116 protein-coding genes, 2 pseudogenes and 1 riboswitch are annotated in these 106,918 nt (G+C 67.1%); of the genes and pseudogenes, 66 read left to right on the top strand and 52 right to left on the bottom strand.

Annotation, left to right across the window (positions count from 1 at the left end; all coding sequences use genetic code 11):
- Both VB739_RS03080 and VB739_RS03075 read left to right on the top strand, forming a co-directional pair.
- Window positions 1-127, top strand: a pseudogene (locus tag VB739_RS03080) (Crp/Fnr family transcriptional regulator); the annotation flags it as partial.
- Between the two features lie 3 nt (window positions 128-130).
- On the top strand, window positions 131-406 hold the full coding sequence (locus VB739_RS03075; RefSeq protein ID WP_323355663.1) for a hypothetical protein: 276 nt from the start codon (window positions 131-133) through the stop codon (window positions 404-406).
- A gap of 32 nt (window positions 407-438) precedes the next feature.
- Here VB739_RS03075 and VB739_RS03070 read toward each other — a convergent pair whose 3' ends face one another.
- Window positions 439-1,020 (bottom strand): ferritin, encoded by a 582-nt coding sequence (locus VB739_RS03070; protein ID WP_323355662.1) that lies wholly within the window; start codon window positions 1,018-1,020, stop codon window positions 439-441.
- 128 nt (window positions 1,021-1,148) lie between these two features.
- Here VB739_RS03070 and VB739_RS03065 point away from each other — a divergent pair, with 128 nt between their 5' ends.
- A complete protein-coding gene (locus VB739_RS03065; protein ID WP_323355661.1) occupies window positions 1,149-1,586 on the top strand; it encodes a hypothetical protein in 438 nt (145 codons plus the stop codon).
- Here the strand turns inward: VB739_RS03065 and VB739_RS03060 are convergent.
- The 3 genes from VB739_RS03060 to VB739_RS03050 form a co-directional block, all read right to left on the bottom strand.
- On the bottom strand, window positions 1,576-2,451 hold the full coding sequence (locus tag VB739_RS03060) for a histone deacetylase (RefSeq protein ID WP_323355660.1): 876 nt from the start codon (window positions 2,449-2,451) through the stop codon (window positions 1,576-1,578). The two genes, VB739_RS03065 and VB739_RS03060, sit on opposite strands and share 11 nt — an antisense overlap.
- A 101-nt stretch (window positions 2,452-2,552) precedes the next feature.
- Entirely contained in the window at window positions 2,553-2,870 is a 318-nt protein-coding gene (locus tag VB739_RS03055; protein WP_323355659.1) for a DUF1830 domain-containing protein, read from the bottom strand.
- Window positions 2,871-2,977: 107 nt separating this feature from the next.
- The gene (locus VB739_RS03050; RefSeq protein WP_323355658.1) at window positions 2,978-3,280 is read right to left on the bottom strand and encodes a hypothetical protein; all 303 of its coding nucleotides are present in this window, start codon (window positions 3,278-3,280) and stop codon (window positions 2,978-2,980) included.
- 187 nt (window positions 3,281-3,467) lie between these two features.
- Between VB739_RS03050 and VB739_RS03045 the strand changes: the two genes are divergently transcribed.
- Window positions 3,468-3,899: a DCC1-like thiol-disulfide oxidoreductase family protein gene (locus VB739_RS03045; protein ID WP_323355657.1), complete on the top strand. Its 432-nt coding sequence runs from the start codon at window positions 3,468-3,470 to the stop codon at window positions 3,897-3,899.
- Between the two features lie 29 nt (window positions 3,900-3,928).
- Here the strand turns inward: VB739_RS03045 and VB739_RS03040 are convergent, their stop codons facing one another.
- The 3 genes from VB739_RS03040 to VB739_RS03030 form a co-directional block, all read right to left on the bottom strand.
- Entirely contained in the window at window positions 3,929-4,612 is a 684-nt protein-coding gene (locus VB739_RS03040) for a M23 family metallopeptidase (RefSeq protein WP_323355656.1), read from the bottom strand.
- Window positions 4,613-4,695: 83 nt separating this feature from the next.
- Complete coding sequence (locus VB739_RS03035) at window positions 4,696-5,403, bottom strand: hypothetical protein (RefSeq protein ID WP_323355655.1); 708 nt, start codon at window positions 5,401-5,403, stop codon at window positions 4,696-4,698.
- A gap of 43 nt (window positions 5,404-5,446) precedes the next feature.
- Complete coding sequence (locus VB739_RS03030) at window positions 5,447-5,902, bottom strand: RDD family protein (RefSeq protein WP_323355654.1); 456 nt, start codon at window positions 5,900-5,902, stop codon at window positions 5,447-5,449.
- Window positions 5,903-5,977: 75 nt separating this feature from the next.
- On the opposite strand from VB739_RS03030, the gene VB739_RS03025 reads away from it, so the two are divergent.
- Both VB739_RS03025 and VB739_RS03020 read left to right on the top strand, forming a co-directional pair.
- Complete coding sequence (locus VB739_RS03025) at window positions 5,978-6,190, top strand: hypothetical protein (RefSeq protein ID WP_323355653.1); 213 nt, start codon at window positions 5,978-5,980, stop codon at window positions 6,188-6,190.
- Window positions 6,191-6,238: 48 nt separating this feature from the next.
- Window positions 6,239-6,640 (top strand): molecular chaperone DnaJ, encoded by a 402-nt coding sequence (locus VB739_RS03020; protein ID WP_323355652.1) that lies wholly within the window; start codon window positions 6,239-6,241, stop codon window positions 6,638-6,640.
- Window positions 6,641-6,643: 3 nt separating this feature from the next.
- Here VB739_RS03020 and VB739_RS03015 read toward each other — a convergent pair whose 3' ends face one another.
- The 7 genes from VB739_RS03015 to VB739_RS02985 all read right to left on the bottom strand — a co-directional run bounded on the left by VB739_RS03015 (window position 6,644) and on the right by VB739_RS02985 (window position 14,830).
- On the bottom strand, window positions 6,644-7,270 hold the full coding sequence (locus VB739_RS03015; RefSeq protein ID WP_323355651.1) for a methyltransferase family protein: 627 nt from the start codon (window positions 7,268-7,270) through the stop codon (window positions 6,644-6,646).
- A 38-nt stretch (window positions 7,271-7,308) separates the two neighbouring features.
- The gene (locus VB739_RS03010) at window positions 7,309-8,274 is read right to left on the bottom strand and encodes a lytic transglycosylase domain-containing protein (protein ID WP_323355650.1); all 966 of its coding nucleotides are present in this window, start codon (window positions 8,272-8,274) and stop codon (window positions 7,309-7,311) included.
- Between the two features lie 88 nt (window positions 8,275-8,362).
- Window positions 8,363-10,315 (bottom strand): alpha-amylase family glycosyl hydrolase, encoded by a 1,953-nt coding sequence (locus VB739_RS03005; RefSeq protein WP_323355649.1) that lies wholly within the window; start codon window positions 10,313-10,315, stop codon window positions 8,363-8,365.
- Window positions 10,316-10,319: 4 nt separating this feature from the next.
- Complete coding sequence (locus tag VB739_RS03000; RefSeq protein WP_323355648.1) at window positions 10,320-11,225, bottom strand: carbohydrate kinase; 906 nt, start codon at window positions 11,223-11,225, stop codon at window positions 10,320-10,322.
- A gap of 4 nt (window positions 11,226-11,229) precedes the next feature.
- Window positions 11,230-12,066: an HAD-IIB family hydrolase gene (locus tag VB739_RS02995; protein WP_323355647.1), complete on the bottom strand. Its 837-nt coding sequence runs from the start codon at window positions 12,064-12,066 to the stop codon at window positions 11,230-11,232.
- A 21-nt stretch (window positions 12,067-12,087) separates the two neighbouring features.
- Window positions 12,088-14,232, bottom strand: a complete 2,145-nt coding sequence (locus VB739_RS02990; protein WP_323355646.1) for an HAD-IIB family hydrolase — start codon at window positions 14,230-14,232, stop codon at window positions 12,088-12,090.
- Window positions 14,233-14,605: 373 nt separating this feature from the next.
- The gene (locus VB739_RS02985; RefSeq protein ID WP_323355645.1) at window positions 14,606-14,830 is read right to left on the bottom strand and encodes a chlorophyll a/b-binding protein; all 225 of its coding nucleotides are present in this window, start codon (window positions 14,828-14,830) and stop codon (window positions 14,606-14,608) included.
- Between the two features lie 146 nt (window positions 14,831-14,976).
- On the opposite strand from VB739_RS02985, the gene VB739_RS02980 reads away from it, so the two are divergent.
- Window positions 14,977-15,276, top strand: coding sequence for a hypothetical protein (locus tag VB739_RS02980; RefSeq protein WP_323355644.1), 300 nt, complete (start codon window positions 14,977-14,979; stop codon window positions 15,274-15,276).
- Here VB739_RS02980 and VB739_RS02975 read toward each other — a convergent pair.
- Both VB739_RS02975 and VB739_RS02970 read right to left on the bottom strand, forming a co-directional pair.
- The gene (locus VB739_RS02975; protein WP_323355643.1) at window positions 15,257-16,213 is read right to left on the bottom strand and encodes an isopenicillin N synthase family dioxygenase; all 957 of its coding nucleotides are present in this window, start codon (window positions 16,211-16,213) and stop codon (window positions 15,257-15,259) included. The two genes, VB739_RS02980 and VB739_RS02975, sit on opposite strands and share 20 nt — an antisense overlap.
- Before the next feature lie 11 nt (window positions 16,214-16,224).
- Entirely contained in the window at window positions 16,225-17,028 is an 804-nt protein-coding gene (locus VB739_RS02970) for a prohibitin family protein (RefSeq protein ID WP_323204739.1), read from the bottom strand.
- A 94-nt stretch (window positions 17,029-17,122) separates the two neighbouring features.
- Between VB739_RS02970 and VB739_RS02965 the strand changes: the two genes are divergently transcribed.
- The 3 genes from VB739_RS02965 to VB739_RS02955 are packed head-to-tail and all read left to right on the top strand — an operon-like array spanning window position 17,123 to window position 21,057.
- Window positions 17,123-18,058 carry a malate transporter gene (locus VB739_RS02965; RefSeq protein WP_323355642.1) on the top strand — a complete coding sequence of 312 codons (936 nt, stop codon included), beginning with the start codon at window positions 17,123-17,125 and terminating at the stop codon, window positions 18,056-18,058.
- 37 nt (window positions 18,059-18,095) lie between these two features.
- Entirely contained in the window at window positions 18,096-18,677 is a 582-nt protein-coding gene (locus VB739_RS02960; RefSeq protein WP_323355641.1) for a rhomboid family intramembrane serine protease, read from the top strand.
- Between the two features lie 7 nt (window positions 18,678-18,684).
- On the top strand, window positions 18,685-21,057 hold the full coding sequence (locus VB739_RS02955; protein WP_323355640.1) for a type II CAAX prenyl endopeptidase Rce1 family protein: 2,373 nt from the start codon (window positions 18,685-18,687) through the stop codon (window positions 21,055-21,057).
- On the opposite strand, the gene ppk2 is transcribed toward VB739_RS02955, so the two are convergent.
- The 3 genes from ppk2 to VB739_RS02940 form a co-directional block, all read right to left on the bottom strand.
- A complete protein-coding gene (gene ppk2, locus VB739_RS02950; protein ID WP_323355639.1) occupies window positions 21,048-22,010 on the bottom strand; it encodes a polyphosphate kinase 2 in 963 nt (320 codons plus the stop codon). The genes VB739_RS02955 and ppk2 overlap by 10 nt on opposite strands.
- A gap of 145 nt (window positions 22,011-22,155) precedes the next feature.
- Window positions 22,156-22,314, bottom strand: coding sequence for a hypothetical protein (locus VB739_RS02945; RefSeq protein WP_323355638.1), 159 nt, complete (start codon window positions 22,312-22,314; stop codon window positions 22,156-22,158).
- Window positions 22,315-22,384: 70 nt separating this feature from the next.
- Window positions 22,385-22,543, bottom strand: coding sequence for a hypothetical protein (locus VB739_RS02940; RefSeq protein ID WP_323355637.1), 159 nt, complete (start codon window positions 22,541-22,543; stop codon window positions 22,385-22,387).
- A 188-nt stretch (window positions 22,544-22,731) separates the two neighbouring features.
- Here VB739_RS02940 and VB739_RS02935 point away from each other — a divergent pair, with 188 nt between their 5' ends.
- From VB739_RS02935 to VB739_RS02895, 9 genes are all read left to right on the top strand, one after another.
- Window positions 22,732-23,010, top strand: coding sequence for a DUF3136 domain-containing protein (locus tag VB739_RS02935; RefSeq protein ID WP_254958104.1), 279 nt, complete (start codon window positions 22,732-22,734; stop codon window positions 23,008-23,010).
- A gap of 68 nt (window positions 23,011-23,078) precedes the next feature.
- Window positions 23,079-23,226: riboswitch (guanidine-I (ykkC/yxkD leader) on the top strand.
- A 32-nt stretch (window positions 23,227-23,258) separates the two neighbouring features.
- On the top strand, window positions 23,259-24,473 hold the full coding sequence (gene speB / locus VB739_RS02930) for an agmatinase (RefSeq protein WP_323355636.1): 1,215 nt from the start codon (window positions 23,259-23,261) through the stop codon (window positions 24,471-24,473).
- Window positions 24,474-24,492: 19 nt separating this feature from the next.
- Window positions 24,493-24,891 carry a hydrogenase maturation nickel metallochaperone HypA gene (locus VB739_RS02925; RefSeq protein WP_323355635.1) on the top strand — a complete coding sequence of 133 codons (399 nt, stop codon included), beginning with the start codon at window positions 24,493-24,495 and terminating at the stop codon, window positions 24,889-24,891.
- 6 nt (window positions 24,892-24,897) lie between these two features.
- Window positions 24,898-25,599 (top strand): hydrogenase nickel incorporation protein HypB, encoded by a 702-nt coding sequence (gene hypB, locus VB739_RS02920; RefSeq protein WP_323355634.1) that lies wholly within the window; start codon window positions 24,898-24,900, stop codon window positions 25,597-25,599.
- Complete coding sequence (glnT, locus tag VB739_RS02915) at window positions 25,599-26,963, top strand: type III glutamate--ammonia ligase (protein ID WP_323355633.1); 1,365 nt, start codon at window positions 25,599-25,601, stop codon at window positions 26,961-26,963. Before hypB ends, glnT (VB739_RS02915) begins: the two co-directional genes overlap by 1 nt.
- A gap of 112 nt (window positions 26,964-27,075) precedes the next feature.
- Entirely contained in the window at window positions 27,076-28,086 is a 1,011-nt protein-coding gene (locus VB739_RS02910) for an ABC transporter substrate-binding protein (RefSeq protein ID WP_323355632.1), read from the top strand.
- Between the two features lie 5 nt (window positions 28,087-28,091).
- Window positions 28,092-28,868, top strand: a complete 777-nt coding sequence (locus VB739_RS02905; RefSeq protein WP_323355631.1) for an ABC transporter permease — start codon at window positions 28,092-28,094, stop codon at window positions 28,866-28,868.
- Window positions 28,869-28,873: 5 nt separating this feature from the next.
- Entirely contained in the window at window positions 28,874-29,641 is a 768-nt protein-coding gene (locus VB739_RS02900) for an ABC transporter ATP-binding protein (protein WP_323355630.1), read from the top strand.
- A gap of 12 nt (window positions 29,642-29,653) precedes the next feature.
- A complete protein-coding gene (locus tag VB739_RS02895) occupies window positions 29,654-30,703 on the top strand; it encodes an aromatic ring-hydroxylating dioxygenase subunit alpha (RefSeq protein WP_323355629.1) in 1,050 nt (349 codons plus the stop codon).
- Here VB739_RS02895 and VB739_RS02890 read toward each other — a convergent pair.
- Window positions 30,652-30,867, bottom strand: coding sequence for a hypothetical protein (locus VB739_RS02890; protein ID WP_323355628.1), 216 nt, complete (start codon window positions 30,865-30,867; stop codon window positions 30,652-30,654). The genes VB739_RS02895 and VB739_RS02890 overlap by 52 nt on opposite strands.
- 16 nt (window positions 30,868-30,883) lie before the next feature.
- Window positions 30,884-31,744 (bottom strand): sugar phosphate isomerase/epimerase, encoded by an 861-nt coding sequence (locus tag VB739_RS02885; protein WP_323355627.1) that lies wholly within the window; start codon window positions 31,742-31,744, stop codon window positions 30,884-30,886.
- Between the two features lie 228 nt (window positions 31,745-31,972).
- On the opposite strand from VB739_RS02885, the gene VB739_RS02880 reads away from it, so the two are divergent.
- The 4 genes from VB739_RS02880 to VB739_RS02865 all read left to right on the top strand — a co-directional run bounded on the left by VB739_RS02880 (window position 31,973) and on the right by VB739_RS02865 (window position 37,856).
- Window positions 31,973-32,887 carry a fatty acid desaturase gene (locus tag VB739_RS02880; RefSeq protein ID WP_323355626.1) on the top strand — a complete coding sequence of 305 codons (915 nt, stop codon included), beginning with the start codon at window positions 31,973-31,975 and terminating at the stop codon, window positions 32,885-32,887.
- Between the two features lie 11 nt (window positions 32,888-32,898).
- Complete coding sequence (locus VB739_RS02875; protein WP_323355625.1) at window positions 32,899-33,930, top strand: alpha/beta fold hydrolase; 1,032 nt, start codon at window positions 32,899-32,901, stop codon at window positions 33,928-33,930.
- 44 nt (window positions 33,931-33,974) lie between these two features.
- Window positions 33,975-35,222: a type III glutamate--ammonia ligase gene (glnT, locus tag VB739_RS02870; protein ID WP_323355624.1), complete on the top strand. Its 1,248-nt coding sequence runs from the start codon at window positions 33,975-33,977 to the stop codon at window positions 35,220-35,222.
- A gap of 630 nt (window positions 35,223-35,852) precedes the next feature.
- Entirely contained in the window at window positions 35,853-37,856 is a 2,004-nt protein-coding gene (locus tag VB739_RS02865; RefSeq protein WP_323355623.1) for a glycosyltransferase, read from the top strand.
- Here VB739_RS02865 and VB739_RS02860 read toward each other — a convergent pair.
- Window positions 37,765-38,121 (bottom strand): helix-turn-helix domain-containing protein, encoded by a 357-nt coding sequence (locus tag VB739_RS02860; RefSeq protein WP_323355622.1) that lies wholly within the window; start codon window positions 38,119-38,121, stop codon window positions 37,765-37,767. The two genes, VB739_RS02865 and VB739_RS02860, sit on opposite strands and share 92 nt — an antisense overlap.
- Before the next feature lie 146 nt (window positions 38,122-38,267).
- On the opposite strand from VB739_RS02860, the gene VB739_RS02855 reads away from it, so the two are divergent.
- The 10 genes from VB739_RS02855 (at window position 38,268) to VB739_RS02810 (ending at window position 46,114) form a co-directional block, all read left to right on the top strand.
- The gene (locus tag VB739_RS02855; RefSeq protein WP_323355621.1) at window positions 38,268-39,335 is read left to right on the top strand and encodes an alkene reductase; all 1,068 of its coding nucleotides are present in this window, start codon (window positions 38,268-38,270) and stop codon (window positions 39,333-39,335) included.
- Between the two features lies 1 nt (window position 39,336).
- Window positions 39,337-39,855: an NAD(P)H-dependent oxidoreductase gene (locus tag VB739_RS02850; protein ID WP_323355620.1), complete on the top strand. Its 519-nt coding sequence runs from the start codon at window positions 39,337-39,339 to the stop codon at window positions 39,853-39,855.
- Between the two features lie 13 nt (window positions 39,856-39,868).
- On the top strand, window positions 39,869-40,561 hold the full coding sequence (locus tag VB739_RS02845; RefSeq protein WP_323355619.1) for a pirin family protein: 693 nt from the start codon (window positions 39,869-39,871) through the stop codon (window positions 40,559-40,561).
- A 69-nt stretch (window positions 40,562-40,630) separates the two neighbouring features.
- Window positions 40,631-40,996: a hypothetical protein gene (locus VB739_RS02840; RefSeq protein ID WP_323355618.1), complete on the top strand. Its 366-nt coding sequence runs from the start codon at window positions 40,631-40,633 to the stop codon at window positions 40,994-40,996.
- Between the two features lie 13 nt (window positions 40,997-41,009).
- Window positions 41,010-41,438 (top strand): Hepatitis C virus core protein, encoded by a 429-nt coding sequence (locus VB739_RS02835; RefSeq protein WP_323355617.1) that lies wholly within the window; start codon window positions 41,010-41,012, stop codon window positions 41,436-41,438.
- 107 nt (window positions 41,439-41,545) lie between these two features.
- Complete coding sequence (locus VB739_RS02830) at window positions 41,546-43,714, top strand: glutamine synthetase III (protein WP_323306481.1); 2,169 nt, start codon at window positions 41,546-41,548, stop codon at window positions 43,712-43,714.
- 135 nt (window positions 43,715-43,849) lie between these two features.
- Complete coding sequence (locus VB739_RS02825; RefSeq protein WP_323355616.1) at window positions 43,850-44,116, top strand: DUF3136 domain-containing protein; 267 nt, start codon at window positions 43,850-43,852, stop codon at window positions 44,114-44,116.
- Window positions 44,117-44,225: 109 nt separating this feature from the next.
- Window positions 44,226-44,645, top strand: a complete 420-nt coding sequence (locus VB739_RS02820; protein ID WP_323355615.1) for a tellurite resistance TerB family protein — start codon at window positions 44,226-44,228, stop codon at window positions 44,643-44,645.
- Entirely contained in the window at window positions 44,642-45,802 is a 1,161-nt protein-coding gene (locus VB739_RS02815) for an NAD(P)/FAD-dependent oxidoreductase (protein ID WP_323355614.1), read from the top strand. Before VB739_RS02820 ends, VB739_RS02815 begins: the two co-directional genes overlap by 4 nt.
- A gap of 60 nt (window positions 45,803-45,862) precedes the next feature.
- Window positions 45,863-46,114, top strand: coding sequence for a hypothetical protein (locus VB739_RS02810; protein ID WP_323355613.1), 252 nt, complete (start codon window positions 45,863-45,865; stop codon window positions 46,112-46,114).
- Window positions 46,115-46,119: 5 nt separating this feature from the next.
- Here the strand turns inward: VB739_RS02810 and VB739_RS02805 are convergent, their stop codons facing one another.
- The 3 genes from VB739_RS02805 to VB739_RS02795 are packed head-to-tail and all read right to left on the bottom strand — an operon-like array spanning window position 46,120 to window position 48,342.
- On the bottom strand, window positions 46,120-46,398 hold the full coding sequence (locus VB739_RS02805; protein ID WP_323355612.1) for a DUF427 domain-containing protein: 279 nt from the start codon (window positions 46,396-46,398) through the stop codon (window positions 46,120-46,122).
- A 46-nt stretch (window positions 46,399-46,444) separates the two neighbouring features.
- Entirely contained in the window at window positions 46,445-47,020 is a 576-nt protein-coding gene (locus VB739_RS02800; RefSeq protein WP_323355611.1) for a DUF2808 domain-containing protein, read from the bottom strand.
- Between the two features lie 26 nt (window positions 47,021-47,046).
- The gene (locus VB739_RS02795; protein ID WP_323355610.1) at window positions 47,047-48,342 is read right to left on the bottom strand and encodes a glutathione S-transferase; all 1,296 of its coding nucleotides are present in this window, start codon (window positions 48,340-48,342) and stop codon (window positions 47,047-47,049) included.
- Between the two features lie 123 nt (window positions 48,343-48,465).
- Between VB739_RS02795 and VB739_RS02790 the strand changes: the two genes are divergently transcribed.
- From VB739_RS02790 to VB739_RS02775, 4 genes and pseudogenes are all read left to right on the top strand, one after another.
- Window positions 48,466-48,984, top strand: a complete 519-nt coding sequence (locus VB739_RS02790; protein WP_216905231.1) for a phycocyanin subunit beta — start codon at window positions 48,466-48,468, stop codon at window positions 48,982-48,984.
- A 166-nt stretch (window positions 48,985-49,150) separates the two neighbouring features.
- Window positions 49,151-50,598: pseudogene (locus tag VB739_RS02785) on the top strand (ammonium transporter).
- Between the two features lie 14 nt (window positions 50,599-50,612).
- Complete coding sequence (locus tag VB739_RS02780) at window positions 50,613-50,951, top strand: P-II family nitrogen regulator (protein ID WP_323355609.1); 339 nt, start codon at window positions 50,613-50,615, stop codon at window positions 50,949-50,951.
- 95 nt (window positions 50,952-51,046) lie between these two features.
- A complete protein-coding gene (locus tag VB739_RS02775; protein ID WP_323355608.1) occupies window positions 51,047-51,766 on the top strand; it encodes an SDR family NAD(P)-dependent oxidoreductase in 720 nt (239 codons plus the stop codon).
- Window positions 51,767-51,772: 6 nt separating this feature from the next.
- On the opposite strand, the gene hemN is transcribed toward VB739_RS02775, so the two are convergent.
- The 4 genes from hemN to VB739_RS02755 all read right to left on the bottom strand — a co-directional run bounded on the left by hemN (window position 51,773) and on the right by VB739_RS02755 (window position 56,477).
- Entirely contained in the window at window positions 51,773-53,143 is a 1,371-nt protein-coding gene (gene hemN / locus VB739_RS02770) for an oxygen-independent coproporphyrinogen III oxidase (protein WP_323355607.1), read from the bottom strand.
- 51 nt (window positions 53,144-53,194) lie between these two features.
- A complete protein-coding gene (locus VB739_RS02765; RefSeq protein ID WP_323355606.1) occupies window positions 53,195-53,884 on the bottom strand; it encodes a biliverdin-producing heme oxygenase in 690 nt (229 codons plus the stop codon).
- 626 nt (window positions 53,885-54,510) lie between these two features.
- Entirely contained in the window at window positions 54,511-55,779 is a 1,269-nt protein-coding gene (locus tag VB739_RS02760) for a hypothetical protein (RefSeq protein ID WP_323355605.1), read from the bottom strand.
- 419 nt (window positions 55,780-56,198) lie between these two features.
- Window positions 56,199-56,477, bottom strand: a complete 279-nt coding sequence (locus VB739_RS02755) for a hypothetical protein (RefSeq protein WP_323355604.1) — start codon at window positions 56,475-56,477, stop codon at window positions 56,199-56,201.
- 207 nt (window positions 56,478-56,684) lie between these two features.
- Between VB739_RS02755 and VB739_RS02750 the strand changes: the two genes are divergently transcribed.
- On the top strand, window positions 56,685-57,014 hold the full coding sequence (locus tag VB739_RS02750) for a hypothetical protein (RefSeq protein ID WP_323355603.1): 330 nt from the start codon (window positions 56,685-56,687) through the stop codon (window positions 57,012-57,014).
- Between the two features lie 100 nt (window positions 57,015-57,114).
- Entirely contained in the window at window positions 57,115-58,047 is a 933-nt protein-coding gene (locus VB739_RS02745; protein ID WP_323355666.1) for an L-lactate dehydrogenase, read from the top strand.
- A 1-nt stretch (window position 58,048) separates the two neighbouring features.
- On the opposite strand, the gene VB739_RS02740 is transcribed toward VB739_RS02745, so the two are convergent.
- Together VB739_RS02740 and acsF are read right to left on the bottom strand one after the other, a co-directional pair.
- Complete coding sequence (locus tag VB739_RS02740; protein WP_323355602.1) at window positions 58,049-58,603, bottom strand: long-chain fatty aldehyde decarbonylase; 555 nt, start codon at window positions 58,601-58,603, stop codon at window positions 58,049-58,051.
- Entirely contained in the window at window positions 58,600-59,652 is a 1,053-nt protein-coding gene (gene acsF, locus VB739_RS02735; protein ID WP_323355601.1) for a magnesium-protoporphyrin IX monomethyl ester (oxidative) cyclase, read from the bottom strand. The genes VB739_RS02740 and acsF overlap by 4 nt, the downstream gene beginning before the upstream one ends.
- A gap of 107 nt (window positions 59,653-59,759) precedes the next feature.
- Here acsF and VB739_RS02730 point away from each other — a divergent pair, with 107 nt between their 5' ends.
- From VB739_RS02730 to gorA, 3 genes are read left to right on the top strand one after another with little or no spacing between them, the layout of a single operon-like run.
- Window positions 59,760-60,104 carry an ArsR/SmtB family transcription factor gene (locus VB739_RS02730; RefSeq protein ID WP_416233290.1) on the top strand — a complete coding sequence of 115 codons (345 nt, stop codon included), beginning with the start codon at window positions 59,760-59,762 and terminating at the stop codon, window positions 60,102-60,104.
- Complete coding sequence (locus VB739_RS02725) at window positions 60,082-60,738, top strand: pentapeptide repeat-containing protein (RefSeq protein ID WP_323355600.1); 657 nt, start codon at window positions 60,082-60,084, stop codon at window positions 60,736-60,738. The genes VB739_RS02730 and VB739_RS02725 overlap by 23 nt, the downstream gene beginning before the upstream one ends.
- A complete protein-coding gene (gene gorA, locus VB739_RS02720; protein WP_323355599.1) occupies window positions 60,735-62,093 on the top strand; it encodes a glutathione-disulfide reductase in 1,359 nt (452 codons plus the stop codon). The genes VB739_RS02725 and gorA overlap by 4 nt, the downstream gene beginning before the upstream one ends.
- 15 nt (window positions 62,094-62,108) lie before the next feature.
- Here gorA and VB739_RS02715 read toward each other — a convergent pair whose 3' ends face one another.
- The 3 genes from VB739_RS02715 to cysK all read right to left on the bottom strand — a co-directional run bounded on the left by VB739_RS02715 (window position 62,109) and on the right by cysK (window position 63,929).
- The gene (locus tag VB739_RS02715) at window positions 62,109-62,390 is read right to left on the bottom strand and encodes a 2Fe-2S iron-sulfur cluster-binding protein (RefSeq protein WP_323355598.1); all 282 of its coding nucleotides are present in this window, start codon (window positions 62,388-62,390) and stop codon (window positions 62,109-62,111) included.
- Window positions 62,391-62,485: 95 nt separating this feature from the next.
- The gene (locus tag VB739_RS02710) at window positions 62,486-62,911 is read right to left on the bottom strand and encodes a hypothetical protein (RefSeq protein WP_323355597.1); all 426 of its coding nucleotides are present in this window, start codon (window positions 62,909-62,911) and stop codon (window positions 62,486-62,488) included.
- A gap of 37 nt (window positions 62,912-62,948) precedes the next feature.
- Window positions 62,949-63,929 (bottom strand): cysteine synthase A, encoded by a 981-nt coding sequence (cysK, locus tag VB739_RS02705; protein ID WP_323355596.1) that lies wholly within the window; start codon window positions 63,927-63,929, stop codon window positions 62,949-62,951.
- 23 nt (window positions 63,930-63,952) lie between these two features.
- On the opposite strand from cysK, the gene VB739_RS02700 reads away from it, so the two are divergent.
- The 4 genes from VB739_RS02700 to VB739_RS02685 are packed head-to-tail and all read left to right on the top strand — an operon-like array spanning window position 63,953 to window position 65,986.
- Entirely contained in the window at window positions 63,953-64,561 is a 609-nt protein-coding gene (locus VB739_RS02700; RefSeq protein ID WP_323355595.1) for a MotA/TolQ/ExbB proton channel family protein, read from the top strand.
- The gene (locus tag VB739_RS02695; RefSeq protein ID WP_323355594.1) at window positions 64,558-64,911 is read left to right on the top strand and encodes a hypothetical protein; all 354 of its coding nucleotides are present in this window, start codon (window positions 64,558-64,560) and stop codon (window positions 64,909-64,911) included. Before VB739_RS02700 ends, VB739_RS02695 begins: the two co-directional genes overlap by 4 nt.
- Window positions 64,908-65,273 carry a hypothetical protein gene (locus VB739_RS02690; protein WP_323355593.1) on the top strand — a complete coding sequence of 122 codons (366 nt, stop codon included), beginning with the start codon at window positions 64,908-64,910 and terminating at the stop codon, window positions 65,271-65,273. Before VB739_RS02695 ends, VB739_RS02690 begins: the two co-directional genes overlap by 4 nt.
- Window positions 65,270-65,986: a hypothetical protein gene (locus VB739_RS02685; protein WP_323355592.1), complete on the top strand. Its 717-nt coding sequence runs from the start codon at window positions 65,270-65,272 to the stop codon at window positions 65,984-65,986. Before VB739_RS02690 ends, VB739_RS02685 begins: the two co-directional genes overlap by 4 nt.
- A 23-nt stretch (window positions 65,987-66,009) precedes the next feature.
- On the opposite strand, the gene VB739_RS02680 is transcribed toward VB739_RS02685, so the two are convergent.
- The 7 genes from VB739_RS02680 to corA all read right to left on the bottom strand — a co-directional run bounded on the left by VB739_RS02680 (window position 66,010) and on the right by corA (window position 73,007).
- Window positions 66,010-67,206, bottom strand: a complete 1,197-nt coding sequence (locus VB739_RS02680; protein ID WP_323355591.1) for an aminotransferase class I/II-fold pyridoxal phosphate-dependent enzyme — start codon at window positions 67,204-67,206, stop codon at window positions 66,010-66,012.
- A 1-nt stretch (window position 67,207) separates the two neighbouring features.
- A complete protein-coding gene (locus tag VB739_RS02675) occupies window positions 67,208-68,308 on the bottom strand; it encodes a HAMP domain-containing sensor histidine kinase (RefSeq protein WP_323355590.1) in 1,101 nt (366 codons plus the stop codon).
- Window positions 68,309-69,001, bottom strand: coding sequence for a response regulator transcription factor (locus tag VB739_RS02670; RefSeq protein ID WP_323355589.1), 693 nt, complete (start codon window positions 68,999-69,001; stop codon window positions 68,309-68,311).
- Between the two features lie 44 nt (window positions 69,002-69,045).
- Window positions 69,046-69,678, bottom strand: a complete 633-nt coding sequence (locus VB739_RS02665; RefSeq protein WP_323355588.1) for a Crp/Fnr family transcriptional regulator — start codon at window positions 69,676-69,678, stop codon at window positions 69,046-69,048.
- A 77-nt stretch (window positions 69,679-69,755) separates the two neighbouring features.
- Entirely contained in the window at window positions 69,756-70,727 is a 972-nt protein-coding gene (locus tag VB739_RS02660; RefSeq protein ID WP_323355587.1) for a CHAD domain-containing protein, read from the bottom strand.
- A gap of 17 nt (window positions 70,728-70,744) precedes the next feature.
- The gene (locus tag VB739_RS02655; protein ID WP_323355586.1) at window positions 70,745-71,821 is read right to left on the bottom strand and encodes a PstS family phosphate ABC transporter substrate-binding protein; all 1,077 of its coding nucleotides are present in this window, start codon (window positions 71,819-71,821) and stop codon (window positions 70,745-70,747) included.
- An 88-nt stretch (window positions 71,822-71,909) separates the two neighbouring features.
- Window positions 71,910-73,007 carry a magnesium/cobalt transporter CorA gene (corA, locus tag VB739_RS02650; RefSeq protein WP_323355585.1) on the bottom strand — a complete coding sequence of 366 codons (1,098 nt, stop codon included), beginning with the start codon at window positions 73,005-73,007 and terminating at the stop codon, window positions 71,910-71,912.
- 219 nt (window positions 73,008-73,226) lie between these two features.
- On the opposite strand from corA, the gene VB739_RS02645 reads away from it, so the two are divergent.
- Window positions 73,227-73,445, top strand: coding sequence for a hypothetical protein (locus VB739_RS02645; protein ID WP_323355584.1), 219 nt, complete (start codon window positions 73,227-73,229; stop codon window positions 73,443-73,445).
- A 44-nt stretch (window positions 73,446-73,489) separates the two neighbouring features.
- Here VB739_RS02645 and VB739_RS02640 read toward each other — a convergent pair whose 3' ends face one another.
- A complete protein-coding gene (locus VB739_RS02640) occupies window positions 73,490-75,178 on the bottom strand; it encodes a pyruvate kinase (protein ID WP_323355583.1) in 1,689 nt (562 codons plus the stop codon).
- Window positions 75,179-75,595: 417 nt separating this feature from the next.
- Between VB739_RS02640 and VB739_RS02635 the strand changes: the two genes are divergently transcribed.
- The gene (locus tag VB739_RS02635) at window positions 75,596-78,097 is read left to right on the top strand and encodes a glycogen/starch/alpha-glucan phosphorylase (RefSeq protein ID WP_323355582.1); all 2,502 of its coding nucleotides are present in this window, start codon (window positions 75,596-75,598) and stop codon (window positions 78,095-78,097) included.
- Window positions 78,098-78,111: 14 nt separating this feature from the next.
- On the opposite strand, the gene VB739_RS02630 is transcribed toward VB739_RS02635, so the two are convergent.
- Window positions 78,112-79,344 carry an FAD/NAD(P)-binding oxidoreductase gene (locus VB739_RS02630; protein WP_323355581.1) on the bottom strand — a complete coding sequence of 411 codons (1,233 nt, stop codon included), beginning with the start codon at window positions 79,342-79,344 and terminating at the stop codon, window positions 78,112-78,114.
- A gap of 190 nt (window positions 79,345-79,534) precedes the next feature.
- On the opposite strand from VB739_RS02630, the gene VB739_RS02625 reads away from it, so the two are divergent.
- Window positions 79,535-80,488, top strand: coding sequence for a cation diffusion facilitator family transporter (locus VB739_RS02625; protein ID WP_323355580.1), 954 nt, complete (start codon window positions 79,535-79,537; stop codon window positions 80,486-80,488).
- Here the strand turns inward: VB739_RS02625 and cysW are convergent.
- Window positions 80,421-81,326 (bottom strand): sulfate ABC transporter permease subunit CysW, encoded by a 906-nt coding sequence (gene cysW / locus VB739_RS02620; protein ID WP_323355579.1) that lies wholly within the window; start codon window positions 81,324-81,326, stop codon window positions 80,421-80,423. The two genes, VB739_RS02625 and cysW, sit on opposite strands and share 68 nt — an antisense overlap.
- A 36-nt stretch (window positions 81,327-81,362) precedes the next feature.
- The gene (cysT, locus tag VB739_RS02615; RefSeq protein ID WP_323355578.1) at window positions 81,363-82,214 is read right to left on the bottom strand and encodes a sulfate ABC transporter permease subunit CysT; all 852 of its coding nucleotides are present in this window, start codon (window positions 82,212-82,214) and stop codon (window positions 81,363-81,365) included.
- Between the two features lie 108 nt (window positions 82,215-82,322).
- Between cysT and VB739_RS02610 the strand changes: the two genes are divergently transcribed.
- A complete protein-coding gene (locus VB739_RS02610; RefSeq protein WP_323355577.1) occupies window positions 82,323-83,345 on the top strand; it encodes a sulfate ABC transporter ATP-binding protein in 1,023 nt (340 codons plus the stop codon).
- 45 nt (window positions 83,346-83,390) lie between these two features.
- Here VB739_RS02610 and VB739_RS02605 read toward each other — a convergent pair whose 3' ends face one another.
- Both VB739_RS02605 and VB739_RS02600 read right to left on the bottom strand, forming a co-directional pair.
- Window positions 83,391-83,942, bottom strand: coding sequence for a Crp/Fnr family transcriptional regulator (locus VB739_RS02605; RefSeq protein WP_323355576.1), 552 nt, complete (start codon window positions 83,940-83,942; stop codon window positions 83,391-83,393).
- Window positions 83,943-84,119: 177 nt separating this feature from the next.
- A complete protein-coding gene (locus tag VB739_RS02600) occupies window positions 84,120-84,551 on the bottom strand; it encodes an Rrf2 family transcriptional regulator (RefSeq protein WP_323355575.1) in 432 nt (143 codons plus the stop codon).
- A gap of 146 nt (window positions 84,552-84,697) precedes the next feature.
- Between VB739_RS02600 and VB739_RS02595 the strand changes: the two genes are divergently transcribed.
- The 3 genes from VB739_RS02595 to chrA are packed head-to-tail and all read left to right on the top strand — an operon-like array spanning window position 84,698 to window position 87,952.
- Window positions 84,698-85,762 carry a sulfate ABC transporter substrate-binding protein gene (locus tag VB739_RS02595; protein ID WP_323355574.1) on the top strand — a complete coding sequence of 355 codons (1,065 nt, stop codon included), beginning with the start codon at window positions 84,698-84,700 and terminating at the stop codon, window positions 85,760-85,762.
- A 40-nt stretch (window positions 85,763-85,802) separates the two neighbouring features.
- Window positions 85,803-86,606, top strand: coding sequence for a class II glutamine amidotransferase (locus tag VB739_RS02590; RefSeq protein ID WP_323355573.1), 804 nt, complete (start codon window positions 85,803-85,805; stop codon window positions 86,604-86,606).
- Window positions 86,603-87,952, top strand: coding sequence for a chromate efflux transporter (gene chrA, locus VB739_RS02585; protein WP_323355572.1), 1,350 nt, complete (start codon window positions 86,603-86,605; stop codon window positions 87,950-87,952). Before VB739_RS02590 ends, chrA begins: the two co-directional genes overlap by 4 nt.
- A 9-nt stretch (window positions 87,953-87,961) precedes the next feature.
- On the opposite strand, the gene VB739_RS02580 is transcribed toward chrA, so the two are convergent.
- Both VB739_RS02580 and VB739_RS02575 read right to left on the bottom strand, forming a co-directional pair.
- Window positions 87,962-88,249, bottom strand: a complete 288-nt coding sequence (locus VB739_RS02580) for a hypothetical protein (protein WP_323355571.1) — start codon at window positions 88,247-88,249, stop codon at window positions 87,962-87,964.
- Window positions 88,250-88,296: 47 nt separating this feature from the next.
- Window positions 88,297-89,778 carry an FAD-linked oxidase C-terminal domain-containing protein gene (locus tag VB739_RS02575; RefSeq protein WP_416233291.1) on the bottom strand — a complete coding sequence of 494 codons (1,482 nt, stop codon included), beginning with the start codon at window positions 89,776-89,778 and terminating at the stop codon, window positions 88,297-88,299.
- Window positions 89,779-89,922: 144 nt separating this feature from the next.
- Between VB739_RS02575 and hemL the strand changes: the two genes are divergently transcribed.
- The 10 genes from hemL (at window position 89,923) to VB739_RS02525 (ending at window position 101,547) form a co-directional block, all read left to right on the top strand.
- Entirely contained in the window at window positions 89,923-91,251 is a 1,329-nt protein-coding gene (hemL, locus tag VB739_RS02570) for a glutamate-1-semialdehyde 2,1-aminomutase (RefSeq protein WP_323355569.1), read from the top strand.
- Window positions 91,248-92,447, top strand: coding sequence for an ABC transporter substrate-binding protein (locus tag VB739_RS02565; RefSeq protein WP_323355568.1), 1,200 nt, complete (start codon window positions 91,248-91,250; stop codon window positions 92,445-92,447). The genes hemL and VB739_RS02565 overlap by 4 nt, the downstream gene beginning before the upstream one ends.
- 7 nt (window positions 92,448-92,454) lie before the next feature.
- On the top strand, window positions 92,455-93,384 hold the full coding sequence (locus VB739_RS02560; protein WP_323355567.1) for a branched-chain amino acid ABC transporter permease: 930 nt from the start codon (window positions 92,455-92,457) through the stop codon (window positions 93,382-93,384).
- Between the two features lie 5 nt (window positions 93,385-93,389).
- On the top strand, window positions 93,390-94,301 hold the full coding sequence (locus VB739_RS02555; RefSeq protein ID WP_323355566.1) for a branched-chain amino acid ABC transporter permease: 912 nt from the start codon (window positions 93,390-93,392) through the stop codon (window positions 94,299-94,301).
- On the top strand, window positions 94,298-95,113 hold the full coding sequence (locus tag VB739_RS02550) for an ABC transporter ATP-binding protein (RefSeq protein WP_323355565.1): 816 nt from the start codon (window positions 94,298-94,300) through the stop codon (window positions 95,111-95,113). Before VB739_RS02555 ends, VB739_RS02550 begins: the two co-directional genes overlap by 4 nt.
- Window positions 95,110-95,829 (top strand): ABC transporter ATP-binding protein, encoded by a 720-nt coding sequence (locus VB739_RS02545; protein ID WP_323355564.1) that lies wholly within the window; start codon window positions 95,110-95,112, stop codon window positions 95,827-95,829. Before VB739_RS02550 ends, VB739_RS02545 begins: the two co-directional genes overlap by 4 nt.
- A 2-nt stretch (window positions 95,830-95,831) precedes the next feature.
- Window positions 95,832-96,770, top strand: a complete 939-nt coding sequence (locus tag VB739_RS02540; RefSeq protein WP_323355563.1) for an ion transporter — start codon at window positions 95,832-95,834, stop codon at window positions 96,768-96,770.
- A 402-nt stretch (window positions 96,771-97,172) separates the two neighbouring features.
- On the top strand, window positions 97,173-97,424 hold the full coding sequence (locus VB739_RS02535) for a hypothetical protein (protein WP_323355562.1): 252 nt from the start codon (window positions 97,173-97,175) through the stop codon (window positions 97,422-97,424).
- 338 nt (window positions 97,425-97,762) lie between these two features.
- On the top strand, window positions 97,763-100,978 hold the full coding sequence (locus VB739_RS02530; RefSeq protein WP_323355561.1) for an autotransporter domain-containing protein: 3,216 nt from the start codon (window positions 97,763-97,765) through the stop codon (window positions 100,976-100,978).
- Between the two features lie 56 nt (window positions 100,979-101,034).
- The gene (locus tag VB739_RS02525) at window positions 101,035-101,547 is read left to right on the top strand and encodes a 3'-5' exonuclease (RefSeq protein ID WP_323355664.1); all 513 of its coding nucleotides are present in this window, start codon (window positions 101,035-101,037) and stop codon (window positions 101,545-101,547) included.
- On the opposite strand, the gene VB739_RS02520 is transcribed toward VB739_RS02525, so the two are convergent.
- Window positions 101,519-102,502 (bottom strand): metal ABC transporter solute-binding protein, Zn/Mn family, encoded by a 984-nt coding sequence (locus tag VB739_RS02520; RefSeq protein ID WP_323355560.1) that lies wholly within the window; start codon window positions 102,500-102,502, stop codon window positions 101,519-101,521. The two genes, VB739_RS02525 and VB739_RS02520, sit on opposite strands and share 29 nt — an antisense overlap.
- Window positions 102,503-102,615: 113 nt before the next feature.
- Here VB739_RS02520 and VB739_RS02515 point away from each other — a divergent pair, with 113 nt between their 5' ends.
- Window positions 102,616-104,100, top strand: coding sequence for an NAD(P)/FAD-dependent oxidoreductase (locus VB739_RS02515; protein WP_323355559.1), 1,485 nt, complete (start codon window positions 102,616-102,618; stop codon window positions 104,098-104,100).
- On the opposite strand, the gene VB739_RS02510 is transcribed toward VB739_RS02515, so the two are convergent.
- Window positions 104,028-104,795 (bottom strand): potassium channel family protein, encoded by a 768-nt coding sequence (locus VB739_RS02510; RefSeq protein WP_323355558.1) that lies wholly within the window; start codon window positions 104,793-104,795, stop codon window positions 104,028-104,030. The genes VB739_RS02515 and VB739_RS02510 overlap by 73 nt on opposite strands.
- A gap of 112 nt (window positions 104,796-104,907) precedes the next feature.
- Between VB739_RS02510 and VB739_RS02505 the strand changes: the two genes are divergently transcribed.
- Window positions 104,908-105,288, top strand: a complete 381-nt coding sequence (locus tag VB739_RS02505) for a hypothetical protein (RefSeq protein WP_323355557.1) — start codon at window positions 104,908-104,910, stop codon at window positions 105,286-105,288.
- Between the two features lie 56 nt (window positions 105,289-105,344).
- Window positions 105,345-105,860, top strand: coding sequence for an HdeD family acid-resistance protein (locus VB739_RS02500; protein ID WP_323355556.1), 516 nt, complete (start codon window positions 105,345-105,347; stop codon window positions 105,858-105,860).
- A 3-nt stretch (window positions 105,861-105,863) separates the two neighbouring features.
- Here the strand turns inward: VB739_RS02500 and VB739_RS02495 are convergent.
- Window positions 105,864-106,918, bottom strand: a 1,055-nt coding sequence (locus tag VB739_RS02495; protein WP_323355555.1) for a gamma-glutamyltransferase family protein, incomplete at its 5' end; no start/stop codon positions are given.

Genomic DNA, 106,918 nt, shown 5'->3' with positions numbered 1-106,918 from the left:
CACCCGGGTCACCACCACCCGGTTGATCTCCCGCATCCGGGCCGCCGAACTGCTGCAGGCCCCCAGCGGTGAAACCGGCCTGCGGCTGGCGCCGGCCCTGGTCGATGGCGCTCCCCTGGCCGCCTGACACGTGAGACCTACCACGTCCCAGACCTCCGACAGCCTGATCGGCAGCCTCTGCCGCGAAATGGGCGCCCTGCGCCAGAGCTGGCGGTTGCTGAACGGGCACCTGTCCACCTGCCGCGACGCCCAGCTCCACCAGCGCCTGCGGCGGGAAGCGGCGCGCTTGCAGCGGCGCCGACGGGCCATCCATGGCCTGGCCCGCACCATGGCAGGCCTGCCCCTGCGCGATCCCCTCGGTGCGAGCTTCCTGCTGGAGCTTGCTGGCAGGCCCCTCCCCAGCTGAAGGGCTGGTCAGGAGCAGGGGCCCAGCTCCGGTCAGGCCAGGGCGGCCGCCGGCTGCTGGGCCGCCGTCAGTTCCCCATCGATCAGCAGCATCGACGCCGCCTCGAGACGACCAAAGCGAACCCGTCCCAGCAAATGAGCGGCTTCGTTCTCGGCAGCGATCTGGCCCTGAATCAGGGGGTCGAGGAAGACGGTGCTGCGCACGTCCCCGGCACGCTCGGCCATGGAATAAAGGAGCTGCAGGGAGGTGGTGACGTCGGCTTCCAGCCGGAAGGCGTCGGCCAGGACCGCCTCGGCATCGCTCCACTGCTGGCCAGGGGCGGGCAGAGCACCCAGATCGACGGTCTGACCGCGGGCAATCAGGTAGTCGGCCACCAGACCGGCATGGTGCTGCTCCCCACGGGATTCCTGCATCAGGTGGGCTGCGAATCCGCGCAGTTCCCGCTCGGCGAACCAGAGGGCCATGGCCCAATAGGCGGCGCTGGCCTTGCGCTCAAGGCCCAGATGCTCCTGCAGCCCCTCCAGCAGACCGGCGTCCATGGGTTGGGCCATGGCCCTGCCGGCGGGGCCGGTGGCGACGGCGTTCTGGGGCAGGGACGAGGTGGAGAGGGTCATGCAGAACGGACTGGGGGTCAGGACCCAATCAACGCACGATCAATGTAAAGAGCTCGGCGACGAACCGACCCTTTCCGGTCCCGGGGGTGGAGCAGCTGCCCAGAGTTGAAGCACCCTGCAGCGTCCCCATGGCCGGTGCCATCGACCATGCCCTGCGGCTGCGCAGCCTCTGGATCGCCTGGCTGCTGGCCATGCTGTTCCACGTCAATCTGGGGCTGATGCCCCTGTTCCACGGGATCTCGCCGGAGATCGACAGCCACGTGCCGGTCGCCCAGCTGCCGTTGCTGTTCGGGGCAATGCTGGGCTTTTTCCTGCTGCCTCTGGCGGCGTTGGTGCTGATCGCCTACGCCAGCAGCGATCCGTCTCACCCCGGGCACTGGCGCCACTGGCGCCGCTGCCACTTCTGGCTCAGCGTCGTGTACACCCTGACCAACATCCCCCATCTGGCGGCCGACATCCTGGTGCCCGACGCCCGGATCGATCAGATCGTGCTGATGCTGGCCATGGTGGTGATCGGCCTGATGATCAACCGTGAGGGCTGGCTCTGGTGGCGTCTCAGGACGTAGCGCCCCACCCCAGCAACGTGGCCACGTGGGCAGCGCTGGCCGACGCCAGACCCTCCAGGTCGTAGCCGCCCTCCAGGACGGACACCAGCCGCCCTTGCGCCGGCTCCGCGGCGATGTCAAGCAGCAGCTCGGTCAGTGCGGCGAAATCGCGATCCTCCAGTCGGAAATCCCCCAGGGGATCACCGCCCCTGGAGTCGAATCCCGCCGAAATCAGGACGAACTCCGGGGAAAAGGCCTCCGCCAGGGGCACCAGCTCCTCGCGCCAGGCGGACAGCAGTTGCCGGCCCGTCGTGCCGGCCGGCAGGGGACAGTTGCGGGTGAAGCCGGCTCCGGGCCCCTCACCCCGTTCCATCCGGGTGCCGGACCCCGGGTAGAACGGGGCCTGATGGCTGCTGAAGAACAGCACCGAGGGATCGCGCCAGAAGATGTCCTGGGTGCCATTGCCATGGTGCACATCCCAATCGACGATCAGGATCCGCTCCAGCCCATACAACGCCTGGAGATGGCGGGCGGCCACGGCCACATTGTTGTAAAGGCAGAAACCCATGCCCCGGGTGGCGCTGGCGTGGTGCCCCGGGGGCCTGACGACCGCAAAGGCCTGGCGCACCCGCCCCTCCATGACGGCCTCCACCGCCGCCAGCCCACCGCCGGCGGCCAGCCGGGCGATCCGCTCGGAGTGGGGGCCGATGGCCGTGTCGCCGGTGGAGAGTTGGTCGCGGCCGGCCAGGATGTCTTCCTGAACCCGCTGCAGGTACTGAGGGGTATGACAACGCAGCAGTTCCCGTTCCGTGGCCAGACGCGGAGGGATCAGCGCACACCTGTCCAGCAGACCGGCGCGCTCCAGCCCCTGGATCACGGCGTCCACCCGGGCAGGACAGTCCGGATGCCAGGCTCCGGTATCGTGCTCCCGGTAGGCGGCACTGCAAACGAGGCCGATACCAGGACCTGGCGCCAGTGCAGCTGCCTTCAGTGGGGCAGCAGGCACACCGAGCTGGCATTTCCCTTCACCCCCACCGCTCGGCTCGGGACCTGGGGCAACCATTCCGGACGGGGCAACACCCCATCCTGCTGCATGGCCATGGCATCGGCGGAGAGTTGCTCGGTGAGCACGACGCCCAGCGAATCCTTCGCCCAGACCTCCACATCACTGGCTGGGGGACAGTGAAAGGTGAGCACCTCAAACGGGAAAACCACCCTTTCCAGAAAGAAATCATCCGGCCCACAGCAGCGGATGATCCGCATGCCTACGGAACAGTTGCGATAGCTACAAAGTAAAACATTCATGGCGGCCTCCATCCCGTCCCTGACATCCACACACGGCCAGAGTCGGCTGTCAGTCATCAATGTGACGAAGGCTGGGCAATGAGTGTTTGTACCGACTCGGAAGCTGCTCAGCTCCGCCGCAGCCAGTTCGGAGCACCGGAGAACCAGTCGCCCAGGTCGTCCCGAGTGGGATCGAACGCCTTGGTGTCACTGGTGTCCCCCAGATCCATCTGCGCCATGAAGCGTTCGAGATCGGTGCCGGGTTCCCCCCGGCGCTGCTTCCGCTGAGCCCGCCGCAACCAACTCCAGACGCTGGCATCACGGTCAGCGAACTTCTGAACATAAATCCGCTCATTTAAACTGATTGGCTGGGAATCAGCAATCCTGCCGATGATGTCCTGCAGCCGCAGACGGGTGCTGGGTGTAAGCATTTTTCCATCATCCAGTGGCAGAAGATCTAGCGGTTCTGGGGGATCAGATGGTGCCGAGGACCACAGAATTCGGTGGCCTGTCAGGACTTGCCGAAAGACGAGCGCGGGCGCCCCTGCGCCGTTGAACCGCCGCCGACACCAGAATCGAAGCGTGGATCAACGTCCCCCATCCCATCCCCTTGGCCCCGTGCCCACCCCCTCCGCGCTGAGCGATCCCACCGCCCGATCGCTGGATGCAGAGCAGCCGCTGCGACTCGTCTATGACGGCGGCTGTCCGTTTTGCCGCCATTTCGCCCTGAGCAGTGAACTGCGCAGCGGAATCGCCAACCTGCGCATCGTCGATGGGCGGGCCGACACGGACCTGCGCCGGGACCTGCGGGCGCGGGGGATGCCGTTGGCGGAAGGGGCGGTTCTGCTCCAGGGAGACAGGGCCTGGCATGGGGCCGACGCGGTACGGCACTTGTGCGAACTGATGCGCCCCAGCGATCCCCTGCTGCGCTTGCTGGTTCCCCTGTTCAGCGGTCCATCCCGCAGCGAACGCCTCTACCCGCTGCTGCTGGGGGCACGGCGCCTGGCCCTGGCCCTGAAGGGCCTGCCTCTGGATCCTGACAGGCCCTGAACGGCAAGGCCCCGGGAAGCGGCGCTGGCTCAAGGGAGCGGCGGCAGGGGGGTCCGTCCGGCCACAGAGGCTCCGGTTCCGATCGGCTGCAACAGGGGGGAGGGGTCCACCGCCACCAGTCGCCCCTGCCGCCTCTGCCGCCATTCGAAATGCAGATGGGCCGTGCTGGCCGATCCGCTGCTGCCCACCCGACCGAGGCTCTGCCCTGCGGCCAGGGTGTCACCCGGCAGCACCGCCACGTCCAGCAGGTGGGCGTAGAGGCTCTGCCAACCCAGTCCATGGTCGACCACCACGACCAGCCCGTAGCCACTGACGTCGTCCACCAAGCGCACCGTGCCCGGCAGCACGGAAAACACCGGTGTGCCCTCCGGAACGATCAGATCAAGGCCGGTGTGCATCCGCCAGGCGTTGCGGGAGTCGGCCAACCGCCAGCCGAAGGCGGCCTGTTCCGTGGGCTGTTGCCCCAGGGGGTAGCCCAGAGCTCCGGCCTGCACGGCCGGCACCGCCCCTGCTGCCGCCGGCCGGTAGCGGGCGCGCAGCGACTCCGGGAGGCGTTCGTTCTGTCCGAGATCCCCCACCGGCACCTCCAGGGGAACCTCCGTCGGCCGGGGCGGCAGGTCGCCCGTGGCCAGCACGGGCAGCGGCAGCAGCGACAACGGCACCAGCCAGGGCAACGCCAGTGCCGTCAGGACGCTGCGAAACCGGGATGCCATCCGCCTGTTGCATGGGGCCGTGAAGGCCTTGGTAACGCCCCCGGGGGTGACTGCCAAGGCGCCGCCGCCGCTGGGTGGGCAGCTCAGGATCCCGGGGGGGCCTCCTGACTCTCCGGCAGGATCACCATGGCGTTGGCGATGGCGGTGTCCATCACGATCCGCAGGGCCAGACAGGGATCGATCACCTCCCGTCCCATGGTGATGGCCTTCTGGGCCAGCAGGCCGAACAGGATCGGCCATTCCGCCGGGTCCGGGCAGAAGCGCTGCACCACCGGCAGCAGGGCCGGCCAGAGGCTCGCCAACGACTGCAGGGAGTCCGACGAAGGGCTGTGCCGGCTGGGCACCTGCGGCACACCGAAGCTGTCCTGGCCCAGGCTGTCCATGCCGTGACGCCACAGCGCCATCGGATCCGGCAACGCCGAGCAACCCGCCTGCTGGGCGGCGGCGGCCGCCAGGCCCCAGGTGGAGTAGCGGTCCTGGAACAGCCCCTGGGCCAGTCCTTCACCGACAAGAAAAGAGCCCCCGTTCTGGGTGCCGATCACGTGCAGTCCCTCCGGCTCCATCTGGCCGGCCGCCCGGGCGCGGGCCCTCAGGCTGGCCTGCCAGGCGTGGCCTGCCAGGGCGCCGCAGACAGCCAGGAGCGATTCGACATGCACCCCCCTGTCCGTGGCCATGGCCTGCAGCAGCCGGCGGCTGACCTCTTCAGCGCCGATCTTGGCGCCCACCAGGGGATCCTGGCTTCGGCGGGCGGCGATCGCCTCATCCAGGGGATCGCGGGAGGGAGCGGTCATGGCCAAGGACGGGATGAGGGGATCCAGCACCAGCATTCCCGACCTACGTCGTGGGACGGGGGGCTGAGGAGTGCCGCTGGGGTGAATGGATCACCACCGTGCCGGCGAGCTTGTCGTGCCAGCCCTGGCGACGGGGATCCCAGAGCACCCAGAAGAACCCCAGCAGCAGGGGCACGGTGGAGAGGACATAGCCGACGTAACGCAGGCACCACTGGCGCAGATCGGGCTCACCGCCGGAGTGGGCATCCACGATCCGCAGGCGTAGCAGCAACTTGCCAGGGGTGCCCTGCTTCCAGCGCCAGAACAGGATCACCAGCAGGGCGGAGAACACCGTGCTGAGTCCAAGAATCGCCGTCTCGCTGGGAAGAATAAACAGAAGCAGAGGAAACGGTGCCGTGATGAGCACCATCAGCACCGAATCGATCAACGAGGCGGCCGTGCGAATCCCGAATCCCGCATACACCACGGAGGGGACTGGGGAGGGAACACCGCTGGCCATGACGCCATCTTCCCTGCCGACAGCGGGAACGACCACAGCGGTGTTAGGACAGAGTCGATTCGCTCTCCCTGGTCCATGCGAGCCCTCTCCTTCTTCTTCGCCCTGATGGTGGGTCTGGCCCTGGCTTTTTTCACCCCGGCGATGGCTGGCGGGCGTGGTCAGGCACCTGAAGTGATGATGGCTCCTGAAGCGGCCCCGATCAGCTCCGAATCCAGCGATCAACTGGCTGCCGATCTGCTGGCCGAACTGAGCATCGATCTGGCCCCCGCCCTCGACGCCTCGGTCTGAGGCACGACCACCCACCAACGCACCGGCCGAGCTGGCACCTGAGAACCCATGGCTCGCACCTTGTTCGACCCACGCGTTTCTTTGGTGTCCCTCCGACCAGCAACGCCCAGCAGCCCCGCCGGTGACGGTCCCCAGGCCTCCCCAAAAAAAGGCTTTGCCATGGGCTCTGGTGGCAAAGCCAAACCTGCCGGAACCAAGGGACGACGCAAGAAAGGCACGGGCCTCTCCGCCGCCGACCATGGACCTCTTGGCCGCAGTCCAGGCCTTGAGGCCATCGAAGCCCGCTCCAGACTCGGCCTGGCCCTGTCAGGACGGCTGCGCGAATCGGACGTCACCGTGGCCTGGAAGCAGGCTGCCGCCGAGCATCACCCTGACCGTGGCGGCCGCCACGACACGATGCAGGCGGTCAACGGCGCCAGGGATGTGCTGCTTGGACGCGGCCTCAGCTGACGCCTAGATGACACCCGGCACCAACCACCAGCTCGTTTGGCAGTAGGCCTCGAAACCGGGGTAGCGCTCCGCCATCAAGGCCTCCTTCTGGATCATGCGGGGCAGGTACAGCGCCAGCACCGAAGCGGGCAGCAGCCAGGACCAGGGCGAACCGGCGATCACCGCAAAGCTGCTGTAGCGCAGCAGGTCGCCCAGGTAGTTGACATGGCGGACACGGCGCCAGGCCCCATCCGCCACCAGGGTGGCGCCCAGCTCCTTGGCCGTTCCCTTCTGCACATCAGCGGCTGTGTTCAGGAGCGAACCGAAGATGTAGAAGCTGAGTCCAATGGCGATGGTCAGTGGTTGCAGGGGCTGGTCGTTGGCCATCGCCAGCCAGCCCGGCAGGGCATAGAAGACCCCGACATAGAGCACCACCAAGGCGGCCTGCAGCGGCTGAACCCGATCGGTGAAGAGCTGGCGGGAACGCCAGGGGAACAGCACCTCCTCGAGCAGCCACCAGAGGCAGTAGCTGAGATGCAAGGAGAGGTAGATCACCACCCGGGGAGACTCCAGCCCCAGCACAAGGGCCGGGATCAGCAGAGCCACCATGGTGGTCACCTTGGCGATGTTGATGGCTTGCAGCTGGGTCATCCAGGGCCGATGGGGGCCATCCATGCTGGCAGGGTGCGTCAGCGTCCGGGAGGGGCCGACGCGGGGTAGCGCTTCAGGTAGGTGGTGACCGGCAGGGGTCTGGGCTGGTTGTAGCCCACCGGCAGCCACAGGTCACCGGCGGCGGAGTTGTAGTGAATCTCCCAGTTGTAGAGGCCTGTGAACGCCTGGGGGTCCTGGCGGAGCAGCTCGGCGTAAAGCAGCACGCCCCTCACGTAGCGGTTGCTGTTGTTGTACCCCCAGAGCCCCTTACGGATGTCCTTGAGCCCGCCCCGGCGCACCAGATAACGGGCAGCGGCATGGATCGCATCCTCAGGGTCGCGGATGTCCCCCTGACCGATACCAGGCTCGGCCCATGTGCTGGGCAGGAACTGCATCGGTCCCCTGGCATCCGCGACGGAAACCCCATCGATGCGGCCCATGCCCGTTTCCACCAGATTGACCGCGGCCAGCACCTCCCAGGGGATGCCGGTGGCGGCCGACGCTTCGCGGTAGTAGCGGAGCAGATTGGCCGCAGGCTCCGGTGGAATGATCCGCCAGGCGGGAACGACGGCCGAACGCGGCCCACCCCGGTGCATGGCCAGGAACTCGCGGCGGGCCGCCAGGTGACGGTCGAAGACGCCCTGCCAGCGGACCTCCAGGGAAACCCGCACCCGGGCGGCCAGGAGCGGATCGAGGGCGAGCCTGCGGTAGATCACCTGTTGACGGTGCCCCAGCTCGGGGAGCAGCCCGGCTGGTGTGGAAGCGGACCGCAGTGCTGTCTCCACCGCGGCCAGCTGGGAGGCAATCGCCGCGGGATCCCCTGGCAATCGGGGGTAGGAGCGGGTTGGGGCTGGAGCAGGAGGCGGGGCCTGCTCCGCACGTTGCCGCTCCTGGGATGGCAGCGAAGGCACGTTGGAGCCGGGGGGCTTCTCCGTCGTGACGGCCAGCACCACGGCCGCGGAGGCCACCAGGAGAGTCAGCAGGGCCGGAGTGAAGACGCGCATGGACAGGGGGCATCGTGCGCGAAGGACAGTGGGAATCAGAGCTCGCTGGGAGGCTCACGTTGGAGCTGGCACGTGGGCCAAGGGAGATTCAGATCTTGGTGAGCCAGTAAAACTGATAAGCCTGCAAGGCGATGCGGCTCCCGGACTGGGAGGGTGTCCGACCCGAATAGAGATCGGTGAGGCAGTCATGGCGTCCGAAGACGGCAGGCCCCAGGGTGTCGAGATCAAAGAACTGAGGCTGATCATTGAAATTCGCCAAGACCAGGACCTTCTCCGAAGGGCGCAGTGGATTAAAACGCACGAAAGCGAGAAGGTAATCATTATCGAGGTCAAAAATTTCTCGGTTATTGAAGTCAGCAAAGGCGGAGATTTCTTTGCGAATAGAAATCATCTTCTTCATGGCCGTGAAGATCGAACACTCCACCGTTCCCTGCTTCTTCCTGAGCTCCGCCTTCTCCCAGTTGATCTTCGGACGATGCACCCAACGGGTATCATTGCTCTTGCTGTCATCATCGTAGAAACTATAGTCATTCAAGACACCCAAAGCATCTCCGTTGTAGATGAGTGGAATGCCGCCGAAAGAAAGAATGATCCCGTGCATGAGCAGAATACGACTGATCGCTGTGGCGATCAGCTTCTGATCACATGATTCAATGGCGGATTCAAGGCCAACGAGAGACGCCAGCGAGCCGCAGATCCGCGCATCACCAGTGGTGTCGTTGGGCATGAAAGCAAGCCCTCGGGGAATCGAATCGAAATCCCCTTTGAAGTAGTCGATGAGAAAGCGACGGTGGGCACGCGGCTCATAACCGACCAGTTCAATGTCCTTGTCATCGAATCCAAAGCCGATGTCATCGTGGCAACGGACATAGTTCAACCAGGTGGCGCGTTCCAGCTTGCTCGGCAGACTCTTGATGCCCTGCGAGAGAAGCTTGGTGTTGCGCGTGGCCACGCTGTCCCACAACAAGGCCATCAAGGTGGCGTTGTAGGCAATTTCACACTCCTTGGCAACAACAGCGTCTTCACCAAAATACTTGGTGATCTCGGTGGGTGCCACGATGGCCTCCGCGATGAAAAGCACCCCAGGTGCCGTCACCTGACAGCAATCCTTCATGAGCTGCAGGATGAGGTGGGCTTTGCGTTCATTCTGGCAGGATGTTCCGAGCTTCTTCCAGAGAAACGCAACGGCATCAAGACGCAGAACATCTACACCCTGGTTGGCCCAGAAGAGCAACACATCCAGCATTTCAATGAACACTGCTGGATTGGAGTAGTTAAGATCCCACTGGTAGTCATGAAAAACCGTCATGACCCACTTGCCCATCTCCTCATTCCAGGTGAAGTTTCCTGGATCACTCTCCGGAAAGACTTCGGGCATGCTCTGCTCGAAAACATCCGGAATATCCCTGCTTTCGTAAATATAATAATAATCTTGAAAGTGGCTCTCCCCAGCCATGGCACGTTTCGCCCATTCATGCTCATCGGAGGTGTGGTTAAGCACGATGTCAAGCACCAGCAGGATCTCTCTCTTCCTGAACTCATCCGCGATGTTCCTCAAATCACTGATCGTCCCGGCTCGTTCATCAATTTGACGGAAGTCACTGATCGCATACCCGCCATCACTCTTTCCGGTTGGACACATCAGGATGGGGAGGATATGAACCATATTGATTCCCAACTCCTGAAAGTAACCAATCTTGGATTCCAGGTCTGCAAGATTCTCGGCAAAACCATTGGAATAAATGGCCATCCCAACCCACTTCTGGGAGAGGAACCAGTTGTAGTCGTACTCCCTCTGGATATCGAGAAGTTCAAGATCAGGTGATCGGTCGATATAGCCTCTGGCCATGGTTTCGACCAGTCGCAGAAGCTGAAGCTTGAAGTCGTCACGGTGGCCATAGAGCGTGACAAACAGGGAATGGATGGCGTAAAAGTTGGCGCCCAGCCTGGTGTAGAAATGACGTAGGTCCTGGCGGCGAATCTCCGGCCGGAGATCATCCAGGATGGAATTCAGCAGGGAGTGCGATATTTGCTCATACATCGGATCAATGGCAACCCCAAGACGTCAGAAACTGCTGATAGACAGAGCGATCATCAATGGTGGCGCCTTGGCGTGAGACCAGGGCTGCCGCGAAGTCCCGTGCGTGATCCAGACTGTCGGAAAGCGACCACCGCCGCGTGAGCCCGAGCAGAAAGGCGGCAGAGAACGCATCCCCCGCTCCCACGGTGTCCACGACACGGGTATCGGGAGCCGGGCCGACAGCCACCATTTGATCGTCGCTGCAGAGCATGGCCCCCTGGGCACCACGGGTGACGATCAAGGTTGTCAGACCATGTTGACGTGAGAAGTCTCGCATCACGGCGCAAAGACTGGCAGCATCATCTGCGATGGGTCCCTCCGTCGTCAGCAGAGCAAGCTCCGCTTCGTTGAGCTTGACGTGATCGGCGTCATCCAGCAACGGGTGGATCGCGTCCTGCGACCACCAGGGCGTGCGCAGATTCACATCCAGAAAGATCGGGCCCTGGTGCACGGCTTTGACGGCGGCCAGGGCCGCCGCGGAGGAGGGGTGGCGAAGGGCCAGGGAGCCGTGGTAGAGGACGGCCTGGGCCGGCAGTTGCGAGAGATCTGGCGGCTCAATGAAGTCATAGGCACTCTCCGGCACGATGTCGTAATGGGGCTCATTGTCATCGATGGTGACCATCACTCGGCCGGTGGGGCGAGAAGCATCTGATTGCAGAAAGCGGTCATCCAGGCCCCAGCTCTGCATCGATGAACGAATCCGCTCACCGCGTCGATCCATCCCGACCCTGCTGACGAAACGAGGCGACAGGCCGAAGCCGCTGAGATGCCAGGCCACGTTGAAAGGAGCCCCCCCCAGGATCTCGGAACCGTCGGGGAAGCAATCGAAAAGAACTTCACCAAAAATGGTGATCGGGGAATGCTGCTGCATCGGATCAATCCAACTCCCTGATGGCATCGGCATGAAAGTGGGCAATCCCTTCCAGGATTCCTGCACTGTAGTTGCCGTTCATTTCCAGAAAACCACCCTTGGCGAGATACAGGCGATCGCCTGTACCCATCCGACAGGCCTCCTCGAAGGCCTGTTCGACCACATCCTGATGGGCATTGGCCACCAGCACTGAAGGCACCGAACTGGTGAGCACCGTCAGGTCATTGCCGCTGTCGCCGGCAAACAGCGTCTGCTCCGAAAGGAACCCCTGCTCACGCATGAGAAATTCAATCGCATGAAGCTTGTTGGCCCTTTTGGGCAAGACATCCAGCAGTCCGATTGCGGCCTGTTCATCCACACTGAATATCAGACTGGCAGCAATATTCATTTCCTCAAGACAGCTGACCATGGCTTGCTTCAAGGCCGGCAAGTCAATATCCAAGGGAAGGAAGTAACTGAGCTTGTAGGTGTTCTGCTTGTCTTCTGGTTGCAGCACCAACCGACCGAGTCCAGAGAACAGTGCGACCAGGTCCCTAGCCTCAAACCCTTTCCAGTCAAGGGAGATGTGTCTTGACCAAGACGTGAGCAGTGACCAGCCATCGCGATCCTTAGCGTAAATCGAGCTGCCCACATCACCGATGATCCATTCTGGAAGTGGCAGACCATACTCTTGAATCGATTGTTCCACCAACGCTAGATGGCGACCGCTGACATACGCCAGAAAAACCTCAGGCCGAGAGACAAAACGAGCAAACATCGACCTTGCTCCGGTGGATTCAGCTTGTTCGCCATTGGGCAGAAGGGTTCGATCAAGATCCGTACAGATGAGCAGATTCTGCATCAGTGGAGTACGAGGAAACATTTACAAATTAAAGAAGTCATAATAATCAATGGCTTCAAGGATACCGGAAGCATGGGAGCCCTCTGCGAAGTACACCCGTTGGGTTTCACTGAGCTGGGCAAGTTCTTCACGATGACGAGTGGCCACCACCACGCCTAGCGTGTTGCCACGGAGCATGTCCTCGTCGCCTCCGGATCCACCGTTCACAAGAACACGCTCCAGGGGAATCTTCCACTGGTTGGCGACATAGCGCAAGGCCTGGCCCTTGGACGCACGGGCGGGCACGAAGTCAAGGAACTGACCGAAGGACAGAGTGGTATGAACAGAGACCTCATGCTGACGCAGCATGGTGAGGATGTCTTCCATGGATGGAGCCAGCTGTTCATCGTAGTAGTAGGAGACCTTGAAGCGGCTTTGTTGATCCTTCGACTGGGGCGTCAATCCAGGCAGCGGATCAACGATTCGCTTCAGCACCTGCGGGGTCCACCAGTGGTCAATGTGGTGTGTCCAGGAGATATCCGTCGTGAACTGAGGAGGGTAATAAATCTCCGTCCCCAGGCTGGTGATCAGTACATCGGGCATGGGGATGGAATGGACCTTAAGAATCTTGAGAACCGAGTTCAGGCTTCGGCCTGTGGAAATACCGAAGAGGACTCTGCGATGCTGCTCCCGTATCACCTTCACGAACATGGCCAAGGCCTCTGGATCGCCAAGCAGCGTGTTGTCGATGGCCGTAAAGATGGCGCGGGTTCGGGTCTGTACGGCAGGTGCCTTGGCAAGGGGCGCAGGACGTGCCGCAATTCTATTCTGATCAATGAGCGCCGTTAACTTCTCAAGATAGGTCTTGGCATGCGCTTCCCAGGAATAGAATCTGGCCACGTTGGTGAGGCCATGCTCAGAATACTTCGACCACAACTCCTGATCTTCGAGAATGCTGAGCAAAGCTGAGGCAATCGAGGCCTCGTCTAGGGGATCAATCAAAAGACCGTTGTTGCAATTTCCGATGATGTCCACTGGTCCGCCGACTTCTGTCGCCACCAGCGGCAGACCACTCGCCGCCGCTTCCAGCAAGGTCAGACCGAAGGGCTCGGTGAGCGCAGGGTTGACAAAGACACCTTTTGAAGCGGCAGCCAGCCGGTAGATTTCCGCCACTTCACTGGCGGAATGATGCTTGGGCAGGGCGACAAGACCGTTCAAGTCGTAGCAGTCAATGACAAGAAGTAGCTCAGTCAAGACATTCTGAGCACCGTCATTGAGCTCCCGGATGTCATCTCGATTACCGGCAACAATGACAAGATTGGCAAGCTGCTGCAGGCGCTTGGATTGTCCGTAGGCTTCCAGGAGTGACACGATATTCTTGCGTTCATCCGGTCTCGAAAGGGCCAGAATCATCGGCTTGTGCGGCTCTCTGAGATACCTGCTCAGGACGCCGAAAAAGCCAACCGAGGCTTCCTCACCGGTGGGGGGGTGAAACTGATTCAGATCGGTTCCCGGTGGGATGACCGACATTTTTTCGGGTGTATAGCAATCGTAGAGTTCGTATTGATCTTCAATTTCGTTGTGGGTGCTCGTGATCACGAGGCTGGCACTGTTGAGAACATCCTCCTCGGCACTGATCCGCTCGGACATCTTGTAACGATGCTGGATGTCTTCGACGGACAGACCAAGGGCCAGAAGCCTTCGAAACTTGTCCCTCCCGAGGGAGTGACCGGTATGGATCAGCGGCAAGCCCGTAAGATGGGAGAGGCGGACACCGACATAGCCGGCATCGGCGTAGTGGCTGTGCAGCACATCCGGCAGGCGAGGCTGGCGATGGAGCCAGCCGAACAGCTCATCGGTATAGGCATCAAGATGGCTCCATAGGTCTTCCTTCGGGATGTACAGACCGGGTCCGGCGTCAATGCGAATAATGCGTGCATTTTGGTCAAGAGCTTCCAGCGGCTTTCCATACTCAGGTGACACCGAATCATCTGTGATGAGTCTTGTGACCAGATCCACCTGGCCGACCTCAGGCCGCCTGGCGAGGGCCCTCGTAAGTTCCACCACGTACTTTGTCTGACCTCCGGTATCCGCATCGCGGCCAAGTTCAAGCTGCTTACCGCGGATCAGTCCATGAATGCTGATCATCAGGATATAGAGAGAATTCTGATTGGCTTTCATCTTCATGGATCTGCGAAATCGGACAGGTACTGCATGATGTCCCAGCGAATCATTGATTCAGTGACAGCCGGATGGTTCAAGTCATAGCCAACTGATGAGCCGTTAAGGCCCGAGCAAGAAAGCCGACGACAACCTGTGGCAGCAGAGCACCCTGAAAGGGATGAATCCAATGAAGGGAATGCAGGAAACAAACCGTTCCCAAGAGAAAATCATTCAACAGTTTTCCGGATGAATGTATTTTACCGCGAACGATGGATAGGGGATGTTCGCGTGATTGCCATTTCCAGAGCGAAGAAAAACCCGTTCAGCAAGAGCGGCACCCAACCAACGCAGCGCCAGCGCATGGGGCATGGAAGCCGGCCGGCCGCGGAGGAGAAAGTCAGCCGAGCACCCAGCGAAGCATCAGAACCAACTGACCCAGGACGCCCTCACCGGTGAGGGCCTCACCGATCAGGGCCGCCGCGAACCCCAGCATCGCCACACGCCCGTTGAGCCGCTCCACCCCAGCCAGAGCGTTGAGATTCCAGGGGCGGGAGCCGGTGATCCCCGCGCCGAAACGCTCCAGGGGCTCGTAGAGAAAGGACGGGTCGTTGCCTGCTGTCAAGGCCTGGTCCGGACCTTCTGCCGTTCGCTCTGTCCTGACTGCGCCCATGGATCCCAACCTGACCAGAAACCAGACTAGGCATCAAGGCGCCACCGGTGGCGCATCCCGCCAACCTGAGTACAGTACATCTGTACCAGAGCTCAGCCGTGGCACCCGGTCAGATCGATCCTGCGGTGGCTCCCCTGCGCAGGGCCAACCCCCAACGCTTCCGGGACGCCCGCCCCGGCCACCTGGCCGTGGTGGCGGTGGCTGGCAGACCCTGGTTCATCGGCCGGATCTGCGACCTCAGTGGCCCCAATCCAACGGACTTCGCCAGAGTTCTGAACATCGACACCGGCGACACGGAGCGGATCCCCGCCCCCTGGATCGTCGAGCTGATGGGGGAAAGCGGGCTGGGGATCCATCGCTTGTCCCTCAGGCGTCCCCTCAGCTCTCCAGCAGATTGATGCGGTAGAGCACTTCTTCAAGGGCATCAGCGGCACGGATCGCGCTGTAGCGCTGGGGGTGGTGGGGACTGCAACAGGATGGCACCGGCGCCAGGATGGTCCAGGGCCTGGCATGGCAGAACTGGACAACGCTGTGGCGCTCAGAGGTGGCCCCAGCCGGCGCCATCACCCGGTGCCAGCCGGTTGGGATGCGGCCGTTGGAGAGGCGCTCCAGCATCAGCCCCGTGTTGATGATCACCCGCCCCTCCGGTGGTGCGGCCTCCAGCCACTCGCCGGCCACCCGCACCTGCAGGCCAGGTCCCGTGGCCCGCGGCAGGGCGGTGATCAGGTTGATGTCCCCATGGGCCGCCGCCCAGAGATGACCCTGCGCCGGGGCGTCGGCCATGGGCGGGTAACGCAGGGCCCGGGTGAGGGTGGGAGCCTCAGACACCATCTCCTCGAAGAAGTCTTCGGCACAGCCCATGCCCAGGGCGATGACCCGCAGGAAACGCCGCTGCAGATCGGCGATCGCCCGATGGAACTCGGCCAGCAGCACCGTGATGCCGGGCACGGCCGCTTCCGGCAGGAGCTGCTCGGGATAGAGCTGCGGGAACCGGCGTCGCAGCGGATGGCCCAACGGCAACGGGGCCGACCAGTTCAGCATCTCTTTCCAGTCGGGATGCACGCTGCCGGCGGCGGTTTCCACCAGTAGCTCTGTGTAGCCCGTCTGGCCGTTGGCGCCCGGGGCGCGGAAGCACCGCTTGGCCTCAGGCTCCAGGGCGAAGAAGCGCTGCAGAACGCCATAGGCGGAATCCAGGAGATCGACGGGGAGATCGCTGCTGGTGTAGACGAAACCGGTGGCCAGACTGCGTCTGACGCCATCGACCACAGCCTCCCGGGCCCGTTGGCTGCCCCGCTCGAAGGCCAGCAGATCCACGTCGAGAATGGCTTCAGCCATGGGGGGCGGATTCAGCGGCGACCGTTGACGATCACCGGGTTGCCGCCCCCGGCCGCCCCAGGCAGGGCGGGCACCACCGACGTCTGACCATCCCACTTATCCAGGAACAGCTTGTAGAGCACCTGGTCGTCGAGGCTGGAATTGAGGGTCTGGTAGCGCTTGGCCTCCTGCTCGGCGATCAGCACCTCCGTCTGGGCCCGCAACAGTTGCTGTTCGGCGATCTGCTTCTGCTCAATTGCGGCGCGATACTCCTCGGCGATCTGCAGGCCCGTGAGATCCAGGCCCTGCACGGTCACGTAGTCGAACTTGCGCAACTCCTCGGCCACCTTCTCCTGCACCAGTTCCGAGATGGAGTTCCACTCCGTCGCGATGGTCACCAGTTCGTACTGCGAGAACACCGACTTGAGGGCCTTCAGCAGGGACGGCTGGATCACCCGCGGATAAATCTGCTGGTCGTCGGTGGCGATCGTTTCGTAGATGCGACCCGCCTCAGCGGGCTTCATGGCGTATTTCACCGTCGCGGTGGCCTGGATCACCTGCAGGTCCTTGGTGAGGGTGGAGAACTGCTCCGGCCTCACCTGGGTTCGCACATCGAAGAGGGAGGTGTTCTGGGCCAGGGGGACCTTGAGGTTGGCTCCCGGCTGCCGTGGCGCGCCGGTCACCTTGCCGAGGGTGGTGACCACGGCGACGCTGCCCGCCGGCACGATGAACACCGTCTGGGTGAGCAGCACCAGTCCACCCAGCACGGCGGCGAAGATCAGCTGCCAGAGACCGCCGAAGCCGTTGTCTGCGCCGGAACGCATAGGGGATTGCATCGGGAGCCTGGGAACCATGGGGGTGCCACGACCCTAGGCAGCGTTGGTGGCCCGGGGCCGCCATCTTGGGAGGACCGGCAGCTGGGGTGAGCTGGTGCTGCGCTTCCTGCTTGAACTGGTGCCGGCTCTGGGGATCGGCTTGCTGCTGGGGGTGCGGTTCCCTGGGCTGCCCGGGAGGCTGGCCCCACCACTGATGGCCTGGGGCATCCCGATCGGTGTGGTGGCGCTGCTGCTGCGCGCGGGCTTCCAGTCCAACCTGCTCACGGCGGCTCTGATGGCCGCCGCCGCTTCGGTCCTGGGGCTGCTGCTGCTGCGCCTGCCGGCCCTGCGCCGCCAGATTCCCGACGGCAGCCTGCAGCTGGGCTGCATCGTGGGCAACACCGGCTACTGGGGACTTCCTGTGGGGCTGGCCCTGCTCCCCGCCGATGCCATCGGCTTCACGATCGCCTTCGATCTGATGGCCACCCTGATCACCTGGAGCCTTGGACCGCTGCTGGTCGACCGGCGCGCCGGCAGCCTCCGCCAGCAGCTGCGGGTCCTGGCCACCAGTCCGGCCATCCGGGGTCTGGGACTCGCCGTGCTCGTGTACCAGACCCCCTGGAGCGCCACGCTGGCCCAGTGGCTGTGGTGGCCGGCACGCCTGGTGGTCCTGGTGGCCCTGGCGATGGTGGGGATGCGGCTCGGACTGGTGCTGCGGCGTCGCCATCCAACCCCTGAGAGCCCCCCCGGGCTGGGGCTGGCCCTGGCGGGCAAGTTGCTGGTGTTGCCCCTGGCGATGCTGCTGCTGGCCAGCCTGCTGGGATTGCCATCCCTGCTGCGGGATGCGGTGGTGCTGCAGGCGGCGGCACCCACCGCCGTCTCTGTGCTGCTGCTCACAGAGGCGGCCGCTGCCGGGCAGAAGGGGGCGGCCGCTGCCGGGCAGAAGGGGGCGGCCGAAGCGGTGGCGGCTCTGGTGCTGTGGAGCACGGCCCTGGCCCTGGTCTCGGTTCCGCTGTGGTGGTGGCTGCTGAGCGGTCCGCTGGGGAGCTAGGACAGGCGCGCAATGCACTGCCCACCCGTCGGCGGCCATGGCCGGATCTCTCGCCCAGCGGCTCGACCGCAGCCTGTCCCACCTCAAGGGTGTGGCCGTGCTGCCCCTCGTGATCCTGGCGGTGCCCTGGGTCCAGGAGATCATCGACCAACTGGTCTTCGGGGGGCGTTGGAACCTGCCGATGGTGCCGGGGGGACCCTTCCTCGGCGTGCTCACAGCCCCCTTCAGCCACGGTGGCTTCGGGCATCTGATCAGCAACAGCCTCTGGTTCCTGCCCCTCTCCTGGCTGGTGCTGGCCAAGAGCCGCGGCGACTATCTGGCCGTGTGGCTGGGGGTCTATGCCACGGCCATTCCCGTCTGGCTGTTCTGGCATCAGGCCAGTCATGGCCTTTCCGGGGTGATCTACGGACTGCTGGGCTACCTGCTGCTGATCGGCTGGCTGGAGCGTCGCCCACTCTCGATCCTCTTGTCGCTCACGGCCCTGTTCGCCTACGGGGGGGCCCTGCCCAGCCTGTTGCCCTTCCTGAGTCCCCCGGGGGTGAGCTGGATCGGCCACGCCTCCGGATTCGCCGGGGGGGTGCTGGCCGCCCTGGCGATCCACCGCGAGGGGGGGAGCTAGCGCCTTGTTGCTCCTGCCACAGCCACGGCTGAGGTGGCTTCCCCGGCGCCGCCGCCGCTGGTCTGCCCTCCTGCTGGCCATCGGCGCCATGGCGCTGCTGTTCCTGCCCCTGGCCAGGGCGGCCCTGGCCCAGCCGGGGCCACCACCCCCCACCAGCTATGACCTGGCCTGGCGGGCCCCCTTCAACCGTCCGGCGCACTATCCCCTGGAGCGTCGGCCGGACCCGGCCCTTTACCGCCCCCACAGCGACTGGTTTGGCCGGCTGATTCTTCCCCCTGCCGCCACCATGGCCCAGGGCGGCGAAGACTGGGTGTGGCTGGAGGTGGAGCAGGCCCCGGCCGGCCATGACGACCTGATCGGCCGGCGTCTGCGCCTGGGCTGGCTCGACGACCCAAAGCTGCGCGCCCTGGTCAGCAACGTGCGAACGCCGGTGCGGCTTGGGGCCGAGGCCCGCCTGGCGGCCCAGCAGGGCAATGTGGTCCCCACCCGGCTCAACGGTCGCGCTGAGGTGGGGCCGCTGCAGTCCCTGGCCGGGGCGCACCCCCACGACGACATCACCGTGGCGCTGGAAGCCGTGCGGGTCGAGCAGCGGAACGGGGAGCCCATGCTGCGCATCGGCCGTCCGCCGCTGCAGAGCACCGGCCGCTGGGTGGGCCTGGTGCAGCTGCTCTCCCGCGATCCTGCCGATCCAGAGCGTTTCCGGGTGCAGCACTACGACCGGCACCGCGGCAGCTTCAGCGGCGCCATCGAGACCGTGCGACTGCCGGTCCAGCCACCCGATCGCCACGGCCGGCGCTTCTTCGACCCGGCGGGACTGCTGGAGACCCCAACGGGCGCCGAAGGCTGGTACCTCTACGGCGCCCCGGATGGCGCCGGGACCTTCACCGCCCAGGCCCTGGAGCCCCGCCTGCTCACCTCCCTGGCGAACGACCGTCTCCTGCAGGGCACCACCGCCGGGCTGAACCACATCAGCCGGGTCAACTGGAGCGACGACCAGACCCGCCGCGGCCGCGTCAACCGGGTGGACCTGGTCCCTGACGGTGCCCACACCCCGTGGCAGCCCGGCGACCGCTCCCTGGTGATCCACAGCTTCGGCGGCATCGGTGGACCCGATGGGGAAGCGATCAGCGGCTTCACGGTCACGGGCCATTTCGCCTTCGGCGCCGCCCGGGTGGTGGTCGATCCCTTCACGGGACAGCCCCGCTTCGACCTGCGCTACCACCAGATCTATGCCAACAACCCCAACGGCATCGTCTCCGGCAGCCAGGACTGGAGTGCCTACACCGGCAACCTGCAGCGGGGCTGGCTGGGCACCCGTCCGATCTCCGACGTGCTGGTGCGCACCGAGCCCCTGCTGCTGGAGGAACTGGCGATCCAGGCGGAGGTGCTGATGGCCCGCTACCGCAGCGGCGACGGCAGCGGTGTGTCCCTGGTCAGTCCGGCCATCTCCTGCGTGCAGGATTCCAGCCAGGCCCTCTGGATCACCATCGACCAGCTGCGTCGCCGTCGCCGGGCGTTGGACGGCAGCGAACTGCCCCGGCTGGCGTCACTGGCCCAGGCCCTCGATGCCCTGCTGACCCCCTTCGGCATGGTGCGTGACGACTGGCGCCACAACGCCTCCCTGATGAACAACCCGGGCGATGGACCGGACCGGTTCCAGGCCAGTCGGAGCCTCAGGGACGGACTGCTCAGCTGGCGCTCCATGCTGCCCCGCCGGGCTCACGATGAGATGGCCGGAGTGTTCCTGCGCCATGGCGACCGCCTGCGTCTGGTGCGCACCAACCAACTTCCCGGGGCTGACCAGCGCCTGGCCCCCCTGGCTCCGACGCAGCTGCTGGGCCAGCTGCCAGTGGTCGGGGTGATCCAGCCCCGCCTCATGGACGCCTTCTTCGCCCCCCTCACCGGTCGCGGGCTGGCCCTTGCCGCCGTGCTGCTGGGGGCCTATGCCGCCGTGGCCCTGGCCCTGGGGCGTGCCACGGGATTCCTGCCAGTGCAGCGGCCAAGGGTGCGGCCCCTGGTGCTGGTGCGCCAGGCGCTGGTCCTGCTGCTGACTCCGGCCCTGGTCGAGGAAACCCTGTTCCGGGCGGCCCTGCTGCCCCACCCGCTCGAGGGGCTGAGCGGATGGGACAGCGTCGCCTGGGGCACCCTGAGTGTGGGGCTGTTCGTGGCCTGGCATCCGTTGGCCGGCCGGCTCTGGTATCCCCAGGGGAGGCGCCTGTTCGATGACGGACGCTTCCTGCTCCTGGCCAGTCTGCTGGGGGTGGTCTGCGTGATCGCTTACCTGGCCACGGGCTCGGTCTGGCCACCGGTGCTGATCCACTGGCTGGTGGTGTTGATCTGGCTGGAGCTGCTGGGGGGCCGCTGGCGGCTTCAGGGGTAGGCGTTGGGAACGAAGAACTGCTCGTTCATCGGGGGCCGCTGGTAGTCGCCTCCGCTCTTGCGGGGGGGCAGTTCGATGGCAGCCGGGGTCATGTCCTCGTAGGGGACCTTGCTGAGCAGGTGGCGGATGCAGTTGAGCCTGGCCCGGCGCTTGTCATTGGCCTCCACCGTGAACCAGGGAGCCTCAGGGATGTTGGTGTGGGCGAACATTTCATCCTTGGCCCGGGAGAACTCCACCCAGCGATCGCGGGATTCCAGGTCCATCGGGCTGAGCTTCCAGCGCCGGGCGGGATCTTCGAGACGGGAGCGAAAACGGAGCTCCTGCTCATCGTCGCTGACGGAGAACCAGTACTTGATCAAGGTGATGCCGCTGCGCACGAGCATGCGCTCGAATTCCGGACAGGAGAGCATGAACTCGTCCACTTGCTCCGGCGCGCAGAAGCCCATGACCTTTTCAACGCCGGCCCGGTTGTACCAGCTGCGGTCGAACAGCACGATTTCCCCGGCCGACGGGAAGTTCTCGACATAGCGCTGGAAGTACCACTGGGATTTCTGCTGGTCGGAGGGGGTGCCCAGGGCCACCACGTTGCAGCCGCGAGGATTCAGGGGCTCGGTGATCCGTTTGATGGTGCCACCCTTGCCGGCGGCGTCACGACCTTCGAACAGCAGGATCATGCGGTAGCCCACATGTTTCACCCAGTACTGCATCTTGACCAGCTCCACCTGGAGCCGGGCCAGTTCCTTCTCGTAGAACTTCCGATCCAGCTTGGTGGGACGTCCTTCTGGGTGGGAGGCGAGGTCGTCGAAAATGGGAGAGGGGTGGTACAGATCAGCCTCGCTGATCCCCCCGGATCGGTGGCCATTGCCCGATTTTTTGGTGGACTTGCCCTTGCTGCTCAGGTCCTTGGATGTGCCGGACTTGACCTTGGCATCACTTTTGCCTTTCTTACCCATACCACTGTGGAAGGTGAGCTGTTGACGGAATAGCCCATCCCCGGCTGAGAGACGGCAACAACGGTCACCCTGGGACAAACAGGCAGCGTTGCGAGGGAACGTCGGCCGGCATCGCCGACCCCGGCTGACGTCGCTGAAGCACCCCTCAGGAGGGAAAATCGGAAGTCTGGACCCACTGGGCAATCAACTGCTCCTGTCGTACCAGCCGATAGCGGCTTGTCTCGCAGGGGTGGCGCCGGTACTGATCCTTGAGGCTTTCAAGCCTGGAGACCAGCGAGTGGTAGACGGGATGATTTTTGTTCATGACCTGGGCAGAAAGGTATCGATATCGTATTGAAAATTAATCAATGCAAGGCTTGAGAGCGGAGGACGGCTCAGACGGCAAGGCTGAAGCCTGGGGCCCACTGGGAGATCAGTTGCTCCTGGCGGACAACCCGGTAGCGGTTGATTTCGTTGGGCAGACGGCTGTACTGCTCGTTGAGGGAGCGGAGCTGCTCCAGCAGCGCATTCAGAACGGGATGGTCAGCGTTCATGGCTGGTGTCGATCTGTTGCCAAAACCTTAACTGAATCGGAAGGGGTGCAGCAGCATCGCCGCGTTCGGGTCAGCGAACCCCCATGGCGGCGCCCAAGCCCCGAATGTCCCCGTTTGGGGGGCGCGCGATGGCCGGCCATGAACGACAGTGGAAGGATCTCTGCGGGGCCTGCCCCGAAGGATGGCCGATGAGCGCCCGATCGCTTCCAGCGTCCCTGCCGAAGGCCACGATTCCGAAAGTCACCATCGGTGAACTGGAGGCCAACTATTCGATGTATTGCAAGGCCTTGCGCCTTTTGGTCCGGGAAGGACGAACCCTGAAGAAGATCCAGCGAACGGTCTGCTGGCACCGCCTCGAGCAGCTGCACCAGTGCCTGCCGAGCCAGTACAAGGACCCGGACTACCTCTTTCTGTTGTTGCGCCGCGAAACCAACCGCAAGGCGGCGGGCCTCCCCTGTCCCACCTGAGCCGACCCGGAGGTTCCGGTAGCAACCGTCACAACGGTCAGTTCCAAGGACCTTCACCATGCCTGAGCGGAAGTTGCTTCTAGGGTTCCGATCCCCCACAGCTGGCTCTGCCATCCGTGGAAGGGATGCCTGGTCCGAGAGAAGCACATTCACTGTTTTGTGTGGCCCACGCCTTCGAAACAGCGAGTGGCACGGAGGGACAAAAGCCCGGGAGACCGCCCCATTTCCACCCGTGCCCAGAGGTCTGAATGAACGAACCGTCCAGCGGCAGTGCAGCTGATGCGGCCGATGCGTTTGCGAGGGGCGGTCACCCTGCCGGCAGCGAAGGGGCCCGGGCCCTGGAGAAAGAAGCCGCCCTGCCCCTGACGGGCTGGCAACAGGAGGTTGACCAGGGCCTTCGCTACGGCCTGGAGGCGGCCAGCAGCATCGTCGATCGGCGCATCTCCACCTTCTCCCGCGGTGAGCTGCCCCACTACGCGGGCATCAACACCTTCATGAAGGCCCCGTATCTGGAGGATGTGAACCGGGTCGGGGAGTTTGACGTCGCGGTGGTGGGCGTGCCCCACGACAGCGGCACCACCTACCGCCCCGGCACCCGCTTCGGCCCCCAGGGGATCCGGCGCATTTCAGCCCTGTACACCCCCTACAACTACGAAATGGGGGTCGACCTGCGCGAGCAGATCACCCTCTGTGACGTGGGTGACATCTTCACCATCCCCGCCAACAACGAAAAGAGCTTCGACCAGATTTCCAAAGGCATCGCCCACGTGTTCGCCAGCGGCGCCTTCCCGATCATCCTGGGCGGCGACCACTCGATCGGCTTCCCCACCGTCCGGGGCGTCTGCCGCCACCTCGGCGACAAGAAGGTGGGCATCATCCACTTCGATCGCCACGTCGACACCCAGGAGACCGACCTCGACGAACGCATGCACACCACCCCGTGGTTCCATGCGACCAACATGGCCAACGCCCCGGCCCAGAACCTGGTGCAGCTGGGCATCGGCGGCTGGCAGGTGCCGCGCGAAGGGGTGAAGGTCTGCCGCGAACGGGGCACCAACGTGCTCACCGTCACCGACATCTGCGACATGGGCCTGGAGGCGGCGGCCAAGTTCGCCATCGAACGGGCCACCGACGGCACCGACTGCGTCTACATCTCCTTCGACATCGACTGCATCGATGCCGGGTTCGTGCCGGGCACCGGCTGGCCCGAGCCGGGGGGGCTGCTGCCGCGGGAAGCCCTGAAGCTGCTGGAGCTGATCGTGCGCAACGTGTCGGTCTGCGGCCTTGAGGTGGTGGAGGTCTCCCCCCCCTACGACGTCAGCGACATGACCTCCCTGATGGCGACCCGGGTGATCTGCGACACCATGGCTCACCTCGTGGTAAGCGGCCAGCTGCCCCGGAAGTCAGCCCCTGCCTGGCTTCACAGCGACTGCAACATGCAGGTTGACCGCGCCTGGAGATAGGGGGGTGCACGAAGTCGACATGACCCGCTGCCTGCTCCTCTCCATGCACGAATGGAAGCAGCAGCACGCTCCCCGGGTGCCCCTGGTGGATCGGGTCCACCTTGAGGTGGGCACCTTCACCTGCGTCGAACCCGACCAGCTGGTGGTCACCTGGTCCGATGCCGTGAAGGGCACCTGGCTCGACGGGTCCGAACTGGTGATCGAGTCGGTCCTCCTGGTGGGTCGCTGCGTCCGCTGCCAGGCCTCCTACAGCCCCGATCCAGCCGACGGCTTCCGCTCCCCCTGCTGTCAGCACCCGATGGAGGAGATCGTCAGCGGCCGCGAGCTCCGGATCCGCTCCGTCGCCTACGGCTTCGACACCGCCCCTTCCGCCTCCACCGCACCGCCCACCGCTTCCCGTCCCACAGCCGCCCGCTGATCCGCCATGCACATGCCCCTCGAAGACACCCTCGGTCTCAACCTGCTGGCGGCCAACCAGCACCGGGCCGACCACAACCGCGAGCACTTCGACGCCTGGAACCTGCTCTGTCTCAACGTGATGAGCAGCCCTGGCGCCGGCAAGACCTCCCTGCTGGAGCGCAGCCTGGCCGCGCTCTCCAGCCGCTGGGCCATGGCTGTGCTCGAAGGCGACATGACCACCCTGCTCGATGCCGAGCGGCTGGAGGCCGTGGGGATTCCGGTGGTGCCGATCACCACCGGCCGCGCCTGCCACCTCGATGCCGCCATGGTGAGCGGTGGGCTGAAACTCCTGCAGCAGCGGCTGGACCCGACCGGGCTGGATCTGCTCTGGGTGGAAAACGTGGGCAACCTGGTCTGCCCCGCCGAATTCGCTATCGGTGAGCACCGCAAGGTGGCCCTCCTGAGCGTCACCGAAGGCGACGACAAGCCGCTCAAGTACCCGGTCATGTTCCGGGAAGCCGACTGCGTGCTGATCACCAAGGTGGATCTGCTGCCCCACCTGCCGGTGGATGTGGAGCGGATCGAAGCCCACATCCGCCAGGTGAATCCCCGCTGCGCCGTGTTCCGCCTTTCCGCCACCACCGGAGAGGGCTTCGAGGCCTGGCACGACTGGCTCGACGCCCAGCGCCAGGCCGTCCAGTCCTCCCCCGCCCTGCTGCACGCCTGATGAGTCACCAGCATCCCGCCTCCGATCCCACCACGGCCCTGCAGGCCGACCTGCGCTCCAAGGGGGTCCGCTACGCCCTGGCGAGCTTCGTCGACCTGCACGGCGTCAGCAAGGCCAAGGCCGTGCCCCTGGAGCACCTGGGCCAGATGATGGCCGGCTCCGAGTTGTTCACCGGGGCGGCCCTCGACGGGGTTCCCCAGGAGGTGAGTGACGACGAGGTGGCCGCCGTCCCCGATCCCGCCAGCGTCACCGTGCTGCCCTGGCAACGGGAGGTGGCCTGGTTCGCCAGCGACCTGCATCTGCACGGCCAGCCCTTCGACGCCTGCAGCCGCCACATCCTCGGCCGCGTCCGCCAGGAGGCCGCCGCCATGGGCTTCCGCTTCAACCTCGGCATCGAAACCGAGTTCTTCGTGCTCAAGAAGGGCGCGGCGGGCGGCTGGGTGCCCTACAGCGACCGCGACACCCTCGACAAACCCGCCTACGACGTGCGCGGCCTGCTCGACAACCTGCCCTGGCTGGACGAGCTGGTGCAGGCGATGAACGATCTGGGCTGGGGGGTCTATTCCTTCGATCACGAAGATGGTCCTGGCCAGTTTGAAACCGACTTCGATTACGCCGAAGTTCTCACCATGGCCGATCGGCTCACCTTCTTCAAGCTGATGGCGAAGGAGATCGCCCATCGCCATGGGCTGCTGGCCACCTTCATGCCCAAGCCCTTCGGCGATCGCACCGGCAGCGGCGCCCATTTCAACATGTCCCTGGCGGATGGGCAGACGGGCGCCAACCTGTTCGCCACCCCCGAAGCGACCCCGGGGAAGGTCACCCGGCTGGCGGAGCACTTCATCGCCGGCGTGCTCCGCCACGCAGCCGCCATCTGCGCGGTGATCGCTCCGACGGTGAACAGTTACAAGCGATTGGTGGCGCAGGGGAGCATGTCGGGCTTCACATGGGCTCCGGTTTTCGTGTGTTACGGCAACAACAATCGCACCAATATGCTGCGCATTCCCTCACCGGGCGGACGGGTGGAATGCCGGGCCGCTGACATCTCCTGCAACCCCTATCTTGGCGCCGCCCTGATGCTCGCAGCCGGGCTGGAAGGGATCCGCGAAGAACTCGATCCCGGCGCGCCCAATCTGGTCAATGCTTACACACTCAGCGCAGCGGAACGGGCCGAACGGGGCCTGACGATGCTGCCGCGAACCCTCGGGGAGGCCGTCGATGCTTTCGCCCAGGATCCACTTGCCCAAAGCGTATTCGGTGATGCCATGTTCAAGGCATTTATCACCTATAAAAGAGAAGAGTGGGAGTCTTACCACTCTGCGGTTTCCGAATGGGAGCAGCAGCGTTATCTGGAGTTCTTCTGACGCCCTCTCCACAAGCGGTCCTGCGATCACCGGCCTACCACGTGATCAGCCAGATCGCCAAAGTCAGTCCGGATTCCCATCTCCTGACGCCACCCTTTCCCCGATTCCTCTGATGCTGAAGTTTTCCTTGATTCGTCGTCAACGCCGGGCTCTTTCCCTCGCTCTGGTGGCCACCCTCGGGGGAGGATTGCTGGCTGGATGTCAGCAACCAGTGAGTCAGGACGCGCCGGTGAAGATCGGCTACAGCGCCTGGCCAGGCTGGTTCCCATGGAAAGTCACTGAGGCCAAGGACCTGTTCAAGGCTCAGGGTGTGTCGGCCTCGATGCAGTGGTTCGACGGCTACCTCGACTCCATCAATGCCCTCAACGCCGGCCAGCTTGACTGCAACAGCCAGACCCTCAACGACACCATCAGTTCCGTGGCTGGCGGTGCGGATCTGCAGGTCGTGCTGCAGAACGATTTTTCCACTGGAAATGATCAGATCATCGCCGCAGCGGAAATCACCACAATCCCTGGATTGAAGGGTAAGAAGGTGGCCGCCGAGGAAGGCACCGTCGACCACTTCCTGCTGCTGAAGGTGCTCAAGGAGGCGGGGCTCTCCGCCAAGGACATCACCTTCGTCCCCCTGGAAACCGGCGCCGCTGCTGCGGCCTTCGCCGCCGGCAAGGTGGATGCGGCGGGCGTCTATGCCCCCTTCACCACCCAGGCCCTGAAGCGTCCCGGCAGCCGGGCCCTGGCCACCTCCAAGGACCATCCGGGAGCGATCAGCGATCTGCTCGTCTGCCGCACCGACTTCGTCGCCAAGAATCCCGAAAAGGTTCAGAAGATCGTCAACGCCTGGTTCGCCACGCTCAAGACCATCAAGGACGATCCCGCCGGCACCCTGCCGATCCTGGTGGAGCGCTCCGGTGTCAGCGAGGCGGAGTTCAAGGCGTACAACGCCGGCACCACCATCCAGACCCTTGAGGAAAATCGCAGCAACTTCAAACAGGGCACCACGATGCTGTCGCTGCCCTATGCCGCCGAGCAGATCAGCGCCTTCCTGGTGGAAACGGGCCTGGCCAAGACCAAGCCTGACCTGACCAACCTGCTGAATTCCCAGTTCGTCGACAACGCTCCTTGACCGCCATGGTCCGGTCTCCTGCTCTGCGCCGCTTCTTCCATCACCCCTGGGTCCTGGGGGTGTTCGGCATCCTCACGGTCTTTGTGGTGTGGTTCCTGACCACCTCCAGTGGCATGGTCGACAAGCTCTTCCTGCCCGGGCCAGGGGCGGTGTGGCTGGCGGGCAGCGACCAGTTCCAGCAGGGGATTCTGGTCAAGGACGCCATCGCCAGCATCCAGCGGGTCTTCCTGGGATTCGTGATCTCCGCCGGGCTGGCTTTGCCGATCGGCATCGCCATGGGCACGAACCGAACGATCTGCTATCTCCTCGAGCCGCTGATGGGGTTGATCCGGTACATGCCCGCGCCGGCCTTCATTCCCCTGCTGATCATCTATTTCGGTCTGGAAGAGCTGCCCAAGGTGATGCTCATCTTCATCGGCACCTTTTTCTTCAACACCCTGATGATCATGGATGCGGTGAAGTTCGTTCCCTCCGAACTGGTGGAAACGGCCCTCACTCTGGGCGGCCGGGGTCTGCCGATCCTCACCAGGGTGGTGGCCCCCTTCATTGCCCCCCAGGTGCTCGACACCTACCGGATCAACATGGCGTCGGCCTGGAATCTGGTGATCGTTGCCGAACTGGTGGCGGCCAACGAGGGCCTGGGAAAACGCATCAGCCTGGCCCAGAGATTCCTGCGCACCGATGAGATTTTCGTCGGCCTGATCGTGATCGGCCTGATCGGCTTGATCATCGATCTCGGCTTCCGATTCCTGATGCGTCGGGCCTGTTCCTGGGCCAACTGAACCCCATGCATCTCCAGGTTTCCAACGTCTCCAAGAGCTTCGGTGAGGGGCGTGATCGCAAGCTCGTCCTCGAGGACATCAGCTTCGAACTGGTGTCCGGCCAGTTCATGGCCATGGTGGGAAGCTCGGGGTCGGGCAAATCCACCGTGATGCGCTTGATCGCCGGTCTGGAGCGGCCCAGTGCGGGCACCATCCACCTGGATGGTGAGCTGGTCAGGCGCCCCGGCTCCGACCGGGGCATGGTGTTCCAGAAGTACAGCCTCTACCCCTGGCTCACGGCGGCCCAGAACGTCGCCTTCGGCCTGTCGCTCCAGGGCAGGGGCAAGGCCGAGATCCGGGAGCGGACCGCCTACTTCCTCGACGTCGTCGGCCTGGCGGACGCAGCCCGGCTGCTGCCGCGGGAACTCTCCGGGGGGATGCAGCAGCGGGTGGCGATCGCCCGGGCCCTGGCCACCGAGCCGAAGGTGTTGCTGCTGGATGAGCCCTTCGGGGCGCTGGATCTGCAGATCAGGGAGTCCATGCAGGAGTTCCTCCACGACCTCTGGAAGACCACGGGGCTCACGGCCCTGCTGATCACCCACGACATCGAGGAAGCCCTGCTCCTCGCCGGCACGGTTCATATCATGGCGCCGCGGCCCGGCAGGATCGTTCACACCGTGGCCGTGCAGCTGGATCGCACCGATCTGCGCCACCTGCGGGTGTCCCAACCCTTCCTGGAACTGCGCGAGGAACTGGCGGGCCGCCTGCGCAGTCTCGACGGCTCCCTGCTCTGAGCGCGCCCTTCGATGCCGTCCGCCGCCACAGCCGCATTCCTGCCGCCGGAGCTCTACTCCTCCGAGGCCGTCGCCGCCCTTGAGCGGGAGCACGTCGCATCGCGCTTCTGGCATCCGATCGCTGCCGCCGCCGATCTGCCCCCGGGCCATGTCCGGGCGGTGGAGCTGCTGGGACTGCCGGTGCTGCTCTGCCGTGACACCGACGGCATCCTGCGCGCCTTCCGCAACCGTTGTCCCCACCGGGCCGTGGCCTTCCGGGAGCCGGCCGAGGGGACCGTGGCCTGCCGCAGACTGGTGTGTCCTTACCACGGCTGGACCTACGACCTGGGCGGAACGCTGCTGGCGGCCGCCCGGGAATCAGAGTTCGTCGAACCGTTCGATCGCGAAGCCTGGCCGCTGGAGGCTCTCGGCTGCCAGGTGCGGGCCTCCCTGATCTGGGTGGCCCTCGGTGCCGATCCGATCCCCCTCGACGACCAGCTCGATCTGCCGCTGCAGGAAGCCGCCGTTGCCCTGGCCCTGCCCCGGGTGTCCCTGGCCTTCCACAGGCAAACCCTGGCCTGCAACTGGAAGATCGCCCACGACAACACCCTCGACGACTACCACGTCGCCATCGCCCATCCCACCACCCTGCACCGGATGCAGGGGCCGGTGCGCCACTACAGCCATCGCTTTGGCACCTGGGCCAACGTGCTGGCCACCCCCTGGCTCCAAGGGGAGGCCGAATTTCTCACCTTCGGGCTGCCGCCCTGGAACCACCTGCTGCTGTGGCCTGACGGACGCCTGGCCCTGATCCAGTTTCTGCCCAACCATCTGGACAGCTGCACCATGCAGGTGTGGCTGCTGGGCCCGCAGGAGCGCCAGGGAGAAGGGCAAGCCCTGATGGCGGAGATGGTGCAGTTCCTCGCCGAGGACCGCGCGCTGGTGGAATCCGCCCAGCGGGGGTACGGGGAGGGGTTCCGCACCGGGCCTCCGCATCGGCTGGAGGCCCGGATCCTGCACCAGCAGGCGATCTACGCGGCGTTGCTGGAGCCCTGGTACGCATCGGGGCGGATGCCCAGATAGACGGCTTCTTTGAACAGGGCCCGCTTGGCCTCCGCGTCCTGGCGCTGCTCCGCGATGGCGTAGCGGGCACGCAGGGAGGCCACCAGAACAGCCTGACGGGGATCGACCGCGGCAGAGGAAGGGGTGGTGGCAGGGGCCTCGATCGGGGCGTCGATCAGATCCATCACAACGTAACTGTGTTCACTTTGAACACATCTTATCGCCGTCTCCGGCTATCGGCTGCCGACGCAACCACTGCGCCATCGCCGTGTTGATCGACAGCAGATCGGCCACCGGCTGGTCGGTGAAGGGCAGGGTGGGCATGTAGCCGTCAGGGCCGAATTCGGGTGTGAAACTCACCGGCGGTGCCCCCCGCTGCAGCGCCCGGTCGGTGAACAGTTGCCAGCAGGCCAGGTGGGCCGCCAGGGCCTCGGCATGTTCGGGGGCGAAGGGATGGGACACCTGCGGACCCTGGGCATGGCCCACCCGGGCATGGATGTGGTCGACCCGATCGGCCATCACCTGCACCGGTTCCAGCTCCGGTGTCATCAGCCGCTCGGCCACCACGCACCAATGGCTCAGATCCGCCGTGAGCCGCAGCCCGGGCAGGGCGTCCAGCAGGGGGGCGATGGTCCAGGGCATCCCCAGGCAGCGGGATCGGTGGGTTTCAAAACTCACCGCCAGGCCCGTGGCCTCCGCCAGCGTCTGCGCCTCGGCCAGGAAGGAGGTTTGCCGCGCCAGCGGCCAGGCATCGCTGCCGGTAAGCACGGTGACCCGGTGGGGCTGCAGCCCGACGCATCCGTGGAGCAGCTCAGCCAGTTCCGCCAGGTGTTGCTCCGGCGTGAACCCCAGCTGCGGCACGTAGTCGCCGCCGGTGACCACCTCCAGCACCAGGGGCCTGCCGCAATCCCGCAGGCGAGCGGGGCTGTCCGCGTCGGCCAGCAGGCAGGGATGGCGGATGTTCAGCTCCAGGCCATCGAAGCCCCCGCGCTCGGCCGTCTCCAGGGCCAGGGGCAGGGAGCCTTGGAAGCCCCAAAGAGAAAAGAACAGAAGGGACGTCACCGGACCGGCCTCAGGCGCCTTCCACTCTTCCCTGCCGCAGGGCGAGGACGGGTAACCGGTTGCACCAGCCGCCACACCCGGTTCAAATGTTCAGGGCGAACGGTGACGGGTCGACCGCGAGCGGGACAGTGGTCGCTGGCTTTCCTTTTTCGCAGGCCAGCTGCGCCCTTCGTGACCGTTTCACCCTCCTCCGCACCTGCGGCGACCGGCCCGGGAGCAGCCTCGGCGTTGCTGTCAGGCTCCCTGCTGCAGCGTCTCAACGAACGTCGCGATGGGCCCGGCTGGCGGCGGCTGGCCTCCCATCTCTCGTTGCTGGCGGCGGGCGCCTTGCTCTGGGGATGCCCGGCGTTGCCCGCGCTGCCCACCGCGGCCCTCTGGGCCCTGCGGCTGGTGGGTCTGCTGCTCCTGGGCTGGGGTCTGGCCTTCGGCTTCTGCGCCATGCACGAGTGTGGTCACCGCACCGCCTTTGCCAGCAAGGGCGCCAACGACGCCGTGGCCTGGTGGGCCGGTGTACTCAGCTTCTACAACGCTGATTACTACCGCCGCTACCACCAGTGGCACCATCGCTTCACCCATCAGCCGGGCCTCGATCCCGAGCTGGAGCAAGCGCCCGCCAGCACCCTGGCCGGTTACCTGCTGGAGCTCAGCGGCCTGCCCTGGTGGATCGGCAAGGTCCGGGGCCACACCGCCGGCCTGCGTGCTGACTTCGGCGGCAGGCCCTACATCCCCGCCGAGGCCGCGGCGGCGGTCACCCGCTCGATCCGGCTCCAGTTCGGTGTTTACGCCGTGCTGCTGGCGGCCTCCCTCTGGCAGGCCAACGGCGCCCTGTTCTGGTTCTGGCTGCTGCCCCTGGCCGTTGGCCAGCCCCTGTTGCGGTTCGTGCTGATGGCCGAACACGGCGGCTGCAGCACGGACACCGACGGCCTCAGGAACACCCGCACCACCCTCACCCTGGGGCCCCTGCGCTGGCTGATGTGGGAGATGCCGTTCCACGTCGAGCACCACCTCTACCCCTCGCTGCCCTTTCACGCCCTCGCCGAGGCCCACGGCCATCTGGCCCCCCAGCTGGTGCACACAGGCCAGGGCTACCTGGCGGTGCACCGCAGCTTCCTGCAGGACCCCGCCCAGCTCGCCCTCCCCTGAGTCCCGATCCCTTGCCACCCACCCCCGCGCCCCCGCGCCGCTTCGCGCTCGGGGATTTCCCCCTCGCCGGCGGGGGGCGGATTGCCGCTGCCTCACTCGACTACCGGGTCTACGGAAGCCTGGCCGAGGACCACTCCAACCTGGTGCTTTACCCCAGCTCCTATGGCGCCTGGCCGGAGGACATCGACTGGGTGGTGGGTCCGATCCTCGATCCGGAGCGCTGGTGCGTGGTGCTGGTGAGCCAGTTCGGCAACGGCCGTTCCAGCAGCCCGAGCAGCGGTGATCCGGGGCTGGCCGGCGGCCGCTGGCCCGTCGATCACCGCGACAACGTGGCCGCCCAGCGACGGCTGCTGGAGGAGGTGTTCGCGGTGACCTCCCCCGCCCTGATCTATGGCTGGTCGATGGGGGCCCAGCAGGCCTACCACTGGGCGGTGCTGGAGCCGGAGCGAACCCAGCGGATCTGCTGTGTCTGCGGCACGGCGCGCACCACAGCCCACAACCGGGTGTTCCTGCTCAGCCTCCGCCAGGCCCTCACCGCCGATCCGAGCTGGGATGGACAGCGCTTCCGGGATGCGCCGGAGCAGGGGTTGCGCACCTTTGCCCTGATCTACGCCAGTTGGGCCGCCAGCCAGCCCTTCTACCGCCGCGGTGCCCATCACCAGCTGGGTTACGCCAGCGTCGAGGCCTACGTGGAGGAGTCCTGGCTGCCGGCCTACCGCCGCCACGACCCCCACGACCTGCTGGCAATGCTGGACGTCTGGCTGGCGAACGACGTGGCCGCCGCCGCGGGGCTCGCCACGGGGGACGCCGAGGCCGACCTGGCCGTAGCTCTGGGCCGGATCCGGGCCCGCACCACCGTAATCGCCGGTCGCCACGACCTCTACTTCACCCCCGAGGACTGCGGAGCCGAGGCTGCCCTGATCAGCGGTGCCCACTTCGAGGTCCTGGAGTCCGACCTGGGGCATCGGGCCGGCAATCCGCGCGACGCCCCGGCCGAGCAGTGCCAGTTGCGGGCCGCCGTGGACCGGCTCTGCGGCGGCTGACGTCGCCAAGGCCCCCCGTCCCCCATCCCCCTCACCACCGACCGATGACCGACCTGGCTCGCTTCGCCGCCACCCATGGCATCCGGCACTTCCTGTTCTCGTTCTGCGATCTGTTCGGGGTGCAGCGGGCCAAGCTGGTGCCGGCCGCCGCGGCGGCCGAACTGGCCCGTTCCGGGGCCGGCTTCGCCGGTTTCGCCGCTTGGCTGGACATGACGCCGGCCGACCCGGACGTGCTGGCGATCCCCGATCCCACCAGCCTGATGGTGCTCCCCTGGCAGAAGGAGGTGGCCTGGGTGGCCACCGATCTGCAGGTGGAAGGCGTGACGCTGGAGCAGTCCCCCCGGCGGGTGCTGCAACGGCAGATCGCCCGGGCGGCTGCCCGGGGCCTGCAGTTTCGCAGTGGCGTGGAGGCGGAGTTCTTCCTGATGGACCCGGAACAGGACGCCATCGCTGATGGCCTCGATCGGCAGTCGAAGCCCTGCTACGACCAGCTGGCCCTGATGCGCCACTACCCCCTGATCAGTGAGCTGCTCGAGGGCATGGAGCGCCTCGGCTGGGGGCCCTACCAAGCCGATCACGAAGACGCCAACGGCCAGTTCGAGCTCAACTGGACCTATGCCGAATCCCTGCTGACCGCCGACCGCCATGCCTTCTTCCGGGTCATGGCGGCTGCCCTGGCTGAACGCCATGGCGTGCGGGTGAGCTTCCAGCCCAAGCCGATCCCGGCCCTCACCGGTAACGGCGCCCACCTGCACGCCTCCCTCTGGGACGAAGCGGGCCACAACGTCTTTCACGACCCGACGGGGGAGAAGGGCCTGTCGGAGGTCGCCTATCAGTTTCTCGCCGGCCTGCTGGCCCACGCCCCGGCCCTGTGCGCTCTCACCAATCCGGTGGCCGGCAGCTACCGGCGCCTGGCCCGCTCCGTCACCAGCTCCGGTGCCACCTGGTCGCCGTCCTGGATCAGCTACGGCGGCAACAACCGCACCCACATGGTGCGCATCCCCGACGACCAGCGGATCGAACTGCGCCTCGGTGACGGTGCCGCCAACCCCTACCTGCTCCAGGCCGCCGTGCTGGCGGCGGGGCTCGACGGCATCGAACGCCGCCTCGACCCTGGCCCCCGCAGCGACCTGAACACCTATGTGCAGGCACCGGAGGGTGCTCCCTCCCTGCCCACCTGTCAGGCCGATGCCCTGGAGGCGTTCCGCCACGACGGACCGCTGCGTGACTCCCTGGGGGAGGCGTTCTGCACGGCCTACGAAGCCCTCGTCGCCCAGCGCAGCGATGGCTGAGATCGCCCGGGGCCCGTCGTCTCCGGGCCAGTGGAAGATCAGCAGAACTGCCTATAGCCAGGACGCTCCAGAAGGAAGACACTGACGATATCAACCAGGAGGCTCCAGCGATGGAAGAGACACCACCCGGTCAGATTTCAGGAGTTCGTTGACGGCAGGCCCCTGCTCCAACAGTCTTGTTCCCACCAACGGTTTCCCGTTCTCTTGCAGATCACCCGATGCATCGTTCAGGTGCCCACGGGTCTACGGAAACCAGCTCCTGGATGCCTCGGCCCCAGGTGCCACCGCTGGCAGCTCCGACTCCAAAAACCACCCCCCGGGGACTCCCACGGATCCCCATCTCAGCTGACCTCTTTTCGATGGCGCGTTTATGACGGCGTGGGCATCCTCGGCCCCGTTTCGTCATCACCCATCAACCGTCCCCAAGGACCTGATCGTCAGCCCTTCTGATCGTCCAAGCACACACCGACATCAGACCCAATCAACACAAGCCAGGAACGATCCCCGTTCCACCCCAAGCCCGGCTCCCCTGGACGCCGGGCTTTTTCACGGGGGACGCTGGCGTGGAGGGGGGCCGCGGCCGGGACCGGTGCAAACCACCTAGGTTTGCTTAACAATTGGACAGGGTCGATGACGCGCTTGCCCTGGGCCGTGTTGCTGCTGACCTTGCTGGGTGCCCGCTACCTGAGCTGGCGCCTCAGCGCGTCCCTCAACCTGGCCACCCCCCTGTCCACCACGTTGAGCCTGCTGACGCTGGCTGCCGAACTGGTGCTGCTGGCCGGCTTCTTCCTGCAGCTCTGGTTCACCCTGCTGCCCCAGCGGCCCGCGCCTGCCGCAGGCCCGATCCCGATGCCGGCCCCGGCGATCGATGTGCTGGTGCCCAGCTGTGGGGAACCGGCCGATCTTGTGGAACGCTGCCTGCGGGGCTGCCTGGCGATGGACTACCCGGCGCTGACGGTCTGGCTGCTGGACGACGCCGGGCGGCCGGAGCTGGCGGAACTCTGCGACCGCCTCGGCTGCCGCTATCTCGCCCGGGAGGACCACGCCCACGCCAAGGCCGGCAACCTCAACCACGGTCTGCGCCACTGCCAGGGCGATCTGGTGGCGGTGTTCGACGCCGATGTCGTGCCCCTGCGGCCGTTCCTGAGCCGCACGGTCGGCCTGTTCACAGATGCGTCCGTGGGGTTCGTTCAGACCCCCCAGAGCTACATGAACGCCGATCCGGTGATGCGCAACCTGCGCCTGGAGCGCTGGTTGCTGCCGGATGAGGAGAGCTTCTACCGCTGGATCCAGCCCACCCGCCAGAACCTCAATGCGGTGGTCTGCGCCGGCACCTCCTTCGTGATGCGGCGCGATGCACTCGAGCGGGTGGGGGGCTTTGAAACGGCCACCCCCTCGGAAGATCTCGCCACCGGCATCCGGATCACGGCCGCGGGCTACCGCAACCACTACGTCTCGGAAAAGCTGAGCGCCGGCCTGGCCCCGTTCACGGCGGCGGCCATGGCCCGGCAACGCTGCCGCTGGGGCAGCGGTTCGCTGCAGACCTTGCGCACGGGCGCCGACCCGCTGCGGATCCCCGGGCTCAGTCCCCTCCAACGGCTGGCCTACAGCGAGGGGATCCTGCACTGGTTCAGCTTCCCGGCCCAGCTGGTGCTGCTCTGCACGCCGCTCAGCCTGGGCCTGTTGGGGATTGCCCCGATCCTCATCGGCGGGGAAGCGCTGGTCAGCGTTGCCCTGCCGTTCTTCCTCTGCCAAGTGCTGCTCACCCGCTGGCTGAGCGGCCATGCCCGCGCGGCGATCCTGCCCGAGCTCTACCGCTGGATCTTCCTGCTGCCGATCTGCGCCGCCGTGGTGTCCACGGCCCTGGGGCGGCCGCGCCGGTTCCGGGTCACCCCCAAGGCGGTGGCCGGCATCGGAGCCACCGGCCCCGATGTGGGCCTGCTGCTGCCGCTTCTGGTGCTGCTCGGCCTGCAACTTCTGGCCTTGGGCAACCTGGCGTCGGGTCGGCAGCCGCTGCTGGCGGGCCAGGGGGCGGCGCTGCCGGTCTCGGCCACCACCCTCGGGGTGCTGCTGGGCTGGAGCCTGCTCAACGGTCTGCTGCTGCTGCTGGCGATCCGGAGCTGCTGGGATCGGCCCCGGAGTGATGGGGTGCCCTGGTTTGCCCTGTCCCTGCCGGTCCGGCTGCACCACCAGGGGGGGATGGTGCCGGGACGGCTGCAGGCGATCAGCGCCACGGGCGCCGAACTCAGCCTGGAGAGCGGAGTTGATTCCAGGCGTCTGGAGGCGAGCGGCCCCCTGACCCTGGAGGGCCTGCTGCCGGGTCAAACACTGCCGTTCGTGCCGGTGGCCCAGCGCGCCGCAGCCGTGGGCGGAACCTGGGGACCGCTCACGCCCTTGCTGCGGGATCAGCTCGAGACCTTGCTCTACCGACGCGAGGGTCTGTGGCCCACCCTGCGGGCTCCCTTCGAGCTGCGCACCCTGCCGCTGGTGCTGCTGCGAACCCTGCAGCGGATCAGGCCGGAGAGCTGGTTCCGCCGCAGCCTCATTCCCCAGCTTCCACCGCTCGAGGCACTGCCGCTCCCCAGGCATGCAGACCGTCCAGCACGGGCAGCAGTGCCTGACCACGTTCAGTGAGTCCGTACTCCACCCGGGGCGGCACCTCGCTGAAGACGCGACGCCACACCACGGCATCAGTCTCCAACTCCCGCAGCTGGGCCGTCAGCACCTTATGGCTCACCCCCACCAGCGACCGCTGCAAGGACGAGAAGCGGCGCACTCCGCCACTGAGCTCGCGCACGATCATCAACTTCCAGCGTCCACGCATCACCCGCAGGGCCAGTTCCGCCGGGCAGACCTGGGGATCACCGCTGTTGCCAAGATCGTCGAGAAAGGTCGTCACGGGTACGGGGGTGACCAGCGGGTGACCCAGGCACCATTCGGTGCGTTCTTGTCAGGCACGGTGCGCGTCCGCCAGAGTCTTGCCATGACCTTAACGATCCCTTCCGGTCCAGGGTGTCTCCATGGCCCCATGCCGGTCTCCGCACGATGAGCGGCCTGTTCACCCCCCTGACGGTGGGTCGCCTGGAGCTGCCCAACCGGGTGCTGATGGCTCCCCTCACCCGCGGTCGCGCCGAACCTGGCCACGTCCCGGGCCCACTGATGGCCACCTACTACCAGCAGCGTGCCAGCGCCGGTCTGGTGATCGCCGAGGCCACGATGGTGATGGAGGGCAACTCCGCCTTCTGGCATGAACCCGGCATCCATTCGCCGGCCCAGGTGGAGGGCTGGCGACTCACCACCGAGGCGGTCCACGCCGCCGGTGGGCGGATCGTGCTGCAGATCTGGCACGGCGGTCGGGCCTGTCACCCCCTGCTCAACGACGGCCGTCAGCCGGTGGCACCGAGCCCGATTGCCATCACCGGCGACGAGGTGCACACCCCCGAGGGGAAACAGCCCTATGTCGAGCCCCGGGAGCTGGCCGATGACGAACTGCCGACGATCGTGGCCGGGTTCCGGCTGGCCGCCCGCAACGCCACCGCCGCCGGCTTCGACGGGGTGGAAGTGCATGGCGCCAATGGTTATCTGCTCGACGAGTTCCTGCGGGACGGCAGCAACCGGCGCAGCGGTCCCTATGGGGGACCGATCGGCAACCGGGCCCGACTGTTGCTGGAGGTGCTGGAGGCCGTGCAGCACGAATCCCCCCTGGTGGGCCTGCGGATCTCTCCGCTGAACAGCTTCAACGCCATGAGCGACAGCGACCCGCTCGGACTGTCCAGCTGGCTGGCGGAGCGGCTGAATGGAACGGGGCTGGACTATCTGCACGTGATGCGGAGTGACTTCCTCGGCCAGCAGCACGGCGACGTGCTCACCCCGATCCGGGCCGCCTTCCGTGGGGTGCTGGTGGGGAACATGGGCTACAGCGCCGAGGAAGCCAACGCCGCCATCGCCGCCGGCCAGCTCGATGCGGTGGCCTTCGGCAACGCTTTCCTGGCCAACCCGGACCTGCCCGAACGGTTCCGCCGTGGCGCCCCCCTGCAGGATCCCGATCCAGCCACCTACTACACCGCCGGTCCTGCCGGCTACACCGACTATCCCTTCCTGGAGCCCGCCTGACATGGCCCCCGATCTTCTGGTGCTGAGCGCCAGCAACGGCGACAACCTGGCCCTGTCGCAACGGTTTGCAGGCGCGGCCCGCGCCCGCGGCATGCGGGCCGACGTGCTCGACCTCACGGACCTCTCCCTGCCGCTCTACAACCCCCGCACCCATGCCGAAGCCGGCCTTCCCGCCGAGGTGGGCCCGCTCAGCCAGGCTCTCGGAGCCGCCCCCCGCTGGGTGATCTGCGCCCCCGAGTACAACGGCTCGCTGCCCCCGGTGCTGACCAGCGCCATCGCCTGGCTCTCGGTCCAGGGGGAGGGGTTCCGCAGCCTGTTCAACGGCCGGCCGATCGCGATCGCCACCCATTCCGGCGGGCCCGGGGTGGAGGTGCTGGCCGTGCTGCGCATCCAGCTGGCCCACCTCGGGGCCCATGTGGTCGGCCGCCAGCTCTCCTGCAGCCGCCAGAATCCCGCCAAGGACAGCAGCATCGACGACATCGTGCACCGCCTCCAGCGGATGGAACCGATCCAACCCTGAGCCACCTCACCCCATGACCCTTGTCTTCCGGCCTGCCTCGGAGCGCTTCCATAGCCAGCTCGACTGGCTGGACAGCTGGCACAGCTTCTCCTTCTCCCACCATCACGATCCGGCCTGGATGGGCTTTGGTCCGCTGCGGGTGATCAACGACGACACGATCGCCGCCGGCCGTGGCTTCGGCATGCATCCGCACCGGGACATGGAGATCGTCACGGTGATGGTGGACGGCCAGCTCAACCACCGCGACTCCATGGGCCACAGCGAGGTGCTTCGGGCCGGAGAGGTGCAGGCGATGAGTGCCGGCACCGGCGTGGTGCACAGCGAGATGAATCAGGGCGAGCGTGCCTGCCGTCTGCTGCAGATCTGGATCGAACCGGGCCGCGAGGGCCACGCCCCCGCCTATCGCCAGGAGCCGTTCGAGCTCGGCCCCGGCTGGACGCCGCTGCTGGATCCGGACGAACGTCAGGGGGCTCTGGCCATCAACCGGCCGGTGCGCCTCTGGCGGGCACAGCCTGCGGCAGGAGAGCGTCTGGCGCTGGCGATCGCCCCAGGGACCTCTGGCTGGTTGCAGCTGATCTCTGGCCAGGGGACGGCCTTCGGCCAGCCATTGCAGCGGGGCGATGGCCTCGGCTTTCCGGCGGCCCGAGCCGACAGCTTCGAGGCCAGCGCCGATGGGGCTGATCTGCTGCTGTTCGAGCTGCGCTGAGCGGAGCGGGCTGGCACGGTGGTCCACTTCCTCGCCACGGCACCAGGATGGGGACAACAGCCGGACGTCATGGCCCGTTTTCTGCTCCTTTTCCGGCCCCGGCTGCCGCTGCCGCCACCTGAACTCATCGGCCAGCTCGATCCCCTGATCCAGCGCTTCCACGCCGACGTGGAACATCGCTCCCCCGCCCACCTCAGCGCCATGGTCCGGGGGGAGCACGAGATGCTGCGGCTGCAACTGATCGCCGACGTGCAGGCCAAGGCAGATGGGCCTGTGCTGGAACTGGTGCTGATGAGCCGGGAAGCCATGGGGGCCGGCGCGCCCCACACCAAGCAAGTGTTCGAGACGCTGGTGGCGATCGCGGGCCAGGTGATGCCGGACTTTGAGCTGGTGTTTCGATCCGACCGAGACGGCGCCCTGCCCGACCGCAACTGAGACAATGACAGGGATGCAGACCCTCCTGACGACCCCGGCCGCCCTGGCGGAACTCCAGCCACCACGGGGCTATCGCGTCCTGGCCTGGCTCGGACTGGTGGCCAACCTGCTGGTCCTGCCACTGGGCCTGGCGGCGATCCTTCTCACCAGCGTCTGGAGAACGGCCAATGTCGTGGTGTACACCAGCGCCGTGCTGCCCGCGGTGGCCCTCGGGGTGGTGGCCTGCGTCGCGTTGCTGAAGTGGCGGCTGTGGGGCCAGGTGCTGGCGATCGTGGCGCTGTCGCTGGATCTGGCGATCGAGATGGCCTACGGCATCGTGCGGATGACCCTGATGGGCGAGGAGCGCCTGCTGCTGGCCGTGGCCGCCCCCCTGGCCTGGGGCCTGACCCTGGCGGCGCTGGTGTTCTGGTGCCGGCCGGCGATCCGCTCCTACCTGAGCTGAAGGGTCGCCCCGAGCCACCGGTCAACCTGCCGTTCTGTATCAACGGCACCACCGATGGCCCCCGGCACAAGGATTGGATACCCCTCAGCCGAATCCAAGCCTCTCCAATGCCCAGCCCCCAACGCTTCGCCGCCCTGCAGGAGATTCACAGTCGTCTTCCGGTGGTGACGCCTCCCATCGAGTCCCTCGATGACCTCTGGGCCAGCGACGTGTTCAGCCTGGCCAAGATGAAGGCAGCCCTGCCCAAGGACATCTTCAAGTCGGTGCAGCGCACCATCCGGGAGAGCGGCAAGCTCGACGTCTCGGTCGCGAACGTGGTGGCCCAGGCGATGAAGGAATGGGCCACCGGCCGCGGCGCCCTCTACTACGCCCACGTCTTCTACCCGCTCACCAACGCCACCGCTGAGAAGCACGACGGTTTCATCTCGGTGCAGGGCGATGGCTCGGTGATCACTGAGTTCACCGGCAAGGTGCTGGTCCAGGGCGAGCCCGACGGCTCCTCGTTCCCGAGCGGCGGCATCCGCACCACCTTTGAGGCCCGTGGCTACACCGCCTGGGATATCACCAGCCCGGCCTTCCTGATGGAGACCCCCAACGGTCTCACGCTCTGCATTCCCACCGTCTTCATCTCCTGGACCGGTGAGGCCCTTGACAAGAAGACCCCGCTGCTGCGTTCCAACGCCGCCATGAACAAGCAGGCCCAGCGCCTGCTGCGGCTGCTCGGTGAAACCGATGTGGCCCCGGTCAACTCCAGCTGCGGTGCCGAGCAGGAGTACTTCCTCATCGACAGCGCCTACGTGCCCCTGCGGCCCGACCTGCTGCTGGCCGGCCGCACCCTGTTCGGCAAGCCCTCCGCCAAGGGCCAGCAGTTCGACGACCACTACTTCGGCGCCATCCCGCAGCGGGTACAGGTGTTCATGCAGGACGTGGAACGCCAGATGTACAAGCTGGGCATCCCCGCCAAGACGCGCCACAACGAAGTCGCCCCCGGCCAGTTCGAGCTCGCCCCGTTCTTCGAGGCGGCCAACGTGGCCACCGACCACCAGCAGCTCACGATGACCATCCTCAAGAGCACGGCGCGGCGCCACGGGATGAACTGCCTGCTGCATGAGAAACCCTTCGAAGGCATCAACGGTTCCGGTAAGCACGTCAACTGGTCGGTGGGCAATGCCACCCAGGGCAACCTGCTGGATCCGGGCAACACTCCCCACGAGAACATGCAGTTCCTGCTGTTCTGCGGCGCCGTCATCCGCGGGGTGCACCTTTACGGTCCGCTGCTGCGGGCCGTCGTGGCCACGGCGGGCAACGACCACCGCCTTGGCGCCAACGAGGCCCCTCCGGCGATCATCTCGATGTACCTCGGCAGCCAGCTCGAGGATGTGTTCCGCCAGATCAAGGACGGCGACGTGACCGGCTCCACCCATGCCGGCGTCATGCAGCTGGGCGTCGACACCCTGCCCGAGTTCCCCAAGGATCCCGGCGATCGCAACCGCACCTCCCCCTTCGCCTTCACCGGCAACCGCTTCGAGTTCCGTGCCGTCGGCTCCAACCAGTCGGTGGCGGGGCCCCTGGTGGCCATGAACACGATCCTGGCCGACTCTCTCGCCTACATGAGCGACCAGCTGGAGCAGAAGATGGCCGCGGGCGAAAGCCTGCCCGGTGCCGCCTTCTCCGTGCTCAAGCAGATCATGACCGACCACGGCAACGTGGTGTTCGGCGGTGACGGCTACTCCAGCGAATGGCACAGGATGGCCGTGGAGGAGCGGGGCCTGGAGAACCTGCCCACCACCGCCGATTCCCTGCCGGTTCTGCAACGGCCTGAAATCCGCGACCTCTTTGCCAGTCAGGGCGTTCTCAGCCCCCTGGAGCTGGAAAGCCGCTTCGAGGTCTACGCCGAGCAGTACGTGCTGGCCATCGACGTGGAGGCCAAACTGGCCGTGCAGATCGCCCAGACCCAGATCTACCCGGCCGCCATGCGCTACCTGGGTGAGCTGGCCAGTTCCCTGCAACTGCAGACGGCGATGGGCCTCCAGGTGTCGCCGGAAACCCAGCAAAAGGTCGCGTCCCTGAGCGCCAAATCGATGGAACTCAGCAATGCGCTGGAAAGTGCCATCAGCCAGGCCCCCCACGGCACCATGGCCCACATGCGCTATTCGGCCGACACCCTGATGCCCCTGATGCACCAGCTGCGGGAGGCGGTCGATGGCCTCGAGGCGGTGGTTGACGACAACCTCTGGCCCCTGCCCTCCTATCAGGAGATGTTGTTCATCCGCTGAGCCTCCCCGGCGCTGCAAGGAAAGGGTCCTTCGGGGCCCTTTTTTTTTGCCCCTCAGGGGGGAGGACCTCACGTTCTGCACGCTTGGTTCCCTTCGGCACAGTCGAGCCGTGAGGGGAGGTGCTGGAGTCGATGGATGCGTCCTCCATCCGACCCGCTCCCCACCGCCGACGGATCCCCCGAACTCCGGGATCTTGAGGATCGCTACGGCTCCTACTGCAGGGCCATGCGGATGCTGGTGCGGGAAGGGAAGAGCCTCAAGACTGTGCAGCGGACCGTGTGCTGGCAGCAGCTGGCCCGCCTGCACGACAGTCGCCCGGCCCGCTATCAGGAACCCGATGCCCTCTACCTGAAGCTGTGCCGGGAAGGCGGCAGCGGCGCGGCTGCGACGGCCAGGCGCTGAGGCCCAAAGGGCCCCACCGGGGACTCTTTCGTGGATTCGGTCACATCGGCCACTGACAGGCACCCCTGGAGAGAACGATGACGGGTGTTCCTTGCTTTTGACGCGATCCATGGACGCACCTACGGCCTTCGCCGCGGTCGCACTCGCCGCCGTCTCCTGGGATGGCGCTCTCACCATGGCGGGCACACGGGCCCTGCGCCACGCCCTTGATTACCGCGCCCCGTTCAAGGGTCGCAGTGACAAGGAGATGATCACCCTGATGGACACCCTGCTTCAGGGCCTGCGGGCCAAGGGGTCGATCGGGCTGATGGAGGAAGCGGCCTCGGTGCTCGATGACCGCCAGCGCCACACGGCCTACGCGGTCGCGGCGGAGATCATGCGCTCTGACGGCCCTCTGCAGGACCAGGAGCAGAAGATCCTCACCGACCTGGCCACCACCCTGCGCCTGGATCCGGAGGAAACCAGCAAGGTGCTGGAGGTGATGGATGTCCTCCATGCCAGCATCCTGGAGCCTGCCGTGAGCGCATGAGTTCCGCCCCCGCCGGCCTTCGCATCGCCGTGGTGGGGGCCGGCAGCTCCGGCCTGCTGCTCTCGGTGATCCTGCAGCGCCAGGGCCACAGGGTCACCCTGTTCGAGCGCTCACCGCGGCTGCGCAGCGACGGTTGCGGGATTCTGCTGGTGAAGAGCGGCGTCGAGGCGGTCGCCGCGGCCGCCATCCCCGGTCTGCTCGACGATCTGCTGGCCGGCGGCCATCCGGTGCAGCGGTTCGTCTTCCGCAACCTGAGGGGTGATCTGATCGAAGCCAGCCCGGCCGATCGGCAGGCCGGCGAACTGCCGTCGCTGCTGATTCACCGCCGCGCCATCCTGGACGCCCTCTGGCGCCATTTCGATCCCGCTGGCTTCCAGGGCGGTCGCTCCCTCGTCAGCTGGAGTCAGAGCGACGCAGGCGTCGAGGCGAAATTCGCCGAAGGCCCCCCATGGACAGGCGATCTGCTGATCGGGGCCGACGGAATCTTCTCCAAGGTGGCCGCCTTGCTCCGCCCCGACCGGCGCTTGCAGTACCTCGGCGATCGGGTCTGGCGTGGGGTCGTGACGGACGAGACCTTCTGCGCGGGCGGGGATTTCTTCGTCTACGCCCGCGGCCGGGGCATCTACGCCAACTTCTTCGATCTGGGCCCCGATGGGGAAGGCCAAGGGCGCACCCACTGGGGCTTCTTCCAGGAGGAGGAGCTCCCCGACGACCGCGGCAGCCGGCAAAGGCTGCTGGAGGAGGGGGTGCCGGCTGCGGCCCTGGCCAAACTGCCCGCCGATGCCGCCGCCATCATCAGCGCCACGGCACCGGAAGGGGTGGTCGCGAACTGGTCGTTCGACATCGATCCCCTGCCGGCCTTCGTTGCCGGGCGGGTGGCCTTGATCGGCGACGCCGCCCATGCGATGAGCTCCTCCCAGGCCCGGGGAATGACTGCGGGACTGGAGGATGCGGTGGCCCTGGCCGCCTGGCTCGCCCCCGGCAGCTGTGCCACCCCGGAGCTGGCTCTGCAGCGCTACCAGCAGGAGAGGCTGCCGGTGGTGCACCGCTATCAGCAGCGCAGCCGCCAGGTCAGTCACCGCACGGGCCGCAAACGTCCTCCCAGCCGCGACAGCGCCGGGGCCCAACCGCCTGAGCAACACCAAAAGATGTTGTGAAGGTGACAGTTCAGATCTGGCACAGGGGGCAGAATGCAACTCCTGTATACGAGGCAAGACGTGGCGATCTCCTTACCTCACACCCGTCAGCGCAGCAGTTCCCCGTCCTGCCGCACCTACCGGCTGGTGGATCAGCAGGGTGAACCCCATCCCATCCTCGACGACCTTTACGAGTCCCTGGATGCGGCCTGGAGCGAGGCGCTGCACTGGTGGCAGGAAGAATTCGGCCCCGTGCAGGGACCGGTGGGCATCGGCGTGGAAGTGAGCACCCTGAGCGGTGAATGGCGCACCCTGCGCTACCCGGGCACCTGAGGGTCTCAGCCCACCGTCACCCCTTTCCAGAACGCCACCCGGCCACGGATGTTGCTGGCGGCCTCCTTCGGCTCCGGGTAGTACCAGACGGCATTGGCATTCTCCTTGCCGTCCACCACCAGGTCGTAGTAATGGGCTTCCCCCTTCCAGCCGCAGACCGAGCGGTGGCTGGACGGCCGGATGCAGGCGGCATCCAGCGATTCGGCCGGGAAATAGGCGTTGCCTTCCACCGTCACGATGTCATCGCTACTGGCGATCACCGTTCCATTCCAGCTGGCCTGCATCGCTGACGCTGTCGAAGTGGCGCCATTCTGACGCCCACCGAGCAGCTCACCAATCGTTGGGTTGGTAGATGCGCAGGGTGCCCACCCCCACCGGACTGGCCACTGGGCCCGGTCCAGCTGGAATCGCCGTCACCTGAAACAGATAGGTGTCGGCCTGGATGGGGTTGAACCAGGGCCGCAGCGACACGGTGACGGTCGCGCCGGCGGGGACAGGCTCGGGGAAGTGCAGGGTGAAGCGCCGCGCTGCAGGTTCGAAGCTGGCCTGCACGGGGATCTGGCGGCCCTCGCGGCGGGGGACCCCCAGGAAGGCCCTGGTCCGCTCGACGGCGAAAGGGAACTGCCAGTCGGCACCCCGGGTCTGCTGGATGGTCAGGCCGCCGAGGGAGGCACCCGCCAGCGCATCGAGGCTGAGGGTGAAGAAGTACTCCGCCGGGGATTGGCCCACGTTGGTCGTGTAGCTGGTGAGGGTCACCTTCCAGGGGGCCCTCACGAACTGGGTGCGGCCTTCCAGCTCCAGGGCACGGACGGCGGGCGCCGCGCTGGCGAGCAGCAGCGAGAGTGCCGCCAGGGGCATGATGGCGGCGCTCCCCGCCAGGGGCCTGGGCCATGAAGGACGGGCCATGGCCACCTCCAGCTACGGAGCCAACGCTAAAGGGACCCTGCTGCGGAGAAGTTTGCACCGGCCAGGAAAGGAGACGGATCCTGGTCGCGGCGATGCTGCACTGGAATCGGCTCCCCCTGGGCAGTGGCGTCAGCCGGATCCAGGCAGGCGGTGGCCTCCAGGGAGCGGCGCAGCCGACGGGCGGCGTGCAGTGGCATGTCCCTCGGCACGCTGATGCGATCGCGCAGGTAGCGCAGCCCTTGGGCCGATCCAGCCGGAGGCGGGCACTCCCTTCCGCTGATCAGGAGGGTGAGCGCACAGCGCAACGGCCGATCCAGCCCATCCCTGCCGAGGGGATTGCGCGCCAGCAGGGTGTCCCGGTGCCGCAGCACCCTGGCCAGGGCCACACCGGCCGCCTCTGGCGGCTCGCTCTGGCTGGTTTCGGGATCAGACCCTGGCGGGGCCACCAGCGGCCAGGGGCCGGCATCGATGCGCTGCGCCAGATCCTTCTGCTGCGGCGTGCCGCTGGCGTAGCAGCCCCCCATCTGGGGGGGCAGGTCGTGGGCGTGGGTGTGGAAGTCGCTCTGGGTGCCCAGATAGGTGGCGCGCTGCTCGAGGGCCTGGAACCAGCGATCGATGGCCGGGTAGCGCTCCCGCAGCAGGTAGCCCTTGTAGTACGCCAGGCTGGCGTTCATGCGCTCGAGGTAAGGCACGAAGATCAGATCCGCCGTGCCGAGCTCCCCCAGCAGAAACGCTCCGGGGTCGGCACTGAGGGCGCTGGCGAAGCGTTCGGCGAAGCGCTCGAAACCCTGCTGGCCCCGCGCCTCTTCCTGGGCCCCACGGCTCGGGACGCAGAGCCACTGGCACCAGGCCCGGAACAACTGACGCTCCAGCTGGCGCAGGGAAAGCGTCTCCCGAGCATTCATCACCTGCCCCAAGGGGCCGAAAGTCGTCTCCAGGGCCTCCAGGATGCGATCGCTTTCGGTGATCAGACGACCGTCCAGCTCAAGGGCCGGCAGCATGCCGCCCCGCACCAGGTCGGTGTACCAGGGTTCCTTCTGCCCATAGCAGAACATCGTCACCTTTCGGATCCGATAAGGGATCTGCTGCTCCTCCAGCCACAGCCAGACCTTCTGGCAGTACGGGCACCAGGCGTGGTGGTCCCGGTACAGCGTCACCCGGACCTCCCCTTCCGGACGGCCGAACAGACGCCACAGGGCCTGGGGGCTGGTGGGCCCTGCAGCCGGATCACGAAAGGCTGGGGTGGCCAGGGTGGGCGCCGCCTCCGCGGCCAGCTCCGCCCAGTCCAGAGGCTCGAGTGGCACGGAGAAGGAGCCGGCCATGGCAGGGGCAAATGGTGTCTTCAGCCTAGGCATCCCCCCATGGCCAAAACCCACAGGCGGCCCTCGCACCCCCACGGACGACGAACCTAAAGTTTGGGGACCCTCGCTCTCCAGCAACACCCCATGTTCGACGCCTTCACCAAGCTCGTTGCCCAAGCCGACGCCCGCGGCGAATTCCTCAGCCCCGGTCAGATCGATGCCCTGGCAGCCATGGTGGCTGAGAGCAACAAGCGGATGGACACCGTCAACCGCATCACCTCCAACGCCTCCAAGATCGTCACCAACGCGGCCCGCGATCTCTTTGATCAACAGCCCGCCCTGATCGCCCCCGGCGGCAATGCCTACACCCATCGCCGCATGGCCGCCTGCCTGCGCGACATGGAGATCGTTCTGCGCTACATCACCTACGCGATCTTCACCGGTGATGCGTCCGTCCTCGAGGACCGCTGCCTCAACGGCCTGCGTGAGACCTACCTGGCCCTTGGCGTCCCCGGCGCTTCGGTGGCCGAAGGCATCCGCAAGATGAAGGACGCCGCGATCGCCATCGCCAGTGATCGCAATGGCATCACCCAGGGGGACTGCGCCGCTCTGATGTCCGAAGTGGGCACCTACTTCGATCGCGCCGCCGCCGCCGTCGCCTGAGTCCGGCCCCTCGCCATCAGTCCAGAACCGAGCCGGGAATCACTCCCGGCTTTTTTTGTGACCGTTTGCGCGTGGGACCGGGTGTTTGTGGTTGTTGCTACACAAGGTTGTTCGCGGTGCGCAGAGGGTGAGCGGTGGCACTTGAGCAAGGGTCCCCTCTTCTCCAATGCAAAGTTCACCTTCCGGAGAAGCCTGGTCCGTAGCAACGACCTTTGATCGCTTCCGCCGAACGTTTCTGGAGCGCCTCCAGGATCCACAGCTCCGCCGCATCGGCTTTTTTTTGCTTGCTCTTGGGGCCGGCGTCCTGCCGCTGATGGCCGGAGCCGCCAAGGCCTCCCTGGCCTTGGCCCCCACTGATGGGGCCGACACCCTGCTGATGCTGGTGGGCTCGGCGATGGTCCTGCTGATGACCCCAGGCCTGGCCTTCTTCTATGGCGGCTTCACCCGTTCCAAGAACGTGCTGAACTGCATGATGATGAGCTTCTTCCTGATGGGGCTGATCGGGGTTCTCTGGGTGGTGGTCGGCTACAGCCTGGCCTTCGACACCGGCTTCAGCAGCCCCTTCATCGGTGGCCTGGGATCCATGTTCCTGCATGGTGTCGGCGGCGAACTCGGCGACCAGCCCCTGGCCGCTGGTTTCCCGATCAGCGCCACGTCGTTTGCCCTGTTCCAGGGGATGTTCGCCATCATTACGCCGGCCCTGATCTCCGGGGCTTTGGTGGAGCGCGTCAGCTTCAAGGCCTGGTTCTGGTTCTGCCTGATCTGGAGCCTGCTGATCTACTCCCCCATGGCCAAGATGGTGTGGGGGGGTGGCTTCATCGGCCCCTTCGGTTCCATTGGAGCCATCGATTTTGCCGGTGGCACCGTCGTCCACATCGCCTCCGGCATGGCCGCCGTGGTGGCCGCCGCCATCATCGGCCCCCGCACCACCTGGCCAAACTCCAAGCGACCGCCCCACAACGTTCCCTTCATCCTGCTGGTGGCGGGTCTGCTCTGTTCGCCTGGTTTGGGTTCAACGGGGCCAGCATGTTTGCCTCCAAGACAGCGGGCTACCCCTTTCTCACCACCACCACCTCCGCCTCAGCCGCCATGCTGACCTGGTGCTTGATTGAGTGGTTCAAGGACGGCAAGCCCACGGCCGTGGGTGCGGCCACCGGTGCCGTCGCCGGCCTGGTGGGCATCACCCCGGCAGCGGGTTTCGTCCACATCGAGCAATCCATCCTGATCGGCATCCTTACGGCTGCGTCTTGTTTCGTTGCCGTGAGGGTGAAAGCCACCATCCAGTTCGACGATTCACTCGACACGTTCTTGCTGCATGGCGTGGGAGGAACAGTGGGTGCCCTGCTCACGGGGATCCTTGCTTCCAAGGCTCTGGTGCCCGAGGATTATTTCCCCCTCTCTGCCAAGATCCTTGAGGAATCAGGTCATTTCGGCCTCTTCATCGCCCAGCTCAAAGCTGTTATCCTCACTTACGGATTTGTCGCTCTGGGCACGGCTGTTATTCTCTGGATTCTCGGTGCGTTGATGCCCATCCGCGTCACCACTGAACAGGAAGAGCGCGGTCTCGACTTCGTGGCTCACGGAGAAGAGGCGTACGATCCAATGACCAACTGACAACCAAACCTTCCATGAAAATGATCACGGCCATGGTCCGCCCCTCCAAGGTGGATGCCATCAAGACAGCCCTCGTTGCCCTTGACATCATCGGCATGACGGTCACCGATTCCCGTGGATTCGGGCGCCAGAAAGGCCAGGTTGAGCGCTACCGAGGCACCGAGTTCACCGTCGAGTTCCTGCCCAAAGCCAGGATCGAAATCGTGGTCCCGTCCGCCAAACTGGATGCGGCCATCGCGGCCATCACCGAGGCGGCCCGTACCGGGGAAATCGGCGACGGCAAGCTCTTTGTCACCCCCGTGGAAACGGTGATCAGGATCCGCACCGGGGAGTCCGGCGAAGCCACGCTCTGAGCCCAGGGTCCCTGTCGTTCAGGAGCCCATCACCAGGAGCCGACCGCCATGGTCGGCTCCTTTTTTTGCGCCTCCCATCACCCCCACCGCCGGCCATGGCCCAGTTCCGCACCTTGCTGATCAGCGGCGCCAGCCGGGGCATCGGCCGCGCCATCGCCGAACGGGCCCTGGCCGAAGGCCATCGCCTCAGCCTGGGGGTGCGGGATCCCGCCGGGCTGCCGCCAGGCCCGCTGCTGGAGGCCGTTCGCCGCTGCCCCGAGCAGGTGCTGCTCCATCCCTACGACGCCTGCGATCCCAGCCGGGCCAGCAGCTGGGTGGCGGCGACCGTGGCCCAGTTCGGCGGCATCGATGGGCTGATCCACTGCGCAGGGGTGTTCTCCCGGGTGGGCCTGCTGTTCGAGGCCGGCCAGGACGCGGAGATCGAGGCGCTGTGGCGCGTCAATCTGATGGGACCCTGGTGGCTCAGCCGGGCCGCCTGGCCGGCGCTGGTGGCCAGCGGCGACGGCCGGGTGATCACCCTGGTGTCCATGAGCGGCCAGCGCGTGAAGGGCCCCCTGGCGGCCTACGCCTGCAGCAAGTTCGCCCTGATGGCCCTCTGCCAGTCGATGCGCAACGAGGGCTGGGACGCCGGCCTCCGGGTGACGGCGATCTGCCCAGGCTGGGTCAACACCTCCATGGCCTCCCAGGTGACCGCACTTCCCGCCTCCGCCATGACCCAGCCCGAGGATCTGGCGGCCCTGACGGCCCAGTTGCTGCGGCTGCCCGCCAGCGCCGTGCCCTTCGAGCTGAAGATCAACTGCGTGCTGGAACGCTGAGGCCGCTCAGATCAGGCGCGATCCGGAGGCCGCCCGGCGCTGGGAGGGGTCGAACACGGCCGCCACGGTGCGAATCAGCCAGCGGCCCGAGGTGGTGACCTCCACCAGACCCAGGCCATCGACCTGGCTCAGGCGCACCAGGCCGTCGTTGGCGAGGAGGGTCAGATCGGCCCACTCGCGGTTGAAGCGAACAGGGTCGATCGCCACCCGGAACTGGCACATCACCTCCCGGATCAGCTCCCGCCGTTCCAGCACCTCCGGATCGCTGACCACAAGCCCCCGCTCCACCGGCAGCTGACCGTTGGCGATGCTAGCCCCGTAGGCCTTCAGATCCCGCTGGTTCTGGCTGAACAGCCCAGGGAACTGGCTGATCGCCGTGGGACCCACCCCCAGCAGTTCCAGCTCCCCACCGGTGGTGTAGCCCTGGAAGTTGCGGTGCAGGCGCCCCTGCCGCGCCGCGACGGCCAGGCTGTCGCCAGAGAGGGCGTAGTGATCCATGCCGATGGCGTCGTAGCCGCAACCGCCCAGACGGGAAGCGGCACTTTCCAGCATCTGCAGCCGCTGCCGCTGGGAGGGCAGATCCTGCCGAGCGATCTTGCGTTGCAGGGGCAGCTGGTCGGGGAGGTAGGCGAAGGAGAACAGGGAGACCCGATCGGGGCGCAGGTCCTGCACCAGAGCCAGGGTGGCCTCGAACCGCTCCGGAGTCTGGAGCGGCAGACCGCAGATCAGATCGACATTGACGCTGTCGAAGCCCGCCTCCCGCATCCAGGCCATGGCACGGCGCAGCTGGTCCACCGGCACCACCCGGTTCACCGCCCGCTGCACCAGGGGATCGGCATCCTGGATACCGAAGCTGATCCGGGTGAAGCCCAAGCGGCGCATGGCGACCACGTCCTCCCGGCTGAGGGCCTCCGGATTGACCTCGATGGAGGCCTCCAGGTCGTCCTCCAGGTCGAAGTGACGCTCGATCAAGCGCCAGAGGCTCTCGCGCTCGGGAATCGTCAGATAGTTGGGGGTGCCCCCACCCCAATGGAGCTGGGCAAGGCGCCGGCGCTGGGCGGAGTGGCGCGTGATCAGCTCCAGTTCAGCGGCCAGGGCCTCCAGGTAGGGACCCACCACCGTTGAGCCGGCGCCGGTGGTGACCCGGTTGCAGCCGCAGAACCAGCAGGCGTTGCGGCAGAAGGGCACATGCACATAGAGCGACAGCGGCTCGTCCGTCCGGCGGGCCAGCTGAGTCTCGAGATCGGCGGCGGTGACGCCCCCGTGAAAGGCCGCGGCCGTGGGATAGCTGGTGTAGCGGGGCACGGGACGGTCGTGCTTGAGCAGCAGATCGATCGTGGTGGCGCCTGGCGATGAAGCGGTGGCCGCTGGGGTCATGGTGTCGGAAGGGGGTGTGGCGGGAGAGAGGCGGGTTGTTGGGCGGGGCGGCTAGGCGGCGAGGTCCCCCAGCTCCGCCAGCAACCGCTGGGTGTCGTGGAAGGCGACCACCGATTCCTCCAACAGCTCCTGCTCCTCGTCCTCGCTGAGGTCCATCCGTTCGATGGCGTCATGCAGCTGCTGCTTGAGCTCGGGGAGGGGGCGCTGGAACTCCCAGAACTGCAGGGGCGACAGTCCCTGACTGACGAGGATGGCCTTGGCCTGCTCGGCCAGTTGCTGGCCACCGGAGAGATCGCCGCCATAGCGCACGTAGACGTGGGCCATGAACCGGTGCGGGGCCTGCTTCGCCAGGCGCTGCAAGTGCTCCAACCAGATTTCAGCCGCCGCAGAAGCGGGCGTGGCCGGCACAATGGCCAGCCTGGCGATGTCCTGGTGCAGGGCCTGGCTGCGGGCCAGGTCGGCCCAGGGGAAGCCCTCGGCTCCCAGGGCGGCAGCGAGCAGGGGGCCCTGGGCCTCGATCAGGGCGTAGGCGGGGGCGAGGGCACGGACCAGGGCCGCCAGCTGGCGCGGGTGAGCCTGGCCCGCCAGCAGGGACCGGGAGAAGGACATGCCCTCGGCCTGGTGGTGGGCAGCACCGATGCGGCCATGGAGCCGCCGCACCCGGGGGCCGAAGCCCTTGCGGGCGAGCACATCGGCGGGCCTGGAATGGTCGGAGATGGCGGCAGGAATGGCGGTGGTCATGGGGAACGGAACCGAAGGAGAACGGGCCCAGAGGGGCGCTGGCTCATACGGTATAACGCTACTGTTGATCCATGCTGCAGTAGTTGCGATTTTGTTGCAACTCCCGCATCCACACCAACAAACGCCGCAAGTGCCCCAGGCTGAGCACCGCCAGGTGCACCCGTATCCGCTCGCTGCCGATGAGCGCCGTTGAATCGTCACACCTCCAAATGGGTCTGCACCGCTGTGTTCCCCTCAGGCACAGTGGCAGCGGTCCTGACAAAGAGTGCACCAAGCCAGATGCAGCATCAGCGCGAAAGGCCATGCATCCCACAGACAACGCCTACTGCGCAACAGTGGAAGCCATCACGGAAGGCCAGGTCATGGTGTGATCCAGAATCTGTCCTGTGCTCTTATCCATACTGCGCATGATGATGGTAGCTAACCTTTATCGATCAGTATCTCCTGCATCAGTGTGTCCCATGGAAGGAATGATTCCATGCCGAACAGAATCTCGGGCGCGCCCCTGGCTTCTTGGCGACTGACCACATGCCGTGCGTAACACGCATCTGGAGGAGGGCCGTCAAAAAACAAGCCTCAGCCTGGAATGGGAAACAACTTAAATTCGGGACGACGTTGGGGCTGATCTAAAGCCTTTTTAATTGTAGCCAGGAATAAAAGAATGCCATGGGCAGGATGTAGGCCAGGCTGAGGCGCCCAGCCTCCTGCCCGCCATTGCCCACAATCGTAAAGAGGAGAGGAGCGAAGCAGGCGAACGCCGAGAACACCAATGCCCTTTTGCTCACGCTTTGCCAGAGATTGGCAAGAATCATGCGCAGAAGAGGGTAATAGAGAAAAATGCCAAGAGCTACCCACATGAGCCACTGCAGAGCTTCCTCAAGCCCTGCTGGGCTGGGAAGCCGGACGTACTTCCATGGCGAAAAGGGTGCCGGGAAAACGATTCGTGCCAAGCGCTGAGGCTCCAGAACATCCTTCATGGCGCTCAGTGGATCAGACAGAATATAGTTCTTGATAATCTGCTGATTTTCCTTGCAATACTCTGCCACTTCGATTCCACTGTGTACCGACATATCGATGCCGCCTTTGATATTCGGCGCATTAATGAAGACCTCGGCAAGATTGCAACCCGTGTAATTTGTAAGCATGAATGTATTTATCAGGCGATGCTGGTTGATATGGTAGGGAGAGGCCAGAAGAAGGCCAAGCAGAAGCCCTGAAGCCACCAATAACTTTCTATTCAGTACCGAAGACAAGAGAATGAATACCAGGATATAGGGAGCGTAGGGCCTCGACATATCTGCAGAAAATGCAAAGAACAAGGCAAGCAGGCAGATCGAAGCACCAACCGGAACAGTGACACGTTTACCGCTGCCCAAGTGAATCAAGGCAAGCAGACCTATGACAGAGGCTGGATACAAAGCGTCGACAAAGGACCCGCCTGAAAACAAAATAATGTAGACAGGCAAAATGAAGAGGATCCATCGGGCCCAGCGCTGCTCGTGGGGGAGTTGCGTTGGCGATTGAAGGATGCGAAAAAGGGTTCTCGATAACAACAAAACACCAAAAAGTAACGCCGAGAAATAAGCCAGGTCATAGTAGAGATTCAGGCAGGCTTCTCCACAGGCATGGCCAAGCTCCTTCTCGATGTGCAGAGATGGACGCATGACTGAGGTGACAGTCTGGAAGGCGAGTTCAGCATGGGATTTCGATAGCAGAGCCCGAAGGTCTGGGATGCTCCTGCACCACCCATAGTTGGGGGTGTGATTCTTTAAAAATGCACCGGCGGTGGCCACCACCAGCGAATAGACCATGGATTTAGTTACCACCATTGCTCTCGGCATGGGCAGTGGCGTCCGTAGCGATTTCACTCCTGAAGCTAAGGCCAAGCTCGCCATGGAGGCGCTCAGTCGTCGCACCTGATCCAGGTCAGCCAGTGGTAGGAGCAGCGGTTAGAGGCCGGCAGCGACCCTGTTGATGCGGGGAGACTGCACAGTCCGGGGGGGCTTCAGGGCCTTGCCTGAACGGATCAAGGAACGCCGCCATCACAAGGGAGGAGACATCGAGCTCTGGTGCCTGGGACCGGATCTGGACGAGGAGCTGTGTCTGCACCAGGCCTTCACGTCCCCTCAAGGGGAATGCCGCGCCGGCCCCCAACACGAGGAGCGCCCTCAGTGCCAACAACGGATCGAAGCGATCGTGGCAGGCGAAGGGCCTGGAGGTAGGGGATCTTCTCGGTAAGAACGGCGCCACATCAGATGGGGGGATACGTCAAGCCTTGGGCATGGGGTTCGTCCCCCACCGTTTCCCGGCGGCGTCAGCGCAGGAGTGGGTCTCCCAGGCCATAGAGATCCAGCAGCAAGTGGCGGCCATCGACGTGGAGACCGCGCTCGGGCTGCCAGGGGCCATGCCAATGCTGATAGGTGCGCTGCCCCACCGGATCCAGCTCGACGACGAGATCGGGGACAGCGGCGTTCTGCCGATCGAAGCGCCGCCGTTCGACCTGGATGGCGAAGTTGGAATAGGCGCAGACGTTGACCGCTTCCGGCGTCACAGTGGCGCCGAAGCGGGCGCTGCTGCCGTTAGAAGTCTGCACCGCCGTCATCGCCAGAGTCTCGCATCGAGCCTCATCAAGGGGGGTGTTCCAGGCCGCTTGACGGAAGGTCTTCCATCAAAGTCAGAAAGGAAGAATGCTGCTGGAATGCGGGAGCACACTCTCCTGAATTGACCAAGGTTTGTGTCGCGCTAGCTTCCTGGTTCACAGGCAGGAGCTGCAATGAAGGGAACCGATCAGGGATTCTCCATGACCCCTGCCGAGGCCGTCGCCGCCATTCCCCTGGCCGCCATCTGCTGCGACAGCAACGTCGGCCGTGAGAAGGCAGCCATTCTCAAGGAGCAGCTGGTCCACCGCTCCCCTTCCAGGCGCATGACGCCGCTGGCCTTTGACGAGCTCATCGAGGGTCTGCCGGGTCTCTACCGCCGTGACCACTGGCAGGAACTGATCTACCAAGCCATACCGGCCCTCACCACCTTGGGCAACGAGCTTGCCCTGCCAACGGGCCGGGCCGCCCAGATCCAGGAGCTGCTGGTGCTGCTGCAGCGCCAAGGTCTGATCGGTGAGACCGGTGGCTGATCTCACCCCAGCCGTTGGCGACGCCTCCGCCGCCCCCTTCTGCAACCTGCTGTTGCCCACCGGCGCCCAGGCGCGGGCCCGCACCCTCCCCGGCCGCAAGGTGGTGATCGTGGGCTGCGGCGCCGTGGGCATGGCGTGTGCCGTGGCGATCCTGCATCGGGGCTGCCAAGAGGAGCTGGTGCTGGTGGATGTGGCCCATGACCGGCTGGAGGGGGAGGTGATGGACCTCTGCCATGGCCTGCCCTTCCTGCCCCGGACCGACCTGCGGGCCGGGAGCGTGGAGGAGGAGGGACGCGATGCCGACCTGGTGGTGATCACCGCCGGCGTGGCCCAGCAGCCGGGCCAGTCGCGGCGGGATCTGATCGAGCGCAATGCCGCCCTGTTCCGCAGGCTCGTGCCACCGATCGCGCTCCACTGCCCCCGGGCGGTGCTGCTGGTGGTGAGCAACCCGGTGGATGTGCTCACCCACATCGCCGGCCAGCTGAGCGGCTTCCCCGCCCACCGGGTGATCGGCTCGGGCACCGTGCTCGATTCGGCCCGCTTCCGCATGGCCATCAGTCGCCGGCTGGGCATCGATCCCCAGGACGTCCAGGCCTGCGTGATCGGCGAACACGGTGATTCGGAGGTGCCGCTCTGGAGCCGGGTGGTGGTGGCTGGCTCAGGGCTGGTCGATGGCGGCTGGGAAGGCAGCCGCACCCTGGCGGACCCTGAGCTTCAGGACCTGTTCCATGGCGAGGTGCGCCAGGCGGCTGACGCGATCATCCGGCTCAAGGGCAGCACCTCCTGGGCGATCGGACTGGCCACCGCCGAGATCGTCGAGGCGGTGCTGCGCAGCAAGGATCAGATGCTCACCGTGAGCAGCCGCAGCCACGGCCACTACGGCCTGCCCGATGTCTGCCTCAGCCTGCCCACGATCGTCAATGACAGCGGCGCCGCCGCCCTGGTGCAGATGGCCCTGACGGAGAAGGAGATGGGGCAGCTGCGCCACAGCGCCGAGGTGCTGCGGGGAATGCTCGATGCGGCTGGGTTCTGACCTAGGCCGCCAGCTCCACCGCCTGGCCCGCCAACCGCGCCACCAGCCCCCGGGCCTGGCGCGGCTCGAAGCCCACCGCTTCGATCGCCGCCTGGAAGCAGCCCACGAACTCGCCCACCAACTCGGCGGGATCGATGCCGATGGCGGTGAGATCGGCACGCACGGCGTTGAGGATCGCCAGCACGATCGGCACAGCGCGCTCGCAGCAGGCCGCAATCGGAGCCGCCACCTCGGGAAACCAGGCGGCCAGCACCGTCTGGAGGATCGGGGCGGCGTAGGCATCGGCCACCGGCTGATAGCAGCGGTAGGCCGCCACGGCGAAGCTCTCCACGATCAGGCACTGGATCACCAGGGCACTGACCCGATCCCCCGTGCGCACCGCCTCGCGGAACAGGCGATGCAGGGGCGCGAACAGCCGCTGCGCCAGCGGCATCAGGTCGTCCCTGTCGTCCGGAAACAGGCCGGCCAGCAGGCGGAAGTGGCTGTCCGCCAACCCCTCTCCGACGATCACCAGGGCGTTGATGCGGCTGTAGGCCTCGCCGTAGGCGGCGTTCATACCGCCTCCACCCGCAGCATCGGCTGGAAGAACTGGCGCCACAGCAGAGCGCCGAAGCGCAGCTTCAGGCCGAGCTGACGCAGGGGAGAGGCCCCCTCGCGACGGGCGGCGCCCATCTCCTGGAAGCAGGTCACGAGGCGATTGCGCAGGGCAATGAACTGGCCGTTCTCCAGGTCGAAGACCCAGGGGAAGGCGCGGCGCGCCGTGCGGTTGGTCTGCCGCATCACCTCGGCATCGAAAGCCTCCGGATCCATGCCCAGGATCCGGTAGAAGTCACCCCGCTCACACACGGTGAGGCTGTGGGTGAGAAACACCGACCAGAGAAAGAAGCGGCTCAGCACCTTGCCGCGGAGCCCCTGGCGCAGGGACGGCCAGCAGCGGATCAGCATGTTGAAGATGTCGCCATGGCGGTTCTCGTCCTGGCACCACGGCTCGAAGAAATCGAACAGCGGCGCAAAGTTGTTGTCGGGGTGGGCCTTGAGATGGCGATCGATCAGGATGTAGCGCCAGTAGCCGATCTTTTCCGACAGGAAGACGCTGTAGAGCACCCAACTCAGCGGGAACCAGGTGATCGGTCGCTTCGTGCTCAGGCTGGGCAGGTCGATCTCGATGCCCTCGGCCACCAGCGCCCGGTTGAGGAAGCCGGCATGGCGGGCCTCATCGCGGGCCATCAGCTGGAACAGCCGCCCCATCTCAGGACGCTGCGCCTGGAGGAGCCGGCGGGAGAGCTCCTTGAACAGCAGGAATCCGGAGAACTCCGATACGCAGGAGCGCACCAGGTAGCTCTCGTAGGCCTGCTTCTCCTCGGGGCCCAGATCCCGGAGCCGATCCAGCGGTGCCTTGCGATCGAAATGCTCCCGGTTGTAGTCCGCCTCCATTTCGGCCAGCATCGCGTCGAAGGCCGGCCGTTGCTGCTCCAGATCCGTGCGGGCCGCCTTGGCGATCTGGGTCGTGTAGAAGCGCGGCGTCAGCAGGTCCTCGCGCAGGTGCGGGGCGGCCGGCGCGGCCGCGGACGGGGCCACGGCAGCAGAGGAGAGGGTGGCTGTCATCGGACAGGCGACGTGCTTCACGTCATAACGACAACGTGATACTACGTGATCCGGTTGATGCAGAAAGCTGGTTTCACGATTCTGCATGACTGGTCTGAGACGACAGCGTGGTACCATCTGCCCCATCCCAGGCACTGGAGCGGTCGATGGAATCCCTGGCCGACTATTTCAAGGTGTTCTCCGAACCCAACCGCCTGACCGTGCTCGAGACCCTGCGTCCGGGCCCGCTGAATGTCACGGCCGTTGTCGAGAAGACCGGCCTCAGCCAGGCCCTGGTCTCCAAGCATCTCAAGCTGCTCACGATCGCCGGCGTGGTGCGACGCCGGCCCGAAGGAAGCCTGGTGTTCTATGAAGTGATCGACAAGGGCGTCTTCCAGCTCCTGGTTCAGGCCAAGAAACTGATGCTCGCCTCCCGCCGCCAGCAACTCGATGCCCTTGCGGCCATCCTCTGACCTCCCCGCCGATCTGGACGCCCTCAAACAGGCCCTCGCCGCAGGCCGACGCGACTTCGCCGGCCTGCGGCTGGGGGATCTCGATGGGGTGGCGCTGGATCTGGGGGACTGCGACCTGCACGGCGGCTGCTTCAAGGAGTCGCGGTTCGGCCATGCCCGGCTGGCGGGGGCGAACGTGGAGGGCGCCTGCTTCCAGCAGGCCCTGCTGTGGGGGGCCGATCTCTCCGCCCTGAAGGCCGGCGGCTCCTTCTGGCACGACGCCGACCTATCGGCGGCGCGGCTGCAGGGGGCCGATTTCAGCGCCGCCCTGATGCACCGCTGCTGCCTGCGGGGCGTGCTGGCCGCCCACAGCCTCTGGCGGTCCACCCGGCTGGTGGAGGCCGACTTCCGCAGCGCTCTCGACCAGCGCACCGACCTCGGCGGGGCCGATTTCCAGGGGGCCGATCTCAGCTTCGCCCTGCTGCAGGGCGTCCAACTGCAGGGAAGTGATCTTCGCGGCGCCTGTCTCTACGGCGCCAACATGGAAGGCGCCGATCTACGCGAGGCCGACCTGAGCGGCTGTGACCTGCGGGACACCGATCTCCGGGACGCCATGCTGGATGGCACCCTGCTCCACGACGCCCTGCTGCCATGACCGACTGCTTCGATCTGATCGTCCTGGGGGCGGGTTCCGGTGGCCTGGCCGCCGCCAAACGGGCGGCCTCCTACGGGGCCTCGGTGGCGATCGTGGAGGGCGATCGGGTGGGAGGCACCTGCGTGATCCGCGGCTGTGTGCCCAAGAAGCTGCTGGTCTACGGCTCGGCCTACCGGCACCTGCTGGCCGATGCGGCCAGCTACGGCTGGCAGCTGGATGGCTTCCGGCCTGATGCCTCGGTGCTGCTCGCCAACGTGCGCCGCGAAGTGGACCGGCTCAATGAGCTGCATATCGGCCTGCTGGAGAAGGCGGGCGTCGAGCTGGTGCGGGGCTGGGGCCGCTTCGCCGATCCCCACCACATCGAGGTGGTCCCTGGATCCAGCACCAGCCGACGGCTCAAGGGGGACCGGATTCTGATCGCCGCCGGCGGCCGCCCGCACCGGCCCGTGCTCCCAGGGGCCGAACTGGGCTGGGTGAGCGACGACATGTTCCTGCAGGAGCGATTCCCCGACCAGGTGGTGGTGGTGGGCGCCGGCTTCATCGCCTGTGAATTCGCCTGCATCCTGCATGGCCTGGGCGTGGCGGTGACCCTGCTGGTGCGTGGCGATCACCTGCTGCGGGGCTTCGATCGGGAGGCCTCCGCGGCGGTGCAGGAGGCCATGGAGGCCGAAGGCATCGAGATCCGCTTCGCCCACAGCCCCGCCGCCATCACCGGCGTGCCCGGAGCCCTGGAGGTCGTCACCCAGAGCGGTGAGGTGCTCCCCTGTGGCGGTGTTCTGCTGGCCACCGGCCGTCGGCCCTTCCTCGAAGGGCTGCAGCTGGAGTCGGCCGGGGTGGCGGTGGAAGGCCACCGCATCCCGGTGGATGCCGACCAGACCACCAACGTGCCCCACATCCATGCCGTCGGCGACGTGACCGACCGGGTCAACCTGACGCCGGTGGCGGTGGATGAAGGCCGCGCCTTCGCCGACACGGTGTACGGAAATAAGCCCCGACAGGTGAACCACGACCTGGTGGCCAGTGCCGTGTTCAGTCAGCCGGAACTGGCCGGGGTGGGGCTGAGCGAGGAAGCGGCGATCGAACGCTTCGGCACCGATGGCATCCGCGTGCACCGGGCCCGCTTTCGGCCCATGGCCCAGGCCCTGCCGGCCCGTGGCCCCCGGGTGCTGCTGAAACTGATCGTGGAAAAGGCCAGCAACAAGGTGGTGGGCTGCCACATGGTGGGCGAGCACAGCGCCGAGATCATTCAGATGGCGGCGATCGCCATCGGCATGGGGGCCACCAAGGCCGACTTCGACCGGACCATGGCCCTGCACCCCTCGGTGGCCGAGGAGTTCGTCACCATGCCGGGTTGATCGGACACAAGTCGGTCAGAGATCCTCTTCGACGCCTGGCTGGATGGTGCAGTCGGAGAGGGGGTAGCTGACGCAGAGCAGGGCGAAGCCTGCGCCGATCTGCTCATCGTCCAGGAAACTCTGGTCGGACTGGTCAACGCTGCCGGAGAGGATCTTGCCGGCACAGGTGCTGCAGGCCCCGGCCCGGCAGGAGTAGGGCAGATCGATGCCCTGCTCCTCGGCCGCATCGAGGATGTAGGTGTCGTCAGGGCAGGGGAAGGTCTTGCCCCCTTCCAGAGTGATTGTGAAGCTCGCCATGGCGCCGCAGCAGGAATCGCAGGGAATCCTTGGGGAGTCGGGGCCTGGGGGGTGTATCGAGGCGTACAGCGTGCGCGAGTGGGCACAGGGCCGCCTCAGGCGTTTGGTGGCTCCACGGGAAACCCCCAGGCCCGCCGCAGGGCTGGGTCGCTGAGTTCCCAGGCATGCTCACTGGCCACGACGGCGGCCCGCAGCCCATCCCCCTCCAAGCCCCGCTGCCGCCGGCAGAGTTCGAGCCGCTGGCGAAAACACAGGCTCTCCTGCAGCAGCGCTTCTACCCGTTCGGCACCACCGGCACTGGCCAGCATGGTGGGCTGCCGCCCGCAGAGTTCAAGGCTGTCGATGTGCTGCTCCAGCCAGGCGGCCTCGTACTGGAGCATGGCGTCGCTGCAGGCCTCGAGCCGGGTGCCGTAGAGGGCCAGATGCTCTTCAAGGCGGCCCTGGGCCTCACCCCGCTCAGCCGCCGGCAACGGGGTGGAGCGGTCGTGGAGCCGCTGCATGATCTGGCGCAGATAACTCATCGGCGATGGCCTCGAAGCGCGGGCGCGGTCGGTGGGATCAAACGGCAGCCAGGCCCCGTTCGTTGAACATGCCTTCGAACAGCACCGAACTGAGGTAACGCTCGCCGGAATCCGGCAGCACCACCACGATCGTGCGACCCGCGAAGGCCGCCTCCCTGGCCAGCCGCAGCGCGGCCACCGTGGCGGCGCCGCAGGAGATGCCGGCCAGGATTCCCTCCTCCTTCATCAGGCGGCGGGCCATCGTCACCGCCTCCTCGTCGCTGACGGCCTCCACCCGATCGACCAGGCTGAGATCCAGGTTGGCGGGCACGAACCCGGCGCCGATGCCCTGGATCTTGTGGGGGCCAGGCTTGAGGTCCTCGCCGGCGATGGTCTGGCGGATGACGGGGCTGTTGAGCGGCTCCACGGCCACGGACACCAGGGGCTTACCGAGGGTGGTCTTGATGTAGCGGCTGACGCCGGTGATGGTGCCGCCGGTGCCGACGCCCGCCACCAGCGCATCCACAACACCATCGGTGTCCTGCCAGATCTCGGGTCCCGTGGTGTCGTGGTGGATGCGGGGATTGGCCGGATTCATGAACTGCTGCAGCATCACCCAGCGGTCAGGCTCGGACTCCGCCAGCTCCCGGGCCGCGCCGATCGCCCCGCCCATGCCCAGCCGACCTTCGGTGAGAACCAGGTTGGCGCCGTAGGCGGTGAGCAGCTTGCGGCGCTCCAGGCTCATCGTCTCCGGCATCGTGAGGGTGAGGGGGATGCCCCGGGAAGCCGCCACGAACGCCAGGGCGATGCCGGTGTTGCCGCTGGTGGGTTCGATCAGTTCCTTGCCGGGCCCCAGCAGACCATCCTTCTCGGCCTGCCAGATCATCGCGGCGCCGATGCGGCACTTGACCGAATAGGCCGGGTTGCGGCCCTCGATCTTGGCGAGCACCCGCGCCCCGCATCCCTCCGTGACGCGATGCAGCTCCACCAGCGGGGTCTGCCCGATGCTGAGGCTGTTATCGGCATGGATGGGGCTCATGGCGCTCCCTCTGGATCCGGTCCATGGGCACCTTAGTCAGCGCCCGCTCGCCGGGGACTGTCAAGCAGCTGCGGCACGTGGTGCCGGCGACATCGGCCCATACGATCGGCTTCAGCCATAGAACGTTGCCAGGGGTGAAGACACCGATCCCCGGGATCCATGGGCCCGTCGCCCTGCTGCTGCTGTTGCTCTCCATCGCCGTGGTGACCGTGGTGCTCGACCGGGGCCGCTACTGGTGGCACTGGTGGCGCACCCGGGCCTCCCGCCGGCAGCAGTGGGAGCGGCTGCTGGCGGACCAGGGGGCGCCGGCCGCAGGGCGGAAGCTGGAGGACTGGGACCTGGAGATGCGCTTCGGTGAACCGCTGCTGCAGGCCGCCGTCGTGCTGGCCCCTTTGCTGGGGCTGGTGGGCACCGTGCTCGGTCTGATGCAGGTGCTCGCCAGCCTCGGCCCCCAGCTGCTGCTGCCGGCGGGCGCCAACCTGGCCGGGTTCGGCCAGGTGCTGCTGAGCACGGCCATCGGGCTGATCCTCAGCCTGATCGCCAGCACCGGCCTGGTCGCGAACCAGTGGCTGCGGCGCAGCCAGTGCCTGCGGCTGCAGCGCCTCGGCCGTGCCTGGCTCCCCCCGGCATGACCTACGCCCTTGCTGCGCTTGTGGGGCTGACCGTGCTGCTGTGCGGATCGGTCGCCGCCCTGGCCGACCTGGCCCGGGAGCGCCAGCCGCGGCTGCGCCCCCAGGGCGGACAGGCCCTCACCGGGGCCCTGTGGATCGTGCAGGCGCCGGAGGATCGCTGGTTCGTCAACGGGGAGCCGGTGTCCCGCCGCCGGCTGCCGGGGCTGCTGGCCTCCCAGCCAGAGCGCACCGAGATCCGTTTCCTGCCGGCGGCCACGTTGCCCCTGGGGCAGGTGAGCCGCTCCCTCGCCCAACTGCGCACGATCAGTCCCCGGCCGGTGGTGCTGACCTTGCCCCAGAAGCAACCATGAACCCTGAAGCCGATCCCAACCCTGTCTGGGGGCCATCGCTGGACGCCCTGGCCCTCGGGGCGATGGCGACGGGCCTGACGCTGCTGACCCTGGCGCTGATCCTGGTTCCGCAGCGGCTGGCCCAGCGGCCGGCGAGCCAGGGGATCGTCAGCCTGCGCCTTGCCGCCGACGGGCAGGTGCGGCTGTGGAACCAGCCGGTCCCCAGGGAGCAGCTGATCCCCGTTCTGCAACGGCTCGAAGCTGGCCAGGGCCGCCCCACCCTGCGGTTGGTTCCCGACCGCGACGTGCCCTGGGGGGCCGTGCAGCAGCTGATGGGGCGGCTGGGCCGCACGGACCTGCCCCTGGAACTGCAACTGCCATGAAAGCCAGCCTGTCCTTCCCCCGTTGGCGCCGCCTCCAGCTCCCCCTGCTGGTGGCCCTGGCCCTGAACGGGCTGCTGCTGCTGCTGCCGGCCCTGCGCCCCGCCCAGCGTTCTGTGGCCAGCAGAGCCGCCATCCCGGCGGACGACACCCCCGAGCTGCTGCGCTTCAGCCGCCAGCAGGCCCGGGAGCCGGCCCTGCCCCTGCTGGCCCTGCCTTCCCTGAGCTCCCTGCCGCCTCCACCGCCGACGGATCTGCCGCCCGAACCCCGCGCCGGGGCAGCCAGTCGCCGGCGTGGCACGGACGCCCACAGGGTCCGGACCCAGGACCGGGTGGCGAGCGCCACGGCGGCGGAGCGGGAGGCCGCCCAGGACCGTCCCCTCTCCAGGGCCGGCGCGGAACCCACCGCGGTCAGCACCTTGCTCGCCCTGGCCCTGCAGGCCCGGCCCCTCGAGGCGTCCGAAGCCACAGCCCTGGCGGGTCTGTGGGAGCAGGCAACGGCCACACGGGAGTCTCCCGAGGGGATGGTCGTGCCGGCAGAGGGCGTGGAATGGCGGCGGTTGCCCCTGGCCAAAGCGCGCGCCGCCGGGCTGCCCGTCCGTGATCCCCTCGCCGTCCTCTCCGGCGACAAGCTGCTGCTGCTGTGGCCGGAGGGGACAGCGCTCTGGATGCTGGCCGCCGCAGGCGAAAGCAAAACGGTCAGCGCTACCCCCTGAACCACGTCAGGCCTCTGGTCGCCCTACCGGTCCAGAACGGCCAGAGCCTGAAACAGGCGCCGCAGGGCCTCGTCCAGATCCGGGCCATCGAGCATGCCGTAGCTGAGCCGCAGCTGGCCGAGGCCGTTGGCCGCCGGCAGGCCGAAGCTGTCGCCGGGCAGGGCCGCCACCCCGTGTCCCAGCACCAGGTGCCGCATCAGTGACTCCCCATCGAGGGCACAGGGGAACCGCAGCAGGCCATAGAAGGCCCCATCCGGGGGACCCAGCAGCTCCACCGCCAGTCCGCCGTCCCTGGCCGCCGCCACCGCGGCCAGCAACTGCCGGCGCCGCTGGCCGAGGGCCTCGACATGGGGGCGGCACCAGGCGGGTCCGGCCTCCAGGGCCGCCAGCGCCGCCCGCTGGCTCACCTGGGGCGGGCAGATCAGCACCGTGTCCTGGACCTTGGCCAGGGCCCCCATCAGCTGGCGCGGGACCGCCGCGTAACCCACCCGCCAGCCCGCCATGCCATAGGCCTTGGAGAGGGAGAACAGAGACACCGTGTGGCCGCCGCTGCCGGGCAACCGGCCAGGACTTGCATGGGGCACCGAGCCATGGACGAAATCGGCATAGGCCTCGTCGCTCACATGCACCAGCCCATGGCGGTGGCAGAGGTTGTTGATGGCCGCCAACACCTCCGGCGGCGTCACCAGGCCGCTGGGGTTGTTGGGGGAGATGGTCACGATGGCGCGGCTGCGGGGGGTGATCGCCGCCGCCAGCCGGTCGGGATCGGGCACCAGCCCCGCCGCCACCGGCACGGGCACACCGCCGGCCAGGCGGATCGCCATGGCGTGGTTGAAATAGAACGGCAGGGGCAGCAGCACCTCGTCGCCGGGGTCGCAGAGCACCTGGGCGATGGCGTTGAAGGCCATGTTGCTGCCGGCCGTGACCAGCAGCTCGCTGCCCTCCAGATCCAGGCCGCGCTCCTCGGTGAGCTCCCGCCGCACGGCCTCCAGCACGGCCGGCTCCCCCTGCACCGGCCCGTAGCGATCCAGCCTCCGATCCGTTTCTGCCAGGGCCAGGGCCACGGCCCGGCTCACCCCCGGCGGTGGTGCCCAGTCCACCATGCCCTGGGCCAGGGAGAGGGCTTGCGGGCGCTGGCGCATCAGGGCGCCCACCTGGGCGATGACCGGATCGGCCACCGCCGCCATCCGTCCTGCCGCCTGGGGAAACGCGTCGCCCATCTCAGGCCCCCGCCGGCAGCAGCAGTTCCATCACCGCTCCGCCCTCGGGATGGTTGGCGGCCTGGATGCGGCCGCCGTGGGTGACGGCGATCTGTTGGACGATCGCCAGGCCCAGGCCGCTGCCGCCACGGTCGCTGCGCACCCGGGAGGGATCGCCGCGGTAGAAGCGCTCGAACATGTGCTCCAGGTCGTCCTCGCTGAGGCCGGGGCCCTCATCGCGGATGGTCAGCAGACACCACCCCGCCGCCGCTTCGATCTCCACCCGCACCGTGCCCCCGTCCGGGCTGTAGCGCAGGGCGTTGTCGAGCAGGTTGAGCACGGCCCGGTGCAGCCGCGAGCCATCGCCCATCACGCCCAGGGGGGACTCCGCCGCCAGCTCCAGGCGAATGCCACGGCGCTCGGCCAGGGGGCGCAGACCCAGCCACACCTGCTGCACCAGCTGGGGCAGATCGACACGGCTGCGCAGGCGCACCCCCTCCGGGAGGGTGTTCTCCAGCCGGGAGAGTTCCAGCAGATCGCCGACGAGCCGCTGCAACCGCAGCAGCTCCCGCTGCAGCCGTTCCACCAGCACGGCATTGGCGTCATTGACGTGGGCGGACAGGCTGTCCCCCACCAGCAGCAGGGCCGTGAGGGGCGTCTTGAGTTCGTGGGCCACATCGCTCACCCAGCGCTCCTGTTGCTCCAGTTGGGCTTCGAGTGAACGACGGCTCTGGAGCATCACCGCCACCCAGCCGCCATCGCCGGGCAGGACCACCACGGCCAGCTGCTGGTCGCCCGGCTCCCAGTCGAGCCGTTGGGGGCGCTCCCGCCGGCGGGCGTTGCGAATCCCCTCCAGCAGCTCGGCAGAACGGCAGACCCTCTCGAGCGGCTCCTGACGACGCAGTCCGGCCCCGGGAACATCCAGCAGCCGTTCGGCCCGCAGGTTGATCAACTGGATGCGATCGACCCCATCGAGAATCAACCAGCCATCGGGGGCTTCGCCGATCCAGCGCAGCAGCTGGGGCAACGAAAGCCCGGAGAGGCCCTGGCCGGGGGGGCGGCGGCGGCGCCCCAGCAGCCAACCCAGGGCAAGCCCGAGCAGCCCGGCCAGCAGCACCCCCATTCAGCCGAAGCGGTAGCCGAAGCCCCGGACGGTGATCAGATGCTCGGGGGCCGAAGGATTGGCCTCCAGCTTTTCGCGCAACCAGCGAATGTGCACGTCGACGGTCTTGCTGTCGCCGAAGTAGTCGTAGCCCCAGACCCGCTCCAGCAGCTTGTCGCGACTCCAGACGCGGCGGGGGTTTTGCATGAACAGCTCCAGCAGCCGGTATTCCTTGGGCGAAAGATTCACCTCGAGGCCATCGCGGGTGACCCGGCATTCCTCAGGAAAGAGGCTGAGGTTGGCGTGCTGAAACACCTTGGCGGTCACCTCCACGGAGCGGCTGCGGCGCATCAGGGCGCGGCAGCGGGCCACCAGCTCGCGCAGGCCGAAGGGCTTGATCAGGTAGTCGTCGGCACCCACCTCCAACCCCAGCACCCGGTCGGTCTCGCTGTCGCGGGCACTGACCACGAGGATGGGGGTCTGGTTGCCGGCGGAACGCAGCTGGCGGCAGAGATCGAGCCCCCCCAGGCCCGGCAGCATCAGATCCAGGACCACCAGGGAAAACTCCTCTCCCGGCGGGCGCTCCTGCAGGGTGCGAAGAGCCTCGCGGCCGTTACCGCAGGCCGTGACCGAGAACCCCTCTAAGACAAGGACGTCGCGGATCGTCTCTCGGATCGTGTCGTCGTCCTCGACGACCAGGAGGGGGGGATGCATGCCGGCATTATCGGCGTCGGCGGGGGGCAGATCCCAGAACTGTCTCAACGGCGTGGCAGATAGCTGACCACCAGGCGGCGCTGGCCGTCCAGTTGCAACCAGCCTTCATCGCGCAGGGCGCCGATCACGCGGGTGACGGTGACGCGGGTGGTGGCCAGGGCACTGGCCACCTCCTGGTGGGTCAGGCGCAGGTTGAGGCGCAGGCCCGATTCGCAGGGCTGGCCGTATTCGCTGGCCAGGAGTTCAAGAAAACCGCGCACCCGTTCATCGACGCGCTTGAGCCCCATCAGGGCCAGCAAGGCCTGGCTCTGCTGGATGCGCAGTCCGAGGGCCTCGAGCATGGCCACGGCCAGGGCACCGTCCTGGCGGATCTCAGCGCAGCTCAGGCAGAGCAGGTCGGTGTCGACCAGGGTGGTGGCGGAGTAGGCCTCGACGCCATTGAGGGGATCGCCGAAGGGTTCGTTGGGGCCGGCCAGCCCAAGCAGCATGTCGTCGCCGTGAATCGTGATGGCACTGAGCTTCACCATGCCACGAACCACCAGCCAGACGTTGTTCTTCAGCAGCGGCACATTGCTGCCGGCACTGACATGAACCAGACTGCGTTTCTGGTAATTAGCTTCGAGAAGATCGCGGAATCCATCCTTGCTACCGGATTCACGGGAGGGCGTGAATACCATCGGGAAAAGCGCGTCGGATGCAGCGAACTGTATGCAGCGACACCCAGCAAACGAGCAAAGAGCTGGTAGTGCTTTGGTTAAGAGCTCGGTAAGGCCAGGGCCGACAGATCCGATTCGGGGTGGCTGCCAGAGGGACTGTCGGAGTGCCGCTCCATCCAGAGGGCCGTCGACAGGCTGCGGCGCCGCTCGGGCAGCATCAGTCCATCGGCCCGGTGCCGCCACTGCTCCCAGCAGCCCTGGGCCCTGCGGTGCAACAGGGCCTCCAGCGCCGGCAGGCTCCTGGCCAGTCCGGACGGCAACTGGTCATCGATCGCCCGCTCCAGAACATGGAGATCGTTGAGTTCCCCGAGCAGCTCCTGCAGATCCCTCAGTTCCACCACCCAGTGCCGGCAGCGTGAGCCGGTGACGGCCCCCAGGTTCTCAAGGCCATAACGGGCCGTCTTGAGTCGCTTGCGCAGGTCGTGGACCCGTTCCATGTCCCCCTGCTGCTCAAGGATGAACCAGCCGGGGTGCTGGAACAACCCGGCAATCATCGGGGTCTGCCACTCCAGGGTCCACCCCAGCAGCGGCAGCTCCCCCAGCGGCGTGAGGTCGGGATGGCGCAGCCAGCCCTGCAGCTGGGAGAGCAGCTTCAGATAGCCACCGCTCTGGAGGGTGCTGACCACCTGCTCATAGGCCAGGGCCCGCTCGCGCCGCAGCTGTTTCAGCACGGGCTTGAGGGCCTTCCGCTCCGCCTCGGGCAGCTCGGGCATCAGATCCTTCTCGAGCCGTTCCTTCAGCACATCCAGGTCCCGTGCCATGCCGAGCCGTCGCACCGTCTTGGCCAGACGGGGGTCTGCAACGGCCTTGGGCAGCTGCAGGGCGGGGGCGAACTGATGCAGGCAGGTGCGCAGACGCCGCAACGCCACCCGCATCTGATGCAGGGGTTCGGGATCGCTGTCGGCCAGCACGGGCCCCTGCAGCGACACCAGCTTGTCGGTGAAGCGGGCGATCAGATCGACGGCGAACGCTCCATTGCTGGAGGCGTGATCATCGTGCGGGCTGGCCATGGGAAGGGCCAAAGGCCTCAGCGGGGTGATTTCGAGCGGATGTCCTCAAAGCTGCGTCGGATCGCCTGACTGATCGTGAGCCCAATGGGCAGATCACCGCCGAAGGAGGTACCGAGCAGGTGCCGATAAAGTTTGGATTCAACGATACGGTAAGTATCAGCAGGCAAGGGGATGGCGCCGGCCTGCTCCGTAAATCGCAACCCTCGCTGCACCGTGAAGGTGACGAAGCGGCGCACCTCGGGCCGATCTCGCATGTCCTTGTCGTTCACGTACACGAACAGTGGACGCGACAGGGGCTGGTAGCGCTCGCGCTGCACAGTGTTCACCGATGGCAGCCAGGCGCCACGCGGGCCGGCGACTTCGAGCGCCTTCAGCTTGCCGGCCTGACTGCGGTAGTATGAAAAACCGAAATAGCCCAGGGCCTGGGGATTTTTCTCAACACAACGGACAAGAACGTTATCGTCTTCGCTCGAGGTGTAATCGGTGCGGGAGTTGCGCGAATCGCCGTTGATGGCCTTGTTGAAGTAATCGAAGGTTCCTGAGTCGCCCCCCGGGCCACAGAGGTTGATCGGCCGATCCGGCCAGGCGGCATTGACTTGCTTCCAGCGCTTGATCCGACCCTGCGCCTTGCGGTTCCAGAGGGTGGAGAGCTCGGCCGTGCTGATGCGGCTGGCCCAGGTGTTGCGGGGATGGACCACCACGGAGATGGCATCAAAGGCCAGCGGCAGCTCAATGAAGCGAACTCCCTTGGCGGCACAGGCCTTGAGTTCCCTGGAGTTGATCGGACGGGACGCATTGCTGATCGGGATTTCCCCTCGGCAGAAGCGGCGCAGGCCGCCCGTGCTACCCGTTTCCTTCAGAGCGATGGACACCGGCTGACCACCCTGACGGTCCTGGAAGGCCTTGGCGGCCTCTTCCATGATCGGGAACACGGTGCTCGATCCCTCGATGCGAACCACCGGAGCCGTCCCCGTCTGGGCAAGGGCCGGCACCGGTGCCAGGGAGGGCGCCAGCCAGGCGCCGAGGAGGACACCGAGGCCGCTGCAGACCATCACACCCCTCGACAGAACTGTCGCCGGCAGCTTCAGGACCATGGTTCGAGACCAGCGAAGGAGGGGCGCTGCGCCGATCCTGCACCAGCAAGCCGAGGGGTTGGGTTAAGGACAGATTGTGGCTGCCAGCTCAGCCCTGCCCGGTCCAATCCTGGAACCAGCCCCGCCGCCACAGCCACCAGCCCTGCACCGTGGCGATCAGAAGCATCAGCAGCATGACAAAGACGTAACCATGGCGCCATTTCAGCTCGGGCATGAACTCGAAGTTCATGCCGTAGACGCCGACGATGAACGTGAGCGGTGCGAAGATGCTGGTGAGGATGGTGAGGGTCTTCATCACCTGGTTCATCCTGTTGCCGACGCTGGCCGCATAGGACTGGGTGATGGCATCGCACTGACCCCGCAGCGACCCGCAGGCCTCGAACAGCTGGTCGACGAGCTCGGCCATGTCCCGGAAGCCCTCCAGGGCCTCGGTGCCCAGCAGCCGCTGCCGTTGGCGGAGCAGCAGGCGGATCTGGTGGCGCAGGGGCCAGATCAAGGTGCGAATGATGCGCAGATTGCTCCTGAATTCATAGGAGCGGCGCAGGATCAGGGGGCGGGGATTGCGCAGGGAGGATTCCTCCAGCGCATCGAGCCGCTGGGACATCGCCTCCAGCATCGGGAACAGATCATCGAGCAGGTCATCGATGACAAAGTGCAGGATGTCATCCAGGTCCCTGTCGGCGATTGACCCCGACTTGGACAACAGCCATTCGGTGAGATCCGGGAAGGGATCCCCGCCGCACCCCTCCTCCAGGGTGATCAGCAGGCCGGGCAGCAGCACCAGGCCCACCTGTTCACTGACCAGATGGGCCGGGTCCTTGGCGAAGCTGAGCCGGTGCAGCACCACCAGCAGCACATCTTCCAGTCCATTCACCTGGGGCCGCTGGGGCACCTCGAGCAGAGGGGCCAGCAACACCGCCGGTACCTCGAGGCGATCGAGCAGCTGCTGGATGTAGCGGCGGTCCCCGAGACCCTGCAAACGCAGCCAGAGCGGAGTGCCCGTCTGGCGCAGGCTGGCCAGCTGCTCGATGGCGGGGGTGGGGGTCCGCACCGGTCCGGACTCCAGGAACAGCACCGCATCGGCCCGGGTGGGCCCGAGCCCGCCATGGACATAGAGATGGGTGGGCAGACCCGCCGGACGCTGCTCCAGGCGCTGGGAGTTCAGCGCCCCTGGGGTGAGTCGCACCACGGGGGTTGCGGTTGTTGCGACGATTCAACCGCAGATGGCAGGCCATGGATATGGCCGGCGCGGGAGGGTCTGGGGGGTGGCCGGAGCCCTTTACGGAGCCTTAAGCCAGGCTGGCTAGCCTGACGGCCTCATCAAGATGAAGCGTTGACGAACCAGCCCTCCACCGGACCGATCCACCCCGAACTCGGCCGGCAGGAGAGCGATGTCAGGTCTCCGATGGAAGCCCATAGCAGCTATCGCGGCCACGACTGGAGCCCGGAGCGGCTGATGTTTCATCAGAATCTGGAGTCTTTCGCCGACCAGGTGGGGTTGATCGTGGGCCTTCAGGCCAACGGCAAGATGAGCCAGGACGAGGCCTACGCGAAAATCAAGAAGATCTGGAAAGGGCTCAAATTCACCCGCGACTCGCTGTTCGACGACGCCACGAAGAGCTGAGACGTCTCCCTGTTCCCGCGGCGACGCGGAGATTGTGATGGCGCTCACGGCAGCGGGTCGTCGGCTTCACCGTTGCTCCGGAACGCCAGGCCGGTGAGCTTGGTCTTGCTGGGATCACCGGTGCTGCGGGCCACGATCCCCTCCAACACCGTCTCGGTGCTCCAGAGGCAGGGCACGTGCGCCGCGGTGCAGATCCGCAGGATCTCCTCCTGAATCGGAGCCAGGGCCTCCCAGCCGCATTCGATCGCCAGATCGCCCCGGGCGATCATCACCCCCACCGGGGCTGCGTGGCCCATGGCCGCGAGCAGCAGCCGGGGCAGGTTGAGAAAGGCCTGGCGGGTGTTGATCGTCAGCAGCAGCGCCAGATCAGTCCGGCCGCGATCCTCCAGGCACTGGCGCAGGGTCTGGAGGTCGGAATCCCTGTGCACGCCGGAGCAGCCGATCAAGTCGGCGTGCCGAGCCACGAACGCCAGGTCATCGATGTCCTTGGCGCTCAGCGCCGGCGTGCGCCGATCACTGTCGGGGAGATTGATCCCCCTGTCGGAGCCCAGCCGGCTGCCCCTGGCACGGGCTGCGGTGACCTCGAGCACCACCTCCTGGGGCGCCACGCCCCGGATCACGCCGCCGATGCGGCCAGCGTCGAAGAGCACCCGTTCGCCGAGCCGCAGGTCGAAGAACACCTCCGGCAGGGTGCAGGGAAGGGTGCCCGCGCCCCGGTCCGGCTCCGGCGTCAGGCGGAGGGCGTCGCCCGGGCGCAGCAGCCGTTCGCCGCTCACCGGGGCCAGCGGACCCACAAGCAGCCGGGCTTTGCCGTGCCGCTGGCGGAACACCAGGCCGGCCACGAAGCGGCAGGTCCTGCCGGCCCGCAGCAACAGGCCATCGGGGAGACGCCGCAGCACGGTGAGGGTGCGCCGGCGGCCGGAGGCATCGTGCCCCCGCAACCGATCACCCGGCCGCAGCCGCTTCGCCTTCGACAGCCGCGCCGGCAGCAGCACAACGTCGGGATCCTGCGGCGCAGGCGTGGCTCCCGGCGGCACCGCCAGGATCCGCACCGGCTGGGTGGCGCGTCCCATCCGGTCGCGGGGGGGACGGGCACGGATCACGGCGGGCTGGGGGGCCAGCTGACCGGTGCGCAGCTTCGGCCCCGCCAGGTCCATGGCGATCGCGCAGGGGCGGCCGGCGGCCGCCCGGGTCTGGGTGATCCCCTCCACCATCCGGCCCCAGACCTCGGGGTCGCCATGGGCGCAGTCGATGCGGGCGATGGTCATCCCCGCCTGCAGCAGATCGGCGATCAGGGCAGGCCGCTCAGCCGCCTCCGCCGGCAGGGTGACCATGAGTCCGGCGCCCCCCGGGGCGGCCACGGCCCCGAACAACCGCTCGCCCTGGCGCTGCAGGACATCGGGGTCGCCCAGCGGGGCCGGGGTCGCCGCCATGGGCCCCAGACCCTCGAGCGCTTCGAGGGCGGTGATCACCGCCTCGAGGCTGGAGAGCAGATGGGTGTCGCCATCGGTGAGGGGACAGAGCCCCCGCAGGCGCAGCGCCTTCGGCAGGTCCGGATGGGCGTGGCGATGGAAGGCCATGACCTGCAGCAGGTTGCGGGCACTGTCCCGGTGGTTGGCATGAAGGGCCGCCAAGCAGGTGGCCTCCTCCACGTCAACGCGCTCCAGGGTGGCCCTCAGGGCGCGCAAGGTGTCGAGCAGCCAGCCGTCCGGGGCGGGCCTGGGGTCCTTCATGGCTGCGGGCCCTCCCTCGGGCCGGGCTCCCCGGGAAAGGGGAACGGAGTGGGGGCCACCCCTGGCTGGGCTGCGGGGTCGGGAATGGAACTCTGGCGGGCTCCCTCATCATCCCAAGACGACCGCGAAGCTCCGTTCCCAGCTGATCCTTACCCGTCCGCCTGCATGGTGTCTGATCCAGGCGTCATCCATGACATCCCCCTCCCAAGGCGCCGTGACGCCATGTGGCTTCTGGCCTAGGTCAGGAACTCCAGGACAGTCGCAGCAGGGGAGGTGATCGTCCGCTCAGACGACGCGGGCGCCTCCGTCTTCGGCCTCCTGGCCAGGGACGTCCAGATCGACTGGGCTGAAGCCCAGCCCCCAAGAAGGCCAAACGCCGCAATGACGCTGCAGACTTGCGGCATTGGCGCGCCTTCGATGGGACTCCCCGAACCCGGCACCTATGGCGATCCCCAGCGCAACGGCCTGAGGGCGAAGGATCTCTACGACGCCGTGGTCGAGCATCTCTTCTATTCGATCGGCAGGCGGGTGCCGGGGGCCGATCGCCACGATCTCTACATGGCGCTCAGCTACGCCGTGCGCGACCGGCTGATGACCCGCTACCTGGCGGGGCTTGATGCCGTCGGCACCAGCCCCAGCCGCATGGTGGCCTACCTGTCGGCCGAATTCCTGATCGGTCCCCAGCTCGGCAACAACCTGCTGATGCTCGGCATCCAGCAGGAGGCCGCCGAGGCCCTCAAGCCGTTCGGCATCAACGACATCGACGACATCCTCCACGTGGAAACGGAGCCGGGCCTGGGGAACGGCGGCCTCGGCCGCCTCGCCGCCTGTTTCCTCGAATCCCTCGCCTCCCTCGAGATCCCCGCCACCGGCTACGGCATCCGCTACGAGTTCGGCATCTTCGACCAGCTGATCCGCGACGGCTGGCAGGTGGAGATCACCGATAAGTGGCTCAAGGCCGGCTGGCCCTGGGAGATCCCCCACCCCGACCAGGCCTGTTTCGTGGGCTTCGGCGGCCACACCGAGAGCCACCGCGACCAACACGGCGCCTACCGGGTGCGCTGGATCCCCGCCGAGCACGCCATTGGCATTCCCCACGACGTGCCGGTGCTCGGCTACCGGGTGAACACCTGCAACCGCCTGCGCCTCTGGCGGGCCGAGGCCAACGACTCCTTCGACTTCCAGACCTTCAACCGCGGCGATTACTCCGGGGCCGTGGAAAAGAAGGTGGGCTCGGAGACCCTCTCCAAGGTGCTCTACCCCAACGATGGCACCGATGCCGGACGGCGCCTGCGCCTCAAGCAGCAGCACTTCTTCGTCAGCTGCTCGCTCCAGGACATGATCCGCGGCCTCGATGCCCGCGGCATCCCCGTCCAGGAGTTCCCTGTCCACTGGGCCATCCAGCTCAATGACACCCACCCCTCGATCGCCGTCGCCGAGCTGATGCGGCTGCTCCTCGACGACAAACACCTCGAATGGGAGGCCGCCTGGGCCATCACCACCGCCTGCCTCTCCTACACCAACCACACCCTGCTGCCGGAAGCCCTCGAGACGTGGGGACTGGATCTCTTCGGTTCCTTGCTGCCCCGGCACCTGGAGCTGATCTTCGAGATCAACCGCCGCTTCCTGCAGCAGGTGCGCCTGCGCCACCCCGGCAACGAGGGCTTACTGCAACGCGTCTCGATCATCGATGAAACCGGGGGGAAAGCGGTGCGCATGGCCCATCTGGCCACCATCGCTTCCCACCACGTCAACGGCGTGGCGGCCCTGCACAGCGAACTGGTGAAGCAGGAGCTGTTCCCCGAGTTCGCCGCCCTGTGGCCCAACAAGTTCACCAACGTCACCAATGGCGTGACGCCGCGCCGCTGGCTGGCCCTGGCCCACCCGGCCCTCGATGGCCTCCTGGGCGAGGTCATCGGTCCCGACTGGCCCGTGCGCATGGAGGATGTCCGGCAGCTGGAGGCTTTCCAGCACGACGCCGCCTTCCTGGAGCGCTGGAGCGACTGCAAACGCAGCGGCAAACAACGCCTGGCCGCCTACATCCTGCGCCAGAACGCCCTGGCCATCGACCCCGACAGCCTCTTCGACGTGCAGGTGAAACGCATTCACGAGTACAAGCGCCAGCACCTCAACGCCCTGCAGGTGATCGCCCTGTACCTGCGCATCAAGAACGGCGACACCCACGGTCTGGTGCCCCGCACGGTGATCTTTGCCGGCAAGGCCGCCCCGGGTTATGCCATGGCCAAGCTGATCATCCGCTTCATCAACGGCATCGCCGAGGTCGTCAATGCCGACCCGACGGTGAATCAGCTGCTGCGGGTCGTCTTCCTGGCGGATTACAACGTCAAGCTGAGCGAGAGGGTGTACCCAGCCGCCGACCTCTCGGAGCAGATCTCCACCGCCGGGCTGGAAGCCTCCGGCACCGGCAACATGAAATTCATGATGAACGGGGCCCTCACCATCGGCACCCTCGATGGCGCCAACGTCGAGATCCGCGAGGAGGTGGGGGACAGCAACTTCTTCCTCTTCGGCCATACCGCCGAGGGCATCGCCCGCCTCCACCGCGACGGCTATCGGCCCTGGGAGCGGATCGCCGCCATGCCGCTGCTCCAGGAGGTCCTCGGGCTGATCGGCCAGGGCCACTTCAGCCGAGGGGACAGGGACCTGTTCCAGCCCCTGCTGAACAACCTCAGCGGCCCGGACCCCTTCTGCGTCGTCGCGGATTTCGAGGACTACCTGCGGGCCCAGCAGACCGTCGCCTCGACCTGGGCCGACCGCCGCCGTTGGAGCCGCATGACGCTGCTCAACACGGCCCGGAGCGCCTACTTCTCCTCCGACCGCGCCATCGCCGAGTACGCCGAGGGGATCTGGGAGGTGAAACCGGTGCCGGTGGCGATGAGATCCCTGATCGAAGCCTGAGCCGATGGCTCAACTCAGGGGGTCACCCCCGGCATGAAGCGCCGTTCATGGTCGAATCCCTTGAGCATGCGGTTCCAGTAGAGGCAGGGCAGCACGTCCTTCTTGACCACCCACATGCTCCAGCGCTCCTTGGTGGGATCAAGCGGGAAGGAGGGCACGGGCTGTCCTTCGTAGTTGAATTCGGCCATGATCACGCGGCCGTAGCCGGTGATCAGCGGACAGCAGGCATAGCCGTCGTAGCGGGCGGCCAGGGGCTGGCCATCGAGGTGGGCCAGCAGGTTGGCCACCAGCACCGGGGCCTGGCCCCGCACCGCAGCGGCGGTCTTGGAGTTGGGCAACGACGACACGTCGCCCAGGGAGAAGACGTTGGGATGGCGCACGTGCTGGGTGGTGAACTTGTCCACCTCCACCCAGCCGCCGGGTCCGTCCACCGCCAGGGGGCTGGTGGCCACCACGTCCGGGGCCGCCATCGGCGGCGTGACGTGCAGCATCCCGTAAGGAAGCACCTCCTCCCGCACCGTGTCCCCGTCCTTGACGGCGAACACCGCCTCCTTGCTGGCGGCGCGGACCTCCTTGAGGGTGTGGAGGTAACGGGGTTCGATGCCCCGGCGCGCCACCACCTGGCGCAGGGGCTCGGCGAAGGCCGGGATGCCAAAGATGCCCGGTGTGGCGGTGGCGAAGATCACCCTGGTCGCCGCCGCCACCGCCGCCGAGCGCTTGAAGACGTCGTCGGCCAGGTACATGATCTTCTGCGGCGCGCCGGCGCATTTGATCGGCGTGTCCGGGAAGGTGAAGATCGCGTTGCCGCCGGTGAAGCCCTGGATCGTCTTCCAGGTGTAGTCGACCAGATCCTTGGAATAGTTGCTGGTGACGCCGCCTGAGCCCAGCGCCTCCGGCAGACCCTTGATCCGGTCCCAGCAGAGCTTGATGCCGGTGGCCACCACCAGCACGTCGTAGTGGAGCGTTTCGCCATCGGTGCAGGCCACGGTGCCGGCCACCGGATCGAAACCGGCGGCGGCGGCGCGGATCCAGCGCACCCCCTCCGGAATCAGAGCGGCTTCGTCGCGGCGGGTCTGCTCCAGGGTGAAGACCCCACCGCCCACCAGGGTCCAGCCCGGTTGGTAGTAGTGGTCGGCAGAGGGCTCGAGGATGGCGATCTCCAGGCCCGGCCGCGCCCGCTTGAGCTGGCTGGCCACGGTGAGGCCCCCAGCCCCTCCGCCGACGATCAGGATCTGGTGATGGGCCATGGAATGGAGATCGAACGCGGAGGGCCGGGCAACGGCGATGAAAACATGGCACGCCCTCTTGCCTGTGAGGCACCCGGGCAACACAGCGAAGGTATCGAGAACCGGCTCGGGACGGTGTTGCTGAACGTACGTCACAACGTTGGAACAGGCCTGAAGCCCTCCGGGGCTGCAACGTGGCTAAGACGCCTGCATGGCGTCCCATTCCCACCACGACCACCCGCACCGTGGGGCCCCGAGGGCCTTCTTCTGGGGGGTGGTGCTCAACAGCGGCCTCTCGGGGCTGCAGCTGGCGATCGGCATCGGCTTCGGCTCCCTGGCCCTGATCGGCGATGCGATTCACAACCTCGGTGACGTGGCCGGCCTGCTGTTCGGCTGGGGAGCCGAACGGCTCAGCGCTCGCCCGGCCACGGCCCGCTTCACCTACGGCTTCGGCCGCAGCACCCAGCTGGCCTCGCTGATGAACGCGGCCCTGATCCTGATGGCGGCCGGGGTGGTGATCGTCGAAGGGGTGCAGCGGCTGATCGATCCGGTGCCGGTGGTCAGCGGCCCGGTGGCCTGGGCGGCCGCGGCCGGCATCGTGGTCAACCTGCTGTCGGCCCGCCTGTTCGGCAGCGGTCATCACCACGATCTGAACCGGCGGGCGGCGGTGGTGCACCTGCTCACCGATGCGGCCGTCTCGGCCGCGGTGCTGGTCAGCGCCCTGCTGGTGGGGCTGGTGGGCTGGCTGTGGCTCGATGCCGTCACCGCCATCGGTGTGGGGCTGGCCGTGGCCTGGAGTGGCTGGGAGCTGCTGGGGGAGGCCCTCAGCGCCTCCCTCGACGCCGTGCCACGGGACATCAACCTGGCCGAGGTGGAGGCAGCCCTGCGCAGCCTGTCCGGCGTGGAGAACGTGCACCATCTGCACGTCTGGGGCATGAGCACCTCCCGGACCGCCCTGACAGCCCACCTGGTCCGCCCCGTCGGTGGCGGGGACGACGGGGAGCTGCTGCAGCTGGCCCAGCAACGGCTGGCCGACCTGGGCATCACCCACAGCACGATCCAGATCGAACCGCCCGGGGGCTGCTCGGAGACCCCGATCAGCCGTCCTGGGGGAGCCGGCTCGCCTTCTTGTCCTGCTCCAACACCTGCTCCACCAGGATCTTGAGCAGCAACGACACGATCGCCACGCCCCCCAGCACCATCGCCGCCCCGAAGGCCAGCTCGGTCTGGTAGTTCTTGTAGGCGTCTTCCACGAACAGAGGCAGGGTCTGGGTCTGGCCCTCGATGTTGCCGCTGACCACCGCCACCGCGCCGAACTCCCCAAGGGCCCGGGCCGTGGTGAGGATCAGGCCGTAGAGGGCGGCCCAGCGCACCGAGGGGAGCGTCACTTTCCAGAACACCTGCCAGTTGGTGGCCCCCAGGGTGCGGGCCGCCTCCTCCTGCTCCCAGCCCTCCTCCTCCAGCAAGGGGATCACCTCCCGGGCCATGAAGGGGAAGGTGACGATGATCGTCGCCAGCACGATGCCGGGCCAGGAGAAGATGATTTTCCAGCCCAGGCTCTCCACCACACCCCCCAGCAACCCCTGGGTGGGGCTGTAGAGCAGCACCAGCATCAGGCCCACCACCACCGGCGAGATCGAGAAGGGCAGGTCGATGACGCTGAGCAGCAACGCCTTGCCGCGGAACTGACGCCGGGCGATGGCGGTGGCCGCGGCCAGGCCGAAGATGACGTTGCAGGGCACGGCCACGGCGGTGGCGAACAGGGTGAGCCGCAGGGCGGAAAGCAGTTCGTGGGACTGGAAATTCTCCAGGAAGGGGCCCAGCCCCTTGGCGAAGGCTGAGGCCACCACGCTCAGGGCCGGCAGCAGGATCACCACCCCCACGTACAGGCAGGCGATCAGCGGAATCAGGATCGCCGGCAGATCAAGGCCTTTACGGCGTGAACGTTGGCCTGGCGCAGGGCTGGGCCGCGGGCTCTCCAGGCTGGGAACGACGATGGTCATGGCGAAAGAATCAACGCAACGGAAGCTGGAGGGGAATCAGGCCGAATCGCCCTGGTAGCGCTGGCCCCAGACCTGCAGTAGGTTGATCACCAGCAGGCTGAGCAGGGAAAAGATCAACATCACCGAACCGATCACGGTGGCGGCCTCGAAGTCGTACTCCTCGAGCTTCTGAATGATCAGGGTGGGGGTGATCAGGTCACGGAAGGGCACGTTGCTGGAGATCATCACCACCGAGCCGTATTCGCCCACGGCCCGGCTGTAGCCCTGGGCCACCCCGCCGAGGATCGCCGGCAGCAGCTGGGGCAGCACCACCCGCACGGTGGTCTGCAGGGGCGTGGCCCCCAGACACCAGGAGGCTTCCTCCTGCTCCTTCTCCAGGGAACGCAGCACCGGCTCCACCGTCCGCACCACGAAGGGCAACGAAATGAACACCATCGCCACCATCACCCCGGGGGCGGCGAAGGCCACCTTGAGGCCGAAGGCCTCGTTCAGCGGTTGCCCCAGCCAGCCGTTGGTGCTGTACACGGCCGTGAGCGCCAACCCGGCCACGGCGGTGGGCAGGGCGAAGGGCAGATCGATCAGCGCATCCAGCAGCCGCTGGCCCGGGAAGCGGCTGCGCACCAGGGCCCAGGCCACCACCAGCCCGAACACGCCGTTGATCACACTGGCCACAAAGGCAAGGCCGAAGCTGACCTTGTAGGTGGCGAGGGCCTCCGGGGTGGTGGCCATCTCCCAGAACCCGACGGGCCCCACCCGGGCGGCCTTGAGCAGCATCGCCCCCAGGGGCAGGAACAGGATCAGGCCCAGGTAGGTCCAGGTGAGGCGCCAGGGCCAGCTGGGCAGGCTTAGGACAGGCGGGCGCCAGCGGCGCAACGGGGCGGGGGTCATCGGGGGCGCCGGATCGGCGGGGTGGCGCTGACCGTATCATCCTAAAGAACGGTTTGGCGGTGTGTTTACCGGTATAGTCCGTTTCCCCCACTCACCCAGTCCGTCCCGATGGGCATTCGCGTCGCCAACGTCAGCAAGAGCTTCGGCGACTTCCGCGCCGCCGACGACGTCAGCGTCGACGTGGACAGCGGCTCCCTGGTGGCCCTGCTGGGGCCGTCCGGATCTGGCAAGAGCACCCTGCTGCGCCTGATCGCCGGGCTGGAGGCGGCCGATGCCGGTCGCATCTGGATCACCGGCGAGGAGGCCACCCAACGCTCGGTGCAGGAGCGCCAGGTGGGCTTCGTGTTCCAGCATTTCGCCCTGTTCAAGCACCGCAACGTGCGTCGCAACGTGGCCTTCGGCCTCGAGCTGCGTCGCTGGAAGCCCGAGGCCATCCGCCGCCGGGTGGACGAGCTGCTCGACCTTGTCCACCTGCGGGGCTACGGCGGCCGCTTTCCCTCCCAGCTCTCCGGCGGCCAGCGCCAGCGGGTGGCCCTGGCCCGGGCCCTGGCGGTGCAGCCCCGGGTGCTGCTGCTCGATGAACCTTTCAGCGCCCTCGATGCCAAGGTGCGCAAGGAGCTGCGCGCCTGGCTGCGCAACCTCCACGACGAGATGCACGTCACCACCGTGATCGTCACCCACGACCAGGAGGAGGCCATGGAAGTGGCCGACCGCATCGTGGTCATGAACGAAGGGCGGGTGGAGCAGATCGGCACCCCGGCCGAGATCTACGACCATCCCGCCTCCCCCTTCGTGATGAGCTTCGTGGGGGCCGTCAACGAACTGCCCAGCGGCTCCCTGCCCGTGCGGCGCGATGCCGTCCCACCGCTGCCGGCAGACGGCCGGATCTTCGTGCGCCCCCACCACGTGCAGGTGCATGTCACCCCCCAGCCGGGCACCGTGCCGGCCCGCCTGCGGCGCCTCACCCACATGGGCCGCGACCTGCAGGCAGAACTGGTGCTCGACACCGAAGACGTGGTGGTGGCCCAGTTCCCCCGGGAAGAGGTCGACGTCGCCACCCTGAAGCCCGGCGACCGACTGCATGTGATCAGTTGCCAGGCCCACGCCTTCCAGCCGGACTACTCGATCTGAGCCGCCAGTCGGGCATCGGCGAGGTCCTGGGCGACGGCGAGGCGCTCAGGGGAGGCTGACCATCAGGTCGGTGTCACTCACCTGGTGCAGCAGGCCGAGGCGCTTGAAATGGTTGAGGGTCTTGGTGACCGTCACCCGGGTGAGGCCGCAGATCTCTGCCAGGGCCTGATGGGTGAGGTTCATGTCCCGCAGGGAGAGGCGGTAGCCCCGGCTGCTGACCTGGCCGAAGCGGATGCCGATCCAGCGCAGCAGCCGCAGCAGCCGCGAGTCGGCGCCGCGGACCCGGTTGATTTCGAACAGTTCTTCGGTGTTGCGGATCTGGTGGTGCAGGAAGGCCAGGATCTCGGCCTCGCTGGGATGGCCCTGCTCCACCACGACGGTGGACAGGCACTGGATCTCCACTGGCCGCAGGGCCGAGTAGGCATTGGTCACCCAGTCGCCCGGGCCCCAGAGACCCAGGGTGAAGGACTCCCCGTCCTCGTCGTGGGACGCGGTGCGCATGTAGCCGTCCTGGATTCTCCAGTGCAGCCCATCGGGCAGGACGTCACGGGGCAGGAGCGTGAGGCGGAGGGCCTGGGGTGGGCGCGAGGTGGTCATGGCCGCAGGAACGAAGGAATGGGTACGGGGTCATCGGGGCAGAGCAAACGGCCAGCGATCGGCTGGCAACAGACATTCGCCGACAACAGCACATGGGGCGCCTGCGGGGGCACCAGAACCATACTTCACATTTCCAATCGGCAATGTGGCCTATTTAACGATCCGGGACGTCCTGCCTCAGATGAAGTACATCGCCTGGGCCTGGGCCAGGTGGTCCCGCTGGTCGAGCAGGTCCTGCAATGTGGTGCCCGAGAGAATCCCCAGGCGGGCCTCCTCCAGCCGCTGCTCCAGCCGGCCCAGCACCTCGAATTCGGGCGTGGCGCCCTCGCCAGCGGAGCGGGGGGCCACGTCCCCCTCCAGACAACTGACGATGGCGTCGACCCGAATCTCCGCCGGCGGCCGGGCCAGCTGGTAGCCCCCCTTCGGGCCGCGGATGCTGCGCAGGATCTGCCCCCGCCGCAGGCTGGCGAGCATCTGCTCGAGGTAGCGGTCGGGGATGCCCTGGCGCTGGGCGATCTCCGCCACCTGCAGCACCCCACCGCGGGCATGGATGGCGGCCAGCTCCATGAGCGAGACGAGGCCGTAGCCGGTTTTCGCGCTGAAGGCCACGGGATTCCACGGTTGTCTGACGGGGATTGTGGCAGCCCCCACCCACCGGGCCCCACCCGTCACGCTCGCCCCAGGCATTGTCATCCGCCCTACATCGCCATGGCAACCGCGTCGATAGCTTTCATCAGTTCATCTATCGGACTACCGTGCTTTATCCGTTCTCCGCCTCGATCCCGCCAGCCGCTCGCCGCCGGTGGCTTCCTGGCCTGGCTGTCGGGCTTGCCCTGGTCGGCTGCAGCCCCCGGCCCGAAGGCCGTGCCGGTGACGGCGCCAGCGCTGCGTCCCAGGAGCTGCTGCTGGTGAGCTACGCCGTGACCAAGGGGGCCTACGACAGGATCCTGCCCAGGTTCGAAGCCGACTGGAAGGCCCGAACCGGCCAGGCCATCAGCGTGAAAACCAGCTATGGCGGCTCCGGCTCCCAGACCCGGGCGATCATCGACGGCCTGGACGCCGACGTGGCCACCCTGGCCCTGGCCGGCGACGTGCTCAAGCTCCAGGAGAACGGTCTGGTGCAGCCCGGCTGGGAGAAGGATCTGCCCGACGGGTCGATCATCACCCACTCGGTGGTGGCTTTCGTCACCCGTGACGGCAATCCCAGAGGCGTTCGCACCTGGGCGGATCTGGCCAAGCCCGGCATCTCCGTGGTGACGGCCAATCCCAAGACCTCCGGCGGCGCCCGCTGGAACTTCCTGGGTCTGTGGGGCTCGATCAGCCAGACCGGGGGCAGCGAGGCCCAGGCGAAGGCCTACGTGGGTTCGGTCTACCGCAATGTGGACAACCTGCCCAAGGACGCCCGCGAGGCCAGTGACGTGTTCCTCAAGCGCGGCCAGGGTGACGTGCTGCTCAATTACGAGAACGAGGCGATCCTGGCGAAACGGAGCGGCGATCTCAAGGCGCCCTTCATCGTGCCTGAGGTCAACATCCGCATCGAGGGCCCGGTGACCGTTGTCGACCGCAACGTGGACCGCAAGGGCACCCGCCAGGCCGCCGAGGCCCTGGCCGCCTACCTGCAAAGCGAACCGGCCCAGGAGATCTTCGCCGAGGAAGGCTTCCGTCCGGTCAGCCCCGGCGTCTGGAGCCGGGTGAAGGGCCGTTTCGCCCCGGTGAAGACACTGTTCTCGGCCGACGACTTCGGCGGCTGGAAGCAGATCAACGCCACCTTCTTCGCCAAGGACGGGGTCTGGGACCAGCTGTTCAGTCGCTCGCGCTGAGCCCGGCGGAGAGAATGGGGGCGACGGTGGACCTCGGGTGATGTGCGAACTGCTGGCCCTCAGCGCCAACACCCCCACCGACATGCGCTTCTCCTTCCATGGCCTCACCCGCCGGGGCGGAGCCACCGGTTGCCACGGTGACGGTTGGGGGGTGGCCAGCTTCGACCCCGACGGTCATGGCGTGCACCTGTACCGGGAGGACGCTCCGGCAGCCTTCTCAAAGGCCGCCGCCGAGGTGGCCGCCCTCGATCTCAAGGCCCATTGCTCGATCGCCCACATCCGCAAGGCCACCCGGGGGGTGGTGGCCCTGGAGAACTGCCATCCCTTTCAGCGTCACTGGCACGGCCAGGAGTGGGTGTTTGCCCATAACGGGCACCTCGAAGGAACGCTGCCTGAAACACCGTTGTTCCGCCCGGAAGGTTCCACCGACAGTGAGGCCGCCTTCTGCTGGATCCTCGGTGAGCTTGAGCGGGCTGGTCTGGCTGCGGAGGACGAAGCCGGACTGTTTGAGGCCCTGACACGCGCCTCCGTGCAACTCACCTCTGCCGGCATCTTCAATGGCCTGATCAGTAACGGCCGCTGGCTCTTTGCCTACGCCAGCACCAAGCTGCACCGCATCACCCGCAGGGCTCCCTTCGCCCGGGCCACCCTCGCCGACGACGACCTCAGTGTGGACTTCACCGAGCTCGCCGGCCCCAACGACGTGGTGACCATCGTGAGCACGGAACCCCTGACCAGCGATGAACGCTGGACCCCCCTGGTGCCCGGCGAGGCGCTGTTGCTGCGGGGAGGGGAGGTCATCCGCCGCGCCGGTCCGCTGGGCGCTCCAGCGGAGAGCGAATGAACCCGGCCCCCTTCCTCCCGGAGCCAACGCCAGCGGCATCCGTCGCCAGCGCCGCCCGCTTCTGGCTGCGGCTGGGGCTGGTCAGCTTCGGCGGGCCGGCCGGCCAGATCGCGCTGTTGCACGCCGAACTGGTGGAGCGGAGACGCTGGCTGTCGGAGCGGCGCTTCCTGCATGCGCTCAACTACTGCATGCTGCTGCCGGGGCCGGAAGCCACCCAGCTGGCCACCTACCTGGGCTGGCTGATGCACGGCCTGGGCGGCGCCCTGATCGCCGGGGGCCTGTTCCTGCTGCCCTCGGTGCTGGTGCTGCTGAGCCTCTCGGCGATCTATGCCCTCTGGGGCCAGCTGCCGGTGCTGGCGGCGGTGTTCTGGGCCCTCAAACCGGCGGTGCTCGGGATCGTGCTCCAGGCGGCCTGGCGGCTGGGGCGGCGCACGTTGCACAACCCCGCCCTGGTGCTGATCGCGGCGGCGGCCTGCCTGGCCCTGGCCCTGGGCCAGGTGCCCTATCCGGCCCTGATCCTCGCCACGGCCCTGGTGGGCTGGATCGGCGGCCGGCTGCGGCCGTCCCTGTTCCAGGCCCCATCGCGAGCCGTCGCCAGCGCCACGGCCGATGCGACAGCCGACGCCCCATCCGGCGCCGCTCTGCACGACGACGACACCCCCACCCCCGCCCACGCCCGCTTCCACTGGCGCCGCCTCGCCCTCACCCTGCTGGGAGGTGGGGTGGCCCTCATCCTGCCCCTGGCCCTGCTGAGCCTGGCGGGCGGCTGGAACGGCCAGCTGGCCACCATGGCCCGCTTCTTCACCAAGGTGGCTCTGGTCAGCTTCGGGGGCGCCTACGCCGTGCTGCCCTACGTGGCCCAGGGGGCAGTGGAGACCTTCGGCTGGCTGGAGGCCGGCCAGATGGTGGACGGCCTGGCCCTGGGCGAGACCACGCCGGGGCCCCTGATCATGGTGGTGGCCTTCGTGGGCTTCATGGGGGGCTGGAACAGCAGCGGCAGCCTGTCGGCCGGCGTGGTGGCCGCCCTGGTGGTGGTGTGGTTCACCTTCCTGCCCTCCTTCCTGTTCATCCTGGCCGGCGGCCCCCTGGTGGAAGCGAGCCGCGAGGACCTGCGCGTCGGCGCCCCCCTCAACGCCATCACCGCCGCCGTGGTGGGGGTGATCCTGAGCCTGGCGCTTTATCTGGCGGGACCGGCCCTGGCCCCCGCCGGCGCCATCGACGGCGGCGCGGTGGTGGTGCTGCTGGCCGCTGTGGTGCTGCTGGGGCGGGGCCTCGGGGCGTTGCCCGTGATCGGCGCCGCCACCGCGGTGGGCCTGGGGCGCTGGTGGCTCACCGCCGGTGGCTGAAGCCAGCGGTCAGGGGATCATCCCGCAGACGAACAGCTTGTTCATCACCGGACCGGCGACCTGATCGATGAAGGCCTGACGCATCTGGGGTTCGTCGTTGAGCATGTCGAGCACGCGCTGCTCCTGCGAGCCACGCCGCTCACTGCGGGCGGCCCAGAGCTGGTCGCAGGTGGATTTCTGATAGCGCTCGATCACCTTCTTGGCCACCAGATTGACGACCGGCGACTGGGCCTGGGCGGGGGCTGCCGCAGCCAGCACGGCCGCCACACCCAGGCAGGCCATCCGACGGATCTTCATGGAGCGCAGGCGGTGGAGGGCCCTTCAACGTAGGTCCGACGCCCCGCTCAGAAGACATCCAGGGGCTCGAGACTCGGCTGCTGGATCTCGCTCCCGAGGGGCGCCTCGAACCTCAGGGTGAGCGACGACGCCTGGCGCCGCGCCGATTCGCCGCAGCTGCGCGGTATGGGGAATATCTTGCCGGGATTGGCCAGGCCGGCAGGATCAAAGGCCTCGCGCACCAGCCGCATCGTGGCCAGGTCGTCGGGGGCGAACATCCAGTCGAGGTAGCAGCGCTTGTCACTGCCCACCCCGTGCTCACCGGTGATGCTGCCGCCGGCCTCGATGCAGAGGCGCAGGATGTCGGCACCGAGGGCCTGCACCCGGTCGATCACGCCGGGCTCGTCGGCCCGATAAAGGATCAGCGGGTGGAGATTGCCGTCACCGGCATGGAACACGTTGGCCACCGGCAGGTCGTAGCGGCGGCTGAGCTCCTCGATCGCCGCCAGCACCGCGGGCAGGGCGCTGCGGGGGACCACACCGTCCTGCACGTAATAGGTGGGGGTGATGCGGCCGACGGCGGCGAAGGCGGACTTGCGGCCCTTCCACAGCAGGGCCCGGTCGGCCTCGCTGGAGGCACGCCGGATCGTGCGGGCGCCGGCCCGGCGGCAGAGCTCGCCGGCGATTTCCACGGCGGCCGTCACCTCCCGCTCCTGCCCGTCGAGTTCGATCAGCAGCACCGCAGCGGCGTCGCGGGGGTACTCGTCGCGGCCGAACAGATCGTCGACGGCGTTGATCGTGAAGTTGTCCATGATCTCCATCCCCGCCGGCAGCACGCCGGCGGCGGTGACCAGGCGCACCGCCTCACCGGCGGCCTCCATGGCGGTGAAATCGGCCAGCAGCACCGCCACACTCTGGGGCGCCCGCAGCAGCCGCAGGGTGATGGCGGTGGCGATGCCGAGGGTGCCTTCACTGCCGATGAACACCCCGCGCAGATCCAGCTCGGGGGTTTCGGCCAGGCCGCTGCCAAAGGTGGTGACGGTGCCATCGGGCAGCACCACCTCCATCTCCAGCACATGGTTGCTGGTGACGCCGTACTTGAGGCAGTGCACCCCACCGGAGTTTTCGGCCACGTTGCCGCCGATCGAGCACACCACCTGGCTGGAGGGGTCCGGGGCGTAATAGAAGCCATCGCCGGCCACCGCCCGGGTGACCCAGCCGTTGATCACCCCCGGCTGCACGGTGATGCGCCGGTTGGCCAGATCCACCTCCAGGATCGAGCGCATGCGGCTGGTGGCGATCACCAGCGCCTCGGTCTCGGCCAGGGCGCCACCGGACAGGCCGGTGCCGCTGCCCCGGGCCACGAAGGGCACCCCCCGGGTGTGGCAGAGCCGCAGCAGGGCTGCCACCTGCTCGGTGGTTTCCGGCAGCACTACCAGACGGGGCTGGGCCCGATGCAGGGTCAGACCGTCGCAGTCGTAGGCCAGCAGCTCCTGGGGCGCCGCCACCACCGCCCGTGGCGGCAGCAGGGCGCGGCAGTGGCGCTCCATCGCGGCCCAGTCGATCGTCACGCAGGGGCTCCGGTGGGCCGGGGGAGGGGGGGCATTGGTTCCGAACTTACTGAGGCCAGGCACCCCGGCACCCTTCTGGGTCAGGATGGGAAACGAATGCGTCCACCTTCCGCGGATCCCGCCTTGAGTTCGGCCACCCCTTCAGCGCCCACCTCGGCCCCTGCTCTCCTCACCACCCGATCCGAGGAGATCTTCGCCGCCGCCCAGACCCTCATGCCCGGCGGCGTCAGTTCCCCGGTGCGGGCCTTCAAGTCGGTGGGCGGCCAACCGATCGTCTTCGACCGTGTGAAGGGCGCCTACGCCTGGGACGTGGACGGCAACCGCTACATCGATTACGTGGGCAGCTGGGGCCCCGCCATCTGCGGCCACAGCCATCCGGAGGTGATCGCCGCCCTGCACCAAGCCCTGGAGAAGGGAACCAGCTTCGGCGCGCCCTGCGTGCTGGAGAACGAGCTGGCCGAGCTGGTGATCGACGCCGTGCCCTCGGTGGAGATGGTGCGCTTCGTGAACTCCGGCACCGAGGCCTGCATGGCGGTGCTGCGGCTGATGCGCGCCTTCACCGGCCGGGAGAAGGTGATCAAGTTCGAAGGCTGCTACCACGGCCATGCGGACATGTTCCTGGTCAAGGCGGGCTCCGGGGTGGCCACCCTCGGCCTGCCCGATTCCCCCGGGGTGCCGCGGGCGGTCACGGCCGGCACCCTCACCGCCCCCTACAACTGCCTGGAGTCGGTCAAGCAGCTGTTCGCCAACAACCCCGGTGAGATCGCCGGGGTGATCCTGGAGCCGGTGGTGGGCAACGCGGGCTTCATCACCCCCGAACCCGGTTTCCTCGAGGGCCTGCGCGAACTCACCAAGGAGAACGGCGCCCTGCTGGTGTTCGACGAAGTCATGACCGGCTTCCGCATCAGCTACGGCGGCGCCCAAGCCCGCTTCGGGGTCACCCCTGACCTGACCACCATGGGCAAGGTGATCGGCGGTGGCCTGCCGGTGGGGGCCTATGGCGGCCGGGCCGACATCATGGCGATGGTGGCGCCGGCCGGTCCGATGTACCAGGCCGGCACCCTGAGCGGCAATCCCCTGGCCATGACCGCCGGCATCAAGACCCTGCAGCTGCTGAAACAACCCGGCAGCTACGAGCGGCTGGAGGCGATCACCCGCCGGCTCAGCGACGGCATCCAGGCCGCCGCCGCCGAAGCCGGCGTCCCCTGCTGCGGCGGCAACATCAGCGCCATGTTCGGCTTCTTCCTCTGCGAGGGGCCGGTGCACAACTTCGAGCAGGCCAAGGCCGCCGACACGGTCCGCTTCGGCCGGCTGCACCGCGGCATGCTCGAGCGCGGCGTCTATCTGGCACCGAGCGCCTTTGAGGCCGGCTTCACCTCCCTGGCCCACAGCGACGCCGACATCGACGCGACCATCGCCGCCTTCCGCGACGTCTTCCACACGCTGGCGTGAGCGTCGGTCGTTTCCTGCGGGTCGGCACGGGGCTGCTGACCCTGACCCTGCTGCTGGTGGGCTGCGGCAGCGATGACGCCAACCAGCCCGTGGATGTGGCCGGCGGGGTGCCGGTGGGGGCTGTGCTGGCTCTCACCGGCAACGCCAACGTCTACGGCCAGGACCAGAAAATCGGCCTGGAGCTGGCGCTCAAGCAGCGCAACGGCAGCGGCGGCATCAACGGCCGTCCCCTGAAACTGGCCCTGGAGGACAGTGGCAGCGACGAACCGGGGGCCAATGCGGCCTTCACCCTGCAGATCAACCGGGGCGTGCTGGCCCTGGTCGGTCCCACCCTCTCCCAGCAGGCCTTCTCCGCCGACCCCATCGCCCAGCGCCGCGGTGTGCCGGTGGTGGCCCCCTCCAACACCGCGACCGGCATCCCGGAGATCGGCTTCTTCATCAGCCGGGTCTCCGCCCCGAGCTCGGTGATCGCGCCCATGGCCATCGCCCAGGCCCTGAAGATCCAGCCGGGGCTGAAGCGGGCGGCAGTCTTCTATGCCCAGGACGACGCCTACAGCACCGCCGAAACCACCATCTTCCAGAAGGCCCTCAAGGAGAAGGGCCTCGAGCCGGCGACGGTGCAGCGCACCCAGCTCAACGACCAGGACTTCCAGAACCAGATCAGCGCGGCGCTGCGGGAGAAACCCGATCTGATCGTGCTGTCGCTGCAGGCGGTGGATGGGGGCAACCTGATCCGCCAGCTGCGGGAGCTGGGCTACCGGGGCCTGATCGTGGCCGGCAATGGCATGAACACGCCCAACATCTATCCGATCTGCCAGAAGTACTGCGACGGACTGCTGATCGCCCAGGCCTACAGCCCCGAGCTGGACACGCCCGCCAATACGGCCTTCCTGAAAGCTTTCCAGGCGGCCAAGGGGGGGGCCATGCCGCCCCAGCTCACCGCCCAGGCCTACACGGCGCTGCAGGTGATCGGCGAAGCCCTGGTGCGCCTCGACCAACGCCAGCCCCTGGCTGGCGCCCCCCTGGCGGCGGCCCGCAAGCAGCTGATGGAGGAGATCCTGGCCGGCACCTATGCCACCCCCCTGGGCGAGATCCGTTTCACCCCCGAAGGTGAGGTGATCCAGAGCCAGTTCTTCGTGGCCCAGGTGCGCATGGATCCCGGCGGGCGCAGCGGACGCTTCGCCCTGCTGAAGTAGGCGCCGGGTGGACCTGCTTCAGATCCTGGTGAACGGTCTGTCCGTGGGGGCGGTGTACGGGCTGTTCGCCCTGGGGTACACCCTGGTGTTCTCGGTGCTGGGGGTGATCAACTTCGCCCACGGGGCCGTGTTCACCCTGGGGGCCTACTTCACCTACCTGCTGATCGGCGGCGCGGTGGGGGCCAACGGCCTTCTGGCGGGTTTTCAGCTGCCCGTCGCCCTGCCCTTCTGGGGCGCCCTGCCCCTGGCGGGGCTGGGGGCGGCCCTGGTGGCCCTGCTGGTGGAGCGGGTGGCCTTCCGCCCCCTGCACCGCCGCCGGGCCGACCCACTGCTGGCCCTGATCACCAGCCTGGGGGCCGGCGTGATCCTGGTGAACCTGATCCAGCTGCTGGTGGGGGCGGAAAGCTATGCCATCCCCACCGGCGCCCTCGGCGGCCTGCCGGCCTCGTTCCCCCTGCTGGGCGCCAGGGTGCGCACCGTGCAGGCCCTGCTGCTGGGGATCGCCGTAGTGCTCCTGGCCCTGCTCACCCTCTGGCTGGAGGGCAGCCGCAACGGCAAGGGGCTGCAGGCGGTGGCCGAGGACCCCGAAACCGCCCAGCTGCTGGGCATCGACAGCACGGCGATGGTGCGGCTGGCCTTCGGCCTCAGCGGCTTCCTGGCCGGGGTGGCCGGCGGGCTGGTGGGGCTGAGCGTCAGCATCGCCGGGCCCTATTTCGGCATCGGCTACGGCCTCAAGGGCCTGGCGGTGCTGGTGCTGGGGGGTCTAGGCAGCGTGCCGGGGGCGGTGCTGGGCGGGCTGATCGTCGGGCTGGCGGAGGCGTTCGTCCCCGCTGACTGGTCGGGCTACAAGGATGCGGTCAGCTACGGCTTCCTGTTCCTGGTGCTGCTGCTGCGGCCCCGGGGGCTGCTGGGCCGGCCGCTGCCCACCAAGGTGTGAGGGCCATGGACGCCGCCCTGCTCGAACAGATGCTCCTCGGCGCCCTGCTGGCGCTTTCGGTCTACCTGCCGCTGCGCTGCGGCCAGCTGTCCCTGGCCACCCCGGGCTTCTATGCGGTGGGGGGCTACGTGGCCGCCCTGCTCTCCACCGGCGTCCCCGCCTTCGCGGGCAGCGGCGCCACCTCACCGTTGCCGGCCCTGGTGGCGGAAATGGTCCTGGGCGGGGCCCTGGCGGGGCTGATCGCCCTGGCGATCGGCGGTCCGGTGCTGCGGCTGCGGGGGATCTACCTGGCCATCGCCACCATCGCCCTGGTGGAGATCCTGCGGGTGCTCAACCTCAACCTGCCTTTCACCGGCGGGGCCATGGGGATCTTCGGCATCCCCCAGCCCTTCGCCCACGCCGAGGGCTACGTGCTGTTCACCCTGGCGCTGCTGGCCCTGGCCTGCTGGCTGTGCCAGCGGCTGGAGGCCCTGCGGCTGGGGCGGGCGATGGCCGCCATCCGCGACGACGAACTGGCGGCCGCCTGCGTCGGCATCGACACCCCCCGCACCAAGCTGATCGCCTTCGTGGCCAGCGCCGTGCTCGCCGGCGTCACCGGCGCGCTGGCGGCCCATTTCCTCAACTCCTGGAACGCCCGGGCCGGCAGCTTCGACGCCAGCATCACCACCCTGGCCTTCGTGGTCTTCGGCGGCTCGCGCCTGTGGCCTGGGCCGGTGCTGGGGGGGCTGGTGCTCACCGCCCTGCCGGAGCTGCTGAGGCCGGTGGGCGACCTGCGCCTGATCCTGTTCGGGGCGGTGATCCTGCTGGGTCCGCTGTTCTTTCCCCAGGGACTGGTGACGGCGGAGCGGCTGCACTGGCTGGCCGCCCGGCTGGGACGAGGGCACCACCGGAGCCGTCAGGCGCCGCAGACCCCATGAACCAGAGCCCCGACGGCACCGGCCCCGTTCCCCTGCTGCAGGTGGAGGCGGTCAGCTGCCGCTTCGGCGGCCTGCTGGCCCTCGATCAGGTGAGCCTGGCGCTGGAGGAGGGGGAGATCTTCGGCCTGATCGGCCCCAATGGCGCCGGCAAGACCACCCTGTTCAACGTGATCTCCGGCCTCACCCCCCCCAGCGGCGGCCGCTGTCTGTGGCGGGGGGCGCCCACCACGGGCCTGGGGGCCAGCGGCCTCAACCGCCTCGGCATCGCCCGCACCTTCCAGAACCTGCGCCTGTTCGAGAGCCTCTCAGTGCGGGAGAACGTGCTGGTGGGCCTGCACCACGCGGCCCGCACCCCCCTGCTGGGCGCCCTGCTGGGCAATGGGGCCTTCCGCCGCCACCAGAGGGGCCTGGAGGCCCGGGCGATGGAGCTGCTCACCCTGCTGGAACTGGAGGCCCTGGCGGAGCAGCGGGCCGGGGACCTGCCCTACGGCGACCGCCGCCGGCTGGAGATCGCCCGGGCCCTGGCGACGGCGCCGCGGCTGCTGCTGCTGGATGAACCTGCCGCCGGCATGAATCCGGCCGAGAAGGACGACCTGCGGCGGCTGATCGGCACGATCCGCGAGCACTTCACCCTGACCGTGCTGATCATCGAGCACCACGTGCCGCTGATGATGCAGCTCTGCGACCGCCTGGCGGTGCTCAACTTCGGCAGGCGCATCGCCCTGGGCAGCCCCGCCGAGGTGCGCACCGATCCCCAGGTGATCGAGGCCTACCTGGGTGGCTCGGGCGGTGCCGGCGGAGACGGCCGATGAGCGCGCCGCTGCTGGAGCTACGTGGCCTCACCGTGCGCTACGGCGCCCTCACCGCCCTGCGGGGCCTCGATCTGCAGGTGAGGGAGGGGGAACTGGTGGCCCTGCTGGGGGCCAACGGCGCCGGCAAGAGCACCACCTTGCGGGCCATCTCCAGGCTGGTGGGCGCCGCCGCCGGCCAGGTGCTGTGGCGCGGCGCCGACCTGGCGGGGGTGAGCACCCACCGCACGGTGCGCCTCGGCATCGGCCACTGCCCGGAGGGCCGCCGGGTGCTGGCCCGCCAGACCGTGGCCACCAACCTGGAGCTGGGGGCCTGGCTGCGGCGCGACCGGGCCGGCATCGCCACCGACCTGGAGCGCTGCTACGGCCTGTTCCCCCGCCTGGCGGAGCGACGCCGCCAGCTGGCCGGCAACCTCTCGGGCGGCGAGCAGCAGATGCTGGCGATCGCCCGGGCCCTGATGGGCCGGCCCAGCCTGCTGTTGCTGGATGAGCCGAGCCTGGGCCTGGCGCCGAAGCTGGTGGCCGAGGTGATGGCGTCCCTGGCGGCGCTGCACGCAGGCGGCCTGTCGATGCTGCTGGTGGAGCAGAACGCCACCGCCGCCCTGGAGATCGCCGACCGCGGCGTGGTGCTGGAGGGCGGCGCCATCGGCCTGGAAGGAAGCGCCGCCGCCCTGCTGGCCAATGCGGGGCTGCGGGCCTCCTACCTGGGGAGCGGCTGACGATGCTGCAGGTGCCGCTGCTGGAGCCCCTGCTGGTGCCGCTCCTGCTGGTCGGGCTGGTTGCCGTGGCCCTCGCCCTGGTGCGGCTGGTCGGGCGCCCCTGGCTGGAGCGCACCATCCTCGAGACGGACACCCCCTCCGGCAAGGCCTTCGACGCCGTGCTGATGCTGGCGATCGCCCTCAGCGTGCTGGCGGTGGTGCTGGAGAGCGACCCGCTGCTGCGGCAGCGCTGGGCCGCCGCCTTCCTGGGGCTGGAGTGGGGCTTCACCCTGCTGTTCAGCCTCGAGTACCTGCTGCGGCTGCTGCTGGTGGCCGAGCCGCGGCGCTACGCCACCAGCTTCTTCGGGCTGGTGGACCTGCTGGCGATCCTGCCCACCTACCTGGGGCTGCTGATCGGCGGCGGCCAGCTGTTCCTGGTGGTGCGGGTGCTGCGGTTGCTGCGGGTGTTCCGGGTGCTGAAGCTGGGCGCCTACCTGCAGGAGGCCGAACTCCTCTGGAGTGCCCTGATCGCCGCCCGCCGCAAGATCACCGTGTTCCTGCTGGCGATGGTGACGCTGGTGATCCTGATCGGCGCCTTCATGTATGTGATCGAGGCCGGCAACGACGGCTTCCGCAGCATCCCGGTCGCCATCTACTGGGCCTGCGTCACGATCACCACGGTGGGCTACGGCGACGTGGCGCCGGTGACGCCGCTGGGGCGCTTCATGGCCTCGGTGGTGATGCTGATCGGCTACAGCATCATCGCCGTGCCCACCGGCATCCTCAGCGCCGAGATCGGCTTGAAGGTGCTGAGGCCTGCGGAAGGAACGTCCGCCGGAGCCCGCGAATCCCAGGCCCCCCACCAGGGGGAACTGAAGCGGCTGATCGTGTGCGGGGCCTGCCGGAGGGACGGCCATGATCCTGATGCGCGCCATTGCAAGTTCTGCGGGTCTGAGCTCTGAGTACGGTCGCCTGAGCGGGCCCGTCACCGACAAGAAGGGAAGAGGATGCCAGTGCGAAGATAAGGGAATGCTATGATAGGGGGTTATGGTTGAAAGCCCATTATGATGGCCGTCCGTCCGTCAGCCCATCGGCAGGCCAACTGAATGGCTGGCCCGAGCAATCCGCTGTCCTCTTGGCTGAAGCGCCGTCGCCGTAGGCGCAAACAAGCCAATCCAGCCCAGGGCCAGAGGAGTCAGAGGCGACGATCGCGCCAGCTTGCCGGGCTCCGGCGGACCCAGAGAGGTCGGAAGGATGGACAACCGCGATGGGTCGTTGGCACGCTCTGGTGTACCGGACTGATCCTTGTCCTCAGCCTCGGACTGCTTGGCAAGCTGGCCTTCTTCCCCGCGCCGACACCTGAGGTGGCCGTGACGGATCGGCACGCAGAGCAAAAGGCGGAATGCGAGAAACTGGCACGCAGCAAACTGGTCTATCCAGACAGTTACAAACGAGTCAGCGGCTTTGTCAAAACAGCGGATGACGGGGCGCAACGAACCTTCCAATGGACGTTCACCAGCCGGAACAACCAAGGGGGCATGGGCCGGGGGGCTGTCGTCTGCAAAGCCAACTATTATCTGAAGATGGCTACCGTCGACGTCAGGCAAGTGAACTAGCCGACAGCTCCCGTTGGCATGGGTACGGCAACGGCCGCATCGAACGGGTTGCTGGGTGGCGCCAAGCCCGATGCAAGGCATGAGAGGCTTGCGTTTTTCTTACATCAGCATGGAGAAAACAACAATTAAATTCATAACTGCGGAGCGATGGTGGCATCCATCGTCCACCCTGATACGGTGCCAACAGAGAATGATGGCACGTGGTCAACCCATTGCAACAAGACAGGATGGCCCATGGTGGTGATATCCAGAGCCGAGCCAGCCAACACCAGGACAGGGAGCAGAGCCATCACCGCCCCCCCCTGAAAGGACAGCTCAACGCGGCGATCCCCAGGGCCGTGGCCCTGCTCGCTGCCACGGGCCTGATGAGCACGGTCCAGGCTGCCGCTGCCGCCCCACTGGAGGTGACGTTCAACAGCACGATCTATACCCTTGATTTATCGCAATGCTTCGCACCTGGCACGATCCTGGCCGGCTGCAATGGCGCCACCGATGTCCGGCAGAGCTCCTGGTTCGGTAACTCCCAGCTGGCCCAGAGTCTGTCCACCGCGACGAGAGATCTCCTGGGACTTCCCAATCCCGCCCTTGGCACCGGAGTGGGACCCAGCTTCGTGTGGCAGTCGGGAAGCCCGGCCCAGTTCAACGCCAGTGTCCTCCCCTTCGACGGTTTCGAGTGGGATCCAGTCGTGAACCGTTCCTTTGCCGTGGGAGGACTCTGGAACAGCTTCACCGGCGAATCCACCGGGAGGAACACCTGGCTGGCGAAGGAGCTGGCGCCGCCCAGGCCCGTGGCCACGCCGATCCTGCCGGCCAACGACGGCACCAGCCGCAACACCACCGCCAGCCTGTTCAACCGGACGCTGCTGCCCCAGTTCCGCGGCGGCACCCTCACCGTGGCGGCCTCCGCCACCACGGTGGCGGACAATTTCACCCTGGATGACTCCAGCACCAACGCCATCGACGCCGCCGGCAACAACGCCACCTTCAGCGGCGTCTTCGCCGATCAGAGCGGATTCCAGGGAAGTCTCAACTTCCGAAACTCGGGTTCCAGCGGCGCCGTCATTCGTCTCACCGGCCCGAGCACCTACAGCGGCCTCACCAGCATCTGGGACAACGCCACGGTGGACATCGGCATCGCCAATGCCCTGCCCACCGGCACCGAGCTGATCCTCTATGGCAATGGACGTTTCAGGCTCAGGGACAACAACCAGACCATCGCGGCCCTCGGCGGCGCCGGTTTCGTTGAACTGGGATCAGGGAACCTGACAGTGAGCCTGAATGCCCCCTTCGTTCGCAATTCCAGCGCCGACATCAGCGGCAGCGGCAACCTGATCAAGGACGGCAGCTACACCCAGGTGTTCAACGGCGCCCTGAGCTACAGCGGCCTGACGCTCATCAATGGGGGAAGCCTGATCCTCAACGGCACCAGCGCCTCCGATGTGCTGGTGCAGCCCAATGGGTTGCTCGGAGGCAACGGCGTCATCAGCGCCAATGTCTTCAACTTCGGCACGGTGTCACCGGGGCAGCAGAGCATCGGCACCCTGACCATCAACGGCGGTTCCTATCTCCAGGATCAGGCGGCCACCCTGGCCATCGATGTGGCTGGCGCGGGCCAGAGCGATCTGCTGCAACTGACAGGCGCCGGCGCCGGACAGGTTCTCATTCTGGAGGGAAATCTTCGCCTTTCGAGCTTTCAAGGAGCCCCCATCACCCCCGGCATGGTCTACACCGCGGTGACCGTTCCACTTGGCACCGTCGGCGGGGACCCGGGCCTTTTTGCCGATACCGGCGGTGTGGCTGGGACCAGCGGCTTTCGATTCGTGCGCGATGAAGATCCGCTCTTCAACCTGCTGGCCAACGGCACCGCCCTGCCGAATCCAGACAAGCTGCAATTCGGCTGGCTCCAGCTCAGCCCGACGGGCGCCGTGATCCCCACCAACACCCCACCTGGAATCGCCACGATCGCCGCCGTGAAACCCACCGGTGGTGCCCTGACCCAAGCCATCACCGGAACCATCCCCACCCTGCTGCAGCAGTGCATTGCGAACACCGGGAATGCCGCTTCCTGCCAATACAACCTGACGGTGGGGGGCTCATCAGGAGCCAACGGGCCCAATGGCAACAGCATCCCCACGGCCAAAGCCATTGATGCCGGCATGTCTTCGGTGTACGCAGCTGTGGGCCAGGGCAGCAGGGGTGGCTTTGCCATCCCCACCATCAATGGAGGCTTCAGCGGCTACAGCAGTAACCAGGCCCTGGCGGCTGGCGTCACACCGGATTTCATCGCGGTCTACGGAGCCCTTTACAGCCTCCCGAGCAGGGCACAGCTGAACCAGGCCCTCCACTCCATGACCGCCGAACCTTACGCCTCGATGCAGACGGTGGCCATCGCGGCGCTGGAGCAGTTTCGGCGGAGTTCCCTGTCCCTCGGCGATGGCACCCATGCGATTCGCCTGTTCACGGATTCCGAGGAGTGCCGAGCGCCAGACGGCACCCTGATCCCCGCCAGCAGCCAGCGACGCCCCGGAGACTGCCAACCACGCAAAGTTTCCCAGGCCAGCCGTTGGTCTCTGCTGATCGACGCCAACAACACTCAGGCAAGCCTGAATGGCACCAACTCACTTTCCTCCTTCGACTATAATATCTTCCAGAGCCAGTACGGGCTCCAGTATGACGCTTCTAGCCAATGGAGTGTTGGAGCTGCCTTCGCCTATGGGCAGGCCAACCTTTACAACAACCAATACGCCAACGCCAGCATCAATGGTGATACCTATGGCGGCAGCCTATGGGGGATCTATCGCCCCTCAAAACCCTGGAAGATCACCGGGCTGGTGGGGTATACATCCTTCGAGAACAGTTCCAACCGCAGCATCAATATCGGCAGCCTCAACCGCATCGCTTCAGCCAACTGGAGTGGCAACGGCTTCACCACGGCCCTGGTGGGCGACTACGACTGGATCCTTTCGGCCAACAAGGACGATCGCAACGCCGTTCGCCTCAAGCCAACCACCTATGTGGCCTACAGCCGCTACAACCAGGGTGGCCTCACCGAAACGGGTGCACAATCGCTCAATCTGGGCGTCGACGGTCATTCGGCCGATTCCCTCGTCTATGGCATTGGCTTCACACTGGAAACACCCCTGCAACTGGCCAGCCAAACACGCCTGATCCCCCGATTGTCGGTGGGCTACGAGCATGACTTCTATGCCGGCACCAATCCCAATGAGGCGCACCAAGTGACGGCGTCCTTCGCCGAAGTGCCAGCCCTTGGGTCCATTGATGTGCTGGGGCAGAACCGTGGGGCCAACGACCTCAACGTTGCCCTGAACGTGGAACTGGAAACCTCCGATCAGTTCTCCCTCTACGCCGGGGTGGGGGGCTCTTTCCGGAGCAATGTCAATGAAATCAGCTACGGCGGCGGTCTGCGCTGGCGCTTTGGCGGTGCTCCCCGCGCTGCCGTCTCCAAGGGAGGAGCCGCGGCCACACCGCCCGTCGAAGCACCCGTTTCCGCTCCATCCGAGCCGGTCGCTCCAACCATCCGCGGCCTGTGGTGAACGGCAACGCGAGAACGTCGCCCATGGTGCCGATGAATGGCACCAGCTTGCGAGATGTGCCACAGGATTGTTTCGTGGCCCTGGATTTCGAAACGGCTGATCAAGGCAGGGACAGCGCCTGCTCCGTCGCCCTGGTACGGGTGGAGAAGGGAACGATCGTGCACCGCGAGCACCGCTTGATTCGCCCGCCGCGGCGCACCTTCCAGTTCACTTCCATCCACGGCATCCGTTGGTCGCAGGTGGCAGAGGCTCCAACGTTTGGGGAACTCTGGCCGGAGCTTGCGTCCTGCCTGGTCGGCGCCCATTTCATTGCCGCCCACAATGCCAGTTTTGACGCCAGTGTGATGCGAGCCTGCTGCGATCAGGCCGGCCTGCGGCCGCCGTCCCAGCCCTATCTCTGCACGGTGAAGATCGCCAGGCAGGCCTGGAACCTTCGTCCGACCAAGTTGCCGGATGTGTGTCGACATCTGGGCCTGAGCCTCAAGCATCATGAGGCCCTTTCCGATGCTGAGGCCTGTGCCAACATCGTTCTGGCCGCCATCAGCGAAAGGCACGCACCAGGTCGGTGACATTGCGGCGCATCACCGCGCCATAGGTGGCCGGCGTCAGGGAGGCTTTCTCCGTACTGGTCTCCATGGGATCAAAGACGCTGATGCGGAGGCCGAGATCCCCGGCCAGGGCATTGAAGGAACGGTTGCCCTGCTGGGGTTCGCTGAGCAGCGCCCTGAGCTGGGTGTGTTTCACCGTGTCCGCCACGCGGGCCAGATCCACCGGGGAGGGGTTCTGCTCGGGCACATCCACGAGGTACTCAGCCTTGAGGCTGTAGCGCTCGGAGAAATAGGGAGCGAAGTCATGCACCACCACGAAGGTCTTGCCCCGGAACGGGGCCAGCTGCTTCTCGAACTCCCTGTTCAGCTGGCGTAGCTGGGCCGTGAAGGCGGTGGCATTGCGGCGATAGCCATCGGCGCAGGCCGGATCAGCCGCCATCAGACCGTCGCGGATGTTGTCCACCTGCTGGACGGCGCGCATCGGATCGAGCCAGATGTGGGGATTGATGGCGCCATGGGCATGGTCGTGGTCGTGATCGGCTGCGCCACCACGCTCCTCCGGGTTCTCCAGGGTGGCGATGCCGGAGCTGGAGTCGATCACCTGGAGCGTGGGGTTGGCGGCACCTTCGACCAACTTGTCCAGAAAGGACTCCATGCCCAACCCGTTCTTGACCAGCACCTTGGCGTTCCTGAGGGCCGCCATATCCCCGGGTCTGGCCTGGAAGTCGTGGGGGCCGTTGACGGCGGGGATCAACGCCGTCACCGCGGCGCAGTCGCCGGCCACGGCGCGGGTGAACAGGGTGATCGGCAGGAAGGTGGTGAGCACCAGGGGGCGATCGGCGCGGCCGCCCTTGGCTTCCGGCGTCTGCAGCGCGGGCCGGCAGCCCAGCAGCAGAACGGACAGCGCCGCCACCACGGCCAGCAGGGGACGACGGGATGGGGACTGGCGGCGCCGGAGAAGGATGGGAGGAGACATGGGAATCATTCTCAAGTTAGCAGCCCATCCTCTCCCCTCTCATCGGAAACCGCGTCCATCACTACCGCCCCGGCGTGGAGAGCTGCCTAAGGTGTCGGCTGAGGATCAGGCCGATGGCACCGGAACGCTTCTTCCTCGAACTGGATCCCCCCCAGGAGGCCATGCGCGACTGGCCCCACGTGGTGATCGTGGGCGGTGGCTTCGCCGGGCTCAAGGCCTGCAACGCCCTGGCCGGCAAGCCAGTGCGCGTCACCCTGATCGACAAGCGCAACTTCAACCTCTTCCAGCCCCTGCTGTACCAGGTGGCTTCCGGGCTTGTCTCGGAGGCCGACGTGGCCTCGCCCCTGCGCCAGATGGTGGGCGAGGCGGCCAACATCCAGATCCTGCTGGGCGAGGTGGTCGACATCGACCCCGCAGCCAGGGAGGTGGTGTTCAACGACCACCACTACGGCTACGACCACCTGATCCTGGCCAGCGGTTCGGGCAGCACCTATTTCGGCCATGAGGAATGGCGGCCCCTGGCGCCGCCGATGAAGATCCTTGAGCACGCCGATGAGATTCGCCGCCGGCTGCTGATGGCCCTGGAAGAAGCCGAGCAGACCCGGGATCCCGAGCGGCGCCGGTTCCTGCAATCGGTGGTGGTGGTGGGGGCCGGTCCGGCGGGGTGCGAACTGGCCGGCTCCCTGATCGAGCTGATGCACCGGTCCGTGGCCCGGGACTTCAAGCAGCTCGATCGCGCCCAGTGCCGGGTGATCCTGCTGGATGCCGTCGACCGGGTGCTGCCGGCGATGGCCGCCAACCTCTCCAGGGACGCCGCGCTCTACCTGGAGCGGGCCGGCGTGGAGCTGCGTCTGAACACGATGGTGGCGGCGATCGAACCGGGTCGGGTGATCCTCAAGCCCCCCCCGGACGTCTCCGCTGACGAGGCGGACACCGGCGGCGATGGCCTCGGCGACCTTGAGGCGGCCACGATCTGCTGGACCGCCGGGGTGCGCGCCTCCCGCCTCGGCCGGCTGCTGGCGGAACGCACCGGTGCCCCTGTCGATCGGGGCGGCCGGCTGCAGGTGGAGGCCGACTTCTCGCTGCCGGGTCACCCGGAGATCCGGGCGGTGGGCGATCTGTGCCACTACGCCCACACCGGCGACGGCCGGGTGCTGCCGGGCATGGCGGGGCCGGCGGTGCAGATGGGCGGCTGGGTGGCGGGCGACATCCTGGCGGGCCTGGAGGGGCGCCGCAGCGAGCCGTTCCGCTGGTTCGACCTGGGCAGCATGGCCGTGATCGGCCCCTGGTATGCCGTGGCCGATCTGCGCGGGCTGCATGTGAGCGGGCTGGCGGGCTGGGTGCTCTGGGCCTTGGCCCATCTCGCCTTCATCCCCGACACCGAGAACCGCATCGCCCTGTTCAGCAAGTGGATGTGGCAGATCGCCACCCGCCAGCGCACGGCCCTGCTGATCACCGGCCGGCCCGACCAGCACCTCGGCGTCGATGTGGGTCTGGAGAGGGCCGTACCGCCCGGCTCCCTGACTCAGTCGCCGGAGGAGCCCCCCTCCGGGCCCTTGAATCGACTGATCAGCACCCCCAGAATCACGGCGATGTAGAGCGGACCGGCGATCCCCAGCACCACGCTGGCCATGCGCGCTGGAGGCCGGGAGGGTGTGATGTCGCCATAGCCGGTGGTGGTGAGGCTGACGAAGGCGAAGTAGTTGATGCGGGCGAAGTCCAACTCCCAGAGGTTGTTGGCGGCCACCCCCGCATGGGAGCGAACGATGGCGGCCTGGCCATCGGCGCTGTTGGCCAGGAAGCTGCCGGGCTGGATCGTTTCCAGCACGCTCAGCACCAGGCCGCCACTGAGGCCGAGCAGCAGGTAACCGGCCACCGCCCCGACCACCACCGGTCGGGTGGCCCGGGGCTCGCGGCCCAGGGTCCGCACCAGCCGCACCAGGCTCCAACCGATGAACAGGGTGGTGATCAGCAGCAGGGGCACCCCGGACAGGCGCCGCCCCTCGGGCGTCAGCAACCAGTACAGCTGGGCGAAGAGGTTGGCGCCTCCCAGCGTCAGGAACAGCCGATCACTCCAGGAGCGCCCGAACCGTCCGGCCAGGAAGCCGCTCAGCTCCACGGTGGTGAGGACCGTGATCAGGAAGTAGCCCATCGATCCGGCCAGGCGCAGCGTCTGGGGAAACGCCAGGCTCAGCATCACCAGCAGGCACAGCACCAGCAGCCGGCGGTAGAAGCGATGCCGCCGCCGCGCCAGAGCGTCTGGCGTGGCCGGCACTGCCAGAGGTCGGATCACGGAGGCATGGACTCAGAACCGTCAAGGTAAGCCGCGTCTCAGCGACAGCCAGCGCCCCTGAGACGCAGAGGCGGATCCCCGCCTGATACTGGAAACACCCGCAAGGAACCCCATGGCCTTCCGCCTCCGGCCCGCCACCCGCCTGCTGCCCGCCGCCGCGGGGCTCCTGCTGGCGCTGGCCCCCCTGGCCCCGGCCCTCGCCCAGGGCATCCCCTTCAACGAAGTCCGGGCCCTGAACCTGGCCCGCAACGCGGCCGTGCTCAGCAACGGCGGGCTGACGGTCTACACCCCGGCCAACTGCATGTTCAGCACCTCGGCGGCCTCCAACCCCTGCCTGGTGAGCAGCGACGCCGACGGCTTCGTGTACCGCTTCCTCGGAGGCCCCCCTGGCTGGGAGGCCAAGGGGCTCCCAGCCACCACGGAAACCGAGATCAAGATCGCCCCGGACGGTCGCCGGGTGGTGGCGATCCTCTACAACGGCCCGCCGCGCTGAGCACGGCGGTCGGCCAGGGGAAAGCGACCTAACCTCCCACCAGCCTCCCCAAGCCCTTGTCCGTTCCCACTTCCCCGACCCTGCGCTGGGTCACCGCCGGCCTGCTGCTGGTGGCGGCCGTGCTCTGTCTGGCGCTGCCATTCGTCTCGGCCACCCTGCTCACCATCGCCCTGGGCGGCGTGGCAGCGGCGGCGGGCGTCTCCCAGCTGCTGCGGCTCACGTCGGCCGATGACACCCGCACCAAGGTGTTCCGGGCCATTTCCGGGGTGCTCTACGTGGTGGGCGGCATCGGCCTGGTGGCCTTCCCGGTGGCCAGCACTGTCAGCCTGACCCTGTTCATCGGCGTCCTGCTGGCCGTCGAGGGGGTGATGGAGCTGGCGGGCGCCGCCGCCGGCGCCGGGCCGGCCCGGGGCCTGGTGCTGCTGGATGGGATCGTCACCGTCGTGCTGGGGGGGATGCTGATCGCCGAGTGGCCCTCCGACAGCCTCTGGGCCATCGGCACCCTGTTCGGCTTCGGCCTGGCCTTCTCCGCCTTCAACCTGCTCACCGCTCCCGCCGCTCCCGAGGCCTGAGGCTCATTCGGCCACGGCCGGCCCTTCGGCGCGGCGCGGATCCACCGCCCCCAGGCTGCCGCCGCCCTCCAGCACCTCGACGCTGTTGGCCGCCCCCATGGCCGGGGACTGGCGCACGGCATGGCCCATGGCCTCCAGCAATCGGCGGGTGTCGGGACTGAGGCCCTGCTCCAGATCGATACGATCCGGCCAGAGCTGACTGTGAATCCGAGGAGCGGCCACGGCGCTGGCCAGGTTGAGGCCATGCACCACCCGGTTGAGCAGCACCTGGAGCACGGTGGTGATGATGCGGCTGCCGCCGGGGCTGCCGGTGGCGATCCAGGGGCGGCCATCGGGGCGGAACATCAGGGTGGGGGCCATCGAACTGAGGGGCCGCCGGCCCGGCGCGATGGCGTTGGCCGATCCCTGGCGCAGGCCGAAGGCGTTGGCGCTGCCGGCTCTGGCGGTGAAATCGTCCATCTCGTTGTTGAGCAGGAAACCCAGGCCCGACACCGTGATGCCGTTGCCGTAGGGGAAGTTGAGGGTGGTGGTGAGGGCCGCCAGCCCGCCCTGCCGGTCGGCCACCGAGAGGTGGGTGGTGTTGGTGCCTTCCCGCGCGGCGGCCGACTCCAGGGCCGGGGCCGGGGTGTGGCGCTGCGGATCAATGCGGCGGCGCAGAGCCGCGAGATGGGCCGGCGACAGCAGCCGCGCCACCGGCACCGCCACCTGCTCGGGATCGCCCAACAGGGCATTGCGGTCGCGGTAGGCCAGGTTCATCGCCTCGGCCATCAGATGCAGGCTGGCGGCGGCGTTGAGGCCACTGCCGGCCAGATCGAAGGGCTCGAGGATCCCCAGCAGCTGCAGCAGGGTGAGGCCGCCGCCGGGGGGGGGCATGGTGAGCAGCGGATGGCCGCGGAAGCGGCCCTGCAGGGGGGCCACCAGCCGGGCGCGGTAGGCGCGCAGATCGGCATGGGTGATCAGCCCGCCGCCCCGCGCCATCGCCGCCACCAGGGCATCGGCCACCGGCCCCCGGTAGAAGCCCCGCTCCCCTTCGGCGGCGATGCGCCCCAGGGTGACGG

It is taken from the genome of Cyanobium gracile UHCC 0281 (assembly GCF_034931305.1).
Classification (GTDB): Bacteria; Cyanobacteriota; Cyanobacteriia; order PCC-6307; family Cyanobiaceae; genus Cyanobium; species Cyanobium gracile_A.
This window is presented reverse-complemented; position numbering and strand designations above follow the sequence as displayed.

Excerpts from the sequence above, each read along its gene's own strand:
- VB739_RS03020 (WP_323355652.1), top strand. The coding sequence starts at position 6,239 with ATGGCTCGCACCTTGTTCGACCCACGCGTTTCTTTGGTGTCCCTCCGA.
- VB739_RS02575 (WP_416233291.1), bottom strand. The coding sequence starts at position 89,778 with ATGGAGCGCCACTGCCGCGCCCTGCTGCCGCCACGGGCGGTGGTGGCG.
- VB739_RS02760 (WP_323355605.1), bottom strand. The coding sequence starts at position 55,779 with ATGGCGAGCTTGGCCTTAGCTTCAGGAGTGAAATCGCTACGGACGCCA.
- VB739_RS02975 (WP_323355643.1), bottom strand. The coding sequence starts at position 16,213 with ATGGCTGAAGCCATTCTCGACGTGGATCTGCTGGCCTTCGAGCGGGGC.
- VB739_RS02895 (WP_323355629.1), top strand. The coding sequence starts at position 29,654 with ATGCCGTCCGCCGCCACAGCCGCATTCCTGCCGCCGGAGCTCTACTCC.
- cysK (WP_323355596.1), bottom strand. The coding sequence starts at position 63,929 with ATGAGCCCCATCCATGCCGATAACAGCCTCAGCATCGGGCAGACCCCG.
- VB739_RS02685 (WP_323355592.1), top strand. The coding sequence starts at position 65,270 with ATGAAAGCCAGCCTGTCCTTCCCCCGTTGGCGCCGCCTCCAGCTCCCC.
- VB739_RS02990 (WP_323355646.1), bottom strand. The coding sequence starts at position 14,232 with ATGAAGATGAAAGCCAATCAGAATTCTCTCTATATCCTGATGATCAGC.
- VB739_RS02665 (WP_323355588.1), bottom strand. The coding sequence starts at position 69,678 with ATGGTATTCACGCCCTCCCGTGAATCCGGTAGCAAGGATGGATTCCGC.
- hypB (WP_323355634.1), top strand. The coding sequence starts at position 24,898 with ATGCACATGCCCCTCGAAGACACCCTCGGTCTCAACCTGCTGGCGGCC.
- VB739_RS02740 (WP_323355602.1), bottom strand. The coding sequence starts at position 58,603 with ATGAACGCCGCCTACGGCGAGGCCTACAGCCGCATCAACGCCCTGGTG.
- VB739_RS02845 (WP_323355619.1), top strand. The coding sequence starts at position 39,869 with ATGACCCTTGTCTTCCGGCCTGCCTCGGAGCGCTTCCATAGCCAGCTC.
- VB739_RS03065 (WP_323355661.1), top strand. The coding sequence starts at position 1,149 with ATGGCCGGTGCCATCGACCATGCCCTGCGGCTGCGCAGCCTCTGGATC.
- VB739_RS02515 (WP_323355559.1), top strand. The coding sequence starts at position 102,616 with ATGGCACCGGAACGCTTCTTCCTCGAACTGGATCCCCCCCAGGAGGCC.
- VB739_RS02550 (WP_323355565.1), top strand. The coding sequence starts at position 94,298 with ATGAACCAGAGCCCCGACGGCACCGGCCCCGTTCCCCTGCTGCAGGTG.
- VB739_RS02700 (WP_323355595.1), top strand. The coding sequence starts at position 63,953 with ATGGGCACCTTAGTCAGCGCCCGCTCGCCGGGGACTGTCAAGCAGCTG.
- VB739_RS02800 (WP_323355611.1), bottom strand. The coding sequence starts at position 47,020 with ATGGCCCGTCCTTCATGGCCCAGGCCCCTGGCGGGGAGCGCCGCCATC.
- VB739_RS02580 (WP_323355571.1), bottom strand. The coding sequence starts at position 88,249 with ATGAAGATCCGTCGGATGGCCTGCCTGGGTGTGGCGGCCGTGCTGGCT.
- ppk2 (WP_323355639.1), bottom strand. The coding sequence starts at position 22,010 with ATGGGTAAGAAAGGCAAAAGTGATGCCAAGGTCAAGTCCGGCACATCC.
- VB739_RS02660 (WP_323355587.1), bottom strand. The coding sequence starts at position 70,727 with ATGGCCAGCCCGCACGATGATCACGCCTCCAGCAATGGAGCGTTCGCC.
- VB739_RS03005 (WP_323355649.1), bottom strand. The coding sequence starts at position 10,315 with ATGTATGAGCAAATATCGCACTCCCTGCTGAATTCCATCCTGGATGAT.
- VB739_RS03030 (WP_323355654.1), bottom strand. The coding sequence starts at position 5,902 with ATGGCCAGCGGTGTTCCCTCCCCAGTCCCCTCCGTGGTGTATGCGGGA.
- VB739_RS02775 (WP_323355608.1), top strand. The coding sequence starts at position 51,047 with ATGGCCCAGTTCCGCACCTTGCTGATCAGCGGCGCCAGCCGGGGCATC.
- cysW (WP_323355579.1), bottom strand. The coding sequence starts at position 81,326 with ATGACCATCGTCGTTCCCAGCCTGGAGAGCCCGCGGCCCAGCCCTGCG.
- VB739_RS02645 (WP_323355584.1), top strand. The coding sequence starts at position 73,227 with ATGGAAGCCCATAGCAGCTATCGCGGCCACGACTGGAGCCCGGAGCGG.
- VB739_RS02865 (WP_323355623.1), top strand. The coding sequence starts at position 35,853 with ATGACGCGCTTGCCCTGGGCCGTGTTGCTGCTGACCTTGCTGGGTGCC.
- VB739_RS02820 (WP_323355615.1), top strand. The coding sequence starts at position 44,226 with ATGGACGCACCTACGGCCTTCGCCGCGGTCGCACTCGCCGCCGTCTCC.
- VB739_RS02505 (WP_323355557.1), top strand. The coding sequence starts at position 104,908 with ATGGCCTTCCGCCTCCGGCCCGCCACCCGCCTGCTGCCCGCCGCCGCG.
- VB739_RS03070 (WP_323355662.1), bottom strand. The coding sequence starts at position 1,020 with ATGACCCTCTCCACCTCGTCCCTGCCCCAGAACGCCGTCGCCACCGGC.
- chrA (WP_323355572.1), top strand. The coding sequence starts at position 86,603 with ATGAACCCGGCCCCCTTCCTCCCGGAGCCAACGCCAGCGGCATCCGTC.
- VB739_RS03000 (WP_323355648.1), bottom strand. The coding sequence starts at position 11,225 with ATGCAGCAGCATTCCCCGATCACCATTTTTGGTGAAGTTCTTTTCGAT.
- VB739_RS03025 (WP_323355653.1), top strand. The coding sequence starts at position 5,978 with ATGCGAGCCCTCTCCTTCTTCTTCGCCCTGATGGTGGGTCTGGCCCTG.
- VB739_RS02680 (WP_323355591.1), bottom strand. The coding sequence starts at position 67,206 with ATGGGCGACGCGTTTCCCCAGGCGGCAGGACGGATGGCGGCGGTGGCC.
- VB739_RS03015 (WP_323355651.1), bottom strand. The coding sequence starts at position 7,270 with ATGACCCAGCTGCAAGCCATCAACATCGCCAAGGTGACCACCATGGTG.
- VB739_RS02835 (WP_323355617.1), top strand. The coding sequence starts at position 41,010 with ATGCAGACCCTCCTGACGACCCCGGCCGCCCTGGCGGAACTCCAGCCA.
- VB739_RS02940 (WP_323355637.1), bottom strand. The coding sequence starts at position 22,543 with ATGAACGCTGACCATCCCGTTCTGAATGCGCTGCTGGAGCAGCTCCGC.
- VB739_RS02825 (WP_323355616.1), top strand. The coding sequence starts at position 43,850 with ATGCGTCCTCCATCCGACCCGCTCCCCACCGCCGACGGATCCCCCGAA.
- VB739_RS02540 (WP_323355563.1), top strand. The coding sequence starts at position 95,832 with ATGCTGCAGGTGCCGCTGCTGGAGCCCCTGCTGGTGCCGCTCCTGCTG.
- VB739_RS02945 (WP_323355638.1), bottom strand. The coding sequence starts at position 22,314 with ATGAACAAAAATCATCCCGTCTACCACTCGCTGGTCTCCAGGCTTGAA.
- VB739_RS03010 (WP_323355650.1), bottom strand. The coding sequence starts at position 8,274 with ATGCGCGTCTTCACTCCGGCCCTGCTGACTCTCCTGGTGGCCTCCGCG.
- VB739_RS02555 (WP_323355566.1), top strand. The coding sequence starts at position 93,390 with ATGGACGCCGCCCTGCTCGAACAGATGCTCCTCGGCGCCCTGCTGGCG.
- VB739_RS02630 (WP_323355581.1), bottom strand. The coding sequence starts at position 79,344 with ATGGCCCATCACCAGATCCTGATCGTCGGCGGAGGGGCTGGGGGCCTC.
- glnT (WP_323355624.1), top strand. The coding sequence starts at position 33,975 with ATGACCGACCTGGCTCGCTTCGCCGCCACCCATGGCATCCGGCACTTC.
- VB739_RS02750 (WP_323355603.1), top strand. The coding sequence starts at position 56,685 with ATGACCCCTGCCGAGGCCGTCGCCGCCATTCCCCTGGCCGCCATCTGC.
- VB739_RS02610 (WP_323355577.1), top strand. The coding sequence starts at position 82,323 with ATGGGCATTCGCGTCGCCAACGTCAGCAAGAGCTTCGGCGACTTCCGC.
- VB739_RS02715 (WP_323355598.1), bottom strand. The coding sequence starts at position 62,390 with ATGGCGAGCTTCACAATCACTCTGGAAGGGGGCAAGACCTTCCCCTGC.
- VB739_RS02935 (WP_254958104.1), top strand. The coding sequence starts at position 22,732 with ATGAGCGCCCGATCGCTTCCAGCGTCCCTGCCGAAGGCCACGATTCCG.
- VB739_RS02855 (WP_323355621.1), top strand. The coding sequence starts at position 38,268 with ATGAGCGGCCTGTTCACCCCCCTGACGGTGGGTCGCCTGGAGCTGCCC.
- VB739_RS03050 (WP_323355658.1), bottom strand. The coding sequence starts at position 3,280 with ATGCTTACACCCAGCACCCGTCTGCGGCTGCAGGACATCATCGGCAGG.
- VB739_RS03035 (WP_323355655.1), bottom strand. The coding sequence starts at position 5,403 with ATGACCGCTCCCTCCCGCGATCCCCTGGATGAGGCGATCGCCGCCCGC.
- VB739_RS02710 (WP_323355597.1), bottom strand. The coding sequence starts at position 62,911 with ATGAGTTATCTGCGCCAGATCATGCAGCGGCTCCACGACCGCTCCACC.
- VB739_RS02605 (WP_323355576.1), bottom strand. The coding sequence starts at position 83,942 with ATGACCACCTCGCGCCCACCCCAGGCCCTCCGCCTCACGCTCCTGCCC.
- VB739_RS02890 (WP_323355628.1), bottom strand. The coding sequence starts at position 30,867 with ATGGATCTGATCGACGCCCCGATCGAGGCCCCTGCCACCACCCCTTCC.
- VB739_RS02850 (WP_323355620.1), top strand. The coding sequence starts at position 39,337 with ATGGCCCCCGATCTTCTGGTGCTGAGCGCCAGCAACGGCGACAACCTG.
- VB739_RS02960 (WP_323355641.1), top strand. The coding sequence starts at position 18,096 with ATGGCCGGATCTCTCGCCCAGCGGCTCGACCGCAGCCTGTCCCACCTC.
- glnT (WP_323355633.1), top strand. The coding sequence starts at position 25,599 with ATGAGTCACCAGCATCCCGCCTCCGATCCCACCACGGCCCTGCAGGCC.
- VB739_RS02765 (WP_323355606.1), bottom strand. The coding sequence starts at position 53,884 with ATGACCACCGCCATTCCTGCCGCCATCTCCGACCATTCCAGGCCCGCC.
- VB739_RS02670 (WP_323355589.1), bottom strand. The coding sequence starts at position 69,001 with ATGCATCCCCCCCTCCTGGTCGTCGAGGACGACGACACGATCCGAGAG.
- cysT (WP_323355578.1), bottom strand. The coding sequence starts at position 82,214 with ATGACCCCCGCCCCGTTGCGCCGCTGGCGCCCGCCTGTCCTAAGCCTG.
- VB739_RS02805 (WP_323355612.1), bottom strand. The coding sequence starts at position 46,398 with ATGCAGGCCAGCTGGAATGGAACGGTGATCGCCAGTAGCGATGACATC.
- VB739_RS02840 (WP_323355618.1), top strand. The coding sequence starts at position 40,631 with ATGGCCCGTTTTCTGCTCCTTTTCCGGCCCCGGCTGCCGCTGCCGCCA.
- VB739_RS02520 (WP_323355560.1), bottom strand. The coding sequence starts at position 102,502 with ATGTCTCCTCCCATCCTTCTCCGGCGCCGCCAGTCCCCATCCCGTCGT.
- VB739_RS02795 (WP_323355610.1), bottom strand. The coding sequence starts at position 48,342 with ATGGCCGGCTCCTTCTCCGTGCCACTCGAGCCTCTGGACTGGGCGGAG.
- VB739_RS02640 (WP_323355583.1), bottom strand. The coding sequence starts at position 75,178 with ATGAAGGACCCCAGGCCCGCCCCGGACGGCTGGCTGCTCGACACCTTG.
- VB739_RS02905 (WP_323355631.1), top strand. The coding sequence starts at position 28,092 with ATGGTCCGGTCTCCTGCTCTGCGCCGCTTCTTCCATCACCCCTGGGTC.
- acsF (WP_323355601.1), bottom strand. The coding sequence starts at position 59,652 with ATGACAGCCACCCTCTCCTCTGCTGCCGTGGCCCCGTCCGCGGCCGCG.
- VB739_RS02900 (WP_323355630.1), top strand. The coding sequence starts at position 28,874 with ATGCATCTCCAGGTTTCCAACGTCTCCAAGAGCTTCGGTGAGGGGCGT.
- VB739_RS02815 (WP_323355614.1), top strand. The coding sequence starts at position 44,642 with ATGAGTTCCGCCCCCGCCGGCCTTCGCATCGCCGTGGTGGGGGCCGGC.
- hemN (WP_323355607.1), bottom strand. The coding sequence starts at position 53,143 with ATGACCCCAGCGGCCACCGCTTCATCGCCAGGCGCCACCACGATCGAT.
- VB739_RS02725 (WP_323355600.1), top strand. The coding sequence starts at position 60,082 with ATGCCCTTGCGGCCATCCTCTGACCTCCCCGCCGATCTGGACGCCCTC.
- VB739_RS02695 (WP_323355594.1), top strand. The coding sequence starts at position 64,558 with ATGACCTACGCCCTTGCTGCGCTTGTGGGGCTGACCGTGCTGCTGTGC.
- VB739_RS02995 (WP_323355647.1), bottom strand. The coding sequence starts at position 12,066 with ATGCAGAATCTGCTCATCTGTACGGATCTTGATCGAACCCTTCTGCCC.
- VB739_RS02590 (WP_323355573.1), top strand. The coding sequence starts at position 85,803 with ATGTGCGAACTGCTGGCCCTCAGCGCCAACACCCCCACCGACATGCGC.
- VB739_RS02790 (WP_216905231.1), top strand. The coding sequence starts at position 48,466 with ATGTTCGACGCCTTCACCAAGCTCGTTGCCCAAGCCGACGCCCGCGGC.
- VB739_RS02690 (WP_323355593.1), top strand. The coding sequence starts at position 64,908 with ATGAACCCTGAAGCCGATCCCAACCCTGTCTGGGGGCCATCGCTGGAC.
- VB739_RS02925 (WP_323355635.1), top strand. The coding sequence starts at position 24,493 with ATGACCCGCTGCCTGCTCCTCTCCATGCACGAATGGAAGCAGCAGCAC.
- VB739_RS03055 (WP_323355659.1), bottom strand. The coding sequence starts at position 2,870 with ATGAATGTTTTACTTTGTAGCTATCGCAACTGTTCCGTAGGCATGCGG.
- VB739_RS02970 (WP_323204739.1), bottom strand. The coding sequence starts at position 17,028 with ATGCAATCCCCTATGCGTTCCGGCGCAGACAACGGCTTCGGCGGTCTC.
- VB739_RS02545 (WP_323355564.1), top strand. The coding sequence starts at position 95,110 with ATGAGCGCGCCGCTGCTGGAGCTACGTGGCCTCACCGTGCGCTACGGC.
- gorA (WP_323355599.1), top strand. The coding sequence starts at position 60,735 with ATGACCGACTGCTTCGATCTGATCGTCCTGGGGGCGGGTTCCGGTGGC.
- VB739_RS02635 (WP_323355582.1), top strand. The coding sequence starts at position 75,596 with ATGGGACTCCCCGAACCCGGCACCTATGGCGATCCCCAGCGCAACGGC.
- speB (WP_323355636.1), top strand. The coding sequence starts at position 23,259 with ATGAACGAACCGTCCAGCGGCAGTGCAGCTGATGCGGCCGATGCGTTT.
- VB739_RS02625 (WP_323355580.1), top strand. The coding sequence starts at position 79,535 with ATGGCGTCCCATTCCCACCACGACCACCCGCACCGTGGGGCCCCGAGG.
- VB739_RS02655 (WP_323355586.1), bottom strand. The coding sequence starts at position 71,821 with ATGGTCCTGAAGCTGCCGGCGACAGTTCTGTCGAGGGGTGTGATGGTC.
- VB739_RS03040 (WP_323355656.1), bottom strand. The coding sequence starts at position 4,612 with ATGGCATCCCGGTTTCGCAGCGTCCTGACGGCACTGGCGTTGCCCTGG.
- VB739_RS02830 (WP_323306481.1), top strand. The coding sequence starts at position 41,546 with ATGCCCAGCCCCCAACGCTTCGCCGCCCTGCAGGAGATTCACAGTCGT.
- VB739_RS02910 (WP_323355632.1), top strand. The coding sequence starts at position 27,076 with ATGCTGAAGTTTTCCTTGATTCGTCGTCAACGCCGGGCTCTTTCCCTC.
- VB739_RS02780 (WP_323355609.1), top strand. The coding sequence starts at position 50,613 with ATGAAAATGATCACGGCCATGGTCCGCCCCTCCAAGGTGGATGCCATC.
- VB739_RS02675 (WP_323355590.1), bottom strand. The coding sequence starts at position 68,308 with ATGGGGGTGCTGCTGGCCGGGCTGCTCGGGCTTGCCCTGGGTTGGCTG.